Below are 115343 nucleotides of genomic sequence, written 5' to 3'. Positions count from 1 at the left end.
ACAGATAACCGGCTTTGGGAAGCGTTTACAAGCTTCCGCGATCGACGCCCACACTTCCCAAAACAAGTAAGAAGCGCTTCTTCACTGATTTCAGGTTTTAGCACCCGGATGCCATGGGCATCGGCTGCCATTCATTTACTCTCCAAAAATTTTAAAAATGTTTAAACTAATATTTCTGATATTTTGGGCCATCGCATGCCCCAAACACACTGGTACGACAACAACGAATAATGGTGCGCAGGTAACTACTATGGATGACGATACAGGCGGGGAAACAGGAAGCATTCCCCCCAAACCGCCTACTCCGCCAAAACCTTAATCTCCATTCACGTAAGGCAAGACTATTCTTGCCTTACTTTTTTTAGAACAACTCTCGGCTAACAGTCAACATAATATACGAATTTTTTATTTTTAGGTCAAATAGCCGTTAGTGAGAGTCCTACACATTTACCTGTCATTACTGATTGTCAGCCACTTCGCTTGCAAAAATAAACCTGTCAGTCCACCGGCAGTAGCAGTCCCTTCATTTGAGAAAGCATACTCCCTTTTCCAAAATAACGATGATTCAGCCTTTCACTACTTTAATAAGATCGCTACAGGTTCCGGCGATACCTTACTGATCGCAATAGCCTATAATTATATGGGCATGATACAAGGATACGAGGGAGACTATTACGGTGGCCAGGAAAGCCTTCTAAAGTCTCTTTCATTGCTTGATGAACGTAAGAAGTCAAACAAAGATTGCCTGCTATCCGATTATAACGAACTGGGCCGTATTAGCAACGATCTTAAAAACTATGATAATGCCCTTGACTATTACAACAAGGCTCTTCCAATGATAAAGAATGAAAAAGACAGTGCAATAGCCTTGAACAATAAAGGGGTTGCCTTTCAGGGAAAAGGGGATTACAATCAGGCAGCCGATATCTTCCATTCCGCCCTGGATCAAAGCAAAAACTACCCTGTACAATATGCACGCACACTATCTAATTATGCCAAAGTCAAATGGCTACTGGATACCGCTTATAATGCTGCGCCTGAAATGTTACACGCCATGCAGATCAGGAAACGAGAAAACGATAGCAGAGGATTAAATGCAAGCTACGCACACCTTTCTGATTACCATGCTATACTCCGGCCCGACTCAGCCCTAATCTATGCAAACAAAATGTATGAAACAGCAAAGCTGATCAACAATCCCGATGATGAGATCGAAGCCCTTACAAAACTGATAAACCTCAGTCCCGTTTCATCACTGAAACAATATTTTACGCGCTACCAATATTTGACAGATAGCATGCAAATAGCACGCAATGCTGCAAAGAACCAGTTTGCCCTCGTTAGGTACGATGCCGAAAAAAACAAGGTAGACAACCTTCAACTACAAAAAGATAACGCACAGAAAGAACTTCAGATAATAACACTTATTGCAATAACCCTCATTCTCCTTACTTTCATCGCAACTGGCATATTCTTGTATCGAAAACGAAAGCAACGAATAGAATTCAACGCTCGCCATGCAATACAGGAGCATCAGCTTAAGACATCCCAAAAAGTGCACGATGTAGTAGCTAATGGACTGTATACAATAATGACAGCAATTGAACACCAGGATATTATTGAAAAAGAACCGTTGCTGGACAAAATAGAGATACTGTACGAACAATCCAGGGACATTTCCTATGAGCAGCCATCTATTACACACCAACATTTTCAGAATAAAATAGCTGAACTGCTCGCTTCTTTTGCCAGCGTCACTACAAAAGTCCTTACAGTAGGTAACACCGAAACTCTATGGGCAAATACCAGCGCACAAACCCAACTGGAAATAGAGCAAATACTTCAGGAACTGATGGTTAATATGAAAAAGCATAGTAGAGCGAACAACGTTATAATAAAGTTTGAACGCCTAAATGGACTGATTCATATACAGTATACCGACAACGGTGTCGGAATCCCAAACGAAATTATATATGGAAATGGATTGACAAATACGGAAAACCGTATTAAAATGCTTGGTGGCCAAATTACATTTGACAGAACGGTAGTCAAAGGACTAAAGATCCGAATTTCCTTTCCAACAGCCTGATCAATATGATTAAAAGAGTACTCATAGCAGAAGATCACGAAAGTGCTAACATTTCCATCCAGAAAACACTTGAAGAATTGGATATTCTCGATGTAGATTATGTATACTACTGCGATGATGCTTTCGACAGGATACAAAAAACAAACAAAACTGCTCGTTCTTACGACCTGCTTATTACTGATCTGTATTTTGAGGAAGACGATCGAATGCAGAAACTTGTCGGTGGTTCAGAACTTATTGCAGCCGTAAAACAGGAGCAACCGGATTTGAAGATTTTGGTTTTTTCGGCAGAAAACAAGGCGGCTATCATCGAAATGTTATTTGAGAAACAAGCTATTGACGGATATGTGCGAAAGGCCAGGAATGATGCAAAAGAATTAAAACAGGCAATCAACCAGATATCTCAAAACCAGCGATATTTCCCCAGGCACATCATGCAACTAATGAAACAAAAAAATGCTTACGAATTTACTGACTATGATATAACAATCATCACCCTGCTCTCGCAGGGATACCGTCAGAATGATATTGTTGAATATCTGAAACAAAATGAGATTCGGCCATCTGGTTTAAGCAGTGTGGAAAAACGCCTGAATAAAATGAAAGAAGTATTGGAGTTTTCTAAAAATGAGCAACTTATAGCATTCTGCAAAGACATGGGCATAATATAATAATTACTCGTGTTACGGATTTCCGTAAAAAATGACGTATTCCATTCTCTACTTTTGAAACGTAATAAACTACAATCATTATGAAAAAGAAGTATTATGTTTCAGAAGTAGCACAGGATAATGGAGATCATGAAGTTCACGAGGCCACTTGTGTATACCTTCCTAATTCAAACAACAGGAAGCTTCTGGGTGAATTTGATTCCTGTCAGGATGCTGTTCGTGCCGCTAAAAGCCATCACAACCAGGTAAATGGCTGTTATTATTGTAGTAATGCCTGCCACACCTCGTAAATGTATCAAAAAAGAAGGATCGGTATTGAGCTCCAGTAGATTGCTTCCTTAGGTAATCACTTAATAAACCTTATACTTTGCAACGACGAGCCTGCTTTGTTATGGAAATTCTCTTAGGTTTCTTATTACTTCTAACAGGTCTTCATTGTACTGAAACAGGCGTCTATATCTGTGACAGTAAAAATGCTATTAGATATCATTACAACGCCGATTGTCCTGGATTAAATAACTGTAAGCATCAGATAATTAAAATTCCCCTCGAAGAAGCAAAAAGGAAAGACAGAACAATTTGTAAATGGGAACAAAAATAAAAATATCTGTCTATGACGAACAAGCGATAGCAAACGACTTGTCCTCGATTAGATAGTATTGAATTAAATATCATGACAGCCTCTAAACAAAGTTTCAGATACCTTAAGTTTAAAGACAACTCGCCTTACCGACGTTTTGTACAAAACGGAGAGGCGAAGGTTGCACAAGCAGGGGTTACGAAAGAGTCTGTATCAGATGTTCCAGCGCATGGCACTTATGGAGGCTTATTATTTCATCCTAAATGGAAAGAAAAAAGGAAGGAGATATTAACCAGAGACAGGCATCAGTGTGTCAACTGTAAGTCAGATAAAGATTTGCAGGTACATCACCGTCAATACCACTTTGTTGTAAGTCAAAACAAGTTTCGGCTTCCTTGGGACTATCCTGATCACCTGTTAATAACCTTATGCGAATCTTGCCACAGTAGAGGGCACAATAAATACAAAGTACCTACCATAACCGTTTAAAATACATTTTATGGGCTTATTTAGCATCTTCAACCGAAACGGAAAGAACCATCGAAATGGGCATGAAGGAGCGCTGCCAGAAATCCCTGAAGGAACCTTTATTGAAAAAGAAAAGCAGGAAGGAAACCAAAGCCATGACCTCAAGGTAAAAGAAGGCATAAACCAGTTGTATGAGTTTCTGGATAAAAATTATGAAGGGAAAGGATACGATGATGCGTTAGTAAATCCCGACACTACGCACCTTGAACAAAATATAACCGCCTTAAAAAATGATCTTGAAAGATCGATTCGAAAAGTAAAGACATTTTACGAAGACTCTATCAGAGAGATAAACTTCCATATATCCAGTCGTGGTAGAAGCGGAATGATTGACACAGTAGAAGAGCTGACGGTTAAGAAAGAAATAGCAGAAAGCCATATTAAACAAGTAATAGAGATTGAAGAACAGGCAAAAGATAACCAGGGGGTAGGGCATGGAATAGTCATCAGCTATACAAGGGGATTTAAGAATGGGCTTGCAGCCATTTCTCACCATGTGATCTTAAAAAGGAACTTTTAAATAGACATTATGAGAAATATATGGATTCGCTTTGGTTGCTTCCTGACCGGCTATAATTATAGTATTATTAGAAGTTCGAGCGAAGTAGCTGCAAAATCAGTCAAAAAGTATACTGCCGCAATAGTAATTGTTTGTATCCTTTGGTTCTTTATTGGCTTCACCTTTGCGCATAGATACCTGCAATCAGGTATAACCGGTTCTGTAGTAGCAGGAATACTTTCAGTAATTATAATTGTGCAGATTGAAAGACAAATTGTATTATCTATTCATCCCAGTCGTTGGCTTCTTTTCTTTAGATCTTGTCTGGCGCTTATGATGGCTATCTTAGGGGCTGTAATTATTGATCAAATCTTACTTGAAAAGGATATCGAGTTGGAGAAAGTATCCTATGTATCGGAACGTGTGGATTCGATTTTACCATCAAAAACATTCGAATTGAAGCGTCAAATTGCTGAACTGGATACTACAATTAGGGATAAAGAGGCCGAAAAGCGGGATTATATAGCAGAAGTATCAAAACAGCCGACGATTACTTTTACAACTAGCCAAACTCAGTCAATTCCAATGCCGGTAAAACATCAGACTCCATCGGGTAGGGATACTACAATTATTGTACAAAAACCATTAATCACAATTAATAAAAACAGTATTCCAAATCCCAAGGCAGCTTTAATAGCTGCTACCGATTCCGCAATTGCTGAAATGTGGAAGCAACGAGCTGGGAAACAAAAAGAATTACTCAATATTAAACCATCCTTGGAAAAAGAAATGAAAGAGAAAACCGGGTTCTTGGATGAACTAAAAGTTATGTATCGCCTTATATCCAACTCCGCGGTAGCTTTAGCCTTTTGGCTGCTTTGGATTCTTTTCTTTCTGTTCATAGAAATGCTTGTGCTGTTTAGTAAAATGGGTGACAAGTCCAGCGATTATGAAAAAACGGTCTTGCATCACATGAATCTTCAATTAAGAAGACTTGATGCATTGGCGAAAGAATCATGATAAACCAACAACAGTCTGATGAGACTTATCCTATTACTACTGATAATTTGGCTCAACGCCTGCGTTGGCATTGAGCCGTTCAACGGAACAAGTTGCAAATTCGATAATGGCAAACATGCCGCTACTGCCAACTACTATAATCCGGATACAAAATACAGTGCTACTTATGAATTGGAGGTATATGTATTAAACTGTAAGATTATCCGTATTAACTTTTCCAACGGAGGCTGGCTTGATAAAGATCATATTCAGCCAGTCGAAATCGACAGAAACTGCAACGCCATGCTGAAAGACGATAGAGATAGAATATGGAAGGTTCACTTACAGTGATATGTCCTGAAAATTCATAGATATAAATAACCACTTAAATGGAAAAGATTTCTGGTAAAAAACTGGTTCAATTTAGACACAAATCCGACCGTGCTAAAAAGAGTTTCGCAGTCGGACTAAAGAAGAATAAAGTAAAGAGTAATGCTGAAAGTGGTGGTGATTATTGGATCAGTAGTTTGAGCGCAATAAGTAATAGTTTTAAGTTCGATGATTTACAATATATAATTGATAAAAAAGGAGAGATTGAAGATAAACTGGAGGATAATGAAGACGAGAGAATTCAGGAAATGTATATAAGGAATATTGATATTTTATACCATTATGAAGACTTTGATCTTAAAAAATGGAGACCTGTTAAGAAGATAAAATTATTACCAAAAGATAAAAAGAATTCTATTTTGATCATCAAAGGGCTGCCTGTACAGGCATTGCCGCATCACATTTTTACATTTAAAAAGAATGATGTAGAAGAAATAGGAGCAATTTGGTTTATTGCCAAATTGAATGGATTTAGGAAAGAAGAACTGGGACTATTTGTCGACATCTTATATAGATATTTAAAGGCCCATTTTTCGGAAGACTATAATCTAAATCCACAATATTGCATTGCGGTAGATGTGTTTAATTGTTTTGAAGTTAATTATTCGCAATTAGCAAAAGGCAAAATACCTGTTATCCTGGATGGAATATTGGACGAGATAAATGACTTGCTATAACCTGTAACTAACAATATGGACTCCGGATCGACAATCCCATTGCCATCCCCTGGAACTTTAAGTTTTAAATAACCACTACCGTGATAGCGTACGATTGAGAATCTCACGCTTTATGCATATATTGGCTACCGTTTATGACCCCTGACTATGAAGCTATTATCAGTCATACTTTCGCTGCTTGTTGCACAAACGGTATCTGCCCAGACGATGCCCTGGACATTTGTTCCAGTCAGAAAAGATATTTTTGGTCAGCCTGGTTCCTTTATCAATTTACCAAATAGTAAGGTCTGCGAGATCATTATAATGCCTGATTCCTCTTTTGAATTTCAGGTTAGGCCCCATGTGAGCTGCCTTACCTGGCTTGATTATAAAGGGACATGGAGACGGGAAAAAGATACCTTGTTCTTTGGTGATCACTACGAAGTGAAAGAGTCAGGCGTAAAGGCAACGTACAAAAGAGATTCGATGCAATCGTTCCGCTTCAGCTTTAAGACAGATAGAAACGAGCAGTTGAGCAACAGGGATATCAAAATCAGGTACATTTATGACTTCTTTTCGGAGCTGCAGGATGTCGACAAAATGTTTACTTTAAATCCTGACAACACACTTGAGATTCCATTTAAAAATATTCCCAACCTTAACAAGCTTGCTTCAATAGAAATTAAATATCAGTTAAACGGTACAGAAGAGAGATATGGGTATCTCACCCAGAATAAAATCGCCAATATAAAAAAAGGAGACCTTCCCAATATTATTGATGTTGAGTTCGTGCATAAGCCTCAAAAAGAGATAGTCTATCGGACGATCAAGGGCGTCATGCAACAAGGCACACTTGCAATCGTTTCTTCAACCAAAACAAAATCAATGTTTCCGGATTATCAGCCAGACATCGAATTGGAAGAGACATACGAATTGAGCAAATAACAATAACCCCATCAGGCCCTGTATAACGAAATTATTCCTAACCTTGCTGGTACTTACGCCCGTGTAAGACATCGATTAGCATCGAACGAGAAGCCAGATGGATTAAACACTAATTACATGATCCCTCTCCCTGACATAGCAGAACTATTATTTACCGGCCCCCTTGACGAGCCCAGGATTATCGAATTTATCGGCGATGATAGCTATGTGAATATAGCTAAAGGCCTCTTCGCAGAGATCAACTGGCTGAATACGCCCGGGCCAATCTATACTACTCATACTGATAATTGTGGCACAGGACAGGTCGCAGCAATGAACAATGTGGGTGGAGACGAAAATTACCATGAGGTGATCTTTAAGCAACCCTTCTCACGCCAGGAACTTAAAGAAACACTCACCGCAGCAGCTATTGATCCTTTCGACGCATACTATTTTGATGGAAACACAAACTGGACAACTGAGTTGATTCATCAATGGTGGGCAAAAAGCAAGGAGAGAATTACGTACATCCTTGATAATTATGAGCATGAGATCAAGCTGCCCGATATTCTCGACAGACCTTTGTATGGACCGCGCAATCCAATACCGGAGAATTATAAAAGCTGGTTGGATTTCTATCAGAACGATATGAAAAATTACCTCGAATGGTACAGCTTTAAACTATCAGGACAGCAAGCAGCCTTGGCCGAACTGAATGTTGACTGGAAAAGAAAAGAGGAATTAGACAAAGTGCTGGAAGAAAAGAAGAATAACAAGAAATAGCCAATTCCCCCACTACTGTTGAGAGATGTAAGGCAGATTCCGTAAATGAGAATGAAAAGTTAATATGCATAAGAGAAGCCCGACCTTACCGCGCTTTTTACCATATGGTAAATAATTGGGCCCTAACATTCGCTAACTTTGCGCGCGTGAAAGCATTCATAGATTATATTTTGCAGTTTGGAAGTTTGAATCAGCAACAAACTGACCTGATTCTAAGCAAAGCGACTGTGCTGGAACTTCGTAAAGACGAATACTTTTCGGAAGCTGGCAAGATACCCAGGTATGTAGGTTTTGTGCTGGAAGGCGTCTTTCGTTTTTGCTACTACAACAATAAAGGACAGGAGATCACGAATTACTTCATGGATGAAAACAGCTTTGTTTCAGACTATCAGAAGTTTGAGATACAAGTAGTGGCTTCCGACTACATACAGGCAGTTACCGATAGCAAGCTGCTTGTCTTTTCAAAGAAGGATTGGGATGATATCTCCAATACAATAGTTGGTTGGGATAAGATTATCGACCAGATAATTAAAAAATGCCTCTTAGAAACGATTGAGAGAAGAAGCCCGTTGGTGTCAGAAGATGCCACCACCCGCTATCTATCATTCATGGAGATGTTTCCGACCGTTATGAATCGTGTTCCGCTTGCGTATATCGCTTCTTACCTGGGCATCACACAACAATCATTAAGCAGAATAAGAAAAAACATCCGCTAAAATTGCTTTTTACCATATGGTAAACGCTTTCTTTTTGTAGATACTGACCTTTGCATCATTATTTAAACAACAAAAAAATGAGTAGCAAAGTCGTACTGATTACAGGAACAAATAGCGGGTTTGGATGGCTTATCGCCAATAGCGTTGCAGCGTTGGGGCATAAAGTATATGCCACCATGAGAGATACCAACGGAAAGAACGCTGATAAAGCAAAAGCCCTCGCACAGGTAAAAAATATTACCGTGCTGGATGTCGCACTAACCGACGATACAAGTGTAAAAAATGCCATTGATACAATCAAAGCCAAAGAAGGAACAATCGATGTATTGGTAAACAATGCAGCCGTTGCCATGTTTGGTGTAGCCGAAAGCGCTACGCCGTTTGATGTACAGCGGATATTTGATATCAATGTGATCGCCCCCTGGCGATTGATGAAGTTGGCATTGCCAGCTATGCGCAAACAGTCGGAAGGATTAATTATTAACGTGTCAAGTGGAAATGGAAGGTTCACCTTTCCGTTTTCTGCAGTATACGGAGCTTCAAAGTTTGCTTTGGAAGGATTGAGCGAAGGGTTACATTATGAATTGAGACCGTTAGGAGTCGATGTAGCCATCGTTCAACCGGGCGCTTTTCCTACTGAAATGTCCCAAAAGGTCCAGTTCGGCTCCGACCCATCAGTTATGGAGGACTACAAAGCGATCGCTGCAGTGCCGGACAAGATATTTGCAGCCATGGGTCAAATGTTTGAAACGGTAAAGCCCGATCCGCAGTACGTAGCAGATGCAGTAGTAAAGCTGATCAATTTACCAAAAGGACAAAGACCGTTAAGAACAGTTGTTGACCCGTCCACAGGACAAATTGTTGAAAGAGCTAATGACGCCATAAAAGGTGAATATGCAAAAGTGTTAACGGCATTTGGCATGCAGGAACTACTGGCTTGAGAAAGGCCGGAGGTTGGGCCTCCTGTTTACGCAGTTGGCCCAATTTTTACGTATTATCGCACATGCGATCACCCGTCACGATCCTTATTGCTTTCTTAATCCTCATCCCCGGGCTGTCCCATGCCCAAAAGCGATGGGGTGGCAGTCGGGTAAACCGCCTTATAAACAGGTTTTTTAACGACACCACCTCCGCCGCTGAGAAAAGCTTCCGGGTATATCCCACACTGGGCTATTCACCCGAAACCGGCGTCGAGCCCGGCGCCTCCGCCTTATGGCTGTTCAGGGCTAAAGGCGACAGTACAAACCGCCTCAGCGAAGTACAGACATTCGCCTTCTTCACCTTCAAAGCACAATACGGACTCTGGATCGACAATGCCATCTATGGCGACAAGGACAAATGGTTTTTCCTCGGCAGAAGCAGGATCCAGCGATTTCCCCTGCTATACTATGGCATAGGCGACCACTCGTCCGGCGATCACCCGGCCGTAGTGGATGCCAACTATATACTCCTCCGGCAGCGCGTGCTCAGGAAGATAAAACCCAACCTGTTCCTGGGACCGGAGATCGATTTCCAGCACCTGTTCGGCGTCACGTTCAACCAACCCGAAGAAGGGCTTCACCATCCCTTGCCAACCGGTAGCGACGGCACCACCAACCTCGGCTTCGGGGCCGCACTGGTATACGACAACCGCCACAACGTCCTTAATGTCCGCAAAGGATGGTTTGCGGAGCTCTCTTACCTCGGCTACCATCCTTCCCTGGCAAGCGACTATTCTTTCAACAGCATCAACCTCGATGTGCGCGGCTTCCATCCCCATAAGAAAAACAATGTCATTGCCTGGCAGGTGGTAGGCAATTTCATGAAAGGAGAAGTGCCATTCAACCAAATGGCGATGGTAGGAGGGGAGATGATGATGCGCGGATACTACCAGGGCCGCTACCGCGATAAGAACATGCTGGCAGCCCAGGTCGAATACCGCCTGCTGCCCTTTACCTTCAGCAAACGCTGGGGCGCGACCATCTTTGCCGGCACAGCGGCCGTAGCCCCACAGGTCAAAGCATTTAAGCTCGACAGAACACAGTTGGCAGGAGGCGCCGGCCTTCGCTATTTACTATTCCCAAAGAAAGACATATTCCTGCGCCTGGACGTGGGCTTCACCAGAGAAGGCCCGGGTTTCTATTTCTTCACAGGAGAAGCATTTTGATTTGAGCAGCTATTGCTTATATTTATGACCATCGAAGCACCAGCTCCTGATGCCCCGTTTATGGAACAAATCAGACACATAGCAACATCCTTCAACGGACCGGTAATTGCCCTTGCCGAGTTTGAAAAAAGAGTACAGATTTTTGATATCAATAGACTGGACACTATCGCAGAATTCGATACCATACTCAGTTTCGGAGGAAGAAGATTGGCAATTGCAGCAAATGGGGAAATATGTATTTGCGGTTGTTGGGCACGCCACGGTATTTGCGCCTACGACACCACTACAGGAAAGCTCATTTGGCAGCGAAAAGACCTTAAAAAAGTGCAGCGTATACAGATACTGCAAGTTGACGAAACTAAAATTTTTACATCCTTTGAAAGAGGCGCAAGCCGTATTATAGATATAAATACCGGTGCCGACATTGATAAAATATCCGGAGCAAGATTACTTTTTAACAGTAAATACGCTCCGGTCGATATTGTTGATAAATCAGGTAAGACCCAGGTAGTAGACAGAAGTACAGGGAAAACAAAACTGAGTATGCAAAGTCAATCATTTGCCACTTTGGATATAGCCTTTGCTGAAAATAGCGTTGCAATATCCGAAGTTGCAGGGCCGCTGAGTTGTTATAGTATACACGGGTTTGGAAAACCCTTATGGCGACTACCCATGGATAAAGATGGGCATCTTTCGCGGATTAGTTACAACGAACAACTCAATATGTTTGTAGGAGTCAGCCTGACATCATCAAGTAAAGAAAGGCCCAGAAAGTTAAAGTATATTAATAAAGACAACGGAACGATTGAAAAAGAATTGGCCATTAACCGCCCAATAGAAGCTGAATTTGCATTGAATGGACAAGTGTTGATTACGTCCGATAGAGAAATAATAAATGTTGAAACGGGTGAAAAGAAGAGCTGGGCGTAATACTGTAATTCCTGTTTCTTAATTTATCACCAATGATAAACCGATAGCAAAACTTATAAATATTTCTTTATGGGTACTTGGACAAGCTTTTTTGTAAAGACAACTGATAAGGCCAAGTTGGTAGAAGCACTTCGATCGGCACTGCCCCGCATAACAGAAGTGGTAGAAGACCAGCCGGGAAGTATAACCAACGATATTCAACCCTCTACCAATAGCCAGCCTGATCGTTTAGTGCTTGCCCAAACCAACCCGGAATGGTGTGTTGTATTTCATAACAGCTTCGATAAATTAGACGACCTGGCCTTGGGGCTTTCTCAGGACCTCGACACCTCGGTAATAGTCACGATGGCCCAGAGCGTATCCGACTATTACTACTTTGCCCTGTACAGTAACGGACACAATAAAAGAGAGATCGAAGTTTGTTACAGCGATGATACCGAAATGGTAAACACGGGAGAGCGTTTCCACTTTGAAAATGAAGAGCCCGGTGAAAAAGAAGAATACGATGGTGAAGTAAGCTATTTATTCGGCTTCGACAGCCTGGAGCAATACTGCAAACAGTTTGGTTTCAATATGTATGAAAAGCCGGAAAACTTTAGATGGACATTATTGCAAAATCCTAAATATAAGTTTGCCCCTAAACCCACAGCCAATACCCCTAAAGTAACGATCAGTAATACAAAGCCCTGGTGGAAATTCTGGTAAATCATAAAGACGTATAATGAACCCAAGAATAGAAGATTTAAATGCTAAAAGATTAGTCGGCAAACGGCTCACAATGAGCTTGGCTAATAACAAGACGGCTGAACTCTGGAAAAACTTCATGCCCCGGCGTAGAGAAATAACCAATAACCTCACAAATGACCTGATTGCAATGCAGGTATATAACCCTGCATACTTTACAAGCTTTAACCCAGCCAACGAATTTGAGAAATGGGCTGCCATTGAAGTAGCAGATTTTGAAAAGCTGCCCGATGATATGGAAGCCTATACATTGACAGGCGGATTGTATGCTGTCTTCGACTATAAAGGCCCAGCCGGAGATCCATCGATTTTTCAATACATCTTCGGTACGTGGTTGCCAGGCTCAGGTTATGAACTGGACCACCGGCCCCACTTTGAAGTATTAGGCGACAAATACAAAAACAACGACCCCGCATCGGAAGAAGAAATTTGGATACCAATAAAGCTCCACAATGCTTAAACAAACCCTGACTATATTAGTCCTTACAGCATTTTCCGCATCCGGATTTGCACAAAGGCCAGTAAAAAAAGAACTGAAGGTCTACAAGGCAGCCCTCGAAGAAGACATGCGCCGCACAGGAAACATTTATTTATGGTGGGATTAAATTGCCTTCTATTATATGGCTTTACAAGCACAAAACAGCATCGGTAAAAGCAAGCTTTTCTGGGTATTCCCTTGCCTGATTATTTTAATGACTGGGGCCTTTGCCTTTAGTGAATTGTCAGAGTTTTACACTGTTGCTATTAATGGCGAAACAGAAGGTTATCCCTGGGGAGCAGTAAATGAAGTGCCTTGGTATTACCAGACACCCACCACGTATTCAATATACGCTTTGACTAGCGGGCTGTTGTTTCTGGCAGCAACTATCCTGATAGCCTTGGCATTGATAAAGAAAAGTAGAAAACTAATGATAATAGGCGTTAGCCTCGCATTTATGCTGTTTTTAGTAGACGTCGTCAGCACAAACAAGCAATAATAGCCCACAAACACACAATATTCTCACATTTTAGAAAAATATGACTATGTTTTTGAATTTAGCGCTCGTTTTAACGTTAGGGATCACGGATGGTAACATTCAACCATTGAAAACAGAAAAAGAGATGTTCGGATTATTCAAAAAACAAGACCCTATCGGTAAATTTTGGCAGTGGTTTCAGAAGAACGAACCAAGACTACGGTACTTTCAGCAAAACCCCGATAAAATACTGACAGAAGTTTTAGACAATGCAAAAAAGATAGAACGGGGCCTTGCCATAGAATTTGAACCACCCGCAAATAATATCATCAAAGTAACAGTTTCAGCCGATGGTGATAAGAACCTCTTCTCGGTTGTAAAGGAGATTGTGGCCAAGGCGCCTAAAATACAAGGCTGGGAATTTATAGCATTTAGACAAAGGATGCCGTCGGACTTAGTAAAAGGAATGGTATTGAAAGCCCAGGGACATGAGCTCAATCCCAATAAAATGAAGTTTTTCCCTATTGTAGAGGGCGATACCCTGGACATCATTGTCTACGCGGAAAACATTACAGAAGAGAATTTCAACCAGGTAGCATATGGCGGGCTATTGATAATCGACAACATCTTGGGAGAGTACGATTGCGTGATGAAAGTACGCAACTACGACTTTCACAATATGCCTGTTGAAAAGGAAGAACTGAAAGACCTGAAACCGCTGCTTGAGCTGGCTGAATATGTCGACAACTTTCACAAAACAAAAAATAAATGACTAAGCGCTTTTTAAAGATCATTACCCCTGTAGTTCTTGGAAGCCTGATATTGACAGGATATAAGTCAGCTAAAACGACAGACCTCAGGCAAGCAGAGCCATCAGTAACAACATTCCCTGCTACTTTAAAAGAACTGGATGCCGTGGAACAAAAAATTGGCTCTCAGGACGTGTCCTATTCCTTTATGGTGAAGATCGGCGAAAACCTTTATCCCAATAAGTTGCATTTCGACCTGACTAAGACCAAACGCTATTTGCGAACCATCACCAGAGAGGGAATGGAACACACGGTAGAATGTTTTGCAACAGCCGATGATTCAGTTCGGGTAGTATTACATGAATGGAGTGTACCGAAAGGCGTCACTACTCCACTAACCAATGCTGGTTCGGCAGACCCGGCTTCACAAACCAGAGTAGTCAACGCGTTCAATAACAGGTTTACCAACCTCGACTCCTCCTTCACCAAGCTACTCGGCACGCCAATAATAAGAGATATCAAAACCGGTTTTCAGAAAGAAGTAGGAAGAGATGATGTCAAATGGGCCGCAAACCAATTGAACGCTTACCTGTTGATGTTTAAGAGGGATGGCGACGTGTATAGGCAAATAAGATTGATTGTTTATCCAAAGTAGCAATCGTTACGCTGATTATCCTTTCTCAGTGCGCTTCGTGTACCTGATCGTCGAGCCGGGAATAATACCTACTATATGCAGTTCAGTAGCTGCATCAGTGGCGATAGATTGATTTTTGTAGGGCTCCGGTACAATGCTGGCCTGCCAATGTTTCGGATCGATATCGAAATAAGAAGAAAGACCATTGAAAGGCAGGTCTGGTTGACCATAAAACGTATACCTTTCGGTGTCTGTAGCGTCTTGAATTTCGATATTTATCCTAAGCTCATCACAATTGAAAAGCTCTTCCAGTTCGAGCATGTTCTTTCTGATATAAAAAATAACGGAAGGATGACTCACGTAAAGCCTTACAACCGATTTTACTTCTTCAGTCGCGGAAAAAGACTTGAAAGCATGAAGCATTTGAATAAAAGAAAACACCGGCGGGAAAGTTCTTTGAGACCCAGCTGAAAAATGCATACAATGGATCACCCGGTACTTGCCATTGGTGATCTGTAAAGCCTGGATGAAAGCCTCTTTGATGATCCGCAGGTCACGCGCCTTCCGGCCTTTACCAAGTTCATTATTCCGTGCAATAGCAGCATATAAATTACTGTCACTATATTGATACACCAAAGGTTGTGAAGTCTTCCGGAACTTTTTAGCATTATAGCTATCGCCAATGATATCCTTACCCTTGTGAGAAGGCCACACGACACTGTCAAAACCTGCACTAAAGATGCAGCACTCCTTTTTCGTAGGTTTGGGCAACGCCGAAGCTATTACTTCAAAATCGGGAGTAGTACTACGCTCTTCAGCTTGATAGATGCTTTTGGTACCGAACGATAGTTTGTAAATTTTCTTACTGTCAGACCTGATGGCATTTTCAAGCATCGTAAGCGACTTGGCCAGTCCGCTGTAGTCGCCAGGCTCTCCCGGATAATACAGGGAGATCACATTCAACTTTGTATGAAGAAAGTGAGGATCAACTTTGCCCGATTTGATATCCTGTTCATGAAACAACGCACAATGCGTATTGGGATTGCTTCCAAAACTCTCCAAAGTCTGACCAAAGAGTCCACGGAAATAATCCTCCGTTAAGCCCGACCCCACGAAAAGCAACGAGAAGTTTCGAAACACCTCTCCAAACGCAGAACGAAAAACCTGGTTGTTATAAGTAGCCTGGCGGTAATGCCGGTAGCCAATCACGATCTCCTCTTCCAGGTTTTCATCATTGATACTCGTGCCAAAATACCCTTGCAATGCCCAGTAAAGCGTGTTCACAGGAGCGTTAAGCGATGAAAGAAGTGTATGACAATCACGCTGATTCCGTCCATACACCGAGATAGGATCACCATCCTGCCGTGACTGTTTCTTAGTGTAAGCCTTCACAAACATCCTGTCATAATTAGTGGTCAAAACAAGCGGCCACCAGATATTACTCAAAGCCTCACAATTAGGGCTCACCGCTGGCTCCGTACTTTTTTTATAACCAAGGCTGTTTTTGATGGCACTGGTATAGTCCGCCGAATTACCCCGCTGCAATTTATTGATGATTGCTTCAGCCGCCTGGATCAATTCACTCGAACTCAATTTCGATACATCCTCTATGGCCGTTGCAGTATGCTTCGATAGATTTGAAATAAACGTTGTCCAGCTGGGAATAGTAGGCGCACTTAAGCCCGCTCCCGTAAAAGGCACCAGTTTACCCTTGTTGTAAGTATGAACAAGCCTTGGAATTGCTTCCTCGAATTTTAATGGTTGGAACACGGCCATAAACGACACATTTATTTTACCGAAAATATACAATCTATCTGTCACCATGTTGACAGCTCAGTAAGTGCTTCCACAAACTTTTCTCCCTCCTCATACGCCGCTGCAAAAATATCTTCCATAGTTTCAATATAAGTTACATCAACTTCTTCCACATCAACCACTGCAACCTTCTTCTCTTCAGAGAAAGCCGCCGCCAGCACCTCATCCGCAAAAGAGGGCACTGCCACGACTGCTATACCCTCCGAAGGCTTGTCTTCAATCCTTTCCATATTTCCTCCCAATCCATCAAATCCAACAGATCGTGGTTCAGACACAGACAGCATGACCCTTAAAGCGCCACCCCTCACCAGCACGGGTTTCTCATTCACCAGCTTGTAAAACTCGATCCCCATCAGCCAGAAACAATCCTGCTCATTGCTGGGCTGTATCATCTGTTCGATAGCAAAGGGAGACCCGGCCTTACGCCCCATGGCATGTAAGGCGCTTATCTGTCTATCCTGGTAATAAGTACGTTTGTCAAAGTCGATCGACAGGATGCACGATACCAGCCGGTAATGCGTCGCATCCTTTGGTATACCCTTCTTCTTCCGGATGCGGAATGCTGGCACATCCAGCGCCAGTTTGCCCGCCTCAAGCGAGAAACAATTCTCTATGTTCAGGGGAAGCGCATTCTCCAGCGGCAAATGGTGGTTGAACTCGAAGCCAACCAACTTCGATAAATTACCGGCGCTAACCTCCCGCTTGCCATAATCATGGATGGGGTCGTCTTTGAGCGCCGCCAGCAAGGGACCATTCATGCGGCCACTGAGCCGTATATTCTTTACGGATCGCAGCAAATCACCCAGCGCATGCCGCATCAGCCTGGAAGCAGCAGTAGCTCGTTTCCATTCAGCGGCGTTGTGCCGCGTATTGGTAAAGCGGTCAAGGTTTTTGACCTGCCACGCCGAGGGGCCGCCTTTTTCTTTCATCTGTTGGCCATACTCATTCTTAAAATAGGTCGTGTTACCCACTGACCCGCGGATCTCAAAAGGAGATAGGATTTTAGCCATATATAAGATTTTTACCTAATTTACAACTACGGATAGGGGTTTCCAAATGACCATGACCGAAAGTGACCGAAATGGCCGAAAATGCTCTTTTTTTCCGAAAAGGTCGAAAATGTAATGGTCGATAAATTGCGTAAGCATGCATCCGATAACTGGCCGAAAACTGGCGCAAGCATGCCGCATAGCTAAGTGCTGAAGGGTGCTTGTGCCCAATCTCAGGTCAATCCCATAGCATTCCCATAGCAACCCTATAGCAGAAGTAAACCACAAGTAAAGCAGAGGTAAAGGAGAAGTAAAGCAGTAGTAAGACAACAACCCTCAAATGCAGGCAGAACGCGGGTTTATATTGTTCCGGATTGGCAAATCCAGTCCCCGCAAGAGTTTGATCGAAAAGAGGAATTTGAAAATAGTATTTGCTGTCATAGAATATGATATCCGATTACAATATACTCAAAAAGGCAAACCTTCCCATGCCATTCATCATCTAATCCAACAATTTATCTCGATCCCCCTTTTCAATACAACAGGAAACGCATACTTTACCCGTCTAATACCAAAATCTATTTGCACATGAGAAAATTCCTGTTCACATGTTCAGCCGTTGTACTCAGCTGCCTGGCACAGGCCCAGGACGAAAAGCTGGACGCCGATATGGTACAGAAGATACGTACCGAAGGCCTGAACAACTCCAAGGTAATGGACATCGTTTTCTACCTCACAGAAGTTAGCGGACCCCGTCTCAACAATTCTCCCGGCTACATGCGCGCTGCCAACTGGGCTAAAAGCGAGCTCACCAAATACGGCGCAGAAGGTGCCCAGCTCGAAGCCTGGGGCGATTGGGGCAAAGGCTGGGAACTGGAAAAGTCCTACGTAGCCATGACAGCCCCTTACTACCGCCCGCTGATCGCATTCCCTAAAACCTGGACCTCCAGCACCAAAGGATTGAAGAGCGCAGAAGTGATTGTCCTCGAAGCCAAAGACTCCGTAGAACTCCTTTCCTATAAAGGCAAACTCAAAGGCAAGCTCGTCCTGATACCACGCACAGATACATTGAAGCCAACCTATACCGCCGATGGCAGCCGTCGCACAGAAGACGAACTGAGCAAGATGGCAGCATGGACACCCAACCCTGCACCAGCAGCTGGTGGCGGTGGTCGCGGACCTGGTGGCCCCGGCGGCCCTCGTGGTGGCTTCGGCGCTGCAATGGCCCTGCAGACAAAGATCAGGGATATGGCCAAAGCCGAAGGAGCAGTAGCATTGTTGAGCACCAGCCCCCGTGGTCGCGATGGCACCCTGTTTGTACAAGGCGGTGGTGCTTATGCAGGCACGGCGCCCGAAAACTTCCTCGACATCATGTTGGCCTACGAAGATTATATGTCACTCCAAAGATTGGTGAAAGCAGGCATCCCCGTGAAGATCGACGTAGACGTAAAATCTAAATTCTATACAGCCGACTTGAAAGGATACAACGTAGTGGCAGAGATCAAAGGCACCGATCCCCAGCTGAAAGAAGAACTGGTGATGTTGGGCGGCCACCTCGACTCCTGGCATGGATCAGTAGGCGCTACCGACAACGCAGCCGGTTGCGCTGTGATGATGGAAGCCATTCGCATCCTGAAAGCACTGAACATTAAACCACGCCGCACCATTCGCATCGCATTGTGGGGTGGGGAAGAGCAGGGGCTCCACGGTTCCCGCAACTATGTACGCAACCATTTCACCGACACCACTACCCGTCGCTTCAACGCAGCAGGTGATAAAGTAGCAGCCTACTTCAACCTCGACAATGGCACCGGTAAAATACGGGGCATCTACACACAGGGAAACGAAGGCGTGAAACCCATCTTCGCCAAATGGCTGGAGCCATTCAAAGACCTCGGCGCTACCACCGTTACATTACAAAACACAGGCGGCACCGATCACCTGTCATTCGATGGCATTGGTTTAGCAGGCTTCCAGTTCATCCAGGATGAAATAGAGTACAACACCCGTACACACCATACCAATATGGATTCCTACGATCACCTGCAGGCCGACGACCTCAAACAAGCCGCCACCGTGATCGCATCCTTTGTATACCACGCCGCTCAGCGCGACGCAAAACTGCCCCGCAAAGCTCCCACACAAGGAGGACAAGGCAGACAAGGATTCTAAAAGAAAACGAAAGCTCACAATAAAAACGCCCCGGATATTATTTATCCGGGGCGTTGTATTTATAAGGTATTTCGAAACAAATGGACTGACGATTGCCGATACTGCCGATTGCCGGCTCCGTCACTGCGAATACTTAAACTTCACCACCGCACTCTTCTGTTCACTCGACGACAACCGTACCTCATACCGCTTCTTACCAACAGTAATGACCATGAGAGCAGTGTTAGGCGGAATACGCCCAAGATTCTCGGCATACATCATCAGCTCATACTCGGTGTTTGGAAAAGCAGTAAACTGTAAAGGAAGCGGCCTGTCAGTAAGCCGTTTCTTATGCAGCAATAATGTATTATTCAGTAACACACTCACCGTGTCATCATCGATCTCGGCATTGTCATACAATTCGATCTTCACAGTAGGAGAGTCGATCACCACCGTTTGCACCACTTCCTTTTCACGCGATTGCAACTTCAGGTTCTGTTGCAGCTTCAGTAACGTATCACTTTGATAAATGTCTACCGGGAAAGCGGGAACCGACACGCGGTTAAGAGAGATCTTACCGGGAGGACATGCATTGTTATTACCCATTTCATGTCCGCGCCAGTCACCCAGCAATACTTCCTCTACGCCAGTTTTCGACCAGGTGAGATCATATACCTTGATACACGGAATACAATTGGCAGGAACACTGTATTGCAGTACGGCGCTTTCAGTGATCACCATGCGTTTGTTCAACGGGTTGTAGCGACCAGTAAAGTTTACCTTGGTAAATTGCTTATTGTCAACGTAACTATAAGCATTCCCCATCATGGTCGTCTCATTCGAATAATAAATATGCAGTTCCAGGAAATACTCAGGAAAACAACCCTGAGAACCTTGCGTGCGCTTGCCACGCCAGATGCCGGTAAGGGATTGCGCTGCCAAAGAGCCGCTACAGAGAACCATGAGAAACACGAAGAGAAAACGCATGGGGGGATTTTATCGGAAATTACCAACTACAACAATACAAGCCACACTAATTTATGTGAGCGGTACAGAAAAGCGTGAAGCAGGATGTTGCTCCGCTGCTAACAGCTAAAAGCTAACGGCTAATAGCTAATTATGGTCCTGCCTTATACTTGAAGATCACAACCGCATTCTTTTGCTCCGTAGAAGTAATGCGCACTTCAAACGTCTGCTTGCCGGCATCCACTACCATCAGAGAAGTATTGGGAGGCACCTCGCCCAGGTTCTCAGCCACCATCACCAGCTCATGATAAACGTTGTCATCATCCAGCTTAATTTTTAATGGAATAGCTTTTTCCGTCAACCGTTGTTTGGAGAGAACCAGTTTTTTATCGAGATATACAGAAATAGTATCATTGTCCACACTACCATTATCATAGATCCTGATAAAGATCTCGTTGGCATTCGTAACGATAGTTTTTACCAGTTCATTCTCCCGCGTCAGCAATATCTTGGGCGTAGGCACGGGCGGAGCTACCACTACCGGCTTCTCCACCTTCTTCACAGAATCCACGATGATGGGTTTGGTCGTCAGGTTAGGTTCCTGCGTTTTAGCCACCGGTGGCGTCTTGGGCGGGTCGGCCTTCTTGACTACAGTATTGCTTTTGGGAGTAGTGACAGCAGGTTTAGTGGCAGGTTTCGTTGCCGGGGTCGTCTTAGCAGTAGTAGGCGGGGGAGTAACCTTTTTGGTCACTGCCGGCTTCTCAACAACAACAGGAGTGGTTTTCTTGGCCACGGCACTATCAGGCTTGGGAGTAGCTACCAACGGCTTCTTATCCGCATCCTTTTCCCGCTCCACGAGAAAAGGCTCCTTATAAAAATCAGAAGTGACAACCTTACGCAAAAACACAGTACCCTTGCCACAATCAGTAGAGTCACTCAGCTTCATACTGGTATAAGTACCCTCGAGGAATTCTTCATCACCCACCTTGGAATATTGCAAAAAGAGCGTCATCAGGCAAATGCCGCCGCCACTACTCATGCGCTGCTCCACGATCTTGAGTTCGTCCAGTAAAACTTTGCCGGTTTTGGGATTCACAGTACCCTGGCAGGTAGCCTTGCCATAAAAAACGGTGGTGAGGTAGGAGTAAGTAACACCCGCGAAAGCTTTGTCTTTTTGGTCCACTTGTACTTCAAACTTATACCGGTCATCCTGACCCAACATTTCCATCAGCCGGTTCTTGGCCATCGAGCGGAAACCACCCCTCCAGATGCCCGTCAGGTCCTGGGCCGATGCGGAAATACCAACACAACAGATCGCAAAAAGTAAAAATCGCTTCATGAATAAAAACCTCACAGGGGCAAATTAGTTAAATTATCAGTTTATTACGATAAATATCGTATGTCATCATCTGCAAAAGTTCGTTAAATTTGCGGTTCTCTCGGATATGGGACGCAGATGCGGGCTCAAGATACGCGTTTCACCAATACGATCATCTGCCACGCATCCCCACAAGCTGCATGAATACATGAATGGCTGCCATACCCCAGAGTTATAAAAATCAACAGAAACGGCAATAACAACAAATGATCAAAATTACATTACCGGACGGAGCAGTACGGGAGTATGAAGCAGGAGTCACTGCTTTAGACGTCGCAAAATCGATCAGCGAAGGGCTCGCCAGGAAAGTACTGGCAGCAAGTGTCAACGGACAAGTGTGGGATGCCACGCGGCCAATAACCGAAGATGCAAACCTGAAACTCCTCACGTGGGATGATGATGGCGGTAAGAGCACCTTCTGGCACTCCTCGGCCCACCTGATGGCAGAGGCAGTAGAAGACCTGTTCCCCGGAGCCAAGTTCTGGGTAGGGCCTGCAATTGAAAAAGGGTTTTACTACGATATAGACCTCGGAGGCCGTCAGATCAGCGAAGAAGACCTGCGCAAACTGGAAAAGAAGATGAACGAGCTGGCCAAACAGAACAACAGCTACGTACGCAAAGCCATGCCCAAAGCCGAGGCAGTAAAATACTTTACCGAAAAAGGCGACGAGTATAAGCTGGACCTCCTGAGCAATCTCACCGACGGAGAGATCACCTTCTATACACAAGGCTCCTTTACCGATCTGTGCCGTGGGCCTCACATCCCGACCACAGCACCCATCAAAGCCATCAAGCTCACCAACATAGCCGGAGCCTATTGGAAAAACGATTCCAACAACAAGCAGCTCACCCGTATTTACGGCGTTACCTTCCCTTCCCAAAAAGAACTGGATGAGTACCTGCAACTGCTGGAAGAAGCCAAAAAGCGTGATCACCGGAAGCTGGGCAAGGAATTAGGCATTTTCACCATGGACGATGATGTAGGTCAGGGCCTGCCCCTGTGGATGCCAAACGGTACCATCATCATTGAAGAGTTGGAAAAACTGGCTAAAGAAACAGAGCAAAAAGGGGGCTACAAAAGAGTAGTGACCCCCCACATCGCCAAAGAGAGCATGTACCTCACCAGCGGACACTTGCCCTATTACCAGGACAGTATGTACCCACCCATGGAGTTGGACGGTACCAAATACTACCTGAAAGCGATGAACTGCCCCCACCACCACAAGATATTCGCCGCAGAGCCACGCAGCTACAAAGAACTGCCCCTCCGCCTGGCCGAATATGGCACCTGCTACCGCTACGAGCAGAGCGGGGAGCTGTTTGGTTTGATGCGCGTACGTTGTTTACACATGAACGACGCCCACATCTATTGCACCCGCGAGCAGTTCGCAAACGAGTTTAGGGCAGTTAACGACATGTATATCAAATACTTCAAGATATTCGGTATCGACAAGTACGTGATGCGCCTGTCACTCCACGAACCCTCCAAGCTGGGTCAGAAGTACATCAACGAGCCAGAACTGTGGCTGGAAACCGAGGAAATGGTTCGGCAGGTACTGAAAGAATCCAACATCCCCTATGTAGAAGTACCCGACGAAGGCGCCTTCTACGGACCCAAGATCGACGTTCAGATCTGGAGCACCATCGGGCGCGAGTTTACCCTGGCTACCAACCAGGTGGACTTTGCCCAGGGACGCCGCTTCAAGCTGGAGTTCACCAACAAGGAAAACACCCCCGAAACCCCGCTTATCATTCACCGGGCGCCCCTGGGTACCCACGAGCGCTTCATCGGCTTCCTGTTGGAACACTACGCAGGCAAGTTCCCGGCATGGCTGGCACCCGTACAAGTCAAGGTGCTGCCCATTTCCGATAAGTTCCTGCCCTACGCAAATACTATTTTAGAATCCCTGAAAAATGCAGATATTCGTGGAGAGGTCGATGACCGCAATGAGAAGATAGGCAAGAAGATCCGCGATACCGAGCTCATGAAGGTCCCTTACATGCTGGTAGTAGGAGAGAAAGAAATGAACGAAGGAAAAGTTGCTATCCGCAGACAAGGAAAAGGAGACCTTGGCACCAAATCTGTGGAGGAGTTCATTGCCGAACTCTCGGCAGAAATTAAAGAGCGCAGAGGAGAGTAAATATTCATTATTTTTATCCTATGAACGCTACACAATCCTTTAAAATCTATGAAATTCTGCAAAGGCATTTTAAAAACGATGTCGATGCAAAGACAGTGGTTGCTGAAATAGAACTGATAATAGATAATAAGTTCGATAAAGAAAGAAACATACTATCAACCAAAGAAGACATTCATCTGTTAAGACAGGATGTAATGAAATTTCATGTCGATGTCGAAAAAAGGTTCAATACAACGATCCTTTGGATTGTAGGAACTGGAATAGGAGTGGTAGGGTTGATTTTTTCAGTTATCAAACTATTCGTAACTCAATAATGTAGTCAGAAATCCGTTCCATAAAACAAAAAACAAATAAAATTTTAGTTCACGTAAAAATTGTAAATGGCATTTCCACCGAGACCTCCGAGAGGTAATTTCAATCCACGTTTTCGAAAAGAACAACAACAAGAACACCGCACCAACCACATGATCCGCGTACCACAGGTACGACTCGTGGGCGACAATGTACCCGTAGGTGTTTATTCCATCCAGGAAGCGCTGAAAATGGCGCAGGAGCAGCAGCTCGATCTGGTAGAAATCTCCCCACAGGCCGATCCCCCGGTATGTAAGATCATCGACTATAATAAATTCCTGTACGAGAAGAAGAAGAAAGAGAAAGAGATGAAGGCCAACAGTAAAACGGCCGAAGTAAAAGAGATCCGTTTTACACCTGGCACAGATGACCATGACTTCGACTTCAAGGCACGCCATGCCGAAACCTTCCTCAAAGAAGGCAACAAGGTAAAAGCCTATGTACAGTTCAAAGGCCGCGCCATCATGTTCAAAGAACGTGGAGAATTGGTGCTCCTGAAGTTTGCAGAACGCCTCGCCGAAGTAGGACAGCCCGAAGGCATGCCCAAGTTGGAAGGAAAGCGTATGCTCATGATCATCGCACCAAAGGGCAAACAAAAGAAGCCCAAAGACGCCAAAGAATAATAACTAAGCGTACAATATTAAAAGCATCCCGCCACCAGCGGGATGCTTTTGTCTTGTCAGGAACCTTACAACTTCACAAACTCCACACGCCTGTTATTAGCCTTGCCGGTGGGCGTATCATTCTTATCAGCAGGCTCCGATTCGCCTTTTCCGTCCGCTTCCATGCGGGAAAGATCTATGTTAAACTCCTTGGACAACGCAGCCTTCACTGCCGCCGCCCGGCGTTTGGATAAGTCCATATTCGATACATCATCACCATCACTATCCGTGTGACCGATGATCTTTACTTTCACATCACCATGCTCGGTCAGCACACCGGCAATCTCCTTCAACACACCATACGACTCCGGCTTGATACGATCACTGTTTACGTCGAATAAAATACCGTGTGTCACAAACTTGCCTTCCGTAATGAGTTTGTTGCGCGTATCAGGAGCGCCTACGGCGAGGCGTACATTGTGCAACAAATACCGGTCATTCGCATCACTCGTGCCACCAAGCATAAACAACAACGTATTGTACTTCTTCACCCCATCAAAAGCACGCGGCACATCCCACACCTTCTCCTCATTGAGATAAACCCGCAGCCGTTGTTTTTGCCGCCATATGGACACCTTCACATACGTGTTACCCTTACTATGAAATTGAGTGGTAGCACTTGCATTCTCCATATCAGGATTGCCCGCGTTCCATACACCAAAGCCCGAATGGCCACGGCTGCCACCAGCTTCCGTTGGGTGGATCCATACCTCCACCGCTTCCTTCTTGGCAGGGCCAAAAGCCTTATAATTTTGAAACTCCTTCCTGTTGGTAAGAGCAGCCATGTACAAATGAAAAGCAGAAGAGTAGTAGCTGAAATTAGCATTACACATCACGTCAAATTCCAGCGTAAAATTCTCCGGCAGCGAAGTGATAAACTCAGGCATGAACACACCCTCCTTCGAAAGCGAGAGCCATTTACCCGTTTTGCCCTCCACCGTTACAAGCTCACCGGTAGAATTGGTATTCCATTTATCAGGAAAATCACCAACAGCATCCTGCGAAAAATCTTCTTCAACCAGTATCTTCTCACCGGGCACGAAGTCGAACTTGCTATAACTCTTCAGTCCGCCAGTTTTGCCATTGCCTATGCCGCCACCATTATTCCCTCCGTTTGCTTCTTCATTCACAGCACCCTCTTCAGAAGTAGATTTACCATTTTCCTTTTTAGGTTTCTTCTTGCCGTCTACGGCATCATCTATCGATTTATCAACCTTCTGGTTGATCTTCTGTTCAACCTTGTTTTGAGCACTTTTGCCCAGGCGTTTCAATATCTGCGCCTGCGAAAGCTGCAGCACGAGAACAAGAGGCAGCAGCAAAAACAACTTATTCATATTGATGGGTTTTGATTAGACGAGGTAAAAATATCACCTTGCCAAGGCCCCGCAAGGCCCGTTTAAACGCATTACATGTAGTTGTTTTTATGCCGGAAAATGTTTATAGATTGCAGCACTATGGATATGGAATGGTTGCAAAAACAATGTCTTTCCTGGCCCGCAACAGAAGAAGAAGTCAAGTGGGAAAATGCCCTCTGCTACATGGTGGCCAGGAAAATATTCTGTCTGTACGGATTGGATGATGGCCGCATCTCCTTCAAAGTGCCCGACGAGCAGTTTGAAGAGATCTCAGGAACAGATGGCTTCATGCCGGCGCCATACCTGGCCCGCGCCAAATGGGTAACACTCGTGCAGCTGGAGAAAGTAACCAAAAGAGAATTGGCAGATTACCTGAAACAATCCTACGAACTCATAAAAGCCAAACTCCCTAAAAAAGTAAAAGCCGAATACGGACTCTAATTGTTGTCACCCTGAGCCTGTCGAAGGGCCTAAGCCTTGCAACATTCATTAGCTTAACCAATATGAAAATCTTCAACATCATCTTCTGCTTGCTATTCATCTTTAGCGCCGCCCTCCAATACAACGATCCCGATCCCTACATATGGATTCCGATCTATGGATATGGAGCCGTATTATGCTGGTTGGCATTTCGTGGTAAGTATTATCCCAAAGCATACCTCGTTGGCATAGCCGCCTACACAGTATATGCAATCGTCCTCTTCTTCGAAAAAGATGGTGTATGGGATTGGATCACCAAACATGACGCGGAGGATATCGCCCAGACCATGAAAGCCTCCACCCCCTGGATAGAAGACACACGCGAATTCTTCGGATTATTGATCCTTATAATCGTACTCTTGATCAACTATTATCATGATAAGAAGCGTAAAACGGCCCGGAAATAAACGCTTGTAATTGCGGGAACATTTATATGTTTTATTGAAATATATCCGCAAGGCCGCAAATAGCCGCAATATAACCGCTTTATTTGCATTAAAATGCTCTAATTCAGCAGATTCCCGCGCGTTTTTTTGTAATTTTTGGGTACAAACCAAATAACCAAACTAACTCGCGTATGAAAGCATTCCTCCGCGCAGTGTGGATAGTCTGTTGCCTATGCACACCCGCACTGCTATTTAGCCAAACCCGGCAGATCACCGGAACCGTGCAATCAGAAAAAGGAGAGCCCGTCCCCATGGCCTCCGTGCTGGAAAAAACAACTTCTAATGGAGTTACTGCCGATGAGAACGGCAAGTTTATCATCACCGTTGCCAACACGGGCGCCACACTGGTTGTTTCAGCTGTTGGCTATACACCCCGCGAAATAAAAGTGGGTACCTCCGCAACCATTTCCATAACACTCCAGGAAGTAGCCAACCTGTCAGAGGTAGTAGTAACAGCCATGGGTATCTCCCGGGAGAAAAAAGCACTGGGCTACGCCACCCAGGAGATCAAAGCGGCAGACCTCAACCGCAACCTGCAACCCAACATCGTCAATGCGATGCAGGGTAAAGTAGCTGGCGTAACGATCTCCAGCGTAGGAGGTGGTCCAGGCCAGGGAGCCAGCATACGCATCCGTGGCGTCAACTCCATTAACCCCAACCAGGCGGGCGATCCACTCTTTGTGATCGATGGAGTTCTGATCGATAATAGCACCTCCACCTTAGGAGCAGGATCGTCCAACAACGTGCGCTCCGTGGGCAACAGAGCCTCCGATCTTAACCCGGAAGACGTGGAAAGCATCAACATCCTGAAAGGCGGTGCAGCCACAGCCCTCTATGGTCTTCGTGGCTCCAACGGCGTAGTGGTCATCACCACCAAGAGAGGAAAAAGCGGTGCCATGCAGGTCAACTTCAGCAGCACTTATGGCTTCGAGAACATCAATAAGATTCCCGAAACACAGCTCGTCTATACAGCAGGTATCGTAGGCGTGTACACGCCGATCGGTCTGGGGCCAGCCTGGGGGCCAACCATCGCAGAAGCGAAAGTGATCGATCCTACTCACCCCGATAAATTATACGACAACTATAAACAAGCCTACGAAACCGGCAACCAGTGGCGCAATGCGATCAACGTAGCCGGTGGCACAGAGAACGTTCGCTACTTCTCTTCCGTCTCTTATTTCACACAGGAAGGCATGCTGCCATTCACTGATTACAAAAACTTCTCTGCCCGTTTAAATACGGATATAAAGCTCAGTTCAAAACTGAAAGCATCTGTCAACCTGAACTACACCAAATCAGGCGGCTACAAATACGATGCAGATAGGTTCGGCGAAAGTCTGGCCTACTTCTCCGGCCGTTGGGATGTAAAAGACTATGTGAACCCCGACGGAACGCAGGTTTGGAGAGGTACCAACAACCCGATATTCGGAGCAGCCACCAACCGCCTCAAAGACGATGTGGACCGTATCATAGGAGGCATCAACCTGAGCTATTCACCATTCAAATGGCTCGACCTTAGCTACCGCGTAGGGCTCGACAATTACAACGACAACCGCCTCCGCACGGCTCCCGGTCTTCGTGGTATCGCCGGAGAACGTAACTACGACAATGAAGAAGGATTCGTAGGCGTGTACAACACTACCTTCCGCGCTATCAACTCTACCTTCCTCGCGTCAGCCTCCTTCAACCTGATGAAAGACCTGAAAACATCAGTAAGAGTAGGGCAGGAGCTGTACGATCGCCGCATACGCGCTACCGGAACACTGGGTTCCAAGCTCGGTCAGTTCGATTGGTACAACCTGCGCAATGCAGCCGTACTGACGCCCTCCGACAGCTACAATGAGTACCGCCTGATGGGTATCTTCGGAGAAGCAACCTTCGACTACAAGAACTTCCTCTTCCTGTCCGTAACAGGCCGGAACGATATCACATCCTCCTTGTTGAAACCCAACAACTCATTCTTCTATCCTTCCGTGAACCTGGGTTATGTATTATCTGAGCACGTTAAAATGCCTGATTTCATCGACTACGTGAAACTGCGCCTGTCTTATGCACGTATAGGTAAAGATGCGCCACCCTATGCTACCCTCACAGGGTACACGGCCTACAGCAGCCTTCCTTCAGGTATCACCGGCTTTACACGCGCCGCCAACCTGGGCGATCCGGAGCTGAAGCCTGAGTTCACCAACACCTATGAAGGAGGTGTAGAACTTCGTTTCCTCAACAATCGCTTGAGCATCGATGCCACCTACTACCATTCATTAAGCGAAGACCAGATACTTCCGGTAAACATCTCCTCAGCCACGGGCTATGCAAGCGCCTTCATCAATGCCGGTAGCATGCGCAACAAAGGCATTGAGCTGATCCTGAAAGGCACACCCGTTATTACGAAGAACTTCACCTGGGATGCGAGCATCAACTTTGCAGCCAACCGCAATAAGGTCGTAAGCCTTAGCCAGGGCCTTACAGAAATACCCTACGCCACCCATCCTGGATATGGCAACGCGGCCGTTACCATGAAGTTGATTCCCGGAGAAGCATTCGGTAACCTCTACGGAACCCATTACCTCCGCTACTACGGCTCCGATCCACAGGATCCAAGAAGAACAGATAAATCAAGGCCAGTGATCATTGGCGCCAATGGCTTTCCTGCATTGGGACCGGTATCCAGCCAAAAACTCCTGGGTAATTCACAGCCCGATTGGCTGGGAGGCATGACACACACATTCACCTACAAGCGACTCACCCTTACTGCCCTCATAGATGCACGTTGGGGATTTGAGAAATACAACCGCCTCGACAACTTCTTCGCTGCCTTCGGTATAGCCACCTATACACTCGATCGCCGTGATTTCAAAGTATTCGACGGTGTACTCGCAGATGGTTCCAAGAACACCAAATCAGTATGGCTCGGACAAGGCACTGGCCCTGATGGCGTAGCCTACGGCGAAGGATACTACCGGCTCAACTACCGCACGATCTCAGAACCCTTCATACAAGATGCATCCTGGGTAAGACTCCGGTCAGCAAGCCTGTCCTACGCATTGCCAACCAAATGGTTTGGTAAGAACTCCATCATCCGCAATGCTACGGTTTCCGCTACCGGCAACAACCTCTGGCTCCATACCAATTACTTCGGGCTTGATCCGGAGACGGTATCAGCCGATGCAGGCAGCAATGTCGATGGATTCTCAGGCTTCACCTATCCAGCCCCACGCACCTTCCTGTTCACCCTAAATGTTGGATTCTAAAAACAAAAGACCATGCGAAAAATTTCAATCTATACAGTACTCCTCGCAATAGTAGCATTGAGCGCTACGAGTTGTAAAAAGGACTACTTCAACCTTACATCAAATCCCAACCAGGTAACCACGCCAACACTGCCCGGCCTGTTGAGTACAGCCACCCACAAATCCGGCATCAATAGCTACAACGTGGGCTCCATCGTGGCTGTATATGTTCAATACACGGCGAACCCTGGTGCGGGAGCCTCCAGCGATATCTACCAGATCGTAGACTACTCAGGCACCTGGGATGCCCTCTACTATGCGATGGCAGACATCCACGACATGAAAGACCTGGCCATAACAAAAGGCTCCAGCGAATACAGAGGAGTAGCCAACGTACTGTGGGCTTACAACCTCAACCTGGCAGCCGATCTCTGGGGAAGTATACCATACAAAGAGTCATTCAATCCTACGATCCTTACACCGAAGTATGATACGCAGGAAGAGATATATGCAGCAGGACTCACCCTGTTGGACTCGGCCATCATTGAGCTCACCAAAACAGACGCCACCTTGAAACTCCAGGCCTCCAGCGATCTGATACATGGCGGCGACAGGGCCAAATGGTTGAAAACAGCAAACGCCCTCAAAGCACGCATGCTGATCAAAGTGAGCAAAACAGCTGGCTACAAACCAGCCGATGTACTCACTACGTTGGCCGCAGCCTATACGGCCAATGCGGATGATGCAGGCATGGCATCCTTCCAACTGCGCAACAACTGGGCAGGCGTGGCGGTCTCAAACGCGGCGAACACACTCGGTGGCTGGCTGTCAGAACAACTGATCGACCACCTCAACGGAGTTACCTACGGACTGCTGGATCCCCGCATTGCCAAGATCACCGATAAAACAGTTAACGGAACGTACATTGGCACAGTCAACGGAGCTGGCAACAGACCTCCCGGAGCAAATACAACAAAAGACGAATGCTACATTACTGTCAACTCCCCCTGGACCAGCGCTACCGCTCCATTATTGTTGGTAACCTATGCCGAGCTGAAGTTCATTGAAGCAGAAGCCGCGTTTGGTACAGACCCAACAAGAGCCTACAACGCTTACCTCGCAGGCATCAGGGCCAATATGGACAAACTGCAGGTAGCTGCCGCTGATAGAGACGCTTACCTCGCTTCTCCAATAGTAGCAGTAGGTTCGGCCAACCTTACCAAAGCCCTTATCTTTAAAGAGAAGTATGTGGCAACCTACCTCAATCCCGAAGCATGGAATGATGTTCGCCGCAACAACTACCAGTATAAAGATTTCACTCTGCCACAAAACGCAGTACTCACCACCTTCATCCGTCGGTTAGAATACCCATCACTCGAAAGAAGCGAGAACGGTCCCAACGTACCACCCTCAGTACCATTATCAGACCGCCTCTGGTGGGATAAATAACTTAGCTGTCACCCTGAGCTTGTCGAAGGGTGGTCAAAGGGTGGGTCGCCCTTCAAGGGCGGCTCACCCTGGTCTAAATAATTACAGGGGTTAGAAGCAAGAAACCCCGCGGGTCACAAGAGAAAACAGGTCAATTAAGCAAAAAGCAAAGCGGCTGTCCTTTTAAAGAGACAGCCGCTTTTTTATTATCAGGAAATATAAAACTGATCGAAAGCTAATAGCTAAAACCTAACAGCTAATGCCTACTTAAACTGTATCCACTGCACACCCACCTCGTTAGCTTCAGTAGCTGCAACAGGCTTGCTCACCACATACAGATTATGCTTTTTACCATCAGCCACAGCAGCAAAAGCAATAGACAGGGCCTTGCTAACAAAAGGAGTTTTCTCACTGCCAGTTCCACCACCAGCAGGTAAAGTAACAGCACCCAGCAACTTACCATTGGGAGCATCAAGGCGCAGCTCGAAACTATAACCCGATTGAGCAGGTTTTTCCCAGATGATATTCAGCGTAGCCTGTGAAATACCGGAGAGGTCGAAAGAGTCCAGCATAAACCAACCCTCACCTTTGGGCGCCAGTTGATAACGCACCCCGTTCTTATTCTCACTCTTATATTTCTCTTGCTTGCTTACCCTGCCGAGATTCACTTTACTGTTGCGCAAAGAGATCGCATAATTGGCCGTCAAAGGCTTGATATTATTGCCCCCCTGATCAGTATAACTGGCACTCAGTACCAATACACCATTGTCCTTCTCGGGTTTGCCCAGCGTGGGTTGAACAGAACCGGAAGCAGGCATTGATTTTTTATTATTCGCAGCCGCAGTAAGCGATTGGATCCAGGTCACGATCTGCCGCGCATCAGCCTCCTTCAGGTTGGGGTGCGCAGCCATGGCTACTTCGCCCCATACACCGCCGCCACCTTTAATGATCTTGTTCACGAGGTAAGAAACAGCATTCGGGTCTTTCTCATAACGCTTGGCCACCTCTGCAAAAGAAGGCCCGATGGATTTCTCATCCACCTTATGACAGGTCTTACAATCGAGCGATAGCATCAGGTTCTTGCCCATCGTAGCCTCGGTAAGCACCTGGTGACCGGGTGAAGCACCAGCCTTGTCGCTGCCCTCCACATAATCAGCCGACACGATGAGGTTGTTGAGGTCTTTCACTTTGGCAGTATCATCCTTGTCCTCGATACTTACACTATACTGAACAGGCTTGCCAGGGAAGTAGAAAGATTGATTGCCTTGCAAAGAGACAGTCACGGTAGGCGCATCATTACCTGCATACACATCGACAACAGCACTTTTTGATTTAGCGCCCTTGTCATCCTTTGCTTCTACCGAAACTGCATAGTCACCTGCCTTGCTGATGGTATATTCCAGCTTGGGCTCGGCAGTCTCTTTAGTGGCATCACCAATATGCCAGATATATGTGATCTTGTCTTTTTCAGGGTCCTTGGCTTTCACGGTAGCAGTAAACGTGAACGGCAAAGCGCCGGACAGCTTGCTTACTTGCAGGCTATCGGTCTTTGGTGCTCTGTTACCACCATTATAATCCAGCCGTGAAATAGCAGCATCGGCATTTTTACTGAACCAGCCAGTACCATATTCCAACATATACAAACGACCATCAGGGCCCACCTCGAAATCGATCATGGAGTTCAGCTTGGTATGCTCGATGAAAGGCTCCATCTTATCGAAGTCACCATTAGGTTTCAGCGTCACAGCCTTGATCCAGCCGCGTATCCAGTCATAAACAAACACCTTGTTATTATAGTAGTCAGGCAGACGTGTCGCTTCAGGGAACATATCCGTATAATACGCAGGACCAGCCATCGCATTCCTGCCACCAGTACCCACCTGCGGAAAATCTTTAGAAGCAGCATAAGGATACCAGATAAAAGCAGGCTGCGCAGGCGGAAGCTCTTGCAAGCCCGTATTGTTCCGGGAGTTGTTAATCGGCTTGTTGGGATCATGTACAGCACCAGCAGCGCCGGTACCATAATCATAAGCACGGTAAGCATAATTATTACCCACAAACAAAGGCCAGCCAAAATAACCAGCTTTCCGCGCCTGGTTTACCTCATCATAACCACGTGGACCACGGGTATCCAGGCTATCATTATTGGCATCAGGACCAACCTCACCCCAATACAGGAAGTTGTTCTTCTTATCTACAGAAATACGGTAAGGATTACGATTACCCATTACATAGATCTCGGGACGTGTATTGGGCGTTCCTTTAGGGAACAAGTTGCCTTCAGGAATTTCATAAGAGCCATCCTCCTTCAGTTTGATCCGCAGGATCTTACCCCGCAGGTCATTGGTATTCGATGAAGAGCGGCGTGCGTCATATTGCTCATGACCCGGCCTGTCATCCTGGGGACCAAAACCATGATTCACATAAGGCTGCTTAGGCTCATCGAAAGGAGTGGAGTTGTCACCTGTAGACAGGAACAACTCATTGCCATCACGGCCAAAAGCAATAGAACCACCGGTATGACAGCAGATATCACGTTGAGAATAGAACTGCAAAATGATATGCTCAGACTTCATGTCCAGCGTATCGTTCTCAAACTTGAAACGCGAAAGGCGGTTTACAGAAGTATCCTTGGGACTATAGAAAAGATACACAAAGTGATTCTTGGCAAAGTTGGGATCAGCCTGCAAGCCCATAAAACCCTCTTCGGCATTCACATTAGGCACCTCCGTTTTATGATATACATCCAGGAAGCCAGCCTGCTTCACACAAGCACAGGAGTCCAGGTTCTTGTACAACATCAGTTCACCACGGCGTTGAGCCACAAGAATGTCCATATTAGGTAAAATGGTCATTTCAGTAGGTTCAAAGAACATACCTTGAGCCAGTACCGTTTTAGTGAAACGATCCTCATCAGGCGTGCGCAGCGACTTAGCCTTCGAATAATTGTTCTTGCTGTTCTTACCAATGGCATATTGAAGACCACCCAGCAAATGCTTCAGGTAGTTCTCTTCAGCAAATGATTCCTCGGTATGGCCCAGTTCGGTATAGAAAGCACGGCCACCATCGAAATCATGGTACCAGGCCATAGGATGATTATCGCCATTCTTGCCACCCTGGTAACTCTTTTCATCGATCGTCAGCAACACATGCACATCAGGATTCAGGTTCTTGAAATTATACCACTCGTCCTTCCGTTCCCAAACATGGGGGAGGTGCTTGGTAGATATATTAGTAGAGTCCTTAACAAGGATCTTAGCCATTTGCTGCTCAGGGTGACTTTCAAAGTAGCCACCAACGAGGCGCCCATACCAACCCCAGTCATATTCGGCGTCGGCTGCGGCATGGATACCTACATACCCGCCACCGGATTGTATATAGCGTTCAAAATCAGCTTCCTGATACTGATTCAACAAATCGCCGGTAGTATGCAGGAATACGACGGCAGCATACTTGGACAGAGAGTCTTCCTGGAAATAATCAGCATTCTCGGTAGTATCGACCTCAAAACCGTTCTCCTGGCCCAGTTTGGTGATGGCAGCGATGCCCTGGGGGATAGAACTATGCCGGTAGCCGGTGGTTTTGGAAAAGACGAGAATGCGGGGTTTGCCGGATCGGGAGTTACTGCAACTGAATAGATTAAGTAATAGGACCACAGTAGCAAGTAACCAGAGCGTTTTTTTCATATGCGTGGGGATATCCGATAAAGATAAGGTTTCCAATACATTCCGAAAGGAAACCACATTGTTAAATAACTGAATAGAAGTTTTTTGCCAGTACTATAAGCATTTAGCTAAAAATGGGGTAGTTTTACATAGTTGTATTTTATTGATAATTAATTTGTTACATCTTTTACTCATTTCCTGGATTAAGAATATATGCTATCTTCTCAATTTTATATTCTATATTTATTTCGCCTGTCGAAGCAAAAGGTTTTCTGCTGAATTCTGTATGCTGACTTCTATATTCTGGTATTCTTTTCCTACCTTTGCGCTCCATTTTCGGTTTTTGTCACCACCCGGTCGATAAGAGCCACATTGCCCACACGGCCCAAAAAGTTCCCCGGAGGATCGGGGGCGCCAGCAGGGTGTAACAATTAAAGGTATTAAAATGCCTAAAGTTAAAACAAACTCAAGTGCCAAGAAGAGGTTCAAAGTAACCGGCACAGGAAAGATCACACACCAGAAGTCTTTCAAACGTCACATTCTGACCAAGAAATCTAAGAAACGTAAGCGCGCCCTGAACAAGGACGGAGTTGTACACAAAGCCAACCTGGATTTCGTACAACGACTCCTGAGGCTGAAATAAGCTGGTAGCCACCTCGGCTCCGTAAACACACAACTTTTAACTTTTCAAACTTATTAAGATATGCCACGTTCAGTAAATGCTGTAGCAAGCAGGGCACGCCGCAAAAGGATTTTAAAACAAGCCAAAGGCTTTTATGGCAAACGTAAAAACGTATACACAGTTGCCAAAAACGTACTCGAAAAAGGTCTCCAATACAGATATGTAGGCCGTAAACTGAAGAAAAGAGAGTACCGCGCACTGTGGATCGCTCGTATCAACGCTGCCGTTCGCCCGGAAGGTCTCACTTACTCTGTATTCATTCACAAACTCAACGAAAAAGGTATCACCCTCGATCGTAAAGTACTGGCCGACCTGGCCATGAATGAGCCAGAAGTCTTCAAAGCGCTGGTTGCAACCGTAAAATAAGCTGCGTGCTTAAACAATATACTCCGGGTGCCGACACAATCGGCACCCGGTTTTTTATGCCCTTAACGTTGACGTAACATCACTCGCTCGCCTTCCCGCCGCATGGCGGGATGAGGCTATTGCAGGGCCTCTGGCCCCTCGAAGCAAAAGCTGCCACCCCTTAGTTCGCCTCCCCAACGAACAATCAGCGCCCCTCCTCGTTATCATAATGTTTTTTTGTTTGTAAAACCATGCAAACTATTACTTTTGTGTACTTTTTTCGAAATGGTGTTCATTTACTAAACTTTTAAATTCATCGCCATCAGCCAGAATCAGTTCATGAACAACTCGTACACCGACCTGGTGTCGCAAACCTTTAACTTTCCGCAGGAAGGGTTTGATACTAAAGACAGCAACCTCTACTTCAACGGTCTCGATCTGAGAGCTCTGATCGAAAAGTATGGTACGCCCATGAAGCTTACCTACCTGCCCAAGATCGGTATGCAGATCAAAAAAGCCAAGAAGATGTTTGCTGCAGCCATCAAGAAACATCGGTACGAGGGAGAGTACAACTATTGCTATTGTACCAAGAGCTCACACTTCTCATTCGTGGTGGAAGAAGCACTCAAACACGACATTCACCTCGAAACATCCTATGCCTACGACATAGAGATCATCAAGAAGCTCTACGAGAAGAAGAAGATCAACAAAGAGACCTTCATCATTTGCAACGGCTATAAGCAGAAGACCTATACCAGCCGCATTGCAAACCTGCTCAACAGCGGCTTTAAGAATGTAATTCCCATCCTCGACAACAAGGATGAATTACAGCACTATAAAAAATCTGTGAAGGGACCCTTTAAGCTGGGTATCCGCATCGCGGCAGAAGAAGAGCCTAACTTTCCATTCTATACATCCCGCCTTGGTTTCCGGGCAAGAGATGTACTGGAATTCTATGTAGACAAGATCGAAGGCAATGAAGACCGCTTCCAGCTCAAGATGCTCCACATCTTCCTGAACAAAGGCATCAAAGATGACATCTACTACTGGAGTGAGCTCAACAAGGTGATCAACCTCTATTGCCAGCTGAAGAAGATTTGCCCCGAGTTGGATTCTATCAACATCGGCGGCGGCTTCCCCATCAAGCACTCACTCGGCTTTGAATACGATTACCAGTTCATGATCAATGAGATCATTGGCAACATCAAGAAAGCCTGTAAGAAGAACAACGTACCCATGCCCCACATCTTTACCGAGTTTGGCTCCTACACGGTGGGAGAGAGCATGGCACACATCTATAGTGTGATCGGGCAGAAGATGCAGAACGACCGTGAGATTTGGTACATGATCGACTCATCCTTCATCACCACTTTACCAGATACCTGGGGCATTGGAGAGAAGTTCTTGCTGCTGCCCATTAATAAATGGGACCAGGAGTACCAGCGGGTAGTGTTGGGAGGCATTACCTGTGACAGCCATGATTATTACGATTCGGAAGAACACGTCAACGAAGTGTTCCTGCCGAAAATAACCAATGGTGAGCCCCTGTACCTCGGCTTCTTCCACACGGGCGCCTACCAGGACCAGATCAGCGGATACGGCGGTATCAAGCACTGCCTGATCCCATCACCCAAACACGTGATCGTGGGCCACGATAAAAACGGCAAGCTGGTAGATTGGGTCTACGCCAAAGAGCAAACAGCCCAAAGCATGCTGAAGATCCTCGGCTACGTAAAATAGTCTGCACCATATTATATTGTATAAGGGCTGCCTCCGCGCAGCCCTTTTTGTTTGCCCCTAATCCAACTGATACATTCTTATCCTTTCTTGGTGATTTTTTATCATACTTGTCCGCAACCCGCAAGCGCACACAATTAAACGTAAATTAGCTATTGACCTTGCTCAATAACCAAGTCCTGATTGCTGATGCTGGAGAATGATGCGCAAGCCGACCAAAACTGGCTAAAACAACTGCAACAAAGCGATGCGCAAGCCCTTGCCGCGCTAATGAGAAAGTATTATACAGACCTGTATAGCTATGGGATACGTTTTGCACAGGATGAAGCCCTCGTCAAAGATGGCATACAGGAAGTCTTCATAAGCCTTTGGCAGCGAAGAGAAAATGTAACAACCATCCTCTCGCTCAAGTACTACCTCCTCAGAGCTGTCAAAAACAAAATGCTCAAATCACTCCACCAGCAGGCCAATAAGACCGATAGCCTTGACAACCATGACACTTACGACTTCTTACAGGAATACTCCATAGAGCGCCTGATCATTGAAAAGCAAGTGTCAGATGAAAAAGCGGCAACCTTGCGCAGGACCCTCACACAGCTCTCTCCCCGACAACATGAGGTGATCTACCTGAAGTTCTACCAACACCTTGATCATGGCCAGATTGCAGAGCTGATGCAGATCAGCCGCCAGTCGGTATACAACCTCCTCAATGAAGCACTCCAAAAGCTCCGCGGCCTCTGGCACGCCGAATTCCTGACCAAATAAAAAAACTTTCCATTTACCCAGTAGATTTCTCCAATCCCCGGAACTTACTAATACAACAAAGCCGGGCATGAAAGATTTTCGCTTGTTCGATATCATGGACTTCGTTATGGATGAAGACTTTGCGCGCTGGGTGCACGAACAGCGACCAGAGGACGAAGCCACCTGGCAGGCATGGCTTACCCGCAACCCGGATAAACATTTGGTGGTAGCCGAAGCCCGCAACATACTGAAGTCGATCTACATGGCCCCACCGGCAATTACAGGAGAAGAGATAGATAAAGAAGCAGAGCGACTGTTGCAAACCATTCAACAACAACCTGAACAAGCGCCAGCCAAAGTCACCAGGATGAGATCCCGTACCTGGTATGCAGCTGCAGCCGTGTTGATAGTTTGTCTGGCAGGAGCACTCTATTATATAAATAATACCAAAGACCCGAAGGCAAGCTTTACCTGGGAAAAAGTAACCGCTTCCCGTGAACTGATCGAGCATGTAAATACATCTGCCACAGCGGTAACGATACCCCTGTCGGATGGAAGCGCTGTATCACTGGCGCCGGGTAGCAGAATAGGATATGCCAATCGATTCGACAGTGCTGATACCCGCGACGTGTACCTGTCGGGAGAGGCCTTCTTTGAGGTAACTAAAAATCCCGATCGCCCATTCCGGGTGTTTGCCAACGAGATCGTTACCAAAGTATTGGGCACCAGCTTCACAGTTCGTTCATTCGACAACGATACAACCATACAGGTCATCGTGCGTACCGGCAAAGTAACCGTGTACTCACAGGCCGTTACAAATACCCGCCGTAGCGCTACCGACCACAAACCCGGAGAAGTGATCCTAACCCCCAATCAGCAACTCGTTTACGAGAAGACAGCACACAAATTCCAGAAAGTATTGCTGGACGATCCATTGCTCATTGTGCCTCTGGTAACAGAGCAAAAGATGGAATATGAAGAAGCCAGTCTGGTCGATGTATTCAATGAATTAAGCAAAGCGTACGGTATCAACGTTGTGTACGACAGTGAGTTGATTGGAAAGTGTACCGTTACTGCCGATCTGAGGAATGAAACCTTTTACCACAAGCTCGATCTGATATGCAGCGCCATCGGCGCTTCATATGAAGTCATCGACGGACAGGTGGTAGTACAATCTAACGGATGTCAATAACAGGCATTAGGTATTAGCAATTAGTTGTTAGCGACAAACGCTAAAAGCTAACGCCTAACAGCTAAAAGCTCAAATAAAAAGGGCTGCTATTGCTGCGAACAATATCAGCCCCGGAATTTCCCCCACAGCCATCGATTGATTGCGGGGACATGTTTTGATTAAACCGATTTGCTTTAACCAAACATTGCAAAAATATGAAAAAACACCTCGTTAACCAGTTAATTTACGGGTTTATGAGAATCGGACTGCTGCCATTACTGCTTATTACTGCGTTTAGTGTAATCATACAAGCCAGCCCCACCAACGGGCAGGAAGTATTGAATACTAAGATCAATCTCGTTGCCGAACAGAAAGAAGTGAAAACAGTGCTCGGCGAGATCAGCAAGCTGGCTGGGATCAAATTTGTATACAGCGCCCAGCGCATTCCCACCCGTCAAAAAGTGTCTGTGGTTGCCCGCGATCGCCGCCTCGGCGATGTGCTGGATGGGTTGCTAAGTCCACTCAATATCTGCTACCAGGTGTCGGGCAATCAGGTGGTGCTCATGCGTAAAGGCGATGGCTCCACAGCAGAGATTGCCTTCTATGAAGAAGGGAGTATGGACAGATCCGCCGACGCTATAGAAATACCCTATAAAGTAATAACCGGAAAAGTGACGAATGAAAAAGGAGATGGATTGCCCGGCGTATCGGTGGTCGTAAAGGGCACGGCTAAGGGAACCTCTACCAATCAGGAAGGCGTATTCACGATCAACGCAGAAGTGGGAGAAACACTCCAGTTCTCGATGGTAGGCTATAAAACTTTCTCAATAGTGGTAGGACAGGAGAATGAAATACCGGTATCACTGCAGGCCGAAATGCTCAACATGAACGAAGTGGTCATAGTAGGATATGGTGCACAACGCAGAAGCACCCTCACAGGAGCTATCTCTTCTGTAAGCGGAAAGACGATTGCCGAGCTGCCCGTGGCCAGTGTGGAAGCTGCATTGCAGGGTAGGGTAGCAGGTCTTACGGTTACCAACAATGGCGAACCGGGTACCTCACCCATCGTGCGTATCCGGGGTATCAGCTCCATTAGCTTTGCTTCCGATCCGTTATATGTGATCGATGGATTCCCTACCGGAAACCTCAGCAACTTCAACACCCGCGATATCGAATCCGTGGAAGTATTGAAAGACGCCAGCGCGGCAGCCATCTACGGTTCCCGGGCTACCAACGGTGTGATACTGATTACTACCAAGAAAGGTAGGAGAGACAACAAACTGCGAATCAACCTCGACTCCTACGTAGGCACCCAAAGCGCCTGGAGAAAGATTGACCTGTTGAATACAGAGCAATACCTGCGCTATGAAAGAGCGCTGAATGGAGCGGCCGGAATTGGCTTGCCACCTCGTCTGGAAACGGCCAACTTCAACAAGCCCCTGTGGAATGGAGCTACCCAAACTTTTGCACAAACCAATACCGATTGGCAGGATGCTTACTTCAAAAATGGCATCATTACCCAGCAGGATCTTTCCTTAAGCGGTGGTAACAATGTATCACGCTTCTTTGCCTCAGCCGGATATTTCAAACAGGACGGCATCGCACGCGGTGTAAACTATGAGCGCGGTAACTTCCGCCTCAACTCAGACCACGCGATCAGTAAAGTCTTCACCTTTGGAGAGAACCTCTTCATCTCCTATTCCAACCAACGATACGATAACACATCTGGCAACAGGACCCGCCTGGTAAACGTGATCAGGAGCCTGCCTTACCTGCCGGTCTATGACCCAACGTCTATTGGCGGATACCGCGGTGCGGAGAACAGCATAGATGCATCCGATCCTACCAACCCGGTAGAAGATGCAGAGCTCCTCGGCAATGCTACTAATAAAAATATCAAGATACTGGGTACCACTTTCGTGGAAGTGAACTTCACCCCCTGGCTCAGGTTCCGTTCTACCTTTGGCGTGGATTATGTAAACCTGTTCCAGCACCAGTTCCTCCCCATCTTCAATGACAAAGGCCGCAATGCGCCGGTGGCAACGGTCAGAGATGTACGGAGCATTTCCACTACGACCATCTTTACAGAACAACTCACTTTCGATAAAACCTTTGGCGAACACCATATCAATGCCATCGGAGTATTTGAAGTACAGAGCTCCAAAAGCTCACAGGAAAATGCTTCCGGCAACCAGAACAGCAATGACATAGAAGTATTGCGCGGTGCTACCAATGTGAGCTTTGTTTCCAACCGGAGCGAAAACTTCCTCCAATCGATGGTAGGTAGGGTCAGCTACGAATATGCCGGTAAATACCTGTTGAGTGCTGCTATTCGCCGGGATGGTTTGTCTGTCTGGGCACCCGGTAAGAAATACGCCAACTTCCCCTCTGCATCAGTAGGCTGGCGCATCGACCAGGAACAGTTCATGCGCAATACACCCTTTATCTCTGAACTGAAAGTACGTGCAGGATACGGCATCACGGGTTTGAATGCGGTGGCCGCATTGAACAATGATTACCCCTGGCAGGTAACGGTATTCGCAAATGGAGCAACCTATCCATTCAACAATGTGAACTCCACGGGTAATGCCTCTTATTATAATGCATTAGGCAATGCAGACCTCGAATGGGAAAAAACCAAACAATGGAACATTGGCCTCGATGCGGGTGTGTTGAACAACAGGCTCACCCTGTCGGCAGAATACTTCATTCGTAAAACAGATAACCTGATCCTCAATGTACCCACGCCACCATCCTTTGGGTTCAATAACACAGGTGTGCTGGCGAATGTGGCATCGATGGAAAACAAAGGCTTTGAATTACAGGCAGGGTATAATAAAACGGCTGGAGAGTTTACCTGGAACCTCACCGGCAATATTACCTTCATTCGCAACAAAGTACTTAGCCTGAATACGGAGACAGCGACCATTGATCAGGGCGGTGACCAGGACTTTGGCGGTGGAGCCCACATTACACGCACCAGCGCAGGGCAGGTTATCCAGTCATACTTTGGATATGTGGTCACAGGCATCTTCCAGTCGGCAGATGAAGTAACCAAGAGCCCCACACAAAACCCGGGCACGGGAGCAGGCGATCTTAAGTTTGCCGATCTCGACAAGGATGGAAAGATTACCGACAACGACCGCACCTTTATCGGCAACTACCTGCCTAAATTCTCTTATGCCCTTAACTATAGCGCACGCTACAAGAACTTCGACGCCTCTCTGTTCCTGCAGGGCGTACAGGGCAATAAGATATTCAATGCAGCCCGCATCATCAGCGAAGGCATGGCCCGCTTATTCGGCTCCGGTACTGCCGTGCTGAACGCCTGGACACCTTCCAACACGAATACGAGTATACCCCGGGCAATTAGTGGCGATCCGAACCAGAACGTACGCCCCTCCACCCGGTGGATAGAAGATGGCTCGTACCTGCGGTTGAAAAATATCATCATAGGATACACCGTACCCAATAAGGTATTGCAGTCTGTTACCAAAGGAACGATCAGCAGCTTCAGGCTGTACATCTCCTCCCAAAACCTGCTCACCTTCACCGGTTACGATGGATGGGATCCCGAAATAGGTTCTAAGAATACAACCTTGACCAATGGCATCGATTATGGCCAGTACCCCGCTGCCAGATCATTCCAGTTCGGATTACAGGTAGGATTTTAATAACCTTAAAAAGCTTGATATGAAATATACAACAGCATACAAACTCATTATAGTGGCCTGCATCACTACCGGGGCAGTGATCATCGCCTGCAACAAGAAGCTGGATAAAACCAACCCCAATTCCCCGACAGTAGATAAATACTTCAAGAACAGCTCAGAACTATTGGGAGGTACCAATGCCATTTATGCCATCTTCCATTCTGCACAACTAATAAGCCGCGAATGGTTTTTCCTCCACGATACACGCAGCGATGATGTATCAGCAGGAGGGGGACAATTGGAACCACCGCGTGCCCAATTGCTCAACGGAGCAACAGTTCCTACCAATGCGGTAATGAACAGTGTGTGGAATGGTTTGTATACAGTGATTCATCGTGCCAATACAGTGATCGACAACGGCCCAAAGATCACCGACAATGCAGCCCTGCGCGATCGTTGTGTGGCAGAAGCCAAGTTCTTCCGCGGTTGGGCTTATTTTGAACTGGTATCACTCTGGGGGCCTGTGCCTATATATACTACACAGGTTACTTCACCTGACCAATTCCAGGCAAGAGCTACCGCCGATGCAGTATACACACAGATATTCCAGGACCTGAAAGATGCAGCTGCGGGATTAGAAGCCGTTACTACTGATCTTGGACGTGCTACAAAAGGAGCTGCCAATGCTGTACTGGGAAGAGCGTATATGCAAAAAGGAGATTACGCCAATGCCAAAACAGCCCTGCTAGCCGTGAACCCCGGCGGTAGCGTGTATTCGCTGGTAAATTACATGGACAACTTTGACGAAGAACATGAGTTCAACAAAGAATCCATCCTCGAAGCAGTCTTCTTTGATCGCGGCGATAACAACTTCAACTGGGGATACACAGGTGATGACCAACCCAACGCACAACCACAAAGCACCGTGCGTAACCAGGAATATTCACCCATCGCCTGGCGCAACCTGATCCCTTCCAACAAATACCTGAACGAGTTTGAGAACACAGCTACTGGCGCTGCCAAAACAGATCCCCGCTTCGCCATGTCTGTATACCAAACCGGCGACAAGTACAACAACAACGCTAATACATTAACCGATGCCGAGCAGAATGGTAATACATCCGTTTTGAATGGCGTGCAGAAAAAGATAAGCTGGCGCAAGTTCATGCTGATCTATAAGGACAACAATACTTTCCGTCCGGGCGGCATTAACCAGCGTATTATCCGCTATGCGGAAGTGTTACTGATGCTGGCCGAGTGTGAAAATGAACTGAACAATACGGGAGCTGCAATAGGTTACCTCAACCAGGTACGCGACAGGCCGGGTGTGCTGATGCCACATTATCCCACAGCCCAATATCCAACAGGTACTAAAGACCAGATTGCCCGCGCCATCATTCATGAGAAAACAGTGGAGCTGGGTGGAGAAGAAGTACGTAACCGCGATATCCTCCGCTGGCGCAAAAAAGGATATTATACCACCACCAATGAACCAATCTCCTATTACAAAGCAAGAGATGAGTTTTTACCCATACCACAAGCAGAGATAGACAACAATCCAAGATTGGAAGCAGGTGGTATATCCAGACAGAATAACGGATATTAATATGCACAAAATTGGGGAGAGCCTTTATATCAGAGCTTCAAAGGACTGTGTAGCAGCAGTCCTTTGTTTTCTTTTACTGGCAGCCTGTACGCAGGAAAAGCCAGCTACTTTGTTTACACAATTGCCGGCATCACAAACAGGCATACATTTCAACAACGATGTGCAGGAAAACGACTCCTCCCAATCCTTCATCAACGAGTTTGGCTACATGGGTGGAGGTGTAGGTATTGGCGACTTCAACAAAGATGGCCTGGCCGATATCTTCTTCACCGGCAATCAGGTAAGCTGCCGCCTGTACATCAACAAAGGCAACCACCAGTTTGAAGATGTAACAGAACAGGCCGGCTTACACACCCAGGTATGGGCCACCGGGGCAAGCGTAGTAGACATCAACAACGATGGCTACGACGATATCTACATATCGGTATTTGGTCAAAACCTTTCCCGTCGTGCAGCCAACCTGCTGTACATTAATCAGCAAAACGGCCGCTTTAAAGAAATGGCAGCCGAATACGGCCTGGCTGATACAAGCTATTCTACACAGGCAGTATTCACCGACTATGACCGCGATGGCGACCTCGATATGTATCTTGCTAATTACCTGTTGAACGGTCCCAATGCCAATACGGTCTATCCGCGTAACCTTACCGGCAACTCACCGGCCAACGATAAGCTGTATAGAAATGAAGGAATCTCCGCAGGAGGAACCCACCCGGTGTTCACGGATGTTACGCTGGCTGCCGGTATCAAAGATGATGGTTACGGACTCGGCGTAGTAGTGAGTGATTTTAACAACGACCATTGGCCGGATATCTATGTGGCCAACGATTTCTTATCAGATGATATACTCTGGCTGAATAACCACAATGGCACCTTCACCAATACGATCGCTAAAGGGATTCGCCACCAAAGCTATTCGAGCATGGGTACGGATGCGGCCGATATCAATAATGATGGTCTGCCCGACATTGTAACGTTGGATATGATGCCGGAAAACAACCAGCGGCGCAAGACGACCTTCTCCTTTATGAACTACGAGCGTTACCAGGCCGAACGGGCTGCCGGCTACGAACCGGGCTTTATGCGCAACATGTTGCAACTGAACAATGGCAGCTACAAAGCAGGCGATACCAGCATTCCCTTCTTTAGTGAAATAGGGCAACTGTCAGGTATCTCTACTACCGACTGGAGCTGGAGCGTACTAATGGCCGACTTCGACAACGATGGTTGGAAAGACATGCACATCACCAACGGCATTGGCCGCGACTTTATCAATGCCGACTTCATAGAGTTCAGCTCGATGGTTTTTTCCAACAAGCGCAGCCCGCAGGAACAGCGCCAGCTGATCAACAGTAAGCTGGCTTCCCTCAACCATATTTCCCTCAGCAATTATTACTACCGCAACAACCACGATCTCACCTTTACGAATGCTTCAGCGCAGGCAGGTATCGACGAAGCCTCCATGTCCAACGGCGCCGCCTGGGCCGACCTGGACAATGATGGCGACCTCGATCTGGTGATCAACAACATCAACAAAGAAGCATTCGTCTTTGTCAACAATACGATCCAACCGGGTAAACCGGTTACGGCCCACTTCTTATCTGTTGTCTTAAAAGGCGATAACGCCAATAAGAAAGGCTTTGGTGCAAAAGTTACGCTGTATGATGATGGACAAGTACAGGTGCAGGAACAAAGCCCGGTACGTGGTTACTTTTCTTCGGTAGACCAACGCTTATATTTCGGCATCGGGGAAGGAAAGACAAAAGAGCGGGAAGACAGGGTACAGGGAGTAAAACCCCTTAGCGTCGATTCTGTGGAAGTAATATGGCCTAATGGATATACCCAGATACTGTGGGAAGTGCCGGTGGATACCTTATTGCTGCTTTCTATTAAAGATGCACACCCACCTGTATCGAAGCCAGCTAATACAATGCCTCCTCCGGTATTTGAACCAACCTCCCTGGCCATGCAGTTGGGGTATAAACACACGGAAGGCAATTACAACGACTTCGCCAGCCAACGGTTATTGCCACAGAAATATTCACAGTTAGGACCGTTTATCGCTACAGCCGATGTCAATAAAGACGGCCTCATGGATTTCTTTGCAGGCGGAGCTTTTAACTTCTCCGGCAAACTGTTTATACAACAACCGAACGGAGCTTTCATAACACGTACATTGACAGACAGTATCAAAATGCAGGAAGACCTTGACTGCGTTTTCTTCGATGCCGACGGCGATGGCGACGAGGACCTGCTGATAGGAGTAGGAGATACCCGCTTTGAAGAAGAGTCCGCTTATAATAAACCACTGCTTTACGTAAATGATGGGCAAGGGAACTTCTCCGCTAATCATAGCGCCATACCGGATCAGGTGCGCACCATTGCAGGCGCTGTCAGTGTGGGCGATTATGATCGTGACGGCCTGCCCGACCTGTTTATCGGAGGACGTGTATCACGCCGCTACCCGCTGCCACCTAAGAGCTTTATTCTCCACAATAATAAAGGCTTCTTTAGTGATGTAACAGCCAGTGTATGTCCGGCCCTGCAACAACCCGGCATGATCACGGGCGCCATATGGACCGACCTGGATAATGACCAGCAAACCGATCTGGTAATTGCCGGTGAATGGATGCCGGTACGATTCTTTAAAAACAATAAAGGACGCCTACAGGAGATCACGTCAACCACGGGCCTGCAACAAATGGATGGCATGTGGCGTAGCCTGGCCGCAGCCGATGTGGACGGAGATGGCGATATGGATATCGTAGCAGGCAACATGGGCTTGAACTGCGACTACAAAGTAAACAAGGAAGAACCCATGCAGCTCTTCGCAAAAGACATGGATGGCAACGGCAGCATAGATCCCATTCCCTTTTATTACTTCAAAGACAATGAAGGTAAGCGTAAATCATTTCCTGCCATCAACCGCCGCCAGTTTGCCGATCAGGTACCCGCCATCAAAAAGCAATTCCTCTACCACAAAGATTATGCACAGGCCACCTTTAAAGATATTTATACAGGCAAAGCAAAAGACAGCTTGTTGCAACTGACATGCAATGAAGCAGCCACTTGCTGGCTGGAGAACATGGGTAATGGCAAATTCGTCAAACGCTACTTGCCGGCAGCAGCACAATTTGCTCCTGTAAACGCCATTGTATGCGAAGACATAGACAGAGACGGCATCCCCGATCTGTTACTGGCCGGTAATGAATACCAGGTAGATGTAATGACTGGCCGCTATGATGCATCCTGGGGCTGCTTCCTGAAAGGGCAGAAGAATAAGCAATTCAAAACAGTGGCTCCTGCCGCCAGCGGCTTTATGCTCAAAGGAGATGTAAAAGACCTGGCACTGGTGAAATTAGGCAATGGAAACAGGTTGATAGTAGCTGGCGTGAACAACGAGGCCTTACAAATATTGAACCTGCAAAACCCGGCCAAAACGGAGATCAAAACCATCGCCCGCAAATAAAAAAGTAAAGGCGCGGGGTGCGCGCCTTTATGCCAGACCCTAAAACAGGGTAGGGATTATGCTAATACACTGATCAGTCCTTTGATCACAGCTCCCAGCTTCACCGCTTCAAATACGCGCGCTTCGCTGCTGCCATGTTGCAATACAGATTGCTCGTGAGAAGTTACACACATCTCGCAACCATTGATAGAAGATACCACCAGGCTCAACAGCTCAAAGAACTCCTTGCCGAGCACGGGGTTCTTCATAATGCTCATCTTAATACCGGCAGGCTGGTTGTTATAAAAATCCTTGCCCATAAAGTGACGGAAACGATAGAATACATTATTCGTATTCATCAGAGAAGTACAGGCAACAACTTCGGCAATTTCCTCTTCAGTAGCGCCGGCTTCTTTAGCCAGACCGGTAAAGCTATCCTTCAGCAGGTCGAACTTTTCATTTACTGCAACAGACAATGCCAGCAGCAACGCTTCCTTGCGGTTCAGGTTTTGGCTGTTGTTCAGAACATTACCGGTATTGATCTTCAGGTCTTTGATAAAACGGGCATTCACATGCAGCAATGCCTGCGCATTGGAAGAAGGAACGTAATGAGGAATATTAAGGTCATTAACGAGATTTTGGAACGTCTCGTTCGGTATAGTGGCGATTGCGCTCATAATAATACATTAAAAATGAAACGAAAACGTGAGAAGTAAACGTGCCAAAAGTTTCACGTTTTACCTCTCACGCTTCACGATATTAGTTCAGGCTCAACTGAGTAGTCAGCGTTTCCTGACCCTTGTTCCAGTTGCAGGGACACAGTTCATCTGTTTGCAAAGCGTCCAGTACACGGAGAACTTCCTGTACGTTACGGCCTACATTCAGGTCATAAACACTTACCCAACGAACGATACCCTGAGGGTCGATAATGAAAGTAGCGCGGTAAGCAATCTTCTCTTCGTTATCGAGGATACCCAGCTCTTCAGCCAGTGATTTGGAAGTGTCGGCCAGCATAGGGAACTTCAGGTCGCGCAGGTCGGCATGATCTCTTCTCCAGGCTGCGTGTACAAACTCAGAATCGGTAGAAGCACCGATCAGTACAGTGTCGCGATCAGTAAACTCACTGTGCTTCTTGTTGAACTCAGCGATCTCGGTAGGGCACACAAAAGTGAAATCCTTGGGCCACCAGAACATAACAGTCCACTGACCGTTGGCGCTGGCATTCGTTAATTCAGAAAACTCTTTTCCTTTTTCGATAGATACTACTGCTTTCTTCTTAAAGGCAGGAAATTGGCTGCCAATGGAAATAACTCTGTTGGACATATTGATTATGCTATTTATTTACTGACAATAAAAAAAGGGAATAAGTTTTTCGCCGGCAGGCTGATCGTTCGATCTCTGTAAAGTGGTGCAAATATAGGGCAGGAGGATATAGAGGTTGATCGTAGTTTTCTATTAATTGATAGATAAAAACTATTAAAGTCGACTCTGGACTATACAAATCTGTTCCGCACAAAGTATCGTATGTCTTGGGACAACTTTTACCATTAAATATCCTATCAAAGTGCGAAAAACTGGAAATCTTATACTTTCGGACGAATTATTACTCCAACAAGCTACTGCTTTATTACGGGCAGCCCGGAATCAAGCCATTAGACAAACCAATAGCCTGATCGTATTTACCTATTTTCATCTTGGTCGCTTAATTGTAGAACACCAACAAGCTGGAAAAGTTAAGGCTACCTATGGTGAAAGGACAGTAGAATTACTGAGTAAGGAACTTTGTAAAAAGTTTGGAAATGGCTTTTCTGCAAGAAATCTCGAACTGATAAGGTTATTCTTTTTAACCTATAAGTCTCGGGCTAAACAAATCCCAATTCCGCAAACACTGTCTGCGAAATTCAAATCAAGCTCAATTCCGAAAACAGTGTTTTCGAAATCTTTGGAGCGGTTCAGTACTGACGCTCTATCTCAGGTTTCTTTAGCAAAAATATTCCCCTTGTCATGGTCGCATTATATAGCATTATGCAGAATAAAGAATAAAAGCGAACAGTCATTTTATGAGATAGAATCTTTACAAGGTAATTGGAGTGTTCGGGAACTGCAACGTCAAATAGATAGTGGTCTTTTTGAAAGGTTAGCGTTAAGTAAAAACAAATCTAAAGTAAGAGAATTAGCCAAAAAGGGACAAGTTGTAACCCGGCCCGAAGATGTACTTAAAACTCCTTATGTACTGGAGTTTTTGGGATTGGAAGAAAAGGCAAGTTACACTGAATCTGATTTAGAAACAGCAATTATTAATAAGATTGAACATTTTTTATTAGAAATGGGAAAAGGATTTTTGTATCAAGGGCGACAAGTTAGGTTTTGTTTAGACGATGAAGAATTCTTTGTAGACCTGGTTTTGTACAATCGATTGTTAAAGTGCTTTATTTTAGTTGACTTAAAAATCGGAAAGCTAAAACATCAAGATATTGGACAGATGCAGATGTATGTTAATTATTACGATCGATATGTAAAAACAAAATCAGAGAAGCCCACTATTGGAATTATTATCTGTAAAGATAAAAGTGATGCGGTAGTAGAAATTACCTTGCCTGAAAATAATAAGACATTATTTGCTAAGGAATACAAGCTTTACTTGCCTTCGAAGGCAGCTATTATGAAAGCTATTAAATAATAACTTTTTTTAGATGCTCATTTTGAAACAACATGCATTATTGTCTTAATATTTTACATTCATTTTCCTGCGGATCCTTGTTTCCCCGTTTTCGCCTCGATCGCTTCCAGCAGGAAAGCATTCAACGACACCTCTCCCGGTATATCCAGTTTCTTCCGCAGCCGGTAGCGACTGGTTTCTACGCCCCGTACGGATATCCCCAGCAGCTGGGCGATCTCTTTTGATGTAAGGTCGATATGCAGGTAGGCGCACAACTTGAGGTCGGTAGTAGTGAGCGTGGGGAAATGCTTTTTCACACGAGCCAGGAAGTTACTGTGCACCTCATCGAAGTGCCGGGAGAAATGCTCCCAGTCCTCTTCATTGTTTTCCGCTTCATCAAACAGCCGCATTACCCGTTTGAAGTGATCCTGCGATACGCTGGGCTCCAGCTTTTTGATCGTAGTATTCAGTACCTCCTTGATATTCGATAATACCCGGCCGCGGTCTACGAGGTGCATGGTCATGGTGGCGAGCTCCCGGTTTTTAAAACTCACATCAGAAGCCAGTTTATCATTCTGCACTTTGATCAGCTCCTTCTCATTACGCTCCAGTTCCAATTGATGCAGGGAAATGAGGTGTTCCTGCTTTTGTTGGTACTTGACCTGCTGATCGGTGAATTTCTTCTTTTGCCGGCGATACAGCAGAAACAGCAAACCCATGATCAGCAGTACATAAACAGCCTTGGCAATATTGGTCTGATAAAAAGCAGGTAAGATCGTGAAGCTGTATTTCACTTCGGCCGATTCAATGCCCAGGTTATTACGGGCCTTTACGGCAAACGTATAATCGCCGTATGACAGATTGGTATATTCTTTTTCCGTCTTTGAAGTCCATTCACCCCAGGCACTGTTGAAACCGATCAACCGGTAACTATATTCCACATTACTCCCCTGGTCGATGGCCGGGGAAGCATATTCAAAATGAAAATCATTGAAGCCGTTCGGTAAGCGTACCGCAATATCGTCAGATTGATTCAGCTGTGCGGAACTGTCATTGGCAAAGTAGCCGCCAAAAAGCAGGCTGTCGGCTTTACCGGTTGTTTTCACAGTACCGATGGCAATGGCTGGACCAGCAGCCGATTGAATGTACTTACGATAGTTGAGATGATACAAGCCCTTCTCGGCCGCCATGAAAATATTCTCATCATCATACGGATAGATGAACTCGAAACCATTGACGATCTTCTGTTGCAACTCAGGAAAATAGATAATAGAATAAGGATGAGAGCCGGAAGGTTTATGATAATCAATAATGCCCGGGCGTCGGTTGGAGGTAAACCAGATATTGCCATTAGCATCTTCAGCCAGGAATTGCACACTCATATTGCCCAGCACAGCATGTAGCAACGAAGAAGGTGCAAACCTGCCTGTAGCCGGATTATATTCATAAATACCGTGGCGGGTAGCGACTACCACCCGGTTGCGGACCCTGAACACAAAATTGTCATAATCGGAGGGCAATCCATCCTTGCTGGTATAAAGCTTATAGTGAAGCGAATCATTCGGAAGACTGATCTTATAAACACCACGGTAGGGGTGTGAGCCCCAGATGGTATCTTCATTATCTATCGCAAGAAAGCGAAGTGATTCACGCAAACCTTCAAAACGCTTAGGTGTCGAAAAGCTGCTGCCTCCAGCCTGAACGCCGTATAAGCCATTATAGGCGCCAATGAGCATGGAGTAGGGCGAAGAAGGAGAGCTATAAGGTTTGTACAACCAACAGCCTTTGCCGCTGCTCAGTTGCGCAGCTGTATTATTGCCGATCAGGAAAGTGCCCTCATGATGCCCCATCAGCAGTTGATTATTGACCACAGATAGGTTCCATACCTGGCCTTTACTGTTGTTTACTTGCTGGAAATGGTTCTTGGAGAAACTGAAGTCACTATTGTTGCAGAGAGGCGTACTATACAAACCATCAGAAGTACCGATAAATAACTTATTGTCGAATACCTGGGCCGCATACGTGGTCAGCATATTCTTTTTGTCGGGATAGATCTGCTTCACGAACGTATTGTACCGAACGAAATCGATGCCATTGTCCAGTGCCAGCCAGATGTTCTGGCGGCCATCGGCAAACACGCGCAACACATTGTTGTTTTGCAACCCTTCTTCCATGCTAAAGTGCTGGATAACGCGCCCGGTAGTCTTATTGATGATATAGCAGCCATCAGAGGTAGTACCTACGGCCATCTCAGAATCGCCCAGGCCAATGGCGCCATAAATACGGCTGGTAGTAAAAATGGCGTCGGCTGCCGTTTGCCGTGGAGTCAGTTGGTTATTGGCAACAGTAAACAACCCATTCTTTTGAGTAGTGATCAGCTGTGAACCGGCCGGCTCTTCCAGGATACCCGTGATCAGCATATCATGAAGGACAGTGTTGCTACAAACAAGCGTCCACCTGCCCACATCATATTTCATGAGCCCCTGCTGCATTTCCTGCGCATATATTCCCTTTTCTGTTTTAAGCAGTTTGCGCCATTCTTTAACAGGGGGATGTGCGATCATGCGATTGTCGCGGTACTCCAATATCATATTATAAGCCCGGAAAAAAACAGCGTCATCGTATAACTCGATATCCCATACGTCGGCAACTTCCTTATTGGCAGTTGGCAGCAAGTGTTTGAGTGAGTGATAGCGGAGCGTCCCATGCTGGTCGGGGAAATAATACCCCAGCTCATCCTGTGCACCTACATAGATATAACCCCGCGCATCCACCTTAACCGAACGCAGGCGCGTGTGATTGGAGATGGGATACAACTTCCAAAACTGTCCATCGAAAGTGAGTAACCCTTCCGTGTTGGCAAAATACATGATGCCCCGTTGGTCGATGGCAACATCCCAGCTCTGACCGCCACCGCGGTATTGTTCCTTGGTATAATTGACGATATCCGGAAAGCCGATGGTGTTTTGCGCATACGCACGGCCAAAAAGCAAGACAAAAAGGAGTATTGGCTGCAATCTCATTCAACAGTCGTTTGTACCCTAAAAATAGGGGAAAAATAGAATGTAGTAGCCGTGGCGTAAATGACACATATTGATTTTCAAATATTTAATTTTTCCTGTAGTAGTATTGACGTACACCATGCTGCGGTTTATAAGAGTTGTTAAGAGTAATTTGAAACCTATCACTTAAATTTTTTGATACAGGCAGTTAGCGTTATTTGATAGATAACGCTTTGCGTTTCGCAAGCAATCACTTAAAGGGTGGAACACATTTACCTGTCCAGGTTGAATGCTTCCACTTTTTTTCTCTCCACACCATGCGCAACTCTCCACAAAGGCATGCCATCGTATGCCTGTATAAAGCTGTTTGTTCACTAAAACCAATATAACATGAACCTACAACTACGGAAAGTAGTTCGGCTGCTGGGTGGATACGGCAGCCTGCTGACGATGCTTGCACTATGCCATACTGCTACCGCCCAGTTGTCTCGGCTGCGGGCAGATGGACAACGAATTGTCAATGCCGGCAACCAGGAAGTTTTGCTCAAAGGGGTAGGACTGGGTGGCTGGCTGTTACAGGAAGGGTATATGATGAACCCCAATTCAGGTGGCACCCAATGGTCGTTCAAACGCATCCTGTACAACCAGGGCCAAACCGATGCACAGGTTGATGCCTTTTACCAAACCTGGCGCAACACCTTTATCACACAGGCCGACATCAACTGGATTGCCGACCAGGGTTTCAACTGCGTACGTATCCCTATGCACTATGAGCTCTTCCTGACTACTGCACAAAGGGCCGTGCGTAATTCGGTAGCACGCAATTCGGCCAACTACACCAATTACGTGAACTCGATGACCACCTGGTACAACAACAACCAACTGTTTACCGACCCCAACACAGAAGGCTTTCGCACGTTGGAGAACTGCCTTAACTGGTGTGCAGCGCGCGGTCTGTATGTGATCGTAGACCTGCACGCTGCTCCAGGTGCACAAGGCAGCGATGCCAACATCTCCGATGCGCTGGTGGGTAATGATCTTTGGAACAGGTCCATCTTTCAGGACATTACCGTTCGTTTGTGGCAGGCCATCGTAACCCGCTACATCAACAACAACACCGTAGCATTCTGGGACCTCATCAATGAGCCCAACAATGTGCCCGGTGGCGGACAAGCCATCTTCAGCCTTACCAACAGGCTGGTGAATGCTATCCGCGGACTGGGCGACACCCACCTCATCATGATCGAAGGCAACGGATTCGGTAACAACTACGATTGGCTGGAACCTAACAAGTTCAACAACCAAAGCAACCTGGTGTACAATGCACATCGCTATTGGATACCAGAAGGTGATGACAATATCCGCGACGGCAATCCCAACCAGATCAACCGGCTCATCAACCTTACCGAGTTTCGCACCCGATGGAATGTACCAGTGTGGGTGGGTGAAACAGGCGAGAACTCCGATGCCTGGTTACGTCAGAATGTAGACAAGCTCAATGGTGCTGGTATAGGCTGGTGCCACTGGACTTACAAAAGAACCAGCTCCAGTCCCAATGCTGCTTTGAGAAGGATCGTTGGCCCACCTTATCTCACCGATGGCGTATCGGCCATGAGCGGTGTGTTGAATAACATTCAGTTTGCCAATACCGTGGTGAACAGTGGACCATTGGCAGCTGTTGATCCACGCAGAGGTAGTTCTACCACCTGTACCGGTGCTTATAATGCAGTGCCTGGCACTATACAGGCAGAAGCTTTCTGCGCCATGAGTGGCATACAAACAGAAGCCTGTACCGATGCAGGTGGAGGGTTGGATGTAGGGCATATCGATGCGGGCGATTGGCTGGGCTATCGCATCAATGTCCCCACTGCAGGAACTTACACCATACAATACCGCGTAGCCAGCCTGAATGGTGGCGGCAGCATTCGCTTTGAACGCTTTGGTGGCGGCACGGTATTCGGCACCATAGCAGTACCTGCAACAGGTGGCTGGCAAACCTGGCAAACAATCTCCCACACGGTGCAACTACCGGCAGGACAACAGGACGTTGGCATTGCAGCACCGGCAGGTGGATTCAACATCAACTGGTTCAGTATTAGCGGCAATACTTCCTCCACAGCGCCTATCGGGCAGATCATTACCCTGCGTGGATTCAATAACATGTTTGTGTCCGGAGAAAATGGCACACAAGCTATGCGTTGCAACCGCGCCACTGCTACGGGCGACTGGGAAAGATTTTCCGTACTGGATGGTGGCAATGGAACCATCATGCTGCGCAGCATGGCCAAATACGTTTCATCAGAAAATGGTACACAAGCCATTACCTGCAGCCGTGCTACGCCCGGCGCCTGGGAGCGCTTTACCTGGGTGGTAAATGCCGATAATACCATTTCCCTGCGCGGCAACAACAACATGTACATAAGCTCAGAGAACGGCACACAGGCGATGACCTGTACACGCCCAACTATCGGCGGCTGGGAAGCATTCAACTGGACATCTGTAGGCACTGTTACCAATGCCAGCAGTCTTGCCCAAAGCGATGATCCTGAAAATGACCTTACAGCCATACAGGTGTTCCCCAATCCTTCCCGTGGCGCGGTTACGATCAAAGCGCCGGCACCCGGTAAGTTGGCGATCCTTGATGTAGCTGGTCGGCCGGTCTATCAGTCAACCATCAAAACTTCACTCAATGTCAACAACCTGAAGCCAGGCATATATACGATCCGTATAACAGGCGATGATCAAAAAACAGCAACAAAGAAACTGATCATTCAATAAGATAGCCCATCAACAAAAAAGCGGGACAGCAGGTCCCGCTTTTGCTCTGCGAGGCTTGTAGCCTCGCAGTTCTATTCCGTTGCTTTCAGCAACATTGGTTGTACTTATTGAGGAATGCTATGCAAGCCTATCCGGTTGCCTTCCGTGTCGATAAACACAGCCATGAAACCGTACTCGGGGGATATTTCTGTTTTAGGAACAACGATCTTACCGCCGGCAGCCTCGATCCTGTTCAGCACGTTCTGAACATCCGGGTTGCCATTAAGGTAGATCAAAGGGCCGTCGGTAGCGGAAGGCTTGTAAAAACCTTCAGCCTTGCAAATAGCACCTCCAATACCAGTCATCATGTCTGCAACAGGAAACATCCGCATTTGAATGTTGGGAGTGTCCATAGGGATCAATTGCGTTTCGAAGATCGCTTCGTAAAACTTTTGCGCCCTGTCCAGGTCAACGGCAGGGATCTCAAACCAGCTGATGGCATCCTTGAAAGTCATAAGCAGTCGTTTTAAGGTGAAAGAATAAAACAATTTAGTAATAAGTCATCAATGAAGGGCAGGAAGTACATGAACGGACTATTAAATAATTTCACACAACTGAATCCTTTATCTTTATTCCAAAGCAATAACGTTTGAGCCATATGTTCTCTCGTAGAAAATTTATTAAGACAACTGCGATGGGCGGCACAGGCTTGCTGGCCAGCCTCCATGGTATCGCTTCGCTCGATTGGCAGCAGTCACCCGTTGCCAATGATCTATATACACTCAGTGATCAGTTGGTGCGCCTGTGGGGACAAACCCTGCTGAACTTGCAAGTGACAGATGCTTCCCGTAAAGAATATGGAGGCATCCTGTGTCCCACCTACAAAATAGTGCACGGAAGAGTAGGAGACACGATCTATCCATTCCTTCACCTGGCTGCTAAAACCAAAGATGTCCGCTATGTAGATGGCGCTAAACAACTTTACCGCTGGATGGAAAAGAACGTAAGCCAGGAAGACGGTTCCTGGCTGAACGAGCCCGTAAAAGGCGCCTGGAAGGGCACCACCATATTTTCCATCATTGCTCTTTGCGATGCGCTACATTACCATGGAGATTTACTCGATGAAACATTTAAGCAGGAGCTGAGAGCGCGCCTCAAAAAAGCAGGCGATTACGTATACAATACCTTTACCATCGACTACGGCAATATCAATTATCCCATCACAGCGTCCTATGGATTAACATTCCTGGGAGAAATACTGGACCATCAACCCTACAAAGTAAAAGGAAGAGAACTGGCACATCAGGCATTGTCATTCTTTACCAAGAAAGATGGTTTGCTCTTTGGCGAAGGTGATCCCTACTACCAGCCCAGTCCTAATGGATGTTATTCTGTTGATCTCGGTTACAACGTGGAAGAATCACTGCCTTCGCTGGTGATGTATGGGCTGATGACAAAAGATGAAGAAGTGTTAGAGGTAGTAATACGTTCCTTACAGGCCCACATGGAGTTCATGCTGCCCGATGGTGGTTGGGACAATAGCTGGGGAACCCGTAACTATAAATGGACTTATTGGGGCAGCAGAACATCCGATGGTTGCCAGCCTGCTTATGCGTTGCTGGCAGATCGTGATTCGACGTTTTATGACGTGGCATTGCAAAATACACAACTGTTGCAACAGTGTACACACGATGGATTGCTCTATGCAGGTTTGCATTATAGATCACACAAGGTGCCGCCCAGCGTGCATCATACCTTTACCCATATCAAAGCGCTTACCACCATTCTCGATCGAGAGCCAATGAAGCTAAATACCGATGAACTGAGGCTGATGCTGCCAAGGGAAGATAGCTATCGCGCCCGTTTCTTTACAGATATTCAAACCTGGCTTATCAGCAGAGGTAGCTACCGCGCTACGGTGACAGCCTATGACCGGGAATACAAGAAAACGAAAAACGGCCATGCTACCGGTGGTGCAATTACCATGCTGTGGCATGAAGCTACCGGCCCTTTGTTGACAGCCAGCATGAACGAATACCAACTCTATGAAGCTGGAAATATGCAGGTAGACAATGATCCATTATCGATATGCCTTACACCACGGATAGAAATGAAACTGGGCAACACATGGTACAGCAATATCTGTGATCTCACAGCAATCATGCAGGAAAAAACAGTAAATGAAGAAACGGTGATCACAGTAAGTTCAAGGCTTGTTGATGGTAGCCAGCAATCACCCACTATTGGCGAAATACAATGCATGGTATCTTATACATTCACCCCCAATAAAGTAAAATTCACTTTTGCTTACAAAGGCAATATCTCTAAAGAGAGTGTGCGGGTGATCTTTCCAATGATCTCACCTACAGGAGAGAAAGTGCAGGGAATCGGTAAACGTACAATGACCATCAAAAAGCCAAAAGCAACCGTAAAACTAAACGCTAACCAGCTCATACAACAGCTACCCACCACGGGTGAGCGCGTGTTCAACTTTGTGCCCGGTCTCGAAGCTATTCCCTTGTTTTTTGAAGGAAAAGACGTAAAACTGGAGTTGGAGGTGCTAAAATAGCGCGCAAAAGCTCCACTTTAAGCTCAATTATAAGTGCCAGACATTCAATTGACTATAATTTGAGACATGTGTCAACCATGTGTCAGGCATGTGTCGTTCATTGGTGAAAGGGCCCGTTTCACACATGGTTGACACATGCCTCACACATGTTTTGTACAAGGTTAACAAATCCAGGCTGCCAGAAATTGTGGAATCGCGTATTGAGCATTATTTTGTGCGGGCATAATTACTCAACCCGAAAATGACCGTAAAGAAAATCATAATACGATCTGCCTGGCTGATGACAGCCTGTTTGTTATTGGTTGCCTGTCAGGATGCGCCCGGCGGAAAGAGCGAAAAGATCATTGTGTTTTCTGATGGCGCTTCAAAGAAAACGCCCATGGATGCCTTTACAGAACTCCCATCCGAAATCAATGGCTGTGCTGGGTATTTTGCTGAAAGTGAAAAGGAGCTTGCTGAGAAGAAGTATATATATGCAGATGATAGGGATACTATTGCTTTTATAAAGATCAATGGTATCATGACGAAATTTACGTTGAGCAAGCCTGATGCAACAGAGAAACCCCAGCCAATGCAGATTTGGAAGAATAAGGATTATGAATTGAACATCATAATTAAAACTACACAGAAAGCAGACCAGGTACAGAAGCAGGAGGGCGTTTTAATATTGAAGCCCAATGAAGGCAGCGGCACAGTAGTCAAAAAAATATACGGAGAAAGAAGATGTTAATAACAAAGAAAATAGGAAAAACAGCTTTATTCTATGTAGTATCATTTTTACTACTGTATTTGTTGAGTATAGCTGATCATGGTGGTCCCTGTTCACCCCCATTGTTTATTATCCTGGGCCTTTTGATATTCATTCCTGCCTGCGTTTTTCTTTTTGCGTATAACTTTTATCAGACCGTAGTGAAAGGGAAAGAGTATTTGCTGTCTGCGATTCTTCATGGACTCGTTATTGCCACTTTATGTGTAGGCGTTGCGATAGGATAAATACTATTTATACAAATGCTGGTCCTTCAGGTAATCGATCCCATGCTTTTTGAGGTAGTCGATTCCCCATTTGCTGATGAACTCATACAAGGGCGATAGAGACTTCCCGTCTGTACTTAGAAAGTATTCTACTCTGAGCGGCTTTTTCGAAAGTACTTCCTTCTCTATCAGTTTATCCCTTTCCAGTTCCTTTAACTGCTGGCTCAACATCTTTTCGGAAATGCCGGGCAGGTTTTCCTTGATGGCGCTATAACTCTTCCGTTCAAACTGGTGCAGGTGGGAGAGGATCAGCAGTTTCCATTTGCCACTGATGAACTCCAGCGTAATGTCCACCGGACAGGTATAGGTTTTATTGTTTAACTGTATCATGATAGGATGGGTGTATAAAAAGGAACCTACTTTTTGGTAAGGTATTGCCGGAGCAAAAACCTGTCCGCAAATTTGCCGGTATAAAAATAAGTATATGCTGTTAAAAACATTACTGGCTCTACTATTACTGGTAAGTAATACAGGTATACCGGCATCCTCTTCTCATCATCAATCACCAACTATGAGTAACAAGACATTTTCAGTAGAAATTATCCGGTACAATATTTCACAGGACAAAAGCGAAGCTTTTGAAAAGGCCTACGCAGAAGCGGGTAAACACTTACAGGCATCACCTTATTGCCTTGAATACCGGGTGCTACACGGTAATGACGAGCCCAACCATTACATGGTTATTATCCATTGGACCAGTAAGGAAGAACATTTACAGGGCTTCCGGAAGAGCAAAGAGTTCGGCCCATTCTTCAACCTCGTAAAGCCATTCTATAACAATATTGAAGAAATGAAGCATTATGATCAGACGGGCACAGCCTGGACAAAGTAATTCCTTATCTTCAGGCAGCAAACTACTGCCATGAAAATCCTGTTGGCCATCATCGCTTTCATCAACGGCGGCTTCATGCTGCTCGACGGTATCTTCGTTATGCTCAAAGGAAAATACATCGGTTCTGAAAAGCCCGGCCCCTGGGCCAACTTCTTCTACAAACTACAGGTAAACGTATTCAAGCTGGGGCCTGTATTTATTGTGTATGGCCTGGTGTGGCTGGTATTCCTGTATGGGTTACTGAGCGGACAATCCTGGGCTTATAAACTGGGACTGATCATCGCCGTCTTAACACTATGGTACCTGCCGGTGGGTACATTACTTTCTATCATTACATTGGTAGTCCTGATCTGGTTCAGGCAGAAGACGGGTTTATAAAATAGCTCCGTTATTTCTTCAGCTTGCCGGGCATATATCCAAAATACTTTTTGAACGCCTTGGAGAAATTATAAGGGTCATTATAGCCCAGTGTATAAGCAACTTCATATACAGTGCAGGAGGATTCCAGCAATAGCTGTCGCCCATATTCCATTTTAAGCTCGTTGAGGTAGCCAAACACGGTAGTGCCAAACAATTCCTTGAAACCCTTCTTGAGTTTAAAGTCATTCAATCCACAATGGCGGGCCACCTGCAGCAAAGTAATCGGCTCAAACAGGTGCCCTTTCACAAAATCACGCGCAGCATATAATCGTTCCTGATCTGGTGTGGACAAGGAACTGCCCTTGTTGCCCGCCAACTTGTCTGCCTGCTCCACCTGTAGCAAAAATAGCTCTACTATTTTCGATTCCAGGTACAGGTCCCTCATATGTCCGGTATACCGGCAACGACGCATATCCATGATCACCTGCTTTTGAGGAAGCGTTATCTCCAGCGGGATGGAGGATATTTCTACAGATTGCTGCAGCGCCACTTTTCCCCAGAACCGCTTCAGGCATTCTATATCTGTTGCCATCAGCCTCGACAAATAGTCGGCTTCCATCTCCACGCAAAAACTGTCGGTATGCACCCCTTTGATCGTGTAATGCCCATCGAAAGAAGGAGTATATACAATGCCGTGATGGTTACTGCCAATCTTGCATGTTGCGCCATCAATAGTGTTGAGCGCGCTGCTATGCCCCTGCAGCGAGAAGTACATGTCCAATATCGGCCCCGTTTTGGTAGCCGGGAACTGCGATTCATGCTGCTGCTGTATCCGTGCGGAGATCACGTTCACACCCGGCAAGGGGGTAATGGTAATATCTGGTTGAGCGGTGATCAAGGCATTATTTTTTTACAAGTTAAGCGGTATCAACAATAGTAAACAAACCGTGCCCCCAATAAATCCATTTGAGCGGCAAAACAATCCGTGTACACAGGAAAAAGAAACACCTATTGGTGCATTTTGCAGTAACTAAAAAGAGATAACCATGCAGCAGGAATATATTCATATCAGGGGTGGGAGAGAGAACAACCTGAAAAATATCGACCTCTCCATTCCTAAACGGAAGATCGTCATCTTCACCGGCGTCTCAGGTTCAGGCAAATCATCCATTGTGTTCGACACGATTGGTGCGGAGGCCCAACGTCAGCTGAACGAGAACTTCAGCATGTTCATTCGGAACCGCCTGCCCAGGATCAGTCAACCCGAAGCTGACGCCATTGAAAACCTGTCCACGGCCATCGTGATAGATCAGAAACGGCTGGGTGGCAGCTCCCGTTCCACGATGGGTACGATCACTGATATCTATTCCGTATTGCGCTTGCTGTTCTCCCGCATCGGACAGCCCTTTGTGGGCTATTCCAATGTATTCTCTTTTAACGATCCCACAGGCATGTGTCCGGAGTGCAAAGGATTAGGATACAAAGTAGAACCGGATCTGGATAAATTGGTTGATATGTCAAAGTCACTGAATGAAGGTGGCATTCTCTTTCCCACTTTCGCAGTAGGCTCCTGGTATTGGAAAAACTTTGTGTATTCAGGACTGTTGCCCAATGATAAGAAGTTGAAAGATTACACAGCAGAAGAGTGGAATACCTTCCTGTATGGCCATTCCAAATTCGAAACCACGCTCGATAATAATATACCCATCAATGTAAACTTTGAAGGACTGCTGGCCCGGTTCAACAGGATGTACATTCAGAAAGACAGTAGCGAGATGGCCGATAGAACACGCGATTCAGTAGAGCGATTCTTAAAGACGGGTCCCTGCTCGCTGTGTCATGGAGCACGGCTTAGTCAGGCCACCCTTAGTTGTAAGATCAACGGTCAGAACATCGCAGAGATGGCTGCTATGGAAGTCTCGGCCTTGATCAAAGTCATTGAAAAAATCAAAGACCCGATAGCAACACCGATGGTCGATTCATTGGTGATGCGGTTGCAACACCTCGACGATATTGGACTCGGATACCTGAGCCTGGATCGTGAAACAGCTACACTATCGGGTGGAGAGTCGCAGCGTATCAAAATGGTCAAGCACCTCAACAGCAGCCTCATCGATATGCTGTATATATTCGATGAGCCCAGTATAGGGTTGCATCCCCGTGATGTGCACCGGCTCAATGAGCTATTGATCAAGCTGCGCGATAAAGGCAATACGATTCTCGTAGTGGAGCATGATCCCGATGTGATCAGGATCGCTGATTACATTGTAGACGTAGGCCCCAAAGCAGGAGAGCAGGGAGGACGCATCGTATACGAAGGAGAGGTAGAAGGATTGTTGCAGGCGCCAACCCTTACCGGGAAATTCATGAACAGGCAAACGGCCATCAAAGACAACTTCCGCGCACCCACAGGATGGATGCCGGTTAAAAATGCCAACCTGCACAACCTCAAAAACATTTCAGTCAACATCCCTACAGGTGTGCTCACCGTGGTAACCGGTGTAGCAGGTTCAGGGAAAAGCTCACTCATCAATGGCGTATTCTTGTCACAGCATCCGGAAGCCATCGTCATCGATCAATCGGCCGTAGGAGCGTCCATTCGTTCCAATCCAGCCACCTATACAGGTATACTCGATGATATACGGCAACTGTTTGGCAAGGCCAACAAAGTAAGTCCCTCACTCTTTAGTTTCAACTCCAAAGGTGCGTGCCCCGAATGCCATGGACTGGGATTCATCTTCACCGACCTTGCCTTCCTCGAACCTATCCGCACGGTTTGCGAAACCTGTAATGGAAAACGCTTCAAAGAAGAAGTACTACAATATACCTACCACGGTAAGAACATTTCAGAAGCACTCACCATGACGGTGCACCAGGCGTTGCATTTCTTTGAGCACAAGGATATACGTCGCAAGCTGAAAGCTATGCACGATGTAGGATTGGATTACCTCACATTAGGCCAGCCGCTGAGTACATTATCTGGTGGAGAATGCCAGCGTATCAAACTGGCTGGAGAGCTGCACAAAAAAGGCAGTATCTATGTAATGGACGAACCTACCACAGGTCTCCACATGTCGGATACCGGCCACCTGCTGGAGATCATCAACCGGTTGGTCGATAGTGGCAACACGGTGCTCATCATCGAGCACAACATGGACATCATTAAAAATGCCGACTGGATCATCGACCTTGGCCCGGAAGGAGGAACCAAAGGTGGCCAGGTATTATTTGAAGGAACACCTAAGGACCTGTTGCAAGCTTCCAATTCCCTCACCGGCAGATACATGTACGAGCATCAGGCAACGCCCGCTTAGGCCCGAACTATAAGGATTTTGCTGGAAACAGGAAGTTTTGCATATTTACAGTAATGTCTGAACTGCCTGAAGACATATTGCTTGCCTGGCAACAACAAATTGCCCGGGGAGATGAACGTGGATTCGATAACCTGTTCCGCCATTTCTACCTGCACCTCGTCAGCTTTGCGGTAGATATGGTAAAGCTGCGTCCTGTAGCGGAAGAGATCGTCTCCGATGTGTTTGTAAAACTGTGGCAGAAAAAAGAAGACATCCTGCTCATCGAAAAACTGAAAGTCTTTCTCTTCGTAGCCGTCAAGAACCAGTGCTATAATCACCTGCGCCGCCATTCCCTGTGGAATGTAACAGTAAGCCCCGACAATGTTACCATCCTTTCCAGCGCTTACAATCCCGAAGAAGACATGGCTTTCCGCGAATTGCAGCACCAGCTCAACCAGGCAGTAGAGCAACTGCCGGAGCAGTGCAAGCAGGTATTTAAGTTGGTCAGGGAAGATGGCCTTAAATACAAGGAAGTAGCCGCCATCCTCGATATATCGCCCCGCACCGTAGAGACCCAATTATACAGAGCCGTCAAAAAACTCCGTAAAGTATTGACCGAAGACCATAACAATACCCAACAATCCGACATGCCGGATGTCCTGCTCCAGGTCGCCCTGGTAAGCATCTTCCTTTCATAATATTGGGTTTTCTCTCGATGCCTTTGTGCCTCAATGCCTTGTTGCCTTCCCAAAAAATATTTTCAACCCTTGTAAGTAATCCATTTCCAAATTGTGTCCTTATAGATACCGGCTAACGATTTTATCCCCGGCTGCTATATGATGGACAAAGACAACTTCCTGCTATTGGTCACCAAAGTGCTGTCTGGCAACGCATTGCCCCACGAGGAAGCGCTGCTGCAAGACACGCTGGCCACCCACCCGGAGTTCCTTCCCTTATATGAGCAATACAAACGGTACTGGCAACAACAGACAGTCAACCAGACTGCCGATGTGGAAAAGGCCCTTTCGGCTACCTGGCAAAAAATAAATCAGGCTACAACCGTCCCTGTTGAAGATATAGATGAAGTACCCGTACGTCGTTTCTCTTCCTGGAAACGCATGGCGGTGGCGGCAGCTGTGTTGGGTATTGTAATAACCGCTGGTTGGCTATTCTTTCATAAACGACAACAGCCTGCAGTAGAGTGGGTGGAGACCTATAACCCCAAAGGCATCCGGTCATCTATCGTGTTGCCAGACGGCAGTAAAGTGTGGCTGGCCGCCGATAGCAAATTGAAATACCCGCGCCACTTCGCTACATCCCGCCGGGAGCTCTACCTCGAAGGAGAAGCATTCTTTGAAGTAGTACGCAATCCGCAGAAGCCATTCATTGTACAGTTGGAAAAAGGAGCGGTGCAGGTATTGGGTACCTCGTTCGATATCAGTGCCTATAAAACACAACAGGAGATCACTACCTCAGTAGCAACCGGTAAAGTGGCATTTATACCCGGCACGCGCAAGCCCGATACGGTGTACTTAACACCTAATAAAAAATCAGTCTACAACACACGCTCTGGCAATGTAGAAGTGAAAGAAACCGATGCGCTGGCCGATAAAGCATGGATAGATGGCGTGCTGTTGTTTGATGCTGTTACACTTGGCGACATAGCCCTGGCATTGGAACGCTACTATGGCAAAACAGTACAGTTCCGCGATCAGCGGTTGAGAACATACCGCTATACCGGCAAGTTTGCCAACCGTACACCGGCAGAAATATTGAATTACCTCAGTAAAACCAAAGCATTTACCTATACGGTATCCGACTCCCTCATTGTTATTGGGAGATGAAATTGACGATTGAATCACTATAACTAAACGTTTGCGTATGAAACTACGACTGCTACCCGCTGTTGTTGCCCTATGCATCATGGCCACCATGAGCCTGTATGCCGGAACGCGGGACACACCACCTGCCTGGAAAGAGCAAAAGCAAAAAGTAAGTGTGGTCTGCAAAGACAAAGACCTCAAATGGGTCATTGGCCAGTTGGAAAAACAAACAGGATCATTGTTTGTCTACTCCAACGATGAGCTGGATCTTTCCCAAAAACTCTCCCTGCGCATCCGCGAAACGGATTTCGACCAGGCCCTGCAAAAAATATTTGCGCCCCTGCGTATCAACTTTGAGCAGGTAGGTAAGAATATATTACTGAAGCCGGAGAAGCGGGAGCGCTTTACAGCTATTGCAGAGGCAACAGTATCGCTGGCGCCCGAGGTGGAGATCACCGGTAAAGTGCTGGATGAAAAACAAGTGCCTGTTGCCGGGGCCACGGTGCAGCTCAAAGGCAGCAGCATAGTTACTACTACCCGCGACGATGGTAGCTTCTCTCTGAAGCTCCCGGAGGCAAAAGGCACATTGGTCATCAGCTATGTAGGCTATGAGCGCACAGAGATTGCAATTACAGGATCGAACCTGCAGGTAAGCCTCAAGCCGATCGAAGCCAGCCTCGGAGAAGTAGTGGTGGTGGGTTATGGTACCCAGCGCCGCATTAGCCTCACAGGTGCAGTAGACCAGATACGCTCTGCTGCATTGGAAGGAAAGCCAAGCGTTAACCTCACACAATCCTTGCAGGGTGCTGCGCCTAACCTTATTATCCAACAGCGTAATTCCGAGCCTGGCGCACCCATCAATGTAAATATCCGTGGTGTAAGCTCGCTCAATGACAATACCCCGCTGGTAGTGATCGATGGCATTGCTGGTGGCGACCTCAACCAGTTGAATCCTTCAGATATCGACAATATCTCCGTATTGAAAGATGCGGGTAGTGCTGCTATCTATGGCTCACGAAGCGCCAACGGCGTCATACTGGTTACCACCAAGAAAGGAAAGAAGAATACCCGTGCAATCGTTACTTATAATGGGATGGTGGGTATACAGCAACCCAAAATATTCTATAAACCGGTAGAGAGCTTTGAAAATGCCCTGCTGCGCAATGAAGCATTGGTGAATGCAGGATTGCAGCCCATGTACACACCGGAGCAGATACGTGCTTATAAAGACGAAGGCAGTAAAGAGTGGTTCCTCGATGGCATCCTGCAGGACGCATTGCAGCAAAACCATAACCTCAGCGTGTCGGGCGGCAATGATAAAACTACGTACCTCTTGTCATTGGGATATATCGACCAGGAAAGCAACCTCGTAGGACCAGGCTATGGCCTGAAGCGTTACAACGCGCGGCTTAACCTCACAACAGAAGTAGGCAAACTGAAAGTGACAGGTGTATTGGCTTATTCACGCCAGGATATCAAAGAACATTCATTTGGTACATCAACCCTTATCGTAGATGCAGGCAGAACGCCCACCTATTATGACATGAAAGACGAGCAGGGGCGCTACCTCACCAATGATGTGCTGGCAGAGTTTAATCCCCTCGGCATTCTGGAGCAGGGTGGATACCGCACACGTGATGACGATCATATATTCGGTAACATCACAGCAGAGCTGAATATTATTGATGGGCTGAAGCTGAAAGGCGTGGCTGGTGGCAACCTGTCTGCCTTCCACATGTATGAGCGCGTAAAGCAGGTGAATTTCTTTCCCAAAGGTATCTATGGCGCAGACCGGAATACGAATGACCGTAGTGCAAAAAATCTTTTCCTCAACACACAAGCCATATTGGAATACCAAAAGGGATTTGGAGATCATCACGTTAATGCACTGGTAGGTTATTCCAATGAAACAGTGTCCAATAAGGAAAACGCCTTATACACCAAGTACAACGACAACGAGTTGGGAACACCCACTACAGGTACCGTTATTGATCCGGCAGCGTCCTTCAACACGAACCGCGGTACAGCCGAAAGCAGCCTCAACTCTGTATTTGGCCGTGCAGGCTATTCCTACAACGACAAATACTTTGTTGAGTTCAACTTCCGCTATGACGGTTCCTCCAAGTTCAGGAAAGACCTGCGTTGGGGTTTCTTCCCTTCAGTGGCGGCCTCCTGGCGCATGACGGAAGAGGAGTTCCTCCAAAGCTACCGGGATAATATTGGTTCACTGAAGCTGCGTGGCTCTTATGGTGTATTGGGCAATCAGAGCGTAGGCAACTATCAGTTTCAGACCACCTATTTCAACTTCAACAATGCCTACGGGTTCAATAATCAACCGGTATCAGGCACTGGCTTCACCTTTGCCAATCCCGACCTGCGCTGGGAAAAAGCAGCTACATTCAATGCCGGTGTAGACGCTACCTTCCTGGAAGATAAACTGCAGGTATCTTTCGATTACTTCAACAAGCTTACCAGTGATATCCTCATACCGCCTGCCATTCCGGGTTTGTATGGAGGAGCAGTGTCAACCTATAACGCCGGTAAAGTGCGCAACAAAGGGTGGGAGCTAAGCGTGAATTATCGCCTGCCTGGCAGAAACTTCAACCATACGTTTGGATTCAACATTGCCGACAGCCGCAACGAAGTCGTATCCTTCCAGGGTAACGAACGCATTACCGGCGCCGATGAAATGCAGGTGATCCTGAAAGAAGGATTACCCTTCAACTCCTACATCGGCCTCAAACGCGATGGCTATTTCCAAAACCTCGATGACATCGAGAATGGGCCAACGCCAACAGGCATCACGGTAAGCCCCGGCGATATCCGGTATGTAGACCGCAATAAGGACAACATCATCGACGACCGCGATAAGTTTGTACTGGGCCATCCATTTCCCCGCTACACGTTCGGGTTCAACTATGCAGTGAGCTGGAAACAGCTGGATGTATCCATCTTTATACAAGGCGTAGGCAAACGCGATATGTTCCTGCGTGGCGAGTTGATAGAACCTTTCCACTACAACTACGGACAGGTAATGTACCAACACCAGCTTGATTACTGGACACCTATCAACCCCAATGCGAAGTTCCCCCGGCTGGCAGCAGTGAACAGTCCTTCCAATACCAACAACTTCCGCCGTGGGTCTGATCTGTATTTGTTTGATGCAGCCTATGCACGTCTGAAGAACCTGCAGATCGGTTATTCATTACCTACGCAGTGGATACAAAAAGCGGGCATGCAAAAAGCACGCTTCTTCTTGGTGGGACAGAACCTGCTCACGGTAGCCGGTGTAAAGTTTGTTGATCCCGAAATATCGGAGTTCAGCAGCAATATGGCGAACAGCGGTGCCAACAGCGGCCGCAACTATCCCACACCTATATTCTATGGAATTGGTTTAGATATCACATTTAAATAACGATGGCTATATGAAACAGATAATAAAACTTAACGGACTTGCGCTGCTGTTGCTATTGGTGATCGCATCCTGTAAGAAGCTGGACCTGGTACCTACCGACCGCTTCACGGATGCCACCTACTGGACCTCGACCGAAAAAGCGTCCACAGTGCTCAATACAGCGTACGGACAAATGTTTGGCGCCGCCACCTTCTTTTACAACGAAGGCTTGTCGGACAATGCCTACAGTGGCCGTGGCGATCAGCAAGGTGTAACGTCCATCGCTTCCGGGTTGGCCGATGCTTCCCTGCCACGCTTCAAAGACGAATGGAACGGCCGCTACCAATGCATCAAAACCTGCAACATCTTATTGGAAAATATCGACAGGGTACCAGCCTTCGACGAAGCCCTGAAGAACAGGATGAAGTCGGAAGCAAGGGTAATAAGAGCTTACCAGTACTTCCAGTTGTATACCTGGTATGGTGACGTGCCTTTATTCGATAAGGATATATCCGTCACCGAATCACAAACCATTACCCGTACAACACGCCAGCAGGTGGTAGATTTTGTATTGAAAGAACTGGATGAGGCATCCACCACATTACCTGTCAATACACAATATGCCGCAGGCGATCGTGGACGCATCACCAAGGGTGCTGCACTGGCGCTTAAAGCGCGCGCCTTGCTGTACGAAGGCCGCTGGCAGGAGGTGATCAACACAGCTGAGCCATTCATTACCGGCAATACAGTGGGCACCTATAGCCTCTTCAACAGCTATGAAGGATTGTTCCTGCCGCAGAATGAATACAACAACGAAGTGGTCTTCGATCTGCAGTTTGTACCTGAGTCACGCACCTACAATGTGTTCTTCGACCTGGCCCCGCTGGCTGTTGGTGCCCGCCTCAATTCAATGGCGCCTACGCAGGAGCTGGTAGATGATTACATCATGCTGAATGGTAAGGGAGTCAAAGAAGCAGCTTCCGGTTATGATGAGAGCAATCCTTATAACAACCGCGATCCACGCCTCACGTATTCCATCGTGTGCCACAACTACAAATGGAAAAAGCCGGACAATAGCATCCAGACCATTTATATCAAACCGGGTAGTGATCCGGCCAGCACAAAACTCGATGAGTATGTGCCTGGCAGCGTAAGCTCGCCCACGGGCTATTACATACGCAAATACTACGACCCTACATCGATCAATAACTTCAACTCAGGCCTTAACCTGATGTTGATACGCTATGCAGACATCCTGCTGATGTATGCAGAAGCAAAGAATGCATTGAACCAACTGACGACCGATGTATGGAACCAAACGGTCCGCGCATTACGCGTACGGGCTGGCTTCACAGAAGCCGACGCGCTGAACTTCAATGCAGCCTGGACGGCCGACCAACGCACCGCGATTATTCGCCGCGAGCGCCGCACCGAACTCGCCCTTGAAGGTTTGCGCATCTTCGATATCCGCCGCTGGAAAACAGCCGAAACAGTATTGAATGGATGGGTACACGGCGCCAAATATGGTGAGCCCAGTATCGACAACGGTTATATTCGCGTCAACCAGCGCAGCTTTGATCCTGCCAAACATTACCTGTGGGCAGTACCGCGCGATGAACGCAACCTCAATAAAAACCTCAGCCAAAACAATAGCTGGTAAACTATCACGAACACTAAAATGCTTTCAATATGAAAAAGATCATGCTACAATATATGACCCTGAGCCTGGCGCTGCTGGCCTTCATGGGTTGTGAAAAAGACAAGAACCTCGATCATACGGCCGTAACAGCCGTGAAGAACATCTTCACACCCGAAGACAACCGTTTTGTAAAACTGCAACCTGCCACCTCTGCCAGTGTGGTATTTGAATGGGAGCAGGCCAAGGCAGAAGACGGAGGGCTGGTGATGTATGAAATAGCCTTCGATAAAGAAGGCGGCGATTTCAGCAAACCGGTATACAAAATGGTAAGCGACAACGGTGGAGTATACAACAGAGCTACAGTAACCCACAAAACGCTGAACAGTGTAGCGAGCCTCGCGGGCATTCCATCACTGGGCACGGGTAAGCTGAAATGGACAGTATACTCTTCCAAAGGTATCAATGAAGTAAAGGCAGCAGTAACACGTACGATCGAATTACAACGCCCTGCAGGTTTTGCCACTTTGCCCGCCGATGTTTTCCTAACGGGAACGGCTACTGAAGCTGGCGCCACGCTGGCCAGTGCTGCTAAGTTGAAACAGGTCGCCAACGGCATATTTGAGATATACACTTCCCTGAAAGCCGGTACCTACAACTTTGCTGACCGCAACACGGGTACGCCAACTACCTATTCCATCAGTGGCGGCGACCTGAAAGAAGGTGGCACTACCACTGTTGCCGGCGCCACCAAAGTATACCGCATCAACCTCGATTTCAACAATGCATCCGTAACGATGACAGAGGTGAAAGAAATAGGTTTGTGGTTTGCACCCAACAACACGATCTGGTTCAACCTCAACTACACGGCCAACGGAATATGGAAAGCAGAGAACCAGTCGATCGTCTTCAGGCAGGAAAGCTGGGGTAGGGATGAGCGCTACAAGTTCCGCTTAAAAGTAAATGATGGAACCGCCGACAGCTTTGAATGGATGGGCAGCAGCAATGCGGATAACCAACGCCCCACCAGCGGCTCGCCGGCTTCCTATTGGTTCCTGAATAAAATAGCCAACAACGATCAGTGGAACTACTGCTATAAGTTCCAGACCGAAGCAGACAATAAGAACTGTGACATCATCGTCAACTTCACCACTGGCGGCTCCTACACACACCAGGTGGTGATTAAATAACGAACACTAAACCAACAAGCATGAAGCGATTGATAATATGGGCTTGTGCAGTACTATGGCTACTGCCGGGCTGTGCAAAAAACTATGAAGATGTGGTGATAGGAGGTGATCAGAGCGGGATCGACCGGTACGAGGTAAACTGGAGTGCCGCTGCCGACAGCAGCAGCAGCTCTCTGCTACTCAACTTCTGGAATCCATCTGGCAAATACTTCAACCGTACCAGCAACGGCAATATAGAATTTCATTACTGGCCCCAGGCCCACGCGTTGGATGTGCTGGTGGATGCCTACGTTCGCACGAATGATACTAAATACCGTACTACGATGGACGATTGGATGGTGGGCGTGAAGCAAAAGAACAACAACACTTTCCTCAATGAGTTCTATGATGATATGGAATGGAATGGGCTGGCCATGCTGCGTGCCTGGAAAGCAACCAACGATGCCAAATTCAAAACCGGTGTCGATCAGGTATGGGCAGACATCAAGACCGGCTGGAACACCAATATGGGCGGCGGCATTGCCTGGCGCAAAGCCATGCCAGCCTATAAGAACACGCCTGCCAATGCGCCGGCTTGTATCCTGGCTGCCCGCTTATACCAGGAATTTAAACAAGCCGATGACCTGCAATGGGCCCAAAAGATATATACCTGGATAAAAGACAGTTTGTATGAGGCTGGCACAGGATGGGTGTATGATGGAATCAATGCCAATGGTGACGGCCTGCGCAGTACCTGGAAGTTTACCTACAACCAGGGAACTTTTATCGGCGCAGCGTTGGAACTCTACAACATTACAAAAGATCCCGTCTACCTCAACGATGCCATGAAAGCAGCCAACTTTACCTTATCTGATAACACCCTCACCAATGCGGCCGATCGCCTGCTGCGTGATGAAGGAGGTGGCGATGGCGGACTGTTCAAAGGCATCTTTGTGCGCTACTTTACCAACCTGATATTGCATCCCGATCTGTCGGAAGCTTATAAGAAGCGCTACATAGCCTACCTCAAAAACAACTTCGAGTTGTTGTGGTATGTGGGCACGCGTAAGCCGGTAGTATTGTTTGGAAGCTATTGGAAAAACAAGCCCGGCACCGAAACTGAAATGACGATCCAGGTGAGCGGAGCTATGCTGATAGAGGCCGCAGCCTTATTGAAAAAAAATAACCTGTTCTAAGGAACAGGTTATTTTACCATTTAACGGAAGCGGTTCATCGTCTTCCAGTATTTGTCTTTATAAATATCGTAAGAGATAGATAACCTGCCGTTGTAGTTCAGTATCGCTGCCGCCACCGTTTTCGAAGCATGCCTAAACTCATGGCAGGCAAAGTAAATAGTACGGGTGTTGTTATAAGTTTGCCGTCCCAGGTTTAAGTAGCCATTTGCATCAGGCAGTTGTGGGGTCAACGCGTGCTCGAATTCACTCATGAGCGCATACGTATCACTATCTGGCATGCCATTATTAGCACTTCTGTAGCTTATTTCAATCACCATCATCCAGGGATGTGAAGCGGTGGCATCCCATCCCAATATCTCCCGGTTGATGATGGCCACGAGGGGAAGGCCTTTAGCATCCTGCGCTTCCAAAGCTCCATAAGTATCGTTTTCCGTATTATACCTCCTGCCCTTATATTTCTCTACAAACTCTTTTTCACGCCATTCCAAAAAAGATTTCAGCTTACTTATCGGAATCAGTTCCTTATTAGATGGGCAAGAGCCGGTTACTTGTACAGCGTCAAGCAGGGTTGCTGCGTTGAGCTCACCCAACGTATTATCAAGATAGATGAGTGTGCCATTGGCAATAGCTTTTTCATTGGATTCACTGAAATCAGTATGCACCAGTGTTATCTCGATCTCATCCGGGTAATTTTCGTCAGTATTACTGTAAAACCCGATGGTTTCGTGGTTAAATTTGTACCCATTCATGTTGACACTCCATTTGTCTGTACCAAATGCAGGTTTTAATGCAGTAAACTTCCAGCCAGGGAGAGCAGGAGCGGCTGCTACCAACTCTTCCACAAATACAAACGATTTGATATCACCTTCGGCTGTAATGATGAGCTCAATAGTGTTTGCATCTTCCTGGCCTGCAAGGCAATAAAACTGGGTATTCAATTGTTGTAGCGCAGGCATCAGCTTTTCCAGAAAGTTGTTGTCCACGTCATCATTGGCCATCATCACCTCATGGAACCGCTTTTCATGCGCTCGAAACCAATGCCAGAAACTATTATGATCAGTAATAACCGCTTTTTCCTTCGGCCCGAACAGCTTTTTGAGAAAACCCATAAAGAGGTATAATTTAGTTCGGGAAAGTACAGTTTTTTATGTAAATCCGGTTCTTGCCGTATGAACTGTATGTAAACTCAGAACCGCTTCCCCACTGATAAGCCCACCTGCGAAATAAGATCACCTTCCGTATCTGTCTGTAAGCCTGCTTTGATGCCGAGTAACAATTTATTGGAGAAGGTAAAATTGTACTGGAGCTGCACCAATGCTCCTGCCGCAATAGTATGCTGCTTATTCCAGTTGTACATACTGTACACCACTTCCGGTATACCAGAAGTTATAGGAGGATAAACGCTATAACCATCGACAGAGGACGATTGATACCTGCCAAATCCACCCAGACTGATCCTCACTTCATGGTGCCTGCTCCTGATCAGGCTTAATTGGGCATCTACACCCAGTTGTACACCGGCGGTAGTGCTGCGCATAGAGCTCCCTACCGTTTCACCTGGTATGGTAGGATGCGGATAAGAAAAATACATTTCATTGTCATGGATTGAACCACGCAGATTAAGATCCAGGGAGAAACGATGACCTAAATAGCGGGTATACGAAGCACCGAATAACAGGCCTCCAAAGTCTCCACTGCTATGATGAGCAAACCCTCCTATAAGCTGGATCGCTTCATCTGCCCATTCATCATCATCGGCAGGCTGCGACTGGTCGGTTGCGCGGGAAGCTGTCGGCTGCGTAGCAGGTTTGGCTGGCTTGGTTGGCTTGGGCGCTACTTTGCTAACTGTATCACGCACTTGAGAAGCGGGAGTAGCCGGGCTGGCCGGAGTTGTTGCCTTGCTGGCTGCGGCCTGGTTCACCGGCGTCTGTGCTGGAACAGTATCCACGATCTTACGCTCAGTAGATGGGCTGGATGTTGATCTGTCCGGAGAAGCCATACGGCTGCTGTCGATGACAATGACAGTCTTTTGCTGCACAGCAGGAGTGTTGGCAACAGTTTGCCTCGAAGACGATGTTGAAGATTTGTTGTCGCGTTTACTGTCCGCAGGAAAGAGGGCAGGCCCATTATCAAACAAAATGATATGACTGCCTACCACCTTGTGTTGAATGCCGACCTGTTGCTGCAAGGTCGTTAACCACTGCGACAGAGTTTGCGACTGTCGGGAAACGGCCAGTGTTTTTGATGGCTTTACCTTAGTTGGATTGAAAGAAAATGCTACCCCCGTTTGCCGGGAAAAAACTTTCAGCAAAGAATCGATACGGATAGAAGCAGAGGAGAGCACGATCTTTTTTTCGAAAGTGGCATTGCTAACCTGTGCAGCTACAGGCACAGAGCAATACACCAACATGGCTATAAAAATGAAAGAGCGCATAAGAATAAATTGTTTTTGATGGCTATTAATGGCAGCCGTTACCTGTAATGAAGACAGAGTCTCCTTTCTGGTGGCTGCTGATATTGAGTGTGGCATTGATCACGTCGAGAATGTAGGGTAGAGGTTTGTTGTCGAACTGTGCGGTAAGGCGACAACCGGCGAATACCTGCTTGTCCATCACAAAGGATACATGAAAAGCCTGCTCCAGGTACCGGCACGCATCGGCAAAAGCAATATCATTGAACGAAAAAGACCTGGTGGCATACCCAAAGCTGTTGATATCGATGGAATCCACCACATACAACTGCTGAAGCGCCTTATGATAAAAACCGGATTGCCCTTTTTGAACGGTCACCATTTTGCCCAAAGCATACAATTGCACTACGCCCGACTGCACCTGCACTGCTACATGGCCGGAAGTCGTAATTTCCTGCACATTGAACGAAGTGCCCACCACTTTGATCGTCAGGTCGGCGACCTGGATGATAAATGGATGCTGCTTGTCGGGCGTCACATCGAAATAACATTCACCCTGTAAGCTGAGTTGACGATCAGGTTTGCCAAAGTCGGCAGCATAAGCCACCTGGCTATGTTGGTTTACCGTGATGAAAGTGCTATCGGGAAGCGTAGTGCTTTTTATTTCCTGCGTAGCGGTTTGCATCACATACGCAGCAGGATCATTCGCTTGGGACCCTTTACTGCTACGATTGAACCAGACGACAGACAGAATGATAAGCAAGCCGGCAACAGCCGCTGCCACATACCGGTTAAAGAAGAAACGTACGATACCTCGCTGAGGTTTGTTGTGCAGCAGCGGTTCCAGTTCACTCCAGGCCTGCGGCGAAGCAGGCGGCTGAGGAGTTGTCTCGCCAGACAATTGGTGCCAGAGCGCAGCAATACGCTGAAACTCCGCAGCATTACCTGCATCGGTCAGCCAGTCGTCCAGCTGCATGGCCTCCGTGGGAGTAGCTTCCCCGGCCAGGTATTTACTGATCAGCTCCGTCATATCAGGTTGGTTGGCTGTATTCATAGCATACATTTTATTCCGGGGTTATAGAAATAGGAAGATGATGCAGATAGAAGCCAGGCCAGCCAGTTGCTCGCGCAATAACTTTAGTGCTTTGCCCATTTGTACCTCTACCGTTTTTACAGAAATATTCATCTCCGCAGCAATCGTGCTGTACTTCTTGCCTTCCAGGCGGCTTTTGCAAAATACTTCCCTGCACCGCGGAGGCAGCGCATCAATAGCATGCTGGATCCTTGCTTTGATCTCTTTTTCCTGGGCAGTATCGATACTGTCGACATGAGCAGCAGGAGCCATATCCGGATGATGACGCTCCCTGATCTTGCGGTCCCTGACAGTATTTAAGGCGAGATGATAAACGGTAGTATACAAATAGGCGCGTGCAGCTCCCGGAAAGTTGATCTCGCCCCGCTTTTCCCATAATTTAACGAAAGCCGACTGTACAATATCCTTGGCCTCGGCATTGTCCTTTACAATGGTAAAAGCGTAACCAAACAACTTCCCGAAGTACTCATGAAAGCATTGCTTGTAGAGGTTTTCCACCGGTATATATACCTGTTTGTGATGAACGCTATTGGTTAATGGCTGGCCTGGCAATATCAGTATCATACACCTTAGACACACCAGCGGCAAAAAGCCCTTATACCCCCCCTCATTCGTTTTTTAAAAGATATCAGCCGGTCTGGCCAGCCACTAAATATAAATAAAATGGGGTGCATCTTTCGATACACCCCATTTTTACAGATAACCGTTATAATGAAGCAACAAGTCCGTGTCAAAAACTCCACAATCTAAAGCCGGGGTATATTCAGAGGTCCTGAACTCCCGACTCAGAACGCTCCACTACAACTGCACTTTCCGGCTGATTCTCTGTCCTTCCACCACATAGTGAATCACATAAGTGCCGGGAATAAGCCCTGTAAGTTCAGTTTGCTGCTGTTTCACATTGCGGGAAAGCAACAACTGCCCCTTCATATCATATACCTGTACGGTAGATGGTGCTGGACCATTGAAGTACAGCATCGTACTGCTGCCACTCCTTACCACGCGCATACTTGAACCGGCGCTGCCATTGAATACCGTGACGATGCGCGAGTAAACGCGATTGCCATTGTAATCAAGACTGACGATCCGGTAATGGCGGCTGGTAAAATTTAAGTCATTGTGCCGGAAACTGAAATCCATCGTACCTGTGGGATCGGCGATAGTGCCGGCAGTGCTCCAACTGCGGCCATCATGGCTATACTCGATCTCGAATTTATCAAGATCATCCACCTCGCCCATCTGCCAGTTCAGCTGCACATATTGGTCTTTAAGAGAAGCTGAGAAACTGTTGTAGGTAATGGGCAAGGTAATGCCGGCAGTAGTCGCGGTTACCTGGTCGAACGTGACACCGGTAGCCTGGAAACTAACATAGTTGGTGGCCGGGTTCACGGTACTGGTAGCAGTGGTAGTCCAGGTGGTGCCATTACGAAAAGCGATCTGTAATGAGCCTTCCGGATTACCCGCTAATTCGGCATCGCTGTAAAAAATGCCCACTTCGCCAGTGTAATTAATAGGAAGATTCAGCAGGTATTTTCGCTGAATGCTTTTCGAGCCGGCAGGCCAGCCCGGAACAGAAACGTAATCCTTGTCAAGTACATTACCAGTGATGTTGGTGTTGGAGCTGGGGATTAGCACCAGGCTGTCCATGGTGAATATCACACCGTTCTGCAGGAACAACGTGCCTGCCCCCACCTGGCTAAACCCCGGCGAGAAAAACAACAAACAACTTATAGCGTATAAAAAACTTCGCATTGTTTCAATTTTAGGGTGAAATAATAGTGTGTGCACAACAAATTATTGAACCCTTTGAATGGTCAACCCGGCACCTTGGCCACCGGTCAAAATAATAGAGCCTAATACACCCGTTAGTGTAACACTAATGGTTGCATTGGCTGGTAATGTTACAATAGCTTCGGCTGCATACCGGCTAACAGAAAGTATCGGAGTAAAAGTAAGGCCCGGGTTGGCAACACCATTGACGAGGACCTGTGAAGTTACGACCGCTGCCGCCGTTGTATTGATGCCGTAAGATATCCTGTACCGGCCTGGAGTAACTACTGTAAATACAGTATTGGCGCCGTTCACAGTAATACTGTCACCGAGATTTTGTGCGCTCGGGAAGGGTACTGTGACACTGCCCAGCACGAAAATTAATGTTTGGCCTGTTGTATTGGCTGCAAATCCGGTATTAGGTCCGTATGTAGAACCTTCAATGGAGCTGCTCATATGCCTCCACGCGCCCGAAATAAACATCCATAAGCCAACCGGTGCATTAAGCTGGTATACCATCAGGCCTTCTGCCGGCGCAGCAATAGCTGTTCTTTGGGCAGAAGACATACGCGGGATCAATACGCCCCTCGTTGTGGATGTAACATCGAGGGCTGAACTGGCAGCGGGCGTAGTGGTTCCAATGCCTACCTGGGCTTGTACAAATGGTGTAGCGGCCAGGAATAAAACTGTAAGGATAGTAAGCTTACTTTTCATAGTGTATATATGTGTGTTAAAAAATACAAAGTGATTCCACTACATGAATAATGAATTCATGCAACAACTAATCAGCATTAAAGAAGTGTAATTCATAAGGGCAATAACATACCCTGCACTTGATAGTGCCTGTAAGTAATGCCATAGTAAACCGCACGGGACATCCGGAGTTTACAGACCTGTGGTATAGCACACGTAGACTGTTGAACTGTGGAGCACTGTGTGGTTGGGCTAACTAATCATGAACATAAAAGGATGCGGTTGTGAACATGCTTGTTTCAGTGGAGATGCTAACGTTGAACGAAACAAGACTTACTAATCAGATGGGAGCATAACGCGCCATAAATATACACTTTTTGCTCGCAATATTGACGCTTGAAAATATTTTAATCAGCTACTGTGGAAGTATTCTTACAAAATAAATGCCAGGGCATAACAAGGGTGATCGTTTTCGGGTATAGTTTTTCGTGTGTTAGTTAGCGTATTGATCTGATACGGGTATGTGCGCTGCTTTGCAGCCAGAATAGGCTCTATCGGTGCCGGAAAAATAACGCTTCAATTTCTCTGTTCAGCAGATCTGCACTCACGTAGTCGCAATTGGTAGTCAATACGATAATGTATTTTTGAGAGGGGTAATAATGATGATACACCGACCAGCCATTGCCAACACCCCATTGACCTACACGGTCGAAGAGCGGCCTTTGGGAGTATAGTACCAGGTATGCGTTTTATGCCAGATATAGGAGAAAGCACCCTCCACCAATGGCCCTGTTGTATATCCTTTGATCATGTTCTTTACAAAACCTTCCTCAAGCATTTTACAGAAGAAAACAGCGCTGTCGAATTTATATAGATCGTTAGTACTGGTCCACATCGATAAAAGATCAGTATCGACCTTTTGCATGGTCAGCGCTTTGTGAATGAGGCCATAATCGGATTTGGCATAAGGCTTGGCAAATTGCGGCGGTGCAAAAGCGGCAGCATCGGCGCCAGCAAAAACAGTATTCTTCATCCCCAGTGGTATGAGGAAGGTCTTTTTAAAATACGCCTGGAAACTCATGCCGGTTACCTTCTCCACGATTGCTGCCAGCAAAACGATATTGCCTGATGATATTTCGGCTGTACTACCAGGCTTAAAATACGACGTGTCGCCTCTGAAATAAGGAACGTAATCAGTGAATGTGCGAATACCCTGTGCTTCTCTTTTGAGCATATCCCGGTGAGGAAGACCCGACGAGTGCGTAAGCATATGGTGCAACGTTATCTTATCACCGGCGGGCATGCCTTTGAAGTATTGACTAAGTGTATCCGTAAATTTCAGTTTACCCTCTTGCGCCAGGCGAATGATCGCCGTGCCCACAAACCCATAAACGGCACGGCTCATGTAGAACCGGGTATCCGTAGTATTCTTTATTTTCTTTTCCCGGTCGGCATAATTGTAGGCTTTCGAAAGAAGGACGCCGTTACTGTCGGCAATGAGGACAGCGCCGGTAAAAAGTTCATGGTTGCTTTTTGAGGTAAGCAAGCTGTCCACGACCTCGATCGCTTTTGATTGAGCCCGTAGGTTATTCGCTGTCAGTGTCAGCAAAGTGGTTGTAATGATAATCAATATGCTTTTCATGGTTGGGTCAGCGCTGGAAATAAGGGTTATACACAATGATACACAACTAACGGCAGGATTGCAACAGAGGCATAAATTCCGGTATACAAACAGCCTGAGGGCTAATTGAATATTTAATTACCTTTAACCCCTTGAAAAAATGGTTCGTCATAATATTGTTATTCATTACTGCTACAGGAACATTTGTGCCCTGCTGCGCAGATGGATGTGCTGATGAAGTCTCCGCTACAGAAGCGGGACATGAGGAAGAACATGACGACAAAGGCAGTTGCTCGCCCTTGTTTGCCTGCAGCACCTGCGCACCTTCTGTCATCATTCATGTTACGGAGGTCTTATTGAACCCTCCGGTAATTAATAACAGGCACCACGTTTCATGGGAACTTACACCATTGGCTACATTTCATCCCTCGTTTTTCCAGCCTCCGAAAATGAGTTGATCTTACCTACGGATTACAGTTTTTATTTATTTACTTAATCATCGGCACACGATGCGATCAATATTTACAGGCATACTCCTGTGCATGACCTCATTGGCTGCACAGGCACAAGAACAGGAAGAGAAACACGAACACGATTCATTAGAACAAGTAATAGTAACAGCAACCCGCACCAGCCGCACCATTGCCAATCTCCCAACGCGTACGGAAGTGATCTCCGGCGAAGAACTGCAAGAAAAAGGCAACATGAAACCCGGCGATATCAGGATGCTGTTGAATGAAAGCACAGGCATTCAGACACAACAAACCTCCGCCACTTCCTTTAATGCGGGCATACGCATACAAGGGCTCGACGGCAGGTACACGCAGCTGCTGCGTGATGGCTATCCCTTGTACGCCGGTTTTTCGGGAGGACTGTCCCTTTTGCAGATTGCTCCCCTCGACCTGAAACAGGTGGAAGTGATCAAAGGATCTGCTTCTACTTTATATGGAGGTGGTGCCATTGCAGGGCTCGTCAACCTGGTGTCCAGAACACCCGGCGAAGAACGCGCCCTTAATTTCATGGCCAACGGTACTTCGGGAAAAGGACTTGACCTCAGCGGTTTTTACAGCGAGCGGTATGGCAAACTGGGCCTTACGGTATTCGGCTCCCGCAACAGCAACGGACCCTTTGATCCCGCTGATATTGGCCTCACAGCCATTCCCAAATTTGAACGCTATACCATCAACCCGCGCCTGTTCTTATATGGCAAAAAAACGAGCGCCGATATTGGCGTTAGCTATATTACAGAGGACAGGGTAGGAGGCAACGTCAATTACATTAAGAACGGCGGTACAGGTTACTATGAGCAGAACAATACCGATAGGGTCACCACCCAGTTCGGCATTGCCCACCAGCTATCGGAGCACAGCACGCTGCAACTAAAAAGCAGCTATACCCGCTTCGATCGCAACATTGCCATACCATCGTATACCTTCGATGCCTTACAGCAATCATCTTTTACCGAGCTCACCTGGATGAACAAAAGAGAAAAAGCAGATTGGGTGATCGGCGCCAATTTTCTGACAGATGATCTGGAAGAGAAACGACGATCTGCCGATCCTGCACGCGATTATCACTATAATACCTTTGGTGTGTTTATCCAAAATACCTGGACAGTGAGCGAACAGTTTACACTGGAAACAGGGCTGCGTGGAGATCACGTAAACGAATATGGCTTTGAACTACTGCCAAGAGTTTCGGCAATGTGGAAGATCAGCCCTGCATTCACGACCCGCCTGGGTGGCGGATTTGGTTATAAGTCGCCTACAATCTTTACAGAAGATGCAGAGCGCAGGCAGTTCCAGCACATCCTGCCCATCGATATCAACAACACCCGCAACGAGCGTTCCGTGGGTGGCAACTGGGACATCAACTACCGAACCCATATCGGAGAAGTAGGCTTCACCCTCAACCACCTGTTCTTCTATACACGCCTCAACAGGCCGTTAGTTTTAGAAGGTACAGGAACAGGAAATGGAACATTTGTAAATTCTGATGGGTATGTCGATACCAAAGGCATGGAGACAAACCTGCGCGTTACCTGGGAAGATTTCAAGCTGTTTATTGGATATACCTATACCGATGCCAACACTCACTTCAATGCCAAACAATGGTTGCCGCTCACGGCGCGCCACAGGTTGAACAATGTGTTGATGTATGAAGTAGAAGAAAAATGGAAAATAGGTCTCGAAGCCTATTATTATAGCCGCCAGCAATTGAGCGATGGCAGCTTCGGAAAATCATATTGGATCACGGGATTAATGGCAGAAAAACTATGGGAACATTTCTCCCTGTTCATCAATTTCGAGAACTTCAGCAATACCCGGCAAACCCGTTGGGGACCTATTTATAGTGGCACCATCGATAATCCTGCGTTTAGGGATATCTATGCACCCTTGGATGGCTTTGTTGTAAATGGAGGTATCAAAGTGAATTTATAAGGATATAAAAAATGAGCCCCGCATAGAAATGCGGGGCTTCACTAATCAAATTCGTTAACCATTAAACCTTATCCTTTTTATTATAACAATAAAACTTACGTTTCGTACTAAAGAATAGCCCACCTTTTTTATAATATTTCTTATTCTTTTGATCTGCATCAACTTGTTTATCAATTTAGTAGTGATTCTTCTATTGTCGGGCGTTGAACATTGAATAAATACACCCACCTTCTGTCATTTCGAACGTAGCCATCCAGCACTACAAAAAATAGGTTGTAGTGGCGGAGTGAGAAATCTGCTTGCGAAGCAAAGGCATAACACCTGATCAAAATCATCTTCCCCTTTGACCCACCTCATCAAACAGAGGACATACCCCTGCTAATTTCGCCTTTCATTCACGCGTATGCTACAGGCAGAACATACCGGCTTGCAATGCGCCCATTGTGGCGAACCTTGCCCCGGCGAAAACATCAGCTATGCCGGCGCCCATTTTTGTTGCGCAGGCTGCCGCTCCGTATACCAGCTCATCAACCAGCAGGGATTGTGCGATTACTATGCACTCAATCAACAGCCCGGCGCCACCCAGCAGGTACCTGTTCGAAAAGACAAATTCGCTTTCCTCGACGATGACCGCATCGTGCAAAAGCTGATCAGCTTTAAGAACGAACAGCAGACCCGTGTCATGTTCTACCTGCCCCATATTCACTGCAGTTCCTGCCTCTATCTGCTGGAACACCTGCACAGGCTACAGCCCGGCATCAGCTCGGCACGCGTCAACTTTACCCGCAAAGAAATCGAAATAGATTACGATCACCGGCAGATTACCCTGCGCACGGTAGCTGAGTTGCTTACACAGATCGGCTATGAACCCTACATCAGCCTGGCCGACCTCGATCAGGCAAAACCACGATACCAGAAACAATACATCCGTCAACTGGGCGTAGCAGGCTTCTGCTTTGCCAACATCATGCTCCTCAGCTTTCCCGAATACCTGGGGCTCGAAGTGGCCGAGCAACACCTGCAAGGCATATTCCGCATGCTCAACCTGGCGTTGGCCTTGCCGGTATTCCTCTACAGTGCCCAGCCATTCTATACTTCCGCCTGGAAAAGCCTGCGCCACCGTTTCCTCAACATCGATGCGCCCATCGTGCTGGCCATCTTCATTACTTTCGGCCGCAGCCTCTATGAAGTACTTACTGGTAGGGGTGGAGGATATTTTGATTCTATGACAGGTATTGTATTCTTTATGCTGGCAGGAAAAGTACTGCAGGATAAAACCTACCGGCAACTGTCCTTTGAACGTGATTATACATCCTGGTTTCCCATCGCAGTTACCGTGGTAAAAGAAGATAAAGAATTGGCAGTGGCATTGCCGGCGGTAAAACCGGGCGATACACTGCGTATTCACAGCGATGAATTGATACCGGCAGATGGCATCCTTTCCCGCGGCAGCGCCATGATCGATTATAGCTTCGTTACCGGCGAATCCATGATCGTGCCCAAAGAAATGGGAGAGATCGTATATGCAGGAGGGCGACAGAAAGGCGGTAGCATCGAAGTGTTGGTCACCCGCGAAGTAGCACAAAGTTACCTCACACGCTTATGGAACCAGGATGCCCTGCGCCAAAAGAAGAACAAAGAACAGGATTCGTTTGTGCACACGGTGAGCCGTTATTTTACTGTGGTGCTGTTGAGCCTTGCAGCCATCACCGCTGTTTATTGGTGGATCAATGACCCTATGAAGATAGCCAGCGCAGTCACTGCTATGCTGATTGTGGCATGCCCCTGCGCACTCTTGTTATCCGGCACCTTTACGAATGGTAATATCCTCCGCATCCTGGGGCGCAACCATTTTTACCTGCGAGATGCACAAGCCATAGAAGACATTGCCAAGGCCAATCACATCGTATTTGATAAAACGGGGACCCTCACGGTAGTACAGCAAATGGATATTGCCTGGGAAGGAGAAAGACTTACGGAAAAACAAATGCAGATGATCGCCGCCGTGGCGGCACAAACCAATCATCCCCTCACACGCGCATTAAAGCAATGGCTGCCCAATGATCCGGAGCTGCAGGTAGATGCCTTTAAAGAAATACCCGGCGAAGGAGTGGCAGGCATGTTGGGCGACACCTGCATACAACTCGGCAGCGCCTTTTATACCAAAGCAGCCAATACTACACGCAATGGAGCCACCCGCGTATTTGTCAACTGGAATTACCAGTCTAAAGGATACTTTGTATTTACGAGCCACTATAGACAAGACGTGCCGCAATTACTTGCAAGCCTGCGCAGTCGATATGATATATCATTGGTAAGCGGTGACAATAACCGCGAAGCTGCTAACCTCCACAGGATGTTGGGGCCGGAAGCCACCTTGTTATTCAATCAAAAGGCGGAAGATAAACTACACCATGTAGAGCAACTACAGCAGGCAGGCAGACGTGTAATGATGATTGGGGATGGATTGAATGATGCGGGTGCACTCAGGCAAAGCAATGCAGGCATAGCACTCGCAGAAGATACCAACAACTTTACGCCCGCCAGCGATGCGATCCTCGAAGCGGCACAACTTTCAAAGATCGACAAATTCATTACCCTGTGCAGGGCCAATCGCTACATCATCATGACCAGCTTTTTCATGTCGGTCCTCTACAACATCGTCGGCCTGTACTTCGCAGTACAAGGAACCCTCTCACCACTCATTGCCGCCATCCTCATGCCTGCCAGCAGCCTCAGCATCCTGTTGGTCACCTTCGGCAGTAGCAACCTCGTCGCTAAAAAACTCAAATTATAATAGCGACTGACATTCACATGACGAAAATCAGTTCGCCCAATAAGCAGCATCATCCTTATTGCCTGCTATCCAAAATACTTTTGACCTGTTAAAGCATCAACCATGACAGTGATAATCCTCCTGCTGGGCGCCAGTATATCCGTATCGGCCCTGTTCCTCGCCGGCTTTATCTGGAGCGTAAAGAACAGGCAGTATGAAGATGAATACTCACCACCCGTCAGAATGCTGTTCGACGACAAACCAGGAAAAGACACACCAGAATAAACCCCACACACCAAAACAGAAAACAAGCACAATATGCCGGTAGAAAAGTTCTATTACGACAACAAAACGGTGAAATGGTTTGCCTACGCCGTACTCTTCTGGTCCATCGTTGGGATGCTGGCCGGGTTATGGGCAGCCATCGCATTGTACTATCCCGCCATCAACCTCGGACTGCCCGCCACGAGCTTTGGTCGCATGCGTCCGGTGCATACCAATGCGGTCATCTTCGCATTTGTAGGCAATGGTATCTTCATGGGCGTATACTATTCCTTACAGCGCCTCTGTAAAGCAAGGATGTTCAGCGACCTGCTCAGTAAGATACACTTCTGGGGATGGCAGCTGATCATTGTGGCGGGAGCCATAACCCTGTGGGCCGGCTTTACAACAGGTAAAGAATATGCAGAACTCGAATGGCCCATCGATATCGCGATCACATTGATATGGGTAGTATTCGGCATCAACATCTTCGGCACCATCATCAAACGCCGCGAAAGCCACCTCTACGTGGCCATCTGGTTTTACATCGCCACCTGGGTCACAGTAGCGATGCTGCACATTGTCAACTCATTTGAATTACCATTCACCTGGCTCAAAAGCTATAGCTGGTATGCCGGCGTGCAGGATGCATTGGTACAGTGGTGGTATGGCCACAATGCGGTGGCCTTCTTCCTTACCACGCCTTACCTCGGCTTGATGTATTACTTTCTGCCCAAGGCAGCCAACAGACCAGTATACTCATACCGCCTTTCCATCATACACTTCTGGGCTTTGATCTTTATCTACATCTGGGCAGGCCCTCACCACTTGCTGTATACGAGTTTACCCGATTGGGCACAGTCACTGGGTGTGGTATTCTCGATCATGCTCATCGCTCCAAGCTGGGGCGGTATGCTCAATGGATTATTCACGCTCCGCGGCGCCTGGGATAAAGTACGTGAAGATCCTGTGTTGAAGTTTCTCGTGGTAGCGATCACCTGCTACGGCATGGCCACCTTCGAAGGGCCGCTGCTAAGTTTGAAGAACGTAAACGCTATTTCACACTTTACCGACTGGACGATTGCGCACGTACACGTGGGCGCCCTCGGCTGGAACGGCTTCCTCACTTTTGGTGTCTTGTACTGGCTGGTGCCCAAAATGTGGAACACCACACTCTACTCCAAAAAACTCGCCGGCGCCCATTTCTGGATAGGCACCATCGGCATCGTATTATATGCATTACCCCTCTATTGGGCAGGCTTTGCACAAAGCATGATGTGGAAGACCTTTACCGAAGAAGGACAACTGAAATTCCAGTTCCTCGAAACAGTCACCAACATTATACCCCTCTACGTTACCCGCAGTATTGGAGGCGCCTTGTACATCGGCAGCACCTTCATCATGATCTACAACCTGCGCAAAACGATACAACAAGGAAGCTTCATAGCCAACGAAGCAGCCGAAGCACCGGCACTGGCCAAAGAGATTCAAACCCATGGCAAACAATACTGGCATCGCTGGATTGAAAAACGCCCTATGCAGATGTTGGTGTTCAGCCTCATTGCAGTGGCGATTGGCGGAGTCCTTGAAATGATCCCCACCTTCCTGGTGAAAAGCAATGTGCCTACGATCACGAGCGTGAAACCCTACACGCCATTGGAGCTGCATGGTCGTGATATCTACGTGCGTGAAGGATGCTATACCTGCCACTCACAAATGATACGCCCGTTCAGAGATGAAGTAGCGCGCTATGGCGATTACTCCAAAGCAGGAGAGTTTGTATACGACCATCCCTTCCAATGGGGTTCCAAACGAACAGGGCCCGACCTGGCACGGGAAGGAGGCAAATACCCCGATAGCTGGCATTATAACCACATGCTCGATCCCCAGTCGATGTCGCCTGGGTCCATCATGCCATCCTATGGCTGGCTATTCGATAAACAGGTAGATACGAGCCTCACGGCGGCAAAGATCCGCGCCATGCAAACACTGGGCGTGCCCTATCCCGAAGGATACGACCAGCAGGCCAATAAGGAATTGATGCAGCAGGCTACTACGATCACGGCCAGCCTTAAAGCCGATAAGATAGAAACCAATAAAAACGCCGAGATCGTAGCCCTCATCGCTTACCTGCAACGACTGGGCAAAGACATCAAAGCCACACCAACAGCAGAAACGACTAAACAATAAATTATGAAATTCATACACTACCTCGAAAAGATCAGCGGCGTGAGCATCTATGGCCTCAGCTCACTACTCATATTCGGCCTGTTCTTCCTGGTGATGCTGATATGGACATTCAAAGCCGATAAAAAACTGATAGAAGAAGTGAGCAGAATACCCCTTGATACAACAGAATAACAGAAAAAGCACCACTATGACCCGCTATAAAAAAATACTACTGCTGGCAGTTACTCTTAGCTTCAACACCATCCTGTTTGCGCAGGCACCTGTGCCCGACTCCATGGAAAATCCCTTTGTGGTGATGATGATCGTCATCATGGCTATCCTGGCCCTCATCATTGGCCTGCTGGCCTGGGTAGTCCTGGGCAGTGCACAGATATACCTGGAAAGAACGAAACAGGAAGAAGCCAATGCAGCGCCGGAAAAAAAAAGCAACCCTGCACCCGCTGCGGTCATTGTGCTTGTGGGATTACTAAGTAGCCTGGCTACACAGGCAGAAGAAACAGGCGCCGCTTCGGTAACCAGCGCTTACAAACTCAGCGATACGGCCTTCTATACGATGGCAGGCGTCATCTTCCTGGAACTGATGGTCATCGCCGCCTTGCTCTATAACCTGCGCGTACTGCTGGAAATTAAAAGAAAGAAAACAGTGCCTGCTGGTGCACCTGCAAAACCCAAAGTCAGTTTGTGGGCAAAGCTCAACAGCTTTAAACCGATCGAGCAGGAAGTTAACCTCGATCTCGGTCACGAATACGATGGCATCCGTGAGCTCGACAACCGCCTGCCGCCCTGGTGGCTCTATGGCTTTTACCTTACGATCATATTTGCAGTAATATACCTCTGGCGTTACCATGTGTCACATACTGCGCCGGATAGTATCCAGGAATACCAACTTGCTGTACAGGCAGCCGAAGTAAAACGCGCCGAGTACCTGAAAAAAGCAGCCAACAATGTAGACGAGAACACGGTGAAATACCTCACGGCAGCTGATGAGTTGGCCGCGGGAGAGAAAATATATTCCACTACCTGCTTCCCATGCCATGGAAAAGCAGGCGAGGGTGGAGTAGGGCCCAACCTCACAGATGACTACTGGCTGCATGGCGGCGGCGTAAAAGATATTTTCAAGACGATCAAATACGGTGTGCCTGAAAAAGGGATGAAGAGTTGGAAAGATGATTATTCACCGGGACAGATAGCACAATTGGCAAGCTATATCAAATCGATCAAAGGCACCAACCCGCCCAACGGCAAAGCTCCACAAGGACCATTGTACACAGAAGAAGAAACGAAAGCAGTTGACTCAGCGGCAACGGAGCCGGCAAAATAAAGCAATATGGCTACGATAGAAGCAGGAGAATCGTTCAGAGATAGAATTGCCACAGTAGATGCAAAAGGAAAACGGCAATGGGTGTTTGCACAAAAGCCCGTAGGCAAATTGTACGACCTGCGCACCTGGGTGAGCCTTGCATTCTTTGCCCTTTTCATAGGCCTGCCCTTTATACACATCGATGGCAAGCCACTCTTCCTGTTCAATATACCCTCCGCCCGCTTTATCATTTTCGGGAAAGTATTCTGGCCACAGGACTTCTTCATCTTCGGCCTCACAATGATCACCTTTGTGATCTTCATCATCCTTTTTACAGCAGCCTTCGGACGCCTGTTTTGCGGATGGGTATGTCCTCAAACCATATTCATGGAAATGCTCTTCCGTAAAGTGGAATACTGGATCGAAGGTAGTGCGGCCCGGCAAAAGTTGGACAAGACAAAACCCTGTACTACGGAAAGAATCACCCGGCGTACTCTTAAGTACGGGGCATTCTACCTGCTTTCTTTCATCATAGCCAATTTTTTCCTGGCCTACATCATTGGCATCAAAGAATTGTACAAGATCATGACAGAGCCGGTGAGTCAGCACATGGGTGGGTTGACTTCCATTATCGTCTTCTCTGGGGTGTTCTTCGCCGTCTATGCGTTCTTCCGCGAGCAGGCATGCATAGTAGTATGCCCTTATGGAAGGCTGCAAGGCGTGTTGATGGACAAGAACTCGATGATCGTGGCCTACGATTACAAACGCGGAGAACCGAGGGGTAAATACACCAAAAAAGCGGAGCTGTACAAAGGCGATTGTATCGACTGCTTCCAATGCATTAAAGTATGTCCAACAAACATCGACATCCGCAACGGCACACAGATGGATTGTGTAGGCTGCACTGCCTGCATAGATGCCTGCAACGCCATCATGGATAAAATAGGCAAGCCGCAGGGATTGATACGCTACGCTTCCGAAAACGGCATCGCCAAAAATGAGCCCTTGCGCTACACCCCCCGGATGAAACTCTATACGGGCTTGTTGTCGGTACTGGTCATCCTGCTCACCATCCTGCTGATGTCGCGCAACGATATTGACGCCACGGTCATGCGCACGCCCGGTATGTTATACCAGGAAAGAGGAGAAGACAGCGTATCCAACCTCTACAACATCAAAGTGGCTAACAAAACTACTGCCGATATTCCCTTGCGGCTAAAGCTGGAAGCAGGCAATGGGCGCATAGAAGTAATAGGAGGGAGCACAGTAGCCGTGAAGAAAGAGGAGGAGAGTGCCGGAACCTTCTTTATTGTATTACCCAAGCAAACGATACACGAAAGGAAATCGACATTAAAGATTGGGCTTTACGAAGGCGACAGGAAAATAGACGAGGTGCAAACCAATTTCCTGGGCCCCGTAAGTCAACAACCATAAAACATAAAATTATGAATTGGGGAAACAAACTCATACTGATATTCATAGCCTTCGGTGCTATGATGAGCTACCTGGTATACCGCTGCATGAAAGTGCCGGTCAACCTGGTGTCGAAAGAATACTACCGCGAAGAGATTGCCTACCAGGAAGTCATCGACAGCCGGAAGAATACGGGCATGCTCAGCACTGCCTTACAACTCACAGAAGATAAAGAAACCATCGGCCTCACCTTACCGGCTGAAATGAAACACAAAAAGACAGCAGGAAAGATACTATTGTACTACCCGGCCAATGCTAAGTACGATAGACAGTTCTCACTGCAAACCGACACCGCTGCTTTCCAGTCATTGAGCAAGGAAACATTGATACCGGGCAATTATATAGTGAAGATTAGCTGGCAGTCAGACGGCACCCATTATTACAGCGAACAACCCTTCACCATACATTGATGATAACGCCGGTCATAATAGCGGGTATAAGCATGGGCATCATCAGTAGCCTGCATTGCATCGGCATGTGCGGCCCGCTGGTAATGGCCTTGCCTTTACCCAAGCAGCCCGGCTATCGGCGTTTGTTGGGAGTGCTGACCTATAACGCAGGCAGGTTAACTACCTACGGCCTGCTGGGCTTACTGTTTGGATTGGCGGGAAGAAGATTACAGGTGGCAGGCTGGCAACAATGGCTTTCCATCACGATGGGCACAGCCATTATATTGTGGTGGGCGATCGCGGCAGCGGGTAAACAAACTTCATTTCCCCTTGCCCGTTCGATACAACAGGCGATCACAAAGCTGAACTTATATGTGTGGAAGCATGCTGCTAAAGCAGGCTTTTACTTCTTGGGCATGGCCAATGGATTATTGCCCTGTGGCATGGTATACCTGGCCATTGCAGCAGCCATCAGTACGGGCGACACAGGATTATCATCACTCTTTATGATCGCGTTTGGAGCAGGAACATTGCCGGCTATGACGGGCCTGGGCTACATCAGTACATGGTTCAAACAACCACTACGTTTATATTTGCGCAAATTGATGCCGGTATTTACTGTCGTGGTAGGAGTGCTCCTGATCCTGCGTGGCCTCAACCTCGATATTCCCTTTATCAGCCCGCGTTTACCAGTCATACCAGGTGGCGGCATTTCCTGTCATTGATATAAAATAGCTAAGCCGGCCAGCATCACTGCATGGCCGGGCTTAACTGCTTCAGAAAGGGGTAAGGGGTTGATTATAGTAAAGCAGATTGTGTCGATCTTTCAAACCGGCCGGTTTTATTGGTGAGCCGGATGCGGAAAACGATACCGTCAATAGATTCTGCATGGATATCAGTAAAAGGCCAGGTAGCCGATTGATGCACACGTTCACTGCTGATCATAGGAAGTGTTCTGCGGAGTAATTTGTTCAGCGCTTCCTGGCGTTCATCACCCGCGGTCAGTTCTTCAAATGTACCCCAGGCCACTACACTTTTCCAGTTGGCCATATTCACGAGGTCATCCGTTTGAAAACACACCTCCGGATTCTTACGCATCAGGGAGATTTTCATACCCTCCTGCGTGTAGCAATACACAAACTGACCGTCATACGTAAAACTGATTGGCACTACGTATGTAATACCATCGGCATGACAACCAATACGGCCTACAGCCTGACTGCCCAGTACCAGTTCGATGTCTTCAGGAGATAAACTACCATACATAACAATAGAATTTTAAGATTTACGCGTTAGATAACAGTTGCAAAAGTAAAAGCTGTGTTGGGCCGGGCTTATGACGGCAGTTATCAGAGAAGCTGATAATGCTCATATACCAGCAACTGGTCATCTGCTAATTTAGCTGTATCATTTTGTCACTCATGAACACACGCATATCAACTGCACTTATCAGCAAATACAACCGGCCCGTACCGCGCTATACAAGCTATCCAACGGTCCCTTATTGGAACAAGGAGATCACCCAGCAACAATGGCGTCAACAGTTTAGTGATGCCTTTGCAGCCCGTAACCAGGCAGATGGCATCAGCTTGTACATACACTTGCCCTTCTGTGAATCCCTCTGCACCTATTGTGGCTGCAACAAGAAGATCACGACCAACCATGCAGTGGAAGAGGCATACATCGAAGCATTACTAAAAGAGTGGTCATTATACACCCAACAAACGGGAGAGCGGCCACTCCTGCGTGAGATCCACCTGGGTGGAGGAACACCTACTTTCTTTTCTCCGGCCCGCCTGACCGGTCTGTTGGAAGCGATCATGGCTACCGCCATCATACATCCGGAGGCACAGTTTAGTCTTGAAGGACATCCCAACAATACTACACGAGAGCACCTCGATCAATTATTCCAGTTGGGCTTCAGGCGTATCAGCTACGGTGTGCAGGATCTCAATCCCCGTGTTCAACACATCATCAACCGCATCCAGCCATTCGAAAAAGTACAGCAGGCCAGCGAAGAGGCTCGTGCAGCAGGTTTCACAGCTGTGAACTTCGACCTGATCTATGGCTTGCCCTTGCAAACGCGCAACAGCATCGAACAAACCATCAACCAGGTGATAACCTTGCATCCCGACCGCATCGCTTTTTACAGCTATGCCCACGTGCCATGGACGAGCCGCGGCCAGCGCCTGTTTAGTGAAGCAGACCTGCCCGGTGCTGCGGAAAAACTGGCTCTTTACCTGCTGGGACAAAACCTGTTGACCAGTGCTGGTTATGCAGACATTGGCATGGACCATTTTGCCCTGCCACAGGATGAGTTGTTCAAAGCAAAAGCCGGTGGCTACCTCCACCGCAACTTCATGGGCTATACTACACAACACAGCGGCCTGCTGCTGGGACTGGGCGTGTCTGCTATCAGCGACCTCAACAGCGCCTTTGCACAAAACAATAAAACATTGCAGGAGTACTACAGCGCAGTAAACAACGGCAACTTGGCCATCATGCGCGGATATATACTAAGTGAAGAAGACCTTGCCTTCCGGCAATACATCAAAGAAGTAGCCTGCAACGGCGCCACCAGCTTTGCGCCGGAACACCTGCCAATATTAGAGGAATGTAGTTTTCCCATTCTGGAAGAATTAGCAGAAGATGGCTTATTGATATTTAATCAGGAAGGCATGCAATTAACAGCAATGGGCCATTACTTCATCCGCAATGCCTGCAGCGCCTTCGACCTCCACTTACAAAGAAGCCGGTCAACCCAGACCAAACCCCTATTCAGCAAAGCGATTTAAGAGACTTTATACCTTTCAAAAAAACTCCGCTCCAATGCTTCCCGGTGATCAGGATGCGCCAAACCGATTAATGCCTTACCCCGCTGCTTCAGGTTCTTGCCAAACAGATCTACAGCCCCATACTCCGTCACTACCCAGTGAATATGCCCACGGGTAGTGACCACACCGGCGCCCTGTTTGAGATAAGGAACAATACGTGATTCCCCTTTGGAAGTAGTAGAAGGCAACGCAATAATAGGCTTGCCATCTTCCGATAATGAAGCACCACGGATAAAATCCATTTGTCCGCCAATACCGGAGAACTGGAAAGTACCGATGGAGTCGGCGCACACCTGCCCGGTTAGGTCTATTTCAATGGCGCTGTTGATAGCCGTCACCTTCGGGTTCTGACGGATAACGCTGGTATCATTCACGTACGCAATATCCATCACGCGGATAGCAGGATTATCGTCCACAAAATCGTATAACCTGCGTGTGCCAGCCATAAAACCGGTTACAGATCGCCCCCTGTTCAGCTTCTTCCGCGAGTTGTTGATCACACCCTTTTCGATCAGCGGAATGATGCCATCCGAAAGCATCTCCGTATGCAAGCCAAGGTCCTTATGCCCGTGTAGGTTTTGCAATACCTGGTCGGGAATGCCACCGATGCCGAGTTGTAGAGTAGCGCCATCTTCCACCAGCGCGGCCACTTCCCGGCCAATAGCCTTTACTGCTTCATTACTCTTCGCTGCATAGTTCACCTCGGGCAGCTCACTGCTATGCGCTACCATCCCATGTAGTCTGCTCACATGAATAAAACCATCACCATGCGTGCGCGGCATCCGTGGATTCACTTGCGCAATGATCTTCCTGGCGGTATCAGTAGCCGCACGGGCAATATCTACAGAAGTGCCCAGTGAGCAATAACCATGATTATCGGGAGGCGACACCTGTATCAGCGCCACATCGATGGGCAGGATATTACGTCGGAACAGCTGTGGTATCTGGCTAAGGAATACGGGCACGTAATCCCCGTTGCTGCTATTGGCGATCTCACGCGTATTGGCCGAAACAAAGAGCGAGTTGAAAAAGAAATGCCGGCTGAACTCAGGCCTGTCGAAATCGATATCACCCATATTCGTAATACTTACAAGCTCCACATCCTGCAATTCATGATACCTGTCTTGCAAAGCCTTCACGAGGTGTACAGGCGTAGCGGCGCCACCATGAATAAACACCCTGTCGCCCGATTGGATCAGTTGAACAGCTTCAGCGGCCGTTATAAAGTTGGTTGAATACATAAAGTTGTGTGTTACAGAATGTAAAGGTATACACTCAGGCAGAACCCTTTATTGACAGGTATCAAAAAACAGTATGATTGCAATCATTAAAGCTGATTATGGCAACAGGTAACAGGGGGGGCTTTCAATCTTTCAACTTTTAAACCTGTGAACCGCCACCAACACGTATGACCAAAATCAGTTCCTAACCGGTGTTACGTCATAGAAAACGGCTTCCCCCTCAGGTATTTTTGTGATCATGGGATACTGTTCCGGGAGAGCAATCGATTTTAACCCACAGCATAAAAACAAGTATATGATCATCTTTATAAATAGCAAGAGCCAGGTGAGTGATATCCAGCGTGATTTCAACGGATTGTTTCCATACCTGAAAATAGAACTCTTCAAACACAAACACGGATACCTGGAAGCATCGCCGCGGCAGGCAAAGCTGCCCCATTACCTTTACCTCAGCGATCTGGCGACGCAGTTGCCCACACAGATCAGTGTGCCGGAGAGTATGACAGTGCAGGAACTGGAAAAAATGTTTGAAGAACAATTAGGATTACACCTGCAGGTATTCCGCAAAAGCGGTAACCTCTGGTTGGAAACAACAATGACAGATGGCTGGACCCTCAAACAACAGAATGATCACGGAATGGAGATCAGTATAACAAGTTATTGAGCTTCTCCAGGTTACTGATAAAGATCTTTCCCTCTTTAATCTCAATTAGCTTCTCTGATTTGAAATCGCTCAACGTGCGGATCAACGACTCGGTAGCAGTGCCCACATAATGAGCCAGGTCGTCGCGCGAGATATTGATAGGCGTTTTGGCAGCGCCCTCTTTATTGAATTTCTGGTGTACGTCGATCAGCGCTTTGGCCACCCGTTTGCGCAATGAGCCATAGGCGAGGTTCAGCAGACGTTCTTCCTTCTCCTGAACATTTTGGGCGATCAGTTTGATAAAGCGGCCGGCAATGCTCATATCATTATACATGACCTGCAAAAACTCTTCACGCGGTATTTGCACCACTTCCGCCTCTTCCAGCACTTCAGCACTGTCTTCATACGACTTGTTTTCCAGCAAAGGCAAATAACCAATGAAATCACCGGCGGTATACAGGTTCACGATATATTCCTTGCCATCCTCATGCTGCCGGAACACTTTTACCTTTCCCGATTTCAGGTAGTAGAGGAATTTGGGACGCTTACCTTCGGAGTACAGTGTAGTCTTCTTGCTGCTGGTATAAGCTTCATATTGATCAAGCTCCATGGATAAAAGGCCCGACTGCCGCAGGTCATTGATCATGGCAGAAGCACCCTGGTCATCACCGGCATATTTCTTATGAAGGATATCACTCTTCTTCAGCCGCGTTTCTACGGCATTCAGCAACTCGATGTCATCAAAAGGTTTGGTAATATAATCATCGGCCCCCATCTCCATGCCCTTGCGGAAATCGGCCCGTTCGGTCTTGGCGGTGAGAAAGATAAAAGGAATGAATTCGGTAGCAGCGTTCTTGCGCAGCAGGTGCAGTACCCCATAGCCATCCAGCTCGGGCATCATGATGTCACAAATGATCAGGTCAGGCTTTTCCTGCAAAGCTTTCTCTACACCCTTCTTGCCATTTTCCGCACTGAAAGTTTTATAACCTGCCAGCGACAGTATTTCCGCAATATTTTCGCGGATATCTTCGTGGTCATCGATGATCAGTAAAGAACGCATACACAAAAAATTATTTACAGTATCATTTAACCCTGCAATAGTAACACTTTCTGTCAACTTGATAGATGTGGAATGACAATAGTAACCTCGGTGCCTTCATCGAGCCGGCTGGTGAGCCCGATGGTGCCCTGCAATAAGCCCACATACCGTTTCACAATGTGCAGACCCAGTCCGGTGCCTTCAATATTCGTTACATTCTTTCCCCGGAAGAAAGTGCTGAACAAATGCTGTTGATCCTCTTCAGAAATGCCTACACCCTGGTCGGTTACTACCACGCGCAGACTTTGTCCGGTATTGTCGACGGTGAGCTTGATAACAGCGCGTTCCCCGGAGAATTTGGAAGCATTGCCCAGCAGGTTGATAAGAATGTTTTTCAATAACCGGCTATCTGTCGAAAAGGTAGCTATGCCGGTGTAGGTAGTTTCGATCGTTTGTCCTTCCTTTAATATCCCTTTGATCTCATCGACCACTTCAGCCTGGAAACCAGGCACGTCGAAAGAAGCAAATTCAGCACTGATCCTGCCTTCCTCCAGCTTACCCAGCGACAGGAAGTCTTCCAGTAATATATTAAGGTGTCTTACAGAGTCTTTAATGCGTTTAATATGTTTGTCGCGTTTGTCCTGCTCTTCACCCTGCGTATACCGGCCGATCAGCGCCGCAGAAGATAGAATAGTGCTCAGGGGAGTCCTGAATTCATGCGAAGCCATAGACACAAAACGGGATTTGATCTCGTTGAGTTCCTTTTCCTTATTGAGCGCTTCACTCAATTCCTGTTGAGAGCGCTCCAGCTCATGCAGCGCCTCCCGAAGAATGAGCGTTCTTTCCTCCACCTTCGACTCCAGCTCTGCATTCAGCTTACGCATGTCGGCAGTGATCTGCTCCAGCTGCGTCTTCCGCGCCAGCAATTCCTGCTCTGCCCGCTTGCGCTCGGTAATATCTACAATGAAAGCAATGACAAACGTTTCCTCCTGGCGGCGGTAATGGCTAAGGCTTACCTCTACAGGAAACTCACGCCCGCTCTTTGTTCTGGCGAAGAGATCGCGCCCGTGGCCCATCGACCGGTTGCTTGGCTTTTGAATAAAGTCGTTCCGGTAACCTTCATGCCTGCCATGGAAACGGGAGGGGATTAGCACCTCGATGGCGGCTCCCAGCAATTCATCACGCTGGTATTCAAACAGCCGGGCAGCTGCCGGGTTGATCAACACGATCTTTCCCGTTGCATTGGTAAGAATAATACCTTCCGTAGCGTTCTCGAACAACGCATTTACCTGTCCTTCGCCAGATTCAGTAAACATACAGCCACTTAAATTTTCGGGAAGTTAAACCAAACCTGCCAGTTTGCTATTGAGTTTGATGAAATTCAATGAGTGCAATCTGCTGATAACCACTTAATACACCTTGCTCCACAAACTCCACGTCGCCGCCATCTTTCAAAACCTTTTCAATAATGTCGTCTACCAGCTCCTCCATAAAATTTTCTTCTACCACCAGCAGACGGCCTTTCCGGTGAGTAGCTGTATTCCACACAGCTTTAAGACCGAAACATAATTTCCCATCTTCATGAGCCTTATGCAGTAAGAACCGGAGTTGATGTTTATTCCAGGGATGCAGGTCGTTTTGTAAACTCATATAAATAACAGATGCAGGCGCTGCCTTGACCGGCGCCACCTTGTTCATGGTTGGTGAATGTTGAGGAGTAAAAGTAAAAGCCTGAGCAGGAGTAAAACATGATTTTGATCATCCCGGCGAGTGATTATGGTTAGGACGATAGGTAGTCACATGCTGTTAGTACCTGTAACACCTGCACGCTTTTTCCCGTTTTTGACACACTTATCGGTCAAATCCACACGAATATCGGTTTGTACAAATTGGTATTGATTTATGATATTTATTTGTTACACGAAAGCACTAATTCAACAGAAAAGAGTATCCATATCCGATTGAGGGACTGTTAAACCTATATCAATCATTAACCTAAACCGGCTGCGTGTATGGGATCACCATATTCGTACAAAACATCCTATTGCCTTATCCTGTCGTTGCTGATGGCTGTTGCCACCGCGAAAGCACAGCAAGCGGCAAGCGCTGCAGCCGATACCAGTCGGCCGGTTAAAAAAGGCATACATAAAGTTACCGACTCTGCACGCTCCATTGCTGATACTACTATTAAGAATATCCGCTCACTGGCCCGTTTCCAGGGCGATAAATTAAAAGAGGGCCTTGGTGCTCAACGTGATCGATTAAAAGGACTACTCCCGCGTAAACAGAAACTACTTTCCTACGACACAAGCGCCTTCGATTTTAATAATCCCTTTAAAAAGCTGCTCAATGCAAAGCCACGCCTGGCAATCACAGGTGGCTATGTAAGTTATCAATTCAACTACCGGAGTGCCATCGACACGCCCTATGTTGAAAAAGATATTGCCCAGCATAATATTACGGGTAACCTGAACCTTACGGTGGCAGGATACCTGCCATTAAGAGTTACCTGGTGGTCCAGACAAAGCAACTCCCGCATTTTCAGGGATATTACCGATGTGCAGGCTTCTTTCGATGGAGCAGCCTTTCAGCAGCAGCTACAGGCTTCTCTGCGTCAACGACTGCTTGCCATGGCGCCTTCACTTAACGATTCCCTCACTGAAAAACTATACGCTTTAAAGCAGCTGCGTCTCGAAGAGCTGCGTGCTAACTTATTAGCCTCCTTCACTGCGCAAAGCCTTATAGAAGCGAATGAGACCATGCGGATACCGAGAATTACCTGGTCACCACGTTTGCCGGATAGCGTGAATAGCCGCAGAGAAGATTCATTGAAAAAAGCGGCTGGCTATTTCCTCGACCTCTATGCCAAAACAAAAGGGGAATACGATAAAGTGGAAAAACAGGTGGATTCCCTCAAAACATTGTACCAGCAGAACCTGGCGAAAGTGCAGAAGTTCAAACAAATGGTGACCGGGCAATGGAATGAGTTGATCGCTTCACGGGACTGGTCAGCAAAGTTGCAGGAATATGGTATGAATAATGTGGAAGTGCCTGCCAGGTATCGTTGGTTGCTGGGCCTGCGGCAGTTCAGCGTGGGCAGAAGTGTTACGAACTACAGCGAGCTAACGGTAAAAAACACCAGTGTAAATGGACTAAACTTTGAATATAATTCCTGGTATTATCTGGCGGTGAGCGCTGGCATTGTAGACTACCGGTACCGTGACTTCGCGATCAACGGGGCCAACAAAAAGCCGCAATACCTGTACCTCGTACGCGCGGGCCTGGGCCGGTTGGAAAAAAACTACTTTATCTTATCAGCCTTCCGGGGTGAAAAGCAACTCTTCCCTTCCAATGGAGGCAGGCTCTCCTCTATTACAGTCACAGGATTCAGTGCTGAAGCCAAAATGCTGGTAAACCGTACCTCTTATATTACGGCGGAAGTTGCCAAATCGCTGGCGCCGGATTTCAGGAACAATCCTGCACAAGGCAATACCAAATTCACGCTTTCCGATCGCACCAACCAGGCTTACGCCATAAAAGCCTATTCCTTTATACCTGCTACGGGCACCCGCCTCGAAGGGTTCTATAAACATACCGGCGCTAACTTTCAATCCTTCAGCAGCTTTCAAACGAATGCTGCGCTGGAAAGCTGGACCATCAAAGCCGATCAGGGATTCTTTAAACGCAGACTACGCATAGCAGCATCGTTGCGGAAAAATGAATTTACCAATCCGTTCCTGCCGCAGGATTATAAAAGCAATACCATTTTCAAAAGCCTCACAGCCACTTTCAAAATGCGTAAATGGCCGGTGATCACAGTAGGCTATCAACCCATGAGTCAATTGACGGCATTGGACAGCGTGGTGATTGAAAACCGTTTCCAGGTGCTCAATGCAAGCGCTTACCATATCTATAAGATCAACAACCTGCGCACAGCTACTACAGTGGTATTGAATAAGTTTTACAACAATACCAGCGACACGGGATTCGTGTATTACAACGCCACCAACATATTCTGGGCACAGCAATTCTTTTTTAAAGCTTTTACCACGCAGGTAGCTGTGTCCTATACCAGCAACTCGGGTTATCAGCTGGTGGTAATGGATGGTGGTATTCAGCTCAACCTGACAAAATTAGGTTCGCTTGGCTTCGGCACGAAGATCAACGTGCTCAATGATAACCTCATTAAGACAGGAGGATACATGAATGCCAACATCCGGGTGTATAAGCAGGATTTTATCACCCTGAGTTATGACCGTGGCTACCTGCCAGGGTTCAATAAAGGGCTTATACGGAATGAGATGGGAACAGTGCAGTTTGTAAAAAGTTTTTAACTGATTGATAATTTAAGCAATCGACAATATGAGAAAGATATTCTTGTTTATGCTGCTTTCTTCCTTTGCATGGTGTGCCCACGCACAGGTAGTGCTCAACCTGCAGTTGCCGCCGATGGGCCTCACCATCAAGCCGCAACTTTGGAACCTGTCGCTGGTCAATACTTCGTCACAGGACATGCAGGTGCGCATTGAAATGGTGATGACGGATGTCAACAACAACCAGCGTGTCCTTACCGGCACTTCCCGTGTTATCCTGTTGCCTAAAGGCATCAAGCAGCTGCAGGTAAACGATGTAATGCCCATTACTTATAATTCCGGTAGTCCGGGATATGCAGTAGATCCTTCTCCGCAAGGCTTTTTGCCGGTAGGACTGTTCAACATCTGCTACACAGTCATCAAGCTGGAAAGCGATGCAGCCGACAGGCTGGGGGAGGAGTGCGAGACCATTGAAATAGAACCTATCAGCCCGCCACAATTGGTGATGCCGCTCGATGAAGAACCGGTAGATATTACAAGGCCTTTCTTTGCATGGATACCACCATCACCTTACAATACATTGAACAGCCTGCTGTATGATTGGATACTGGTGGAAGTGCAGGCAACCCAGAGTCCGGCAGATGCCATCCAGCAAAATGTGCCCGTACTCAGCAGGCAAAATATCTCCTTTACCAACTTTCAATACCCGCTGGCTTCGCCGGAGCTCGACAGCAGCAAGCTGTATGCCTGGCGCATTACGGCTAAGAACAATATGTCGCCAATAGCCAACAGTGAAGTGTGGAGTTTTCGCGTACGTAAGTTCCTGCCCGATTCTATACCCGGCACGCCTGCCGGCGTCTTTGCCAGGCTGGGCCGCGAAGAAGACGCTGCTTTCACGGTTTGTACAGGCGTGCTCCGGTTTGAATACATCAATGAGCTCAACAGCGCTGCAGTGAACCTGCGGTTGTACGACATCAGCAGCCCGAACCGCAAGCAGATTACGTTGGAGAATACGGAAAAGCAGGTACGCCTCGGACAAAATTTTGTACAGGTCGACCTGCGCGACCATGCCGGCATGGTCAATAAACACATGTATCTGCTCGAAGTAGAGAATGCCCGGAAGGAAAAGGGCTATCTGAGGTTTGAATACAGGGATTAAGAAAAAGATTGACGATTCACGTATAAAAATAATTATAGCATGTTAGTTTCTCTGGCGCGTTATCATAAGTCCATAGCCTGGTTCTTTGTGGCAGTATTTTACCTGGAGCTGGTGCTGGTACCGGTAGCAGGCAGGGCGGAAACAAGACCGTCGCTGCCCTACAAGCCGGCCCCGTCTTATACAAGCCGCTCACCCTGGTTTTTGTCAGCGGCGGGTATGAGCACTCCTGCAAGCGGTAGTAACGTTGCTGCCAACCCTACACAGGAAGTAGGTGTTTCCAGCGTCCCACTCACCACTCACTACTCACCACTCACTACTTTCACCACCGGACCGGGACAACCGGAAATGGCTGCCTTCACTTCGGTGGGTAGTGCCAACATGGTCGACCTGTTTACGGGTGATTTCTCTTACAACATTCCCTTGATGGATGTAGGTGGATATCCGGTAAACCTTGCTTACCGCGCTGGTGTGGGGATGGACGATGACGCGAGTTGGGTGGGGCTCGGGTGGAATGTCAACCCCGGCACGATCACCCGGAACATGCGTGGATTGCCGGATGATTTTAATGGAGTATATGACTCCGTGCGAAAGGTGCAGCATATAAAAGAGAATAAGACCGTGGGTGTAACGGGCGGAGCCGACCTGGAGATTTTCGGATTTCCTTCCAAAGAGAAAGGAGGACAAAAAGTAGATAGTCCCAAAACCGGTGTCAACATTGGCGCCAGCCTGGGCGTCGTACACAACAATTACCGGGGCTGGGGATTGGAGCACAGTATCAATGCCAGCATCAATGCCGGTAAAACTGGGAGTGGTTCTCTTACGGCCGGTCTTTCGATCACGAATAGCTCGATGGATGGGTTGTCGATCACGCCCTCATTATCGGCAAAGCTTGTACAGACGGATGCTGATCAAAACAAATCGACTTATGGTTTTTCTGTGACCCAGCCATACAATACACGCAGTGGGTTAAGGGCATTGCAGCTGGGGTTGGGTGCTGGTCGATCAAAGACGGTTAAGAAAAACGGTGAAAGTCTTAGCCGTGGTTATTACCAGGGCATATCCTCCTTCATTTCTTTCAACAGCCCCACGTATACACCTTCCATCACCATTCCTTATACCAGCTACCAGATATCTTTTTCGGGCAAAATAGGTGGCGCAGTGAAAGGATTTTTTGCTGATTTTTTCCTGAGTGGCTATGTTGCCAAACAATACATTGCTGATGCAGACACCTTGCTGGAGTTGCCGTCCTATGGCTACTTGCATTATGCCGCAGGGGCACAGAACACGGCTTCCCTGCTCGATTTCAACCGCGAGAAGGAAGTGCCTTACCGGGAAAAGCCGGCCATACCCCATATTGCTATTCCTGCCTATACCTACGATGCGTTCTCTATTTCGGGTGAAGGAACGGGTGGCATGTTCCGCGCTTACCGCAGCGATATTGGTTTTGTGTATGATCATACTATCCGCACCAAGGATAGGTCGCATAGGTTAGGAGTAGACCTTGGCGTGGGAGACCTTTTCCATGCGGGGCTCGATCTCAACATGAACCGGGTGATCACGGAAAACGGCCCCTGGATCAATCAGAACCTGCTGCGCGAGGCTACTTATTTCCGGACAGACTCAGCCGATTTCCAGGCAGTGTATTTCCGCAATCCTGGCGAGAAATCAATCAACGATAAACGGTTTTATGAAAAGCTGGGTGGCGACGATGTGGTAACAGTGGGATTGTCGCAGCCCGAAGGATCTAACAGTGGGATGATTTTCGCAACGAATTACCTGAGACGATACAAGAATGGACGCTTTAATGGATTCGACACGCTGAACAGGCGCAATGCAGTTAAGCAGGAACGAGACAAGCGCACGCAGGTGATCAGCTACCTCACAGCAAAGGAAGCGCAGACAGTAGGATTGTCGAAGTACATCGAGTACCACAAAATGAATGCATTCCACACGGATACCTGCGGTGAACCAAAAATGGAAGAACTGGCTGCTATTGGATCAGGTTTGCAGGCAGAATATTATTCCCAAAAGAATTTTAGAGGCACTCCTTTCCCGGCAATCGAGAACGTTGATTTTGTATGGCCCTGGAGAAAGCCTCCCTATGTAAAAGCGCCCAACAAGGCCTTGCCTGGCAACTTCCCCTGGGATTATTTTACCGTACGCTGGGTGGGTAGGCTAAAAGCACCCAAAACAGGCAATTATAAAATATATACAACCAGTGATGATGGCATGCGGGTTTTCCTGAACGACACGTTGATCATCAATAAATGGAGTCTTAACTCGAAAAACGAGGGAGAAGCAAGTGTGAACCTGGTGGCAGGTAAGTTTTATGACATACGTGTAGAGTATTTTGAAGCCGGCGGCGATGCATATGGCTGGCTGTGGTGGCAGATACCTGGTAAAACGAGCAGAGAGATAATCCAAACCACTTTTTTATACCCCCCGCCTGTTAAGGATACGATGGATTTCAACAATGTTGTGCGGGAGCAACGTGTGAATCGTTTCCGCAAAGCCACGCATATTTCTGAGATCGACGTGCTCAACAACGATGGCAGGAGATACATTTATGGCATACCAGTATACAACCTCAAACAAAAGGAAGTAACCTTTGCGGTAAATAAAGACAGTGGCGACCGCAGCACAGGTCTTGCAAAATATGTTCCCGGGCGCGAGAATACCGCCATCGGAAACCACGAAGGAAAAGACAATTATTACAGCAGTGAAGAAGTACCATCTTATGCACACTCATTCCTGCTCACAGGCATTTTGTCGGCTGATTATTCTGATATCACCGGTAATGGTATCAGTGACGATGATATCGGCGATGCCGTAAAATTCAACTACACGAAAACAGCAGGAATTGGTAACCCTTACCAGTGGCGCACTCCATCGGCTGAACGGGCTGCAGCTTACAACGAAGGACTGAGGACGGAGAACAGAGATGATAAAGGCAACTATATTTTTGGAGAAAAAGAACTGTGGTACCTGCATTCCATCGAATCGAAGACCATGGTGGCCACCTTTATCCTGGAGGATCGTGATGACCTGCCTGCCTATGGTGAAAACGGGAATAAAATTGCCAGTCATGCCACCAAACGGCTGAGGGAGATCAGGCTCTACAGCAAAGCAGATTTTAAGACGAAGCAAGCCGCTGCCATACCCGTCAAAACGGTGCATTTCAAGTACTCATACAGGCTATGCGCTGATGCCTATGGAACAGGTACGGGAAAACTTACCCTTGACACACTATATTTTACTTATAACAACAACAATAAGGGTAAACAGAATCCTTATGTATTCAATTACAACAGCAAGAACCCTGCTTACCACCTGCAGCGCAATGACCGCTGGGGCGTCTATAAAGACCCGATGCAAAACCCGGGTTCTGTAACCGGTAATGTGGTCACCAACGCTGAGTACCCTTATGCTTTGCACGACAGTGCCGCCGCTGCTGCCAATGCCGCAGCCTGGGCGCTTGATTCTATCCAACTGCCATCAGGAGGAGCACTCAAAGTGCAGTATGAAAGTGACGACTATGCTTTTGTGCAGAACAAGCGGGCCATGCAGCTATTCCGCGTGATCGGGACAGCTGCCACACCTGATTTTGATAAACGCTCATCGAAACTCTATACCAAACAGATCGATAATATCTGGACCGATCACCGGTATGTGTTCATTCGTGTACCCAAACCGGTAACCGACCGGCGCGAACTCTACAATACTTACCTCGCGGGCGTGGAAAAGCTATACTTCAAGCTCATGGTGGAAATGCCATCAAAACCCCTTGATAGTGGCTATGAGCACATTCCTGTATATGCCAACCTCGATGCCGATAGCAATTATGGTATCATCAACAGCCAGGTGATTTGGGTAAAGCTCGCCGGTATATCCCTCGCAGGTGACCAGCCTGGTCCCCGTAGCCCGTTGGTGAAAGCCGCTACCCAGTTCCTGCGTCTCAACCTGCCTGCGAAAGCATACCCGGGTTCAGAGACAGGCGATGATCTTGACCTCGAAGAGGCGGTGATGATGTTGGCCGGTATGGCTTCAAGTATCACCAGTGCCTTCCGCTCATTTGATGCTATTGCGCGCAACAAACCCTGGGGACAGAACATAGACACCTTGCGCAGCTTTGTAAGGCTCAACAGTCCCTTCCTGAAAAAGATGGGTGGCGGCCACCGGGTAAAGCGTATTACGGTGTACGATCACTGGAATAAAATGGCCAAAAAGCCTGGACAACCAGCCGTAAGACCTGCAGTCTACGGGCAGGAATATATTTATACCACGCCCTTGCAGATGGATAGCTCCACGATTATGGGAAGCAGTGGTGTGGCCATCTGGGAGCCAGGCATTGGCGGAGAAGAAAACCCTTTCCGGATACCGGTGGAATATGTGGAGAAGATAGCGCCGTTGGGTCCCGTTACCCTGGGCTATACAGAAGAACCGCTGGGTGAATCATTCTTTCCGGGCGCCAGCGTAGGCTATAGCCGTGTACGCGTGCGAACCATCAACTACAAGAAAACGAAATCTGCCAATGGTTATGAGGAAACAAGATTTTATACGGCTTATGATTACCCGATTTATACGGACAGAACACTGATTGATGGCGACAACAAAAAAAGATATAAACCTACGCTTGCCAACCTGCTTCGCATCAACGCCAAGCACTACATGAACCTGAGCCAGGGCTTTAAAATAGAGCTGAACGATATGCATGGGAAAATGCGTTCACAGGCTTCTTATGCTGAAACAGATCCTATACATCCTATTGCTTATAGTGAGCAGTTCTATAGAACAGATACGACCATTCCTGGTTTCCGCCGGCTGGCCAACACAGTAATGGTCATGCGGCCTGATGGCAGCATCGATACGGCCGCCCTCATAGGTAAGGACGTGGAGCTGATGATGGACATGCGCATGCAGCGGACAGTTACCCAGGCTTTCAACCTGCCGCTGAACTGGGATTATTTTACAGTTCCTTTTGTACCACCGTTCTTCCTTTTCACTACCCTGTACAACTTTTCACAGCGAGAAGAAAATATGTTCCGCAGTGCGGCCACTACGAAGATCATACAGCGATATGGCATCCTCGATAGCGCCATACAGGTAGATAAAGGAAGTAGGATATCTACGCAGGATCTTATGTATGATAGCGAAACGGGCGATGTGCTGCTTACCCGTACGCAGAATGAGTTCAACGACCCGGTATTCAACTTCACCTATCCATCCCATTGGGCATATGATGGCATGGGGCTGGCCTATAAGAACATCGATGCGGTGCTGCGCCATGTAGACATCCGTGATGGCAAACTGGTGGGTATGACGCCTGCACAGGACAGCCTTTTTAGCAGTGGTGATGAAATACTGGTAGCAGGCAAAGAACGAACACAGGATATTCCAGGTTGCGGCAAGGACTCCATTGCCACTTTCCCGGACTTCGATAAAATATGGGCAGTAGACAGCAGTGTGCTATATGGCGGCGCACGTGGCATTTATTTCATCGACCGGTGGGGTAAAGCGTACACAGGATACGATATCTCATTGCGTATTATCCGCTCGGGCAGGAGGAATGTCCTTGGCGCAGTGGGCAGCGTTACCAGTCTCGACAGCTTGGTGAAGAAGAATACGACTACGGGTCAATATGAGCTGGTGGTCAATACAAACTCGAAGATCATTGCTGCCTCGGCAGGAGAGTTCCGCCAGTTCTGGAAAACGGATGATGTATTGCGCAAACAACCCACCATCACCTGCATTCCCAACTGGCAACCCGATGGTACATGGGAGTGTGTACAGAGTAGTGGAGTAAATACCGGCTACCAACGTGTACAGCATAAAGATATAAATCCGCATAGCCCCACCTACGGCGACTCGACATGGGTAATCGTAGAGAATTGCTATGCATGCCCGCGCCCAGGCAAATGGGCTCAAACAGATTCCTTCCAGTGTGCACAGGATAGCGCCGGCAACAATCTCGGCTTCCGTTATCGCGGTGAGATAGATACAGCCTCCTGCAGCGCCACTTACGGGCAATACCGTTGGCAGATAGCGGAAGCACAAAACTGTACGCTGTGTCCGAAACCTGCGAACTGGCAATTCACTACCGGCGATAGTTGCCAGAAAGATTCCAATGGCATCAATACCGGTTATATACTGCGTAAGCAAACCAATATTGAAACATGCAGTAGCAATCCTGGCGCCATCAGGTGGATACGGGATACGGTAAACTGTACCATGTGTTCCAAACCAGATGAGTGGTGGCCGCTGGACAGCACCCGTTGCGAAAAAGACATCAATGGTAAGAATACCGGTTATCTCCTGCGCAAAGAGGTGAACCTGCAGGCTTGCAACGATAGCGCCGTGCGATGGACGAAGACGCTGCAATGTGATAGCTGTAAGAAACCAACCAGCTGGCAACTGGCAATCGGTGATAGCTGCCAGAAGATCGGAGGAGTTAACACAGGTATAAGACTAAAGGCGTATCAAAATATAGAGCCATGCAGTGATAGCGCAGGTATGATAAAATGGGTACAGTATGGGGCCGCGTGTGATAGCTGTAAGAGGCCGCCAAACTGGCAATACCTCCGCGATAGTTGCGTCCTGGATGTCAACAACAAGAAAACCGGTATCAGGCTAATAGGTTACCAGAACACGGAGTCCTGCAGCGATAGTTTCAATGTGGTTAAATGGATTTCTTATGGTTTGGATTGTATTAATTGTAAGCCACCGAAGGCCTGGAAACTGGTGGATTCTTCTTGTGAAGTGACCGGAACTAAGCCATTTACCTATACCGGCTATATGATAAGAACATATTCGGATACTTCGGTTTGTGCGGGACCCGATTCAACAGCAAGAGTATACAGACCTCAGTATTGTTCTCAGGTAGAGCCCGAGCCTGAAGACACTTGCGTATATGTAAAAGTGGAGATCGATACCGTTTATAATACTTCTAATGAAAAGACGGCCATCATCAAGTTGAAATTTTATTCCGATGTAGCACGGACTATTCCGCTCGCATTGTCCAATAAGAAGATCAGATATCATGTAGAGAACTGGGAAGATGGAGTCTGGCTCAATACCACGCTGTACGAAGTCATCTGTACCGGAACCGAAAGAACATTGGGGACACATATCCAGATATATTATTTGAATCAGCTTGAATCACCCAATGTATTATACGAATACAAATATGGAGCTCCGGACGAATTGAACCCATGTGAAAGCGGTGGCGGAGGTACATGATAGAATAAAGTCGTTAGATCAGTATAAAACTACATGCACAATTAACATCTATATAGTATGAGGTTGATTAAAAAAATATTCATAGCGGGAGTGCTGCTGTTTGCGGGTATTGCACAAGTCAATGCTCAATCCTGCGACACCATTACCGGCACCATCTGTAAAAGCATTATTGCCGATACGGTATTCAATCCTTATGTCACGGGGGTGTTGGGCAACTGGCGGGCTAATAAAAGTTATACATACTATGCCCGTCGCACCGAGCAGGATCCCACGGCGCTTACCACCAATATCCGCCGTGATGGTACTTTCAAAGATTTTACAACATTCTGGGCTTTTCAAAGCAGCAAGCTGACTGCAAACATCGACACCAACCGTTGGGTGTGGAACAGTGAGCTGACCCTCTTCAATCGTAAAGGCTTTGAAGTAGAGAACCGGGATCCCCTGGGCCGCTACAATGCCGGGTTGTATGGTTATAACCTGACGATGCCGGTGGCGGTAGTGCAAAACAGTCGCTACCGCGAAAGCGCCTATGAAGGATTTGAAGACTATGTGTTTGCCACGCAGGTTTGTGACACAGCTTGCGCAGCTACACGACATATCGATTACTCCGACTGGCGCTCCAGCATCGACACCACGCAAAGCCATACTGGCTTGCGTAGCCTTAAAGTGCAGGGGAGTAGCGGCGCAAACGTTGGATTGTCATTTGAAGTGAAGAAGGTAACACAGGATGATACCATGCCCAGGCTAAACTTTATTACGAAAACCGATGCCTGTGCCGGTGCGGTGCTGGATGAGATCAGTACGGGGAAAGCGATCCTGCTGCCCATTTTTTCACCGGTGCCTGACAAGCGCATGCTGATCAGCGCCTGGGTAAAAGAGGTAGGAGATAATACTTTTCGTGCCAGTTATACCAACAATAAGATTGTAGTAACAGACGGGATTAAGTCCGCTACTTTTTATCCATCTGGCAGCATCATAGAAGGCTGGCAACGGTACGAATCGGTGTTTCCGATAGATTCGGCATCCACGCAGTTTACGATCAGCCTGCAATCTATAGGCGCCAACGCTGTTTACTTCGACGATCTCCGCATTCATCCTTTCAATGCCAATATGAAGTCTTTTGCATTCCATCCGGTAAACCTGCGGCTGATGGCCGAGCTGGATGAGAACAACTATGCCACATTATATGAGTATGACGATGATGGCACGCTGATCAGGTTGAAGAAAGAAACACAGCGCGGGGTGAAGACGATCAAAGAAACGAGAAGTGCCCTCGTAAAAGAAAATTAAGAACATTGAATCCAGAATACAGGAGTATGAAAAGAGTATTATTTAATGTATCGATAGCCACGATCTGTGTGATAATGATCATGGTGTCTCCCTGTAGAGGCTGGGGGCAGACGCCGGCAGATGATGCTGGTAAAGCCATGCAGGCGATACGGTCGATGGCGGCGAAGTACCAGCAGGCCCAATACCTGAGTTTTGATATACTATACCGCTATGCCGCCGAGAGCAAGCCCGGGGAATACCTCGATAGCCTGAAGGGCCAATACAAGTTGCACGGCAACAGGTACTGGAACATCCTCGACAATCGGGAGAGTGTATACGACACCCGCCTGCTGTTGATGCGGTTTGAAGAAGACAGCATCATTTACCTCGCAAAGCCAGGTGAAGGTGCTGCGCAATCCGGAACCGGCAATATTGGCCTGGCCATGCTGGATACGATGCTGTTCAACAATAAAGAAGCACAGTATGCCTGGAAAGAAACGAATGCAGAGCAGGTGATCACATTATCCCTTGCCGGTCCCGTTGCCTGTCGGCAGATGACCTGGCATATCGACCGGACAACAGGCTTCCTCACGAAGATGGTGAGCATTGTGCGTTCGGAACAGTTGTACGATCCGTCTGTCAGGTCGCAGATCGCTGATGCTGCTACCTCTTATGTGATCGTGGAAACGCTCTATTCGAACTACCGGCAGGGCACGTTTAATGACAATGTATTCGATCTTGGAAAATACATCAAAAAAGAAGGGCAGGATTATGTGACGGTGGCGCCGTATGAAAGATATAAAGTATTTCTGGGTACTCCGGGACTTTAAGGTCTCTCCAAATAAAATATTATGAGAAAGTTGTTCTTCACAAAATGGCTTACAACGATAGTATTGTTATCCCTGCTTTGGCAACCCGCCAACGGGCAAAGTGTTGACCCGCCGGTGATCGGGGTATTGGACGGTAGCCTTGGGTCGATCAAGGTCGATTCATTGGTCACGGTCCAGGATGCCAAGATGTTTAATCCGGCCTATACGGGTTTGCTCAAAACTCCTTACAGGACGGAAAGCATCATTTCTTTCGAGGTCAACGAAGGGCTGCCGCTGCATTTTCCTTCAGGCTTCACGGCAACCGTGGGTTTGTCCATTACTTACAAAGAGGCAAACGGCACCCTGCTCTCTCCGCAAACCACGAGCCTCACGATTGGTTACAGCACCAATGGATCCTATACACAAAAAGCAACCTATGTTAAAACCGGTTATTATGGGGCAACGGTAAAAGTTACTTCTGTATCGGTGTCATTTCCGGGAGGCACAACTCCCTGGAATATATGGCGTACGTTGAAGATCGTGAACCTGCTCCAAAGCTATACCGAATATAATTTTTCGTATTCCGGCAACACCATTAGCCAGCTGAGTGATTCCGCCTGGGCGGAGGGCACTGATAAGGATGAGTTGCCCGTATGGTGGACGCCGTCTATTGGCGCCAATGAATACGATCTTGAATGGGCATATATCGACTCTGCAGCCCTCGCTGCGCATCGATATGGCAACGATCCCAATAATCCTAACCTGAACCTGATCTTTGCACACAATGCTACCCGGGTGTCTATCCCTGCCACCGCTTACCGCATACCCATTATTTACGATAGCAAAGGGCATCTTTTTTACCGCGTACGGGCGGTGCAGGTACAGGCAGGTGGTGGCCGCTATGAAGCAACGTGGACCACACTTGATGATGTAGGGCATGGACGCTTCAACTTCAATGGCCACGAACGAACTTTCAACTGGCAGGCCACAACGAGTTTTGCGGAAGAAGGCAAGCGCAAGAGTGTAGTGCAATATTATGATGGCAGCCTGCGGGGTAGGCAAACCGTTACCAAAGACAACTCGACCAGCCGGACCGTGGTCGCAGAAAGCTTTTATGACTACCAGGGGCGTCCGGTAATACAGGTGTTGCCTGCGCCTACCTTGAATACCATCATTGGATATACCCAAAACTTCAACCAGGGTATCAATGCGGATGAGTATAGT

Annotated in this window: 89 protein-coding genes (1 of these 89 only partly in view); 65 read left to right on the top strand and 24 right to left on the bottom strand. The window is 47.2% G+C overall.

Annotated elements, in window-relative coordinates:
* Positions 1–640: 640 nt before the first annotated feature.
* The 19 genes from AC5JBY_RS21895 (at position 641) to AC5JBY_RS21805 (ending at position 15015) form a co-directional block, all read left to right on the top strand.
* A complete protein-coding gene (locus tag AC5JBY_RS21895) occupies positions 641–2089 on the top strand; it encodes a tetratricopeptide repeat protein (RefSeq protein WP_495906791.1) in 1449 nt (482 codons plus the stop codon).
* Positions 2090–2094: 5 nt separating this feature from the next.
* Complete coding sequence (locus AC5JBY_RS21890; RefSeq protein ID WP_495906790.1) at positions 2095–2760, top strand: response regulator; 666 nt, start codon at positions 2095–2097, stop codon at positions 2758–2760.
* A gap of 80 nt (positions 2761–2840) precedes the next feature.
* Positions 2841–3050 carry a hypothetical protein gene (locus AC5JBY_RS21885; protein ID WP_495906789.1) on the top strand — a complete coding sequence of 70 codons (210 nt, stop codon included), beginning with the start codon at positions 2841–2843 and terminating at the stop codon, positions 3048–3050.
* A gap of 789 nt (positions 3051–3839) precedes the next feature.
* Positions 3840–4388 carry a hypothetical protein gene (locus AC5JBY_RS21880; RefSeq protein ID WP_495906788.1) on the top strand — a complete coding sequence of 183 codons (549 nt, stop codon included), beginning with the start codon at positions 3840–3842 and terminating at the stop codon, positions 4386–4388.
* A gap of 9 nt (positions 4389–4397) precedes the next feature.
* Positions 4398–5387 (top strand): DUF4407 domain-containing protein, encoded by a 990-nt coding sequence (locus tag AC5JBY_RS21875; protein ID WP_495906787.1) that lies wholly within the window; start codon positions 4398–4400, stop codon positions 5385–5387.
* An 18-nt stretch (positions 5388–5405) separates the two neighbouring features.
* Positions 5406–5717, top strand: coding sequence for a hypothetical protein (locus tag AC5JBY_RS21870; protein WP_495906786.1), 312 nt, complete (start codon positions 5406–5408; stop codon positions 5715–5717).
* A gap of 38 nt (positions 5718–5755) precedes the next feature.
* The gene (locus AC5JBY_RS21865) at positions 5756–6433 is read left to right on the top strand and encodes a hypothetical protein (RefSeq protein WP_495906785.1); all 678 of its coding nucleotides are present in this window, start codon (positions 5756–5758) and stop codon (positions 6431–6433) included.
* A gap of 147 nt (positions 6434–6580) precedes the next feature.
* Positions 6581–7357, top strand: a complete 777-nt coding sequence (locus tag AC5JBY_RS21860; RefSeq protein WP_495906784.1) for a hypothetical protein — start codon at positions 6581–6583, stop codon at positions 7355–7357.
* A gap of 117 nt (positions 7358–7474) precedes the next feature.
* Complete coding sequence (locus AC5JBY_RS21855; RefSeq protein WP_495906783.1) at positions 7475–8119, top strand: hypothetical protein; 645 nt, start codon at positions 7475–7477, stop codon at positions 8117–8119.
* Between the two features lie 146 nt (positions 8120–8265).
* On the top strand, positions 8266–8835 hold the full coding sequence (locus tag AC5JBY_RS21850) for a Crp/Fnr family transcriptional regulator (RefSeq protein ID WP_495906782.1): 570 nt from the start codon (positions 8266–8268) through the stop codon (positions 8833–8835).
* A gap of 77 nt (positions 8836–8912) precedes the next feature.
* On the top strand, positions 8913–9776 hold the full coding sequence (locus tag AC5JBY_RS21845; RefSeq protein ID WP_495906781.1) for an SDR family oxidoreductase: 864 nt from the start codon (positions 8913–8915) through the stop codon (positions 9774–9776).
* Between the two features lie 62 nt (positions 9777–9838).
* Positions 9839–10981 (top strand): BamA/TamA family outer membrane protein, encoded by a 1143-nt coding sequence (locus AC5JBY_RS21840; protein ID WP_495906780.1) that lies wholly within the window; start codon positions 9839–9841, stop codon positions 10979–10981.
* Between the two features lie 24 nt (positions 10982–11005).
* On the top strand, positions 11006–11911 hold the full coding sequence (locus tag AC5JBY_RS21835; RefSeq protein ID WP_495906779.1) for a hypothetical protein: 906 nt from the start codon (positions 11006–11008) through the stop codon (positions 11909–11911).
* Positions 11912–11980: 69 nt separating this feature from the next.
* Positions 11981–12616 carry a hypothetical protein gene (locus AC5JBY_RS21830; protein WP_495906778.1) on the top strand — a complete coding sequence of 212 codons (636 nt, stop codon included), beginning with the start codon at positions 11981–11983 and terminating at the stop codon, positions 12614–12616.
* 16 nt (positions 12617–12632) lie between these two features.
* Positions 12633–13115: a GyrI-like domain-containing protein gene (locus AC5JBY_RS21825; protein WP_495906777.1), complete on the top strand. Its 483-nt coding sequence runs from the start codon at positions 12633–12635 to the stop codon at positions 13113–13115.
* Positions 13108–13260: a hypothetical protein gene (locus AC5JBY_RS21820; protein WP_495906776.1), complete on the top strand. Its 153-nt coding sequence runs from the start codon at positions 13108–13110 to the stop codon at positions 13258–13260. Before AC5JBY_RS21825 ends, AC5JBY_RS21820 begins: the two co-directional genes overlap by 8 nt.
* 15 nt (positions 13261–13275) lie before the next feature.
* On the top strand, positions 13276–13632 hold the full coding sequence (locus tag AC5JBY_RS21815) for a hypothetical protein (protein ID WP_495906775.1): 357 nt from the start codon (positions 13276–13278) through the stop codon (positions 13630–13632).
* 46 nt (positions 13633–13678) lie between these two features.
* On the top strand, positions 13679–14383 hold the full coding sequence (locus tag AC5JBY_RS21810) for a hypothetical protein (protein ID WP_495906774.1): 705 nt from the start codon (positions 13679–13681) through the stop codon (positions 14381–14383).
* Positions 14380–15015, top strand: coding sequence for a hypothetical protein (locus tag AC5JBY_RS21805; protein ID WP_495906773.1), 636 nt, complete (start codon positions 14380–14382; stop codon positions 15013–15015). Before AC5JBY_RS21810 ends, AC5JBY_RS21805 begins: the two co-directional genes overlap by 4 nt.
* Before the next feature lie 15 nt (positions 15016–15030).
* Here the strand turns inward: AC5JBY_RS21805 and AC5JBY_RS21800 are convergent, their stop codons facing one another.
* Together AC5JBY_RS21800 and AC5JBY_RS21795 are read right to left on the bottom strand one after the other, a co-directional pair.
* Complete coding sequence (locus AC5JBY_RS21800) at positions 15031–16770, bottom strand: SIR2 family protein (RefSeq protein WP_495906772.1); 1740 nt, start codon at positions 16768–16770, stop codon at positions 15031–15033.
* A gap of 41 nt (positions 16771–16811) precedes the next feature.
* Positions 16812–17819 carry a hypothetical protein gene (locus tag AC5JBY_RS21795; RefSeq protein ID WP_495906771.1) on the bottom strand — a complete coding sequence of 336 codons (1008 nt, stop codon included), beginning with the start codon at positions 17817–17819 and terminating at the stop codon, positions 16812–16814.
* Positions 17820–18386: 567 nt separating this feature from the next.
* Here AC5JBY_RS21795 and AC5JBY_RS21790 point away from each other — a divergent pair.
* On the top strand, positions 18387–19970 hold the full coding sequence (locus tag AC5JBY_RS21790) for a M20/M25/M40 family metallo-hydrolase (RefSeq protein ID WP_495906770.1): 1584 nt from the start codon (positions 18387–18389) through the stop codon (positions 19968–19970).
* A gap of 120 nt (positions 19971–20090) precedes the next feature.
* Here AC5JBY_RS21790 and AC5JBY_RS21785 read toward each other — a convergent pair whose 3' ends face one another.
* Both AC5JBY_RS21785 and AC5JBY_RS21780 read right to left on the bottom strand, forming a co-directional pair.
* A complete protein-coding gene (locus AC5JBY_RS21785) occupies positions 20091–20936 on the bottom strand; it encodes a hypothetical protein (protein WP_495906769.1) in 846 nt (281 codons plus the stop codon).
* 130 nt (positions 20937–21066) lie between these two features.
* Positions 21067–22254 (bottom strand): hypothetical protein, encoded by a 1188-nt coding sequence (locus AC5JBY_RS21780; RefSeq protein ID WP_495906768.1) that lies wholly within the window; start codon positions 22252–22254, stop codon positions 21067–21069.
* A 245-nt stretch (positions 22255–22499) separates the two neighbouring features.
* Between AC5JBY_RS21780 and thrS the strand changes: the two genes are divergently transcribed.
* The 3 genes from thrS to infC all read left to right on the top strand — a co-directional run bounded on the left by thrS (position 22500) and on the right by infC (position 25408).
* Positions 22500–24434, top strand: coding sequence for a threonine--tRNA ligase (gene thrS / locus AC5JBY_RS21775; protein ID WP_495906767.1), 1935 nt, complete (start codon positions 22500–22502; stop codon positions 24432–24434).
* Between the two features lie 20 nt (positions 24435–24454).
* Positions 24455–24748: a hypothetical protein gene (locus tag AC5JBY_RS21770; protein WP_495906766.1), complete on the top strand. Its 294-nt coding sequence runs from the start codon at positions 24455–24457 to the stop codon at positions 24746–24748.
* Positions 24749–24814: 66 nt separating this feature from the next.
* Complete coding sequence (gene infC, locus AC5JBY_RS21765) at positions 24815–25408, top strand: translation initiation factor IF-3 (RefSeq protein WP_495906765.1); 594 nt, start codon at positions 24815–24817, stop codon at positions 25406–25408.
* A gap of 65 nt (positions 25409–25473) precedes the next feature.
* On the opposite strand, the gene AC5JBY_RS21760 is transcribed toward infC, so the two are convergent.
* On the bottom strand, positions 25474–26781 hold the full coding sequence (locus AC5JBY_RS21760; RefSeq protein ID WP_495906764.1) for an OmpA family protein: 1308 nt from the start codon (positions 26779–26781) through the stop codon (positions 25474–25476).
* Positions 26782–26907: 126 nt separating this feature from the next.
* On the opposite strand from AC5JBY_RS21760, the gene AC5JBY_RS21755 reads away from it, so the two are divergent.
* The 4 genes from AC5JBY_RS21755 to AC5JBY_RS21740 all read left to right on the top strand — a co-directional run bounded on the left by AC5JBY_RS21755 (position 26908) and on the right by AC5JBY_RS21740 (position 32407).
* Positions 26908–27243: an MmcQ/YjbR family DNA-binding protein gene (locus tag AC5JBY_RS21755; protein ID WP_495906763.1), complete on the top strand. Its 336-nt coding sequence runs from the start codon at positions 26908–26910 to the stop codon at positions 27241–27243.
* A gap of 62 nt (positions 27244–27305) precedes the next feature.
* Positions 27306–27689 carry a transmembrane 220 family protein gene (locus tag AC5JBY_RS21750; RefSeq protein WP_495906762.1) on the top strand — a complete coding sequence of 128 codons (384 nt, stop codon included), beginning with the start codon at positions 27306–27308 and terminating at the stop codon, positions 27687–27689.
* A gap of 170 nt (positions 27690–27859) precedes the next feature.
* Complete coding sequence (locus tag AC5JBY_RS21745; RefSeq protein ID WP_495906761.1) at positions 27860–30979, top strand: SusC/RagA family TonB-linked outer membrane protein; 3120 nt, start codon at positions 27860–27862, stop codon at positions 30977–30979.
* Positions 30980–30991: 12 nt separating this feature from the next.
* Positions 30992–32407, top strand: coding sequence for a SusD/RagB family nutrient-binding outer membrane lipoprotein (locus AC5JBY_RS21740; RefSeq protein WP_495906760.1), 1416 nt, complete (start codon positions 30992–30994; stop codon positions 32405–32407).
* Between the two features lie 242 nt (positions 32408–32649).
* On the opposite strand, the gene AC5JBY_RS21735 is transcribed toward AC5JBY_RS21740, so the two are convergent.
* Complete coding sequence (locus AC5JBY_RS21735; RefSeq protein WP_495906759.1) at positions 32650–36072, bottom strand: ThuA domain-containing protein; 3423 nt, start codon at positions 36070–36072, stop codon at positions 32650–32652.
* A gap of 424 nt (positions 36073–36496) precedes the next feature.
* On the opposite strand from AC5JBY_RS21735, the gene rpmI reads away from it, so the two are divergent.
* From rpmI to AC5JBY_RS21695, 8 genes are all read left to right on the top strand, one after another.
* Positions 36497–36694, top strand: a complete 198-nt coding sequence (gene rpmI / locus AC5JBY_RS21730; protein ID WP_275832932.1) for a 50S ribosomal protein L35 — start codon at positions 36497–36499, stop codon at positions 36692–36694.
* A gap of 60 nt (positions 36695–36754) precedes the next feature.
* Positions 36755–37099 carry a 50S ribosomal protein L20 gene (gene rplT / locus AC5JBY_RS21725; RefSeq protein ID WP_495906758.1) on the top strand — a complete coding sequence of 115 codons (345 nt, stop codon included), beginning with the start codon at positions 36755–36757 and terminating at the stop codon, positions 37097–37099.
* Between the two features lie 318 nt (positions 37100–37417).
* Complete coding sequence (locus tag AC5JBY_RS21720; protein ID WP_495906757.1) at positions 37418–38818, top strand: type III PLP-dependent enzyme domain-containing protein; 1401 nt, start codon at positions 37418–37420, stop codon at positions 38816–38818.
* A gap of 186 nt (positions 38819–39004) precedes the next feature.
* A complete protein-coding gene (locus AC5JBY_RS21715) occupies positions 39005–39580 on the top strand; it encodes an RNA polymerase sigma factor (RefSeq protein WP_495906756.1) in 576 nt (191 codons plus the stop codon).
* A gap of 67 nt (positions 39581–39647) precedes the next feature.
* The gene (locus tag AC5JBY_RS21710; RefSeq protein ID WP_495906755.1) at positions 39648–40751 is read left to right on the top strand and encodes a FecR family protein; all 1104 of its coding nucleotides are present in this window, start codon (positions 39648–39650) and stop codon (positions 40749–40751) included.
* A 233-nt stretch (positions 40752–40984) separates the two neighbouring features.
* Positions 40985–44404, top strand: a complete 3420-nt coding sequence (locus AC5JBY_RS21705; RefSeq protein ID WP_495906754.1) for a TonB-dependent receptor — start codon at positions 40985–40987, stop codon at positions 44402–44404.
* A 19-nt stretch (positions 44405–44423) separates the two neighbouring features.
* Positions 44424–45989, top strand: coding sequence for a RagB/SusD family nutrient uptake outer membrane protein (locus AC5JBY_RS21700; protein WP_495906753.1), 1566 nt, complete (start codon positions 44424–44426; stop codon positions 45987–45989).
* Between the two features lies 1 nt (position 45990).
* Entirely contained in the window at positions 45991–49458 is a 3468-nt protein-coding gene (locus tag AC5JBY_RS21695) for a VCBS repeat-containing protein (RefSeq protein ID WP_495906752.1), read from the top strand.
* Positions 49459–49514: 56 nt separating this feature from the next.
* Here AC5JBY_RS21695 and AC5JBY_RS21690 read toward each other — a convergent pair whose 3' ends face one another.
* Both AC5JBY_RS21690 and AC5JBY_RS21685 read right to left on the bottom strand, forming a co-directional pair.
* Entirely contained in the window at positions 49515–50114 is a 600-nt protein-coding gene (locus tag AC5JBY_RS21690) for a carboxymuconolactone decarboxylase family protein (RefSeq protein WP_495906751.1), read from the bottom strand.
* An 82-nt stretch (positions 50115–50196) separates the two neighbouring features.
* The gene (locus tag AC5JBY_RS21685) at positions 50197–50760 is read right to left on the bottom strand and encodes a peroxiredoxin (RefSeq protein WP_495906750.1); all 564 of its coding nucleotides are present in this window, start codon (positions 50758–50760) and stop codon (positions 50197–50199) included.
* A 241-nt stretch (positions 50761–51001) separates the two neighbouring features.
* On the opposite strand from AC5JBY_RS21685, the gene AC5JBY_RS21680 reads away from it, so the two are divergent.
* Entirely contained in the window at positions 51002–52117 is a 1116-nt protein-coding gene (locus AC5JBY_RS21680; protein WP_495906749.1) for a PDDEXK nuclease domain-containing protein, read from the top strand.
* 59 nt (positions 52118–52176) lie between these two features.
* Here AC5JBY_RS21680 and AC5JBY_RS21675 read toward each other — a convergent pair whose 3' ends face one another.
* A complete protein-coding gene (locus tag AC5JBY_RS21675) occupies positions 52177–55119 on the bottom strand; it encodes a triple tyrosine motif-containing protein (protein WP_495906748.1) in 2943 nt (980 codons plus the stop codon).
* A 369-nt stretch (positions 55120–55488) separates the two neighbouring features.
* On the opposite strand from AC5JBY_RS21675, the gene AC5JBY_RS21670 reads away from it, so the two are divergent.
* Positions 55489–57876 carry a carbohydrate-binding protein gene (locus tag AC5JBY_RS21670; protein WP_495906747.1) on the top strand — a complete coding sequence of 796 codons (2388 nt, stop codon included), beginning with the start codon at positions 55489–55491 and terminating at the stop codon, positions 57874–57876.
* Between the two features lie 104 nt (positions 57877–57980).
* Here AC5JBY_RS21670 and AC5JBY_RS21665 read toward each other — a convergent pair whose 3' ends face one another.
* Positions 57981–58370: a VOC family protein gene (locus tag AC5JBY_RS21665; RefSeq protein ID WP_495906746.1), complete on the bottom strand. Its 390-nt coding sequence runs from the start codon at positions 58368–58370 to the stop codon at positions 57981–57983.
* Between the two features lie 143 nt (positions 58371–58513).
* On the opposite strand from AC5JBY_RS21665, the gene AC5JBY_RS21660 reads away from it, so the two are divergent.
* Together AC5JBY_RS21660 and AC5JBY_RS21655 are read left to right on the top strand one after the other, a co-directional pair.
* The gene (locus tag AC5JBY_RS21660) at positions 58514–60424 is read left to right on the top strand and encodes an ulvan lysase-like protein (RefSeq protein WP_495906745.1); all 1911 of its coding nucleotides are present in this window, start codon (positions 58514–58516) and stop codon (positions 60422–60424) included.
* Positions 60425–60665: 241 nt separating this feature from the next.
* The gene (locus tag AC5JBY_RS21655; RefSeq protein ID WP_495906744.1) at positions 60666–61154 is read left to right on the top strand and encodes a hypothetical protein; all 489 of its coding nucleotides are present in this window, start codon (positions 60666–60668) and stop codon (positions 61152–61154) included.
* A gap of 266 nt (positions 61155–61420) precedes the next feature.
* Here AC5JBY_RS21655 and AC5JBY_RS21650 read toward each other — a convergent pair whose 3' ends face one another.
* On the bottom strand, positions 61421–61786 hold the full coding sequence (locus AC5JBY_RS21650; protein WP_495906743.1) for a winged helix-turn-helix transcriptional regulator: 366 nt from the start codon (positions 61784–61786) through the stop codon (positions 61421–61423).
* A gap of 94 nt (positions 61787–61880) precedes the next feature.
* Here AC5JBY_RS21650 and AC5JBY_RS21645 point away from each other — a divergent pair, with 94 nt between their 5' ends.
* Both AC5JBY_RS21645 and AC5JBY_RS21640 read left to right on the top strand, forming a co-directional pair.
* Positions 61881–62288, top strand: a complete 408-nt coding sequence (locus AC5JBY_RS21645; protein WP_495906742.1) for an antibiotic biosynthesis monooxygenase family protein — start codon at positions 61881–61883, stop codon at positions 62286–62288.
* 30 nt (positions 62289–62318) lie between these two features.
* Positions 62319–62666 (top strand): hypothetical protein, encoded by a 348-nt coding sequence (locus AC5JBY_RS21640; RefSeq protein WP_495906741.1) that lies wholly within the window; start codon positions 62319–62321, stop codon positions 62664–62666.
* Between the two features lie 10 nt (positions 62667–62676).
* Here the strand turns inward: AC5JBY_RS21640 and AC5JBY_RS21635 are convergent, their stop codons facing one another.
* A complete protein-coding gene (locus tag AC5JBY_RS21635; protein ID WP_495906740.1) occupies positions 62677–63546 on the bottom strand; it encodes a helix-turn-helix transcriptional regulator in 870 nt (289 codons plus the stop codon).
* Positions 63547–63694: 148 nt separating this feature from the next.
* On the opposite strand from AC5JBY_RS21635, the gene AC5JBY_RS21630 reads away from it, so the two are divergent.
* The 7 genes from AC5JBY_RS21630 (at position 63695) to AC5JBY_RS21600 (ending at position 75159) form a co-directional block, all read left to right on the top strand.
* Positions 63695–65962, top strand: coding sequence for an ATP-binding cassette domain-containing protein (locus tag AC5JBY_RS21630; protein ID WP_495906739.1), 2268 nt, complete (start codon positions 63695–63697; stop codon positions 65960–65962).
* A 53-nt stretch (positions 65963–66015) separates the two neighbouring features.
* On the top strand, positions 66016–66639 hold the full coding sequence (locus AC5JBY_RS21625; protein ID WP_495906738.1) for an RNA polymerase sigma-70 factor: 624 nt from the start codon (positions 66016–66018) through the stop codon (positions 66637–66639).
* Positions 66640–66777: 138 nt separating this feature from the next.
* Entirely contained in the window at positions 66778–67785 is a 1008-nt protein-coding gene (locus AC5JBY_RS21620) for a FecR family protein (protein WP_495906737.1), read from the top strand.
* A 37-nt stretch (positions 67786–67822) separates the two neighbouring features.
* Positions 67823–71179, top strand: a complete 3357-nt coding sequence (locus AC5JBY_RS21615) for a TonB-dependent receptor (protein ID WP_495906736.1) — start codon at positions 67823–67825, stop codon at positions 71177–71179.
* Between the two features lie 10 nt (positions 71180–71189).
* Positions 71190–72818 (top strand): RagB/SusD family nutrient uptake outer membrane protein, encoded by a 1629-nt coding sequence (locus AC5JBY_RS21610; RefSeq protein WP_495906735.1) that lies wholly within the window; start codon positions 71190–71192, stop codon positions 72816–72818.
* A gap of 29 nt (positions 72819–72847) precedes the next feature.
* A complete protein-coding gene (locus AC5JBY_RS21605; RefSeq protein WP_495906734.1) occupies positions 72848–73984 on the top strand; it encodes a SusE domain-containing protein in 1137 nt (378 codons plus the stop codon).
* A 20-nt stretch (positions 73985–74004) separates the two neighbouring features.
* Positions 74005–75159 carry a glycoside hydrolase family 76 protein gene (locus AC5JBY_RS21600; protein WP_495906733.1) on the top strand — a complete coding sequence of 385 codons (1155 nt, stop codon included), beginning with the start codon at positions 74005–74007 and terminating at the stop codon, positions 75157–75159.
* Positions 75160–75179: 20 nt separating this feature from the next.
* Here the strand turns inward: AC5JBY_RS21600 and AC5JBY_RS21595 are convergent, their stop codons facing one another.
* The 7 genes from AC5JBY_RS21595 to AC5JBY_RS21565 all read right to left on the bottom strand — a co-directional run bounded on the left by AC5JBY_RS21595 (position 75180) and on the right by AC5JBY_RS21565 (position 82767).
* The gene (locus AC5JBY_RS21595; protein ID WP_495906732.1) at positions 75180–76268 is read right to left on the bottom strand and encodes a DUF695 domain-containing protein; all 1089 of its coding nucleotides are present in this window, start codon (positions 76266–76268) and stop codon (positions 75180–75182) included.
* A gap of 77 nt (positions 76269–76345) precedes the next feature.
* Entirely contained in the window at positions 76346–77593 is a 1248-nt protein-coding gene (locus tag AC5JBY_RS21590) for a hypothetical protein (protein WP_495906731.1), read from the bottom strand.
* Between the two features lie 25 nt (positions 77594–77618).
* Complete coding sequence (locus AC5JBY_RS21585) at positions 77619–78623, bottom strand: FecR family protein (protein WP_495906730.1); 1005 nt, start codon at positions 78621–78623, stop codon at positions 77619–77621.
* A 21-nt stretch (positions 78624–78644) separates the two neighbouring features.
* Entirely contained in the window at positions 78645–79226 is a 582-nt protein-coding gene (locus AC5JBY_RS21580) for an RNA polymerase sigma-70 factor (RefSeq protein ID WP_495906729.1), read from the bottom strand.
* Between the two features lie 234 nt (positions 79227–79460).
* The gene (locus AC5JBY_RS21575; protein ID WP_495906728.1) at positions 79461–80414 is read right to left on the bottom strand and encodes a T9SS type A sorting domain-containing protein; all 954 of its coding nucleotides are present in this window, start codon (positions 80412–80414) and stop codon (positions 79461–79463) included.
* Between the two features lie 42 nt (positions 80415–80456).
* Positions 80457–81146 (bottom strand): BclA C-terminal domain-containing protein, encoded by a 690-nt coding sequence (locus AC5JBY_RS21570; protein WP_495906727.1) that lies wholly within the window; start codon positions 81144–81146, stop codon positions 80457–80459.
* Between the two features lie 679 nt (positions 81147–81825).
* Positions 81826–82767, bottom strand: a complete 942-nt coding sequence (locus tag AC5JBY_RS21565; protein ID WP_495906726.1) for a serine hydrolase domain-containing protein — start codon at positions 82765–82767, stop codon at positions 81826–81828.
* 488 nt (positions 82768–83255) lie between these two features.
* Here AC5JBY_RS21565 and AC5JBY_RS21560 point away from each other — a divergent pair, with 488 nt between their 5' ends.
* From AC5JBY_RS21560 to AC5JBY_RS21520, 9 genes are all read left to right on the top strand, one after another.
* On the top strand, positions 83256–85187 hold the full coding sequence (locus AC5JBY_RS21560; RefSeq protein ID WP_495906725.1) for a TonB-dependent receptor plug domain-containing protein: 1932 nt from the start codon (positions 83256–83258) through the stop codon (positions 85185–85187).
* 403 nt (positions 85188–85590) lie between these two features.
* Positions 85591–87984 carry a heavy metal translocating P-type ATPase gene (locus AC5JBY_RS21555; protein ID WP_495906724.1) on the top strand — a complete coding sequence of 798 codons (2394 nt, stop codon included), beginning with the start codon at positions 85591–85593 and terminating at the stop codon, positions 87982–87984.
* A gap of 102 nt (positions 87985–88086) precedes the next feature.
* Entirely contained in the window at positions 88087–88248 is a 162-nt protein-coding gene (gene ccoS, locus AC5JBY_RS21550) for a cbb3-type cytochrome oxidase assembly protein CcoS (RefSeq protein WP_495906723.1), read from the top strand.
* 33 nt (positions 88249–88281) lie between these two features.
* Positions 88282–90414: a cytochrome-c oxidase, cbb3-type subunit I gene (gene ccoN, locus AC5JBY_RS21545; RefSeq protein WP_495906722.1), complete on the top strand. Its 2133-nt coding sequence runs from the start codon at positions 88282–88284 to the stop codon at positions 90412–90414.
* A gap of 3 nt (positions 90415–90417) precedes the next feature.
* Positions 90418–90585: a CcoQ/FixQ family Cbb3-type cytochrome c oxidase assembly chaperone gene (locus AC5JBY_RS21540; protein ID WP_495906721.1), complete on the top strand. Its 168-nt coding sequence runs from the start codon at positions 90418–90420 to the stop codon at positions 90583–90585.
* Between the two features lie 16 nt (positions 90586–90601).
* The gene (locus tag AC5JBY_RS21535; RefSeq protein ID WP_495906720.1) at positions 90602–91735 is read left to right on the top strand and encodes a cbb3-type cytochrome c oxidase N-terminal domain-containing protein; all 1134 of its coding nucleotides are present in this window, start codon (positions 90602–90604) and stop codon (positions 91733–91735) included.
* Between the two features lie 6 nt (positions 91736–91741).
* A complete protein-coding gene (ccoG, locus tag AC5JBY_RS21530; RefSeq protein ID WP_495906719.1) occupies positions 91742–93148 on the top strand; it encodes a cytochrome c oxidase accessory protein CcoG in 1407 nt (468 codons plus the stop codon).
* 11 nt (positions 93149–93159) lie between these two features.
* The gene (locus AC5JBY_RS21525) at positions 93160–93597 is read left to right on the top strand and encodes a FixH family protein (protein ID WP_495906718.1); all 438 of its coding nucleotides are present in this window, start codon (positions 93160–93162) and stop codon (positions 93595–93597) included.
* Between the two features lie 32 nt (positions 93598–93629).
* Positions 93630–94301 carry a sulfite exporter TauE/SafE family protein gene (locus AC5JBY_RS21520; protein ID WP_495906717.1) on the top strand — a complete coding sequence of 224 codons (672 nt, stop codon included), beginning with the start codon at positions 93630–93632 and terminating at the stop codon, positions 94299–94301.
* Positions 94302–94374: 73 nt separating this feature from the next.
* Here AC5JBY_RS21520 and AC5JBY_RS21515 read toward each other — a convergent pair whose 3' ends face one another.
* Positions 94375–94842, bottom strand: coding sequence for a pyridoxamine 5'-phosphate oxidase family protein (locus tag AC5JBY_RS21515; RefSeq protein ID WP_495906716.1), 468 nt, complete (start codon positions 94840–94842; stop codon positions 94375–94377).
* A gap of 155 nt (positions 94843–94997) precedes the next feature.
* Here AC5JBY_RS21515 and hemN point away from each other — a divergent pair, with 155 nt between their 5' ends.
* Positions 94998–96371 (top strand): oxygen-independent coproporphyrinogen III oxidase, encoded by a 1374-nt coding sequence (gene hemN, locus AC5JBY_RS21510; protein WP_495906715.1) that lies wholly within the window; start codon positions 94998–95000, stop codon positions 96369–96371.
* Here the strand turns inward: hemN and AC5JBY_RS21505 are convergent.
* Positions 96368–97651 carry an acetyl-CoA hydrolase/transferase family protein gene (locus AC5JBY_RS21505; RefSeq protein ID WP_495906714.1) on the bottom strand — a complete coding sequence of 428 codons (1284 nt, stop codon included), beginning with the start codon at positions 97649–97651 and terminating at the stop codon, positions 96368–96370. The genes hemN and AC5JBY_RS21505 overlap by 4 nt on opposite strands.
* 295 nt (positions 97652–97946) lie before the next feature.
* On the opposite strand from AC5JBY_RS21505, the gene AC5JBY_RS21500 reads away from it, so the two are divergent.
* Positions 97947–98315 (top strand): hypothetical protein, encoded by a 369-nt coding sequence (locus AC5JBY_RS21500; protein WP_495906713.1) that lies wholly within the window; start codon positions 97947–97949, stop codon positions 98313–98315.
* On the opposite strand, the gene AC5JBY_RS21495 is transcribed toward AC5JBY_RS21500, so the two are convergent.
* From AC5JBY_RS21495 to AC5JBY_RS21485, 3 genes are read right to left on the bottom strand one after another with little or no spacing between them, the layout of a single operon-like run.
* Positions 98296–99354, bottom strand: coding sequence for a response regulator (locus tag AC5JBY_RS21495; RefSeq protein ID WP_495906712.1), 1059 nt, complete (start codon positions 99352–99354; stop codon positions 98296–98298). The genes AC5JBY_RS21500 and AC5JBY_RS21495 overlap by 20 nt on opposite strands.
* A gap of 53 nt (positions 99355–99407) precedes the next feature.
* Positions 99408–100649 carry a PAS domain-containing sensor histidine kinase gene (locus AC5JBY_RS21490; protein WP_495906711.1) on the bottom strand — a complete coding sequence of 414 codons (1242 nt, stop codon included), beginning with the start codon at positions 100647–100649 and terminating at the stop codon, positions 99408–99410.
* A gap of 46 nt (positions 100650–100695) precedes the next feature.
* Entirely contained in the window at positions 100696–101031 is a 336-nt protein-coding gene (locus AC5JBY_RS21485) for a hypothetical protein (protein ID WP_495906710.1), read from the bottom strand.
* A gap of 314 nt (positions 101032–101345) precedes the next feature.
* Between AC5JBY_RS21485 and AC5JBY_RS21480 the strand changes: the two genes are divergently transcribed.
* The 6 genes in view from AC5JBY_RS21480 to AC5JBY_RS21455 are tightly spaced (at most 57 nt apart) and all read left to right on the top strand, a layout consistent with a single transcriptional unit that may run on beyond the window.
* Positions 101346–103667 carry a hypothetical protein gene (locus tag AC5JBY_RS21480; protein ID WP_495906709.1) on the top strand — a complete coding sequence of 774 codons (2322 nt, stop codon included), beginning with the start codon at positions 101346–101348 and terminating at the stop codon, positions 103665–103667.
* A 28-nt stretch (positions 103668–103695) separates the two neighbouring features.
* A complete protein-coding gene (locus tag AC5JBY_RS21475; RefSeq protein WP_495906708.1) occupies positions 103696–104805 on the top strand; it encodes a hypothetical protein in 1110 nt (369 codons plus the stop codon).
* 39 nt (positions 104806–104844) lie between these two features.
* On the top strand, positions 104845–112041 hold the full coding sequence (locus AC5JBY_RS21470) for a PA14 domain-containing protein (protein WP_495906707.1): 7197 nt from the start codon (positions 104845–104847) through the stop codon (positions 112039–112041).
* A gap of 57 nt (positions 112042–112098) precedes the next feature.
* Positions 112099–113331, top strand: a complete 1233-nt coding sequence (locus tag AC5JBY_RS21465) for a hypothetical protein (RefSeq protein WP_495906706.1) — start codon at positions 112099–112101, stop codon at positions 113329–113331.
* Positions 113332–113357: 26 nt separating this feature from the next.
* Entirely contained in the window at positions 113358–114140 is a 783-nt protein-coding gene (locus AC5JBY_RS21460) for a LolA3 family protein (RefSeq protein ID WP_495906705.1), read from the top strand.
* Positions 114141–114161: 21 nt separating this feature from the next.
* On the top strand, positions 114162–115343 hold the beginning of the coding sequence (locus AC5JBY_RS21455) for an RHS repeat-associated core domain-containing protein (protein WP_495906704.1). 9402 nt of this gene lie beyond the right edge of the window; 1182 of the gene's 10584 nt are visible here — the first part of the coding sequence; the start codon lies at positions 114162–114164; its stop codon lies beyond the right edge, outside the window.

The organism is Paraflavitalea sp. (genome assembly GCF_059502485.1).
Note: the sequence above shows the minus strand (reverse complement) of the source record. Positions and strands in the feature narration are given on the sequence as shown.

What these genes read in the sequence shown, in the direction of transcription:
- AC5JBY_RS21895 (WP_495906791.1), top strand. Translation starts at nt 641, where the DNA reads ATGGGCATGATACAAGGATACGAGGGAGACTATTACGGTGGCCAGGAA.
- AC5JBY_RS21890 (WP_495906790.1), top strand. Translation starts at nt 2,095, where the DNA reads ATGATTAAAAGAGTACTCATAGCAGAAGATCACGAAAGTGCTAACATT.
- AC5JBY_RS21885 (WP_495906789.1), top strand. Translation starts at nt 2,841, where the DNA reads ATGAAAAAGAAGTATTATGTTTCAGAAGTAGCACAGGATAATGGAGAT.
- AC5JBY_RS21880 (WP_495906788.1), top strand. Translation starts at nt 3,840, where the DNA reads ATGGGCTTATTTAGCATCTTCAACCGAAACGGAAAGAACCATCGAAAT.
- AC5JBY_RS21875 (WP_495906787.1), top strand. Translation starts at nt 4,398, where the DNA reads ATGAGAAATATATGGATTCGCTTTGGTTGCTTCCTGACCGGCTATAAT.
- AC5JBY_RS21870 (WP_495906786.1), top strand. Translation starts at nt 5,406, where the DNA reads ATGAGACTTATCCTATTACTACTGATAATTTGGCTCAACGCCTGCGTT.
- AC5JBY_RS21865 (WP_495906785.1), top strand. Translation starts at nt 5,756, where the DNA reads ATGGAAAAGATTTCTGGTAAAAAACTGGTTCAATTTAGACACAAATCC.
- AC5JBY_RS21860 (WP_495906784.1), top strand. Translation starts at nt 6,581, where the DNA reads ATGAAGCTATTATCAGTCATACTTTCGCTGCTTGTTGCACAAACGGTA.
- AC5JBY_RS21855 (WP_495906783.1), top strand. Translation starts at nt 7,475, where the DNA reads ATGATCCCTCTCCCTGACATAGCAGAACTATTATTTACCGGCCCCCTT.
- AC5JBY_RS21845 (WP_495906781.1), top strand. Translation starts at nt 8,913, where the DNA reads ATGAGTAGCAAAGTCGTACTGATTACAGGAACAAATAGCGGGTTTGGA.
- AC5JBY_RS21840 (WP_495906780.1), top strand. Translation starts at nt 9,839, where the DNA reads ATGCGATCACCCGTCACGATCCTTATTGCTTTCTTAATCCTCATCCCC.
- AC5JBY_RS21835 (WP_495906779.1), top strand. Translation starts at nt 11,006, where the DNA reads ATGACCATCGAAGCACCAGCTCCTGATGCCCCGTTTATGGAACAAATC.
- AC5JBY_RS21830 (WP_495906778.1), top strand. Translation starts at nt 11,981, where the DNA reads ATGGGTACTTGGACAAGCTTTTTTGTAAAGACAACTGATAAGGCCAAG.
- AC5JBY_RS21825 (WP_495906777.1), top strand. Translation starts at nt 12,633, where the DNA reads ATGAACCCAAGAATAGAAGATTTAAATGCTAAAAGATTAGTCGGCAAA.
- AC5JBY_RS21820 (WP_495906776.1), top strand. Translation starts at nt 13,108, where the DNA reads ATGCTTAAACAAACCCTGACTATATTAGTCCTTACAGCATTTTCCGCA.
- AC5JBY_RS21815 (WP_495906775.1), top strand. Translation starts at nt 13,276, where the DNA reads ATGGCTTTACAAGCACAAAACAGCATCGGTAAAAGCAAGCTTTTCTGG.
- AC5JBY_RS21810 (WP_495906774.1), top strand. Translation starts at nt 13,679, where the DNA reads ATGTTTTTGAATTTAGCGCTCGTTTTAACGTTAGGGATCACGGATGGT.
- AC5JBY_RS21805 (WP_495906773.1), top strand. Translation starts at nt 14,380, where the DNA reads ATGACTAAGCGCTTTTTAAAGATCATTACCCCTGTAGTTCTTGGAAGC.
- AC5JBY_RS21800 (WP_495906772.1), bottom strand. Translation starts at nt 16,770, where the DNA reads ATGGCCGTGTTCCAACCATTAAAATTCGAGGAAGCAATTCCAAGGCTT.
- AC5JBY_RS21795 (WP_495906771.1), bottom strand. Translation starts at nt 17,819, where the DNA reads ATGGCTAAAATCCTATCTCCTTTTGAGATCCGCGGGTCAGTGGGTAAC.
- AC5JBY_RS21790 (WP_495906770.1), top strand. Translation starts at nt 18,387, where the DNA reads ATGAGAAAATTCCTGTTCACATGTTCAGCCGTTGTACTCAGCTGCCTG.
- AC5JBY_RS21785 (WP_495906769.1), bottom strand. Translation starts at nt 20,936, where the DNA reads ATGCGTTTTCTCTTCGTGTTTCTCATGGTTCTCTGTAGCGGCTCTTTG.
- AC5JBY_RS21780 (WP_495906768.1), bottom strand. Translation starts at nt 22,254, where the DNA reads ATGAAGCGATTTTTACTTTTTGCGATCTGTTGTGTTGGTATTTCCGCA.
- thrS (WP_495906767.1), top strand. Translation starts at nt 22,500, where the DNA reads ATGATCAAAATTACATTACCGGACGGAGCAGTACGGGAGTATGAAGCA.
- AC5JBY_RS21770 (WP_495906766.1), top strand. Translation starts at nt 24,455, where the DNA reads ATGAACGCTACACAATCCTTTAAAATCTATGAAATTCTGCAAAGGCAT.
- infC (WP_495906765.1), top strand. Translation starts at nt 24,815, where the DNA reads ATGGCATTTCCACCGAGACCTCCGAGAGGTAATTTCAATCCACGTTTT.
- AC5JBY_RS21760 (WP_495906764.1), bottom strand. Translation starts at nt 26,781, where the DNA reads ATGAATAAGTTGTTTTTGCTGCTGCCTCTTGTTCTCGTGCTGCAGCTT.
- AC5JBY_RS21755 (WP_495906763.1), top strand. Translation starts at nt 26,908, where the DNA reads ATGGAATGGTTGCAAAAACAATGTCTTTCCTGGCCCGCAACAGAAGAA.
- AC5JBY_RS21750 (WP_495906762.1), top strand. Translation starts at nt 27,306, where the DNA reads ATGAAAATCTTCAACATCATCTTCTGCTTGCTATTCATCTTTAGCGCC.
- AC5JBY_RS21745 (WP_495906761.1), top strand. Translation starts at nt 27,860, where the DNA reads ATGAAAGCATTCCTCCGCGCAGTGTGGATAGTCTGTTGCCTATGCACA.
- AC5JBY_RS21740 (WP_495906760.1), top strand. Translation starts at nt 30,992, where the DNA reads ATGCGAAAAATTTCAATCTATACAGTACTCCTCGCAATAGTAGCATTG.
- AC5JBY_RS21735 (WP_495906759.1), bottom strand. Translation starts at nt 36,072, where the DNA reads ATGAAAAAAACGCTCTGGTTACTTGCTACTGTGGTCCTATTACTTAAT.
- rpmI (WP_275832932.1), top strand. Translation starts at nt 36,497, where the DNA reads ATGCCTAAAGTTAAAACAAACTCAAGTGCCAAGAAGAGGTTCAAAGTA.
- rplT (WP_495906758.1), top strand. Translation starts at nt 36,755, where the DNA reads ATGCCACGTTCAGTAAATGCTGTAGCAAGCAGGGCACGCCGCAAAAGG.
- AC5JBY_RS21720 (WP_495906757.1), top strand. Translation starts at nt 37,418, where the DNA reads ATGAACAACTCGTACACCGACCTGGTGTCGCAAACCTTTAACTTTCCG.
- AC5JBY_RS21715 (WP_495906756.1), top strand. Translation starts at nt 39,005, where the DNA reads ATGCTGGAGAATGATGCGCAAGCCGACCAAAACTGGCTAAAACAACTG.
- AC5JBY_RS21710 (WP_495906755.1), top strand. Translation starts at nt 39,648, where the DNA reads ATGAAAGATTTTCGCTTGTTCGATATCATGGACTTCGTTATGGATGAA.
- AC5JBY_RS21705 (WP_495906754.1), top strand. Translation starts at nt 40,985, where the DNA reads ATGAGAATCGGACTGCTGCCATTACTGCTTATTACTGCGTTTAGTGTA.
- AC5JBY_RS21700 (WP_495906753.1), top strand. Translation starts at nt 44,424, where the DNA reads ATGAAATATACAACAGCATACAAACTCATTATAGTGGCCTGCATCACT.
- AC5JBY_RS21695 (WP_495906752.1), top strand. Translation starts at nt 45,991, where the DNA reads ATGCACAAAATTGGGGAGAGCCTTTATATCAGAGCTTCAAAGGACTGT.
- AC5JBY_RS21690 (WP_495906751.1), bottom strand. Translation starts at nt 50,114, where the DNA reads ATGAGCGCAATCGCCACTATACCGAACGAGACGTTCCAAAATCTCGTT.
- AC5JBY_RS21685 (WP_495906750.1), bottom strand. Translation starts at nt 50,760, where the DNA reads ATGTCCAACAGAGTTATTTCCATTGGCAGCCAATTTCCTGCCTTTAAG.
- AC5JBY_RS21675 (WP_495906748.1), bottom strand. Translation starts at nt 55,119, where the DNA reads ATGAGATTGCAGCCAATACTCCTTTTTGTCTTGCTTTTTGGCCGTGCG.
- AC5JBY_RS21670 (WP_495906747.1), top strand. Translation starts at nt 55,489, where the DNA reads ATGAACCTACAACTACGGAAAGTAGTTCGGCTGCTGGGTGGATACGGC.
- AC5JBY_RS21665 (WP_495906746.1), bottom strand. Translation starts at nt 58,370, where the DNA reads ATGACTTTCAAGGATGCCATCAGCTGGTTTGAGATCCCTGCCGTTGAC.
- AC5JBY_RS21660 (WP_495906745.1), top strand. Translation starts at nt 58,514, where the DNA reads ATGTTCTCTCGTAGAAAATTTATTAAGACAACTGCGATGGGCGGCACA.
- AC5JBY_RS21655 (WP_495906744.1), top strand. Translation starts at nt 60,666, where the DNA reads ATGACCGTAAAGAAAATCATAATACGATCTGCCTGGCTGATGACAGCC.
- AC5JBY_RS21650 (WP_495906743.1), bottom strand. Translation starts at nt 61,786, where the DNA reads ATGATACAGTTAAACAATAAAACCTATACCTGTCCGGTGGACATTACG.
- AC5JBY_RS21645 (WP_495906742.1), top strand. Translation starts at nt 61,881, where the DNA reads ATGCTGTTAAAAACATTACTGGCTCTACTATTACTGGTAAGTAATACA.
- AC5JBY_RS21640 (WP_495906741.1), top strand. Translation starts at nt 62,319, where the DNA reads ATGAAAATCCTGTTGGCCATCATCGCTTTCATCAACGGCGGCTTCATG.
- AC5JBY_RS21630 (WP_495906739.1), top strand. Translation starts at nt 63,695, where the DNA reads ATGCAGCAGGAATATATTCATATCAGGGGTGGGAGAGAGAACAACCTG.
- AC5JBY_RS21625 (WP_495906738.1), top strand. Translation starts at nt 66,016, where the DNA reads ATGTCTGAACTGCCTGAAGACATATTGCTTGCCTGGCAACAACAAATT.
- AC5JBY_RS21620 (WP_495906737.1), top strand. Translation starts at nt 66,778, where the DNA reads ATGATGGACAAAGACAACTTCCTGCTATTGGTCACCAAAGTGCTGTCT.
- AC5JBY_RS21615 (WP_495906736.1), top strand. Translation starts at nt 67,823, where the DNA reads ATGAAACTACGACTGCTACCCGCTGTTGTTGCCCTATGCATCATGGCC.
- AC5JBY_RS21610 (WP_495906735.1), top strand. Translation starts at nt 71,190, where the DNA reads ATGAAACAGATAATAAAACTTAACGGACTTGCGCTGCTGTTGCTATTG.
- AC5JBY_RS21605 (WP_495906734.1), top strand. Translation starts at nt 72,848, where the DNA reads ATGAAAAAGATCATGCTACAATATATGACCCTGAGCCTGGCGCTGCTG.
- AC5JBY_RS21600 (WP_495906733.1), top strand. Translation starts at nt 74,005, where the DNA reads ATGAAGCGATTGATAATATGGGCTTGTGCAGTACTATGGCTACTGCCG.
- AC5JBY_RS21595 (WP_495906732.1), bottom strand. Translation starts at nt 76,268, where the DNA reads ATGGGTTTTCTCAAAAAGCTGTTCGGGCCGAAGGAAAAAGCGGTTATT.
- AC5JBY_RS21590 (WP_495906731.1), bottom strand. Translation starts at nt 77,593, where the DNA reads ATGCGCTCTTTCATTTTTATAGCCATGTTGGTGTATTGCTCTGTGCCT.
- AC5JBY_RS21585 (WP_495906730.1), bottom strand. Translation starts at nt 78,623, where the DNA reads ATGAATACAGCCAACCAACCTGATATGACGGAGCTGATCAGTAAATAC.
- AC5JBY_RS21580 (WP_495906729.1), bottom strand. Translation starts at nt 79,226, where the DNA reads ATGATACTGATATTGCCAGGCCAGCCATTAACCAATAGCGTTCATCAC.
- AC5JBY_RS21575 (WP_495906728.1), bottom strand. Translation starts at nt 80,414, where the DNA reads ATGCGAAGTTTTTTATACGCTATAAGTTGTTTGTTGTTTTTCTCGCCG.
- AC5JBY_RS21570 (WP_495906727.1), bottom strand. Translation starts at nt 81,146, where the DNA reads ATGAAAAGTAAGCTTACTATCCTTACAGTTTTATTCCTGGCCGCTACA.
- AC5JBY_RS21565 (WP_495906726.1), bottom strand. Translation starts at nt 82,767, where the DNA reads ATGAAAAGCATATTGATTATCATTACAACCACTTTGCTGACACTGACA.
- AC5JBY_RS21560 (WP_495906725.1), top strand. Translation starts at nt 83,256, where the DNA reads ATGCGATCAATATTTACAGGCATACTCCTGTGCATGACCTCATTGGCT.
- AC5JBY_RS21555 (WP_495906724.1), top strand. Translation starts at nt 85,591, where the DNA reads ATGCTACAGGCAGAACATACCGGCTTGCAATGCGCCCATTGTGGCGAA.
- ccoS (WP_495906723.1), top strand. Translation starts at nt 88,087, where the DNA reads ATGACAGTGATAATCCTCCTGCTGGGCGCCAGTATATCCGTATCGGCC.
- ccoN (WP_495906722.1), top strand. Translation starts at nt 88,282, where the DNA reads ATGCCGGTAGAAAAGTTCTATTACGACAACAAAACGGTGAAATGGTTT.
- AC5JBY_RS21540 (WP_495906721.1), top strand. Translation starts at nt 90,418, where the DNA reads ATGAAATTCATACACTACCTCGAAAAGATCAGCGGCGTGAGCATCTAT.
- AC5JBY_RS21535 (WP_495906720.1), top strand. Translation starts at nt 90,602, where the DNA reads ATGACCCGCTATAAAAAAATACTACTGCTGGCAGTTACTCTTAGCTTC.
- ccoG (WP_495906719.1), top strand. Translation starts at nt 91,742, where the DNA reads ATGGCTACGATAGAAGCAGGAGAATCGTTCAGAGATAGAATTGCCACA.
- AC5JBY_RS21525 (WP_495906718.1), top strand. Translation starts at nt 93,160, where the DNA reads ATGAATTGGGGAAACAAACTCATACTGATATTCATAGCCTTCGGTGCT.
- AC5JBY_RS21520 (WP_495906717.1), top strand. Translation starts at nt 93,630, where the DNA reads ATGGGCATCATCAGTAGCCTGCATTGCATCGGCATGTGCGGCCCGCTG.
- AC5JBY_RS21515 (WP_495906716.1), bottom strand. Translation starts at nt 94,842, where the DNA reads ATGTATGGTAGTTTATCTCCTGAAGACATCGAACTGGTACTGGGCAGT.
- hemN (WP_495906715.1), top strand. Translation starts at nt 94,998, where the DNA reads ATGAACACACGCATATCAACTGCACTTATCAGCAAATACAACCGGCCC.
- AC5JBY_RS21505 (WP_495906714.1), bottom strand. Translation starts at nt 97,651, where the DNA reads ATGTATTCAACCAACTTTATAACGGCCGCTGAAGCTGTTCAACTGATC.
- AC5JBY_RS21500 (WP_495906713.1), top strand. Translation starts at nt 97,947, where the DNA reads ATGATCATCTTTATAAATAGCAAGAGCCAGGTGAGTGATATCCAGCGT.
- AC5JBY_RS21495 (WP_495906712.1), bottom strand. Translation starts at nt 99,354, where the DNA reads ATGCGTTCTTTACTGATCATCGATGACCACGAAGATATCCGCGAAAAT.
- AC5JBY_RS21490 (WP_495906711.1), bottom strand. Translation starts at nt 100,649, where the DNA reads ATGTTTACTGAATCTGGCGAAGGACAGGTAAATGCGTTGTTCGAGAAC.
- AC5JBY_RS21485 (WP_495906710.1), bottom strand. Translation starts at nt 101,031, where the DNA reads ATGAACAAGGTGGCGCCGGTCAAGGCAGCGCCTGCATCTGTTATTTAT.
- AC5JBY_RS21480 (WP_495906709.1), top strand. Translation starts at nt 101,346, where the DNA reads ATGGGATCACCATATTCGTACAAAACATCCTATTGCCTTATCCTGTCG.
- AC5JBY_RS21475 (WP_495906708.1), top strand. Translation starts at nt 103,696, where the DNA reads ATGAGAAAGATATTCTTGTTTATGCTGCTTTCTTCCTTTGCATGGTGT.
- AC5JBY_RS21470 (WP_495906707.1), top strand. Translation starts at nt 104,845, where the DNA reads ATGTTAGTTTCTCTGGCGCGTTATCATAAGTCCATAGCCTGGTTCTTT.
- AC5JBY_RS21465 (WP_495906706.1), top strand. Translation starts at nt 112,099, where the DNA reads ATGAGGTTGATTAAAAAAATATTCATAGCGGGAGTGCTGCTGTTTGCG.
- AC5JBY_RS21460 (WP_495906705.1), top strand. Translation starts at nt 113,358, where the DNA reads ATGAAAAGAGTATTATTTAATGTATCGATAGCCACGATCTGTGTGATA.